Origin of the sequence: Vulgatibacter sp. (genome assembly GCF_041687135.1) — a bacterium.
Classification (GTDB): domain Bacteria; phylum Myxococcota; class Myxococcia; order Myxococcales; family Vulgatibacteraceae; genus JAWLCN01.
The window spans coordinates 335499-450841 of the sequence record NZ_JAWLCN010000004.1 but is presented as its reverse complement, the minus strand read 5'-3'; the positions used below and the strand labels follow the sequence as shown (position 1 = coordinate 450841).

The 115343-nt window shown below is 71.6% G+C and carries 91 protein-coding genes and 1 tRNA gene (2 of these 92 cut by a window edge); 55 read left to right on the top strand and 37 right to left on the bottom strand.

Annotated elements, in window-relative coordinates; genetic code table 11:
* A protein-coding gene (locus tag ACESMR_RS13000) for a hypothetical protein (RefSeq protein ID WP_373047507.1) crosses the window boundary here: on the top strand, positions 1-469 show its 3' portion. The gene continues 20 nt to the left of window position 1, outside the view; only the last 469 of its 489 coding nucleotides appear in the window; the start codon falls outside the window, past its left edge; it ends in the stop codon at positions 467-469.
* Between the two features lie 5 nt (positions 470-474).
* Here the strand turns inward: ACESMR_RS13000 and ACESMR_RS12995 are convergent, their stop codons facing one another.
* Positions 475-1260 carry a transglutaminase-like domain-containing protein gene (locus ACESMR_RS12995; protein WP_373047506.1) on the bottom strand — a complete coding sequence of 262 codons (786 nt, stop codon included), beginning with the start codon at positions 1258-1260 and terminating at the stop codon, positions 475-477.
* Positions 1261-1318: 58 nt separating this feature from the next.
* Complete coding sequence (locus ACESMR_RS12990) at positions 1319-1975, bottom strand: helix-turn-helix transcriptional regulator (protein ID WP_373047505.1); 657 nt, start codon at positions 1973-1975, stop codon at positions 1319-1321.
* 254 nt (positions 1976-2229) lie between these two features.
* Here ACESMR_RS12990 and ACESMR_RS12985 point away from each other — a divergent pair, with 254 nt between their 5' ends.
* Positions 2230-7767, top strand: coding sequence for an ATP-binding protein (locus tag ACESMR_RS12985; protein ID WP_373047504.1), 5538 nt, complete (start codon positions 2230-2232; stop codon positions 7765-7767).
* Between the two features lie 15 nt (positions 7768-7782).
* Here the strand turns inward: ACESMR_RS12985 and ACESMR_RS12980 are convergent, their stop codons facing one another.
* From ACESMR_RS12980 to ACESMR_RS12970, 3 genes are all read right to left on the bottom strand, one after another.
* Positions 7783-8874: a methyltransferase domain-containing protein gene (locus ACESMR_RS12980; protein ID WP_373047503.1), complete on the bottom strand. Its 1092-nt coding sequence runs from the start codon at positions 8872-8874 to the stop codon at positions 7783-7785.
* Positions 8875-8897: 23 nt separating this feature from the next.
* The gene (gene cysK / locus ACESMR_RS12975; RefSeq protein WP_373047502.1) at positions 8898-9866 is read right to left on the bottom strand and encodes a cysteine synthase A; all 969 of its coding nucleotides are present in this window, start codon (positions 9864-9866) and stop codon (positions 8898-8900) included.
* A gap of 86 nt (positions 9867-9952) precedes the next feature.
* On the bottom strand, positions 9953-10381 hold the full coding sequence (locus ACESMR_RS12970) for an RrF2 family transcriptional regulator (protein WP_373047501.1): 429 nt from the start codon (positions 10379-10381) through the stop codon (positions 9953-9955).
* A gap of 145 nt (positions 10382-10526) precedes the next feature.
* On the opposite strand from ACESMR_RS12970, the gene ACESMR_RS12965 reads away from it, so the two are divergent.
* Complete coding sequence (locus ACESMR_RS12965) at positions 10527-11030, top strand: GNAT family N-acetyltransferase (protein ID WP_373047500.1); 504 nt, start codon at positions 10527-10529, stop codon at positions 11028-11030.
* Positions 11031-11216: 186 nt separating this feature from the next.
* On the opposite strand, the gene ACESMR_RS12960 is transcribed toward ACESMR_RS12965, so the two are convergent.
* From ACESMR_RS12960 to ACESMR_RS12945, 4 genes are all read right to left on the bottom strand, one after another.
* Complete coding sequence (locus ACESMR_RS12960; RefSeq protein WP_373047499.1) at positions 11217-11477, bottom strand: MoaD/ThiS family protein; 261 nt, start codon at positions 11475-11477, stop codon at positions 11217-11219.
* The gene (locus ACESMR_RS12955) at positions 11474-12562 is read right to left on the bottom strand and encodes a WD40/YVTN/BNR-like repeat-containing protein (protein WP_373047498.1); all 1089 of its coding nucleotides are present in this window, start codon (positions 12560-12562) and stop codon (positions 11474-11476) included. The genes ACESMR_RS12960 and ACESMR_RS12955 overlap by 4 nt, the downstream gene beginning before the upstream one ends.
* Positions 12563-12658: 96 nt before the next feature.
* Complete coding sequence (locus tag ACESMR_RS12950; protein WP_373047497.1) at positions 12659-13018, bottom strand: YdeI/OmpD-associated family protein; 360 nt, start codon at positions 13016-13018, stop codon at positions 12659-12661.
* The gene (locus ACESMR_RS12945) at positions 13011-13436 is read right to left on the bottom strand and encodes a VOC family protein (RefSeq protein ID WP_373047496.1); all 426 of its coding nucleotides are present in this window, start codon (positions 13434-13436) and stop codon (positions 13011-13013) included. The genes ACESMR_RS12950 and ACESMR_RS12945 overlap by 8 nt, the downstream gene beginning before the upstream one ends.
* 95 nt (positions 13437-13531) lie before the next feature.
* Here ACESMR_RS12945 and ACESMR_RS12940 point away from each other — a divergent pair, with 95 nt between their 5' ends.
* Positions 13532-14248, top strand: coding sequence for a helix-turn-helix transcriptional regulator (locus ACESMR_RS12940; RefSeq protein ID WP_373047495.1), 717 nt, complete (start codon positions 13532-13534; stop codon positions 14246-14248).
* Between the two features lie 36 nt (positions 14249-14284).
* Here ACESMR_RS12940 and ACESMR_RS12935 read toward each other — a convergent pair whose 3' ends face one another.
* Positions 14285-15250, bottom strand: coding sequence for an AraC family transcriptional regulator (locus ACESMR_RS12935; protein WP_373047494.1), 966 nt, complete (start codon positions 15248-15250; stop codon positions 14285-14287).
* Between the two features lie 116 nt (positions 15251-15366).
* Here ACESMR_RS12935 and ACESMR_RS12930 point away from each other — a divergent pair, with 116 nt between their 5' ends.
* Positions 15367-16035 (top strand): NAD(P)-dependent oxidoreductase, encoded by a 669-nt coding sequence (locus ACESMR_RS12930; protein ID WP_373047493.1) that lies wholly within the window; start codon positions 15367-15369, stop codon positions 16033-16035.
* A 110-nt stretch (positions 16036-16145) separates the two neighbouring features.
* Here ACESMR_RS12930 and ACESMR_RS12925 read toward each other — a convergent pair.
* The 3 genes from ACESMR_RS12925 to ACESMR_RS12915 all read right to left on the bottom strand — a co-directional run bounded on the left by ACESMR_RS12925 (position 16146) and on the right by ACESMR_RS12915 (position 17456).
* Positions 16146-16221, bottom strand: a tRNA-Phe gene (locus tag ACESMR_RS12925).
* 46 nt (positions 16222-16267) lie between these two features.
* The gene (locus ACESMR_RS12920; protein ID WP_373047492.1) at positions 16268-16672 is read right to left on the bottom strand and encodes a two-component system response regulator; all 405 of its coding nucleotides are present in this window, start codon (positions 16670-16672) and stop codon (positions 16268-16270) included.
* Between the two features lie 151 nt (positions 16673-16823).
* A complete protein-coding gene (locus ACESMR_RS12915; protein ID WP_373047491.1) occupies positions 16824-17456 on the bottom strand; it encodes a TetR/AcrR family transcriptional regulator in 633 nt (210 codons plus the stop codon).
* Positions 17457-17704: 248 nt separating this feature from the next.
* Here ACESMR_RS12915 and ACESMR_RS12910 point away from each other — a divergent pair, with 248 nt between their 5' ends.
* The 12 genes from ACESMR_RS12910 to ACESMR_RS12855 all read left to right on the top strand — a co-directional run bounded on the left by ACESMR_RS12910 (position 17705) and on the right by ACESMR_RS12855 (position 36256).
* Positions 17705-18400, top strand: a complete 696-nt coding sequence (locus tag ACESMR_RS12910; protein WP_373047490.1) for an HAD family hydrolase — start codon at positions 17705-17707, stop codon at positions 18398-18400.
* The gene (locus ACESMR_RS12905; RefSeq protein ID WP_373047489.1) at positions 18397-19998 is read left to right on the top strand and encodes a lactate racemase domain-containing protein; all 1602 of its coding nucleotides are present in this window, start codon (positions 18397-18399) and stop codon (positions 19996-19998) included. The genes ACESMR_RS12910 and ACESMR_RS12905 overlap by 4 nt, the downstream gene beginning before the upstream one ends.
* Before the next feature lie 5 nt (positions 19999-20003).
* The gene (locus ACESMR_RS12900) at positions 20004-24701 is read left to right on the top strand and encodes an AMP-binding protein (RefSeq protein WP_373047488.1); all 4698 of its coding nucleotides are present in this window, start codon (positions 20004-20006) and stop codon (positions 24699-24701) included.
* The gene (locus ACESMR_RS12895) at positions 24701-25798 is read left to right on the top strand and encodes an NAD-dependent epimerase/dehydratase family protein (RefSeq protein WP_373047487.1); all 1098 of its coding nucleotides are present in this window, start codon (positions 24701-24703) and stop codon (positions 25796-25798) included. The genes ACESMR_RS12900 and ACESMR_RS12895 overlap by 1 nt, the downstream gene beginning before the upstream one ends.
* A gap of 72 nt (positions 25799-25870) precedes the next feature.
* Positions 25871-26275 (top strand): VOC family protein, encoded by a 405-nt coding sequence (locus tag ACESMR_RS12890; RefSeq protein ID WP_373047486.1) that lies wholly within the window; start codon positions 25871-25873, stop codon positions 26273-26275.
* Between the two features lie 197 nt (positions 26276-26472).
* A complete protein-coding gene (locus ACESMR_RS12885) occupies positions 26473-28548 on the top strand; it encodes a prolyl oligopeptidase family serine peptidase (protein WP_373047485.1) in 2076 nt (691 codons plus the stop codon).
* A gap of 164 nt (positions 28549-28712) precedes the next feature.
* Positions 28713-29147 (top strand): hypothetical protein, encoded by a 435-nt coding sequence (locus ACESMR_RS12880; RefSeq protein WP_373047484.1) that lies wholly within the window; start codon positions 28713-28715, stop codon positions 29145-29147.
* Positions 29144-30811 carry an ATP-binding protein gene (locus tag ACESMR_RS12875; RefSeq protein WP_373047483.1) on the top strand — a complete coding sequence of 556 codons (1668 nt, stop codon included), beginning with the start codon at positions 29144-29146 and terminating at the stop codon, positions 30809-30811. Before ACESMR_RS12880 ends, ACESMR_RS12875 begins: the two co-directional genes overlap by 4 nt.
* Entirely contained in the window at positions 30804-32036 is a 1233-nt protein-coding gene (locus ACESMR_RS12870) for a serine/threonine-protein kinase (RefSeq protein WP_373047482.1), read from the top strand. The genes ACESMR_RS12875 and ACESMR_RS12870 overlap by 8 nt, the downstream gene beginning before the upstream one ends.
* A complete protein-coding gene (locus ACESMR_RS12865) occupies positions 32033-33538 on the top strand; it encodes a protein kinase domain-containing protein (RefSeq protein WP_373047481.1) in 1506 nt (501 codons plus the stop codon). The genes ACESMR_RS12870 and ACESMR_RS12865 overlap by 4 nt, the downstream gene beginning before the upstream one ends.
* A gap of 9 nt (positions 33539-33547) precedes the next feature.
* The gene (locus ACESMR_RS12860) at positions 33548-34978 is read left to right on the top strand and encodes a sigma 54-dependent Fis family transcriptional regulator (protein WP_373047480.1); all 1431 of its coding nucleotides are present in this window, start codon (positions 33548-33550) and stop codon (positions 34976-34978) included.
* A 156-nt stretch (positions 34979-35134) separates the two neighbouring features.
* Entirely contained in the window at positions 35135-36256 is a 1122-nt protein-coding gene (locus ACESMR_RS12855; RefSeq protein ID WP_373047479.1) for a hypothetical protein, read from the top strand.
* Between the two features lie 84 nt (positions 36257-36340).
* On the opposite strand, the gene ACESMR_RS12850 is transcribed toward ACESMR_RS12855, so the two are convergent.
* Genes ACESMR_RS12850 through ACESMR_RS12840 form a run of 3 tightly spaced genes read right to left on the bottom strand, consistent with a single transcriptional unit; the run spans position 36341 to position 37325 of the window.
* Complete coding sequence (locus ACESMR_RS12850; RefSeq protein WP_373047478.1) at positions 36341-36676, bottom strand: PilZ domain-containing protein; 336 nt, start codon at positions 36674-36676, stop codon at positions 36341-36343.
* 55 nt (positions 36677-36731) lie between these two features.
* Positions 36732-37175 (bottom strand): hypothetical protein, encoded by a 444-nt coding sequence (locus ACESMR_RS12845; protein WP_373047477.1) that lies wholly within the window; start codon positions 37173-37175, stop codon positions 36732-36734.
* A 21-nt stretch (positions 37176-37196) separates the two neighbouring features.
* Positions 37197-37325: a hypothetical protein gene (locus ACESMR_RS12840; protein ID WP_373047476.1), complete on the bottom strand. Its 129-nt coding sequence runs from the start codon at positions 37323-37325 to the stop codon at positions 37197-37199.
* A 244-nt stretch (positions 37326-37569) separates the two neighbouring features.
* Here ACESMR_RS12840 and ACESMR_RS12835 point away from each other — a divergent pair, with 244 nt between their 5' ends.
* Complete coding sequence (locus ACESMR_RS12835) at positions 37570-38355, top strand: alpha/beta fold hydrolase (protein WP_373047475.1); 786 nt, start codon at positions 37570-37572, stop codon at positions 38353-38355.
* 4 nt (positions 38356-38359) lie between these two features.
* On the opposite strand, the gene ACESMR_RS12830 is transcribed toward ACESMR_RS12835, so the two are convergent.
* Both ACESMR_RS12830 and ACESMR_RS12825 read right to left on the bottom strand, forming a co-directional pair.
* A complete protein-coding gene (locus ACESMR_RS12830; RefSeq protein ID WP_373047474.1) occupies positions 38360-39085 on the bottom strand; it encodes a diheme cytochrome c-553 in 726 nt (241 codons plus the stop codon).
* Positions 39086-39154: 69 nt separating this feature from the next.
* Positions 39155-39757: a hypothetical protein gene (locus ACESMR_RS12825; RefSeq protein WP_373047473.1), complete on the bottom strand. Its 603-nt coding sequence runs from the start codon at positions 39755-39757 to the stop codon at positions 39155-39157.
* Between the two features lie 196 nt (positions 39758-39953).
* Between ACESMR_RS12825 and ACESMR_RS12820 the strand changes: the two genes are divergently transcribed.
* The 4 genes from ACESMR_RS12820 to ACESMR_RS12805 all read left to right on the top strand — a co-directional run bounded on the left by ACESMR_RS12820 (position 39954) and on the right by ACESMR_RS12805 (position 45321).
* Positions 39954-43010, top strand: coding sequence for a helicase-related protein (locus tag ACESMR_RS12820; protein WP_373047472.1), 3057 nt, complete (start codon positions 39954-39956; stop codon positions 43008-43010).
* A gap of 200 nt (positions 43011-43210) precedes the next feature.
* Positions 43211-43660 carry a hypothetical protein gene (locus ACESMR_RS12815; RefSeq protein WP_373047471.1) on the top strand — a complete coding sequence of 150 codons (450 nt, stop codon included), beginning with the start codon at positions 43211-43213 and terminating at the stop codon, positions 43658-43660.
* A 150-nt stretch (positions 43661-43810) separates the two neighbouring features.
* The gene (locus ACESMR_RS12810) at positions 43811-44476 is read left to right on the top strand and encodes a hypothetical protein (RefSeq protein WP_373047470.1); all 666 of its coding nucleotides are present in this window, start codon (positions 43811-43813) and stop codon (positions 44474-44476) included.
* Between the two features lie 92 nt (positions 44477-44568).
* Positions 44569-45321, top strand: a complete 753-nt coding sequence (locus ACESMR_RS12805; RefSeq protein WP_373047469.1) for an SDR family oxidoreductase — start codon at positions 44569-44571, stop codon at positions 45319-45321.
* 9 nt (positions 45322-45330) lie between these two features.
* Here ACESMR_RS12805 and ACESMR_RS12800 read toward each other — a convergent pair whose 3' ends face one another.
* From ACESMR_RS12800 to ACESMR_RS12790, 3 genes are read right to left on the bottom strand one after another with little or no spacing between them, the layout of a single operon-like run.
* Complete coding sequence (locus ACESMR_RS12800) at positions 45331-45600, bottom strand: 2Fe-2S iron-sulfur cluster-binding protein (RefSeq protein WP_373047468.1); 270 nt, start codon at positions 45598-45600, stop codon at positions 45331-45333.
* On the bottom strand, positions 45597-46328 hold the full coding sequence (locus ACESMR_RS12795) for a hypothetical protein (RefSeq protein WP_373047467.1): 732 nt from the start codon (positions 46326-46328) through the stop codon (positions 45597-45599). Before ACESMR_RS12795 ends, ACESMR_RS12800 begins: the two co-directional genes overlap by 4 nt.
* Before the next feature lie 38 nt (positions 46329-46366).
* Positions 46367-46543, bottom strand: coding sequence for a hypothetical protein (locus ACESMR_RS12790; protein ID WP_373047466.1), 177 nt, complete (start codon positions 46541-46543; stop codon positions 46367-46369).
* Between the two features lie 124 nt (positions 46544-46667).
* Here ACESMR_RS12790 and ACESMR_RS12785 point away from each other — a divergent pair, with 124 nt between their 5' ends.
* The 3 genes from ACESMR_RS12785 to ACESMR_RS12775 all read left to right on the top strand — a co-directional run bounded on the left by ACESMR_RS12785 (position 46668) and on the right by ACESMR_RS12775 (position 54527).
* The gene (locus ACESMR_RS12785; protein ID WP_373047465.1) at positions 46668-48209 is read left to right on the top strand and encodes an FAD-dependent oxidoreductase; all 1542 of its coding nucleotides are present in this window, start codon (positions 46668-46670) and stop codon (positions 48207-48209) included.
* Positions 48193-48783, top strand: a complete 591-nt coding sequence (locus tag ACESMR_RS12780) for a DUF488 family protein (protein WP_373047464.1) — start codon at positions 48193-48195, stop codon at positions 48781-48783. Before ACESMR_RS12785 ends, ACESMR_RS12780 begins: the two co-directional genes overlap by 17 nt.
* 209 nt (positions 48784-48992) lie before the next feature.
* Positions 48993-54527 (top strand): AAA family ATPase, encoded by a 5535-nt coding sequence (locus tag ACESMR_RS12775; protein ID WP_373047463.1) that lies wholly within the window; start codon positions 48993-48995, stop codon positions 54525-54527.
* Here the strand turns inward: ACESMR_RS12775 and ACESMR_RS12770 are convergent.
* A complete protein-coding gene (locus tag ACESMR_RS12770) occupies positions 54524-55384 on the bottom strand; it encodes an alpha/beta fold hydrolase (protein WP_373047462.1) in 861 nt (286 codons plus the stop codon). The genes ACESMR_RS12775 and ACESMR_RS12770 overlap by 4 nt on opposite strands.
* A 49-nt stretch (positions 55385-55433) precedes the next feature.
* Here ACESMR_RS12770 and ACESMR_RS12765 point away from each other — a divergent pair, with 49 nt between their 5' ends.
* Entirely contained in the window at positions 55434-56048 is a 615-nt protein-coding gene (locus tag ACESMR_RS12765; protein ID WP_373047461.1) for a hypothetical protein, read from the top strand.
* Between the two features lie 35 nt (positions 56049-56083).
* On the top strand, positions 56084-57355 hold the full coding sequence (locus ACESMR_RS12760) for an ABC1 kinase family protein (protein ID WP_373047460.1): 1272 nt from the start codon (positions 56084-56086) through the stop codon (positions 57353-57355).
* Here ACESMR_RS12760 and ACESMR_RS12755 read toward each other — a convergent pair.
* Positions 57352-57855 carry a hypothetical protein gene (locus ACESMR_RS12755; RefSeq protein WP_373047459.1) on the bottom strand — a complete coding sequence of 168 codons (504 nt, stop codon included), beginning with the start codon at positions 57853-57855 and terminating at the stop codon, positions 57352-57354. The two genes, ACESMR_RS12760 and ACESMR_RS12755, sit on opposite strands and share 4 nt — an antisense overlap.
* A gap of 176 nt (positions 57856-58031) precedes the next feature.
* Between ACESMR_RS12755 and ACESMR_RS12750 the strand changes: the two genes are divergently transcribed.
* Together ACESMR_RS12750 and ACESMR_RS12745 are read left to right on the top strand one after the other, a co-directional pair.
* Positions 58032-60800, top strand: coding sequence for a phosphoenolpyruvate carboxylase (locus ACESMR_RS12750; protein ID WP_373047458.1), 2769 nt, complete (start codon positions 58032-58034; stop codon positions 60798-60800).
* Complete coding sequence (locus ACESMR_RS12745) at positions 60797-61744, top strand: alpha/beta hydrolase family protein (protein WP_373047457.1); 948 nt, start codon at positions 60797-60799, stop codon at positions 61742-61744. The genes ACESMR_RS12750 and ACESMR_RS12745 overlap by 4 nt, the downstream gene beginning before the upstream one ends.
* A gap of 119 nt (positions 61745-61863) precedes the next feature.
* On the opposite strand, the gene ACESMR_RS12740 is transcribed toward ACESMR_RS12745, so the two are convergent.
* A complete protein-coding gene (locus ACESMR_RS12740; protein WP_373047456.1) occupies positions 61864-62277 on the bottom strand; it encodes a group II truncated hemoglobin in 414 nt (137 codons plus the stop codon).
* A gap of 171 nt (positions 62278-62448) precedes the next feature.
* Between ACESMR_RS12740 and ACESMR_RS12735 the strand changes: the two genes are divergently transcribed.
* From ACESMR_RS12735 to ACESMR_RS12700, 8 genes are all read left to right on the top strand, one after another.
* Positions 62449-63969, top strand: coding sequence for a PEGA domain-containing protein (locus ACESMR_RS12735; RefSeq protein ID WP_373047455.1), 1521 nt, complete (start codon positions 62449-62451; stop codon positions 63967-63969).
* Positions 63959-65041: a tetratricopeptide repeat protein gene (locus ACESMR_RS12730; protein ID WP_373047454.1), complete on the top strand. Its 1083-nt coding sequence runs from the start codon at positions 63959-63961 to the stop codon at positions 65039-65041. The genes ACESMR_RS12735 and ACESMR_RS12730 overlap by 11 nt, the downstream gene beginning before the upstream one ends.
* A 4-nt stretch (positions 65042-65045) precedes the next feature.
* Positions 65046-66731, top strand: coding sequence for a serine/threonine-protein kinase (locus ACESMR_RS12725; RefSeq protein WP_373047453.1), 1686 nt, complete (start codon positions 65046-65048; stop codon positions 66729-66731).
* Between the two features lie 185 nt (positions 66732-66916).
* Entirely contained in the window at positions 66917-69310 is a 2394-nt protein-coding gene (locus ACESMR_RS12720) for a 3-hydroxyacyl-CoA dehydrogenase/enoyl-CoA hydratase family protein (RefSeq protein ID WP_373047452.1), read from the top strand.
* A gap of 39 nt (positions 69311-69349) precedes the next feature.
* Complete coding sequence (locus tag ACESMR_RS12715) at positions 69350-70519, top strand: thiolase family protein (RefSeq protein ID WP_373047451.1); 1170 nt, start codon at positions 69350-69352, stop codon at positions 70517-70519.
* Between the two features lie 121 nt (positions 70520-70640).
* Complete coding sequence (locus ACESMR_RS12710) at positions 70641-71447, top strand: hypothetical protein (protein WP_373047450.1); 807 nt, start codon at positions 70641-70643, stop codon at positions 71445-71447.
* 67 nt (positions 71448-71514) lie between these two features.
* Entirely contained in the window at positions 71515-72084 is a 570-nt protein-coding gene (locus tag ACESMR_RS12705; protein ID WP_373047449.1) for a serine hydrolase, read from the top strand.
* A 38-nt stretch (positions 72085-72122) separates the two neighbouring features.
* A complete protein-coding gene (locus ACESMR_RS12700; protein WP_373047448.1) occupies positions 72123-72845 on the top strand; it encodes an MOSC domain-containing protein in 723 nt (240 codons plus the stop codon).
* Here ACESMR_RS12700 and ACESMR_RS12695 read toward each other — a convergent pair.
* The 6 genes from ACESMR_RS12695 to ACESMR_RS12670 all read right to left on the bottom strand — a co-directional run bounded on the left by ACESMR_RS12695 (position 72842) and on the right by ACESMR_RS12670 (position 87161).
* A complete protein-coding gene (locus ACESMR_RS12695; protein WP_373047447.1) occupies positions 72842-73213 on the bottom strand; it encodes a hypothetical protein in 372 nt (123 codons plus the stop codon). The two genes, ACESMR_RS12700 and ACESMR_RS12695, sit on opposite strands and share 4 nt — an antisense overlap.
* Positions 73210-78966 carry a toxin TcdB middle/N-terminal domain-containing protein gene (locus tag ACESMR_RS12690; protein ID WP_373047446.1) on the bottom strand — a complete coding sequence of 1919 codons (5757 nt, stop codon included), beginning with the start codon at positions 78964-78966 and terminating at the stop codon, positions 73210-73212. The genes ACESMR_RS12695 and ACESMR_RS12690 overlap by 4 nt, the downstream gene beginning before the upstream one ends.
* Positions 78967-78977: 11 nt before the next feature.
* Positions 78978-82562 carry a hypothetical protein gene (locus tag ACESMR_RS12685; protein ID WP_373047445.1) on the bottom strand — a complete coding sequence of 1195 codons (3585 nt, stop codon included), beginning with the start codon at positions 82560-82562 and terminating at the stop codon, positions 78978-78980.
* Positions 82563-82585: 23 nt separating this feature from the next.
* Positions 82586-84130 carry a hypothetical protein gene (locus ACESMR_RS12680; RefSeq protein ID WP_373047444.1) on the bottom strand — a complete coding sequence of 515 codons (1545 nt, stop codon included), beginning with the start codon at positions 84128-84130 and terminating at the stop codon, positions 82586-82588.
* Positions 84131-84302: 172 nt separating this feature from the next.
* Positions 84303-84743 (bottom strand): DUF6789 family protein, encoded by a 441-nt coding sequence (locus ACESMR_RS12675; RefSeq protein WP_373047443.1) that lies wholly within the window; start codon positions 84741-84743, stop codon positions 84303-84305.
* Positions 84744-84860: 117 nt separating this feature from the next.
* The gene (locus ACESMR_RS12670) at positions 84861-87161 is read right to left on the bottom strand and encodes a nitric-oxide reductase large subunit (protein ID WP_373047442.1); all 2301 of its coding nucleotides are present in this window, start codon (positions 87159-87161) and stop codon (positions 84861-84863) included.
* A 261-nt stretch (positions 87162-87422) separates the two neighbouring features.
* Between ACESMR_RS12670 and ACESMR_RS12665 the strand changes: the two genes are divergently transcribed.
* Positions 87423-87941, top strand: coding sequence for a peptidylprolyl isomerase (locus ACESMR_RS12665; protein WP_373047441.1), 519 nt, complete (start codon positions 87423-87425; stop codon positions 87939-87941).
* Positions 87942-88095: 154 nt separating this feature from the next.
* Here the strand turns inward: ACESMR_RS12665 and ACESMR_RS12660 are convergent, their stop codons facing one another.
* Positions 88096-89547 (bottom strand): HAD-IG family 5'-nucleotidase, encoded by a 1452-nt coding sequence (locus ACESMR_RS12660; RefSeq protein ID WP_373047440.1) that lies wholly within the window; start codon positions 89545-89547, stop codon positions 88096-88098.
* A gap of 63 nt (positions 89548-89610) precedes the next feature.
* Between ACESMR_RS12660 and mutH the strand changes: the two genes are divergently transcribed.
* Both mutH and ACESMR_RS12650 read left to right on the top strand, forming a co-directional pair.
* Positions 89611-90288 carry a DNA mismatch repair endonuclease MutH gene (mutH, locus tag ACESMR_RS12655; RefSeq protein ID WP_373047439.1) on the top strand — a complete coding sequence of 226 codons (678 nt, stop codon included), beginning with the start codon at positions 89611-89613 and terminating at the stop codon, positions 90286-90288.
* A 25-nt stretch (positions 90289-90313) separates the two neighbouring features.
* Positions 90314-91075 carry a hypothetical protein gene (locus ACESMR_RS12650; protein WP_373047438.1) on the top strand — a complete coding sequence of 254 codons (762 nt, stop codon included), beginning with the start codon at positions 90314-90316 and terminating at the stop codon, positions 91073-91075.
* Between the two features lie 7 nt (positions 91076-91082).
* Here the strand turns inward: ACESMR_RS12650 and ACESMR_RS12645 are convergent, their stop codons facing one another.
* Positions 91083-91262, bottom strand: coding sequence for a hypothetical protein (locus ACESMR_RS12645; RefSeq protein WP_373047437.1), 180 nt, complete (start codon positions 91260-91262; stop codon positions 91083-91085).
* Positions 91263-91389: 127 nt separating this feature from the next.
* On the opposite strand from ACESMR_RS12645, the gene ACESMR_RS12640 reads away from it, so the two are divergent.
* A complete protein-coding gene (locus ACESMR_RS12640) occupies positions 91390-91830 on the top strand; it encodes a cupin domain-containing protein (protein WP_373047436.1) in 441 nt (146 codons plus the stop codon).
* 110 nt (positions 91831-91940) lie between these two features.
* On the opposite strand, the gene ACESMR_RS12635 is transcribed toward ACESMR_RS12640, so the two are convergent.
* Positions 91941-92816 (bottom strand): competence protein CoiA, encoded by an 876-nt coding sequence (locus ACESMR_RS12635; RefSeq protein WP_373047435.1) that lies wholly within the window; start codon positions 92814-92816, stop codon positions 91941-91943.
* 71 nt (positions 92817-92887) lie between these two features.
* Between ACESMR_RS12635 and ACESMR_RS12630 the strand changes: the two genes are divergently transcribed.
* On the top strand, positions 92888-93751 hold the full coding sequence (locus tag ACESMR_RS12630; RefSeq protein WP_373047434.1) for a 5'-3' exonuclease H3TH domain-containing protein: 864 nt from the start codon (positions 92888-92890) through the stop codon (positions 93749-93751).
* Here the strand turns inward: ACESMR_RS12630 and ACESMR_RS12625 are convergent.
* The gene (locus ACESMR_RS12625) at positions 93748-94845 is read right to left on the bottom strand and encodes a calcium/sodium antiporter (RefSeq protein ID WP_373047433.1); all 1098 of its coding nucleotides are present in this window, start codon (positions 94843-94845) and stop codon (positions 93748-93750) included. The genes ACESMR_RS12630 and ACESMR_RS12625 overlap by 4 nt on opposite strands.
* Before the next feature lie 86 nt (positions 94846-94931).
* Positions 94932-96191 carry an Hsp70 family protein gene (locus ACESMR_RS12620; RefSeq protein WP_373047432.1) on the bottom strand — a complete coding sequence of 420 codons (1260 nt, stop codon included), beginning with the start codon at positions 96189-96191 and terminating at the stop codon, positions 94932-94934.
* A gap of 212 nt (positions 96192-96403) precedes the next feature.
* Here ACESMR_RS12620 and ACESMR_RS12615 point away from each other — a divergent pair, with 212 nt between their 5' ends.
* Positions 96404-97342 (top strand): MBL fold metallo-hydrolase, encoded by a 939-nt coding sequence (locus ACESMR_RS12615; protein WP_373047431.1) that lies wholly within the window; start codon positions 96404-96406, stop codon positions 97340-97342.
* Between the two features lie 11 nt (positions 97343-97353).
* Complete coding sequence (locus ACESMR_RS12610) at positions 97354-97536, top strand: hypothetical protein (RefSeq protein ID WP_373047430.1); 183 nt, start codon at positions 97354-97356, stop codon at positions 97534-97536.
* Between the two features lie 16 nt (positions 97537-97552).
* On the opposite strand, the gene ACESMR_RS12605 is transcribed toward ACESMR_RS12610, so the two are convergent.
* Positions 97553-98536, bottom strand: a complete 984-nt coding sequence (locus ACESMR_RS12605) for an alpha/beta hydrolase-fold protein (protein ID WP_373047429.1) — start codon at positions 98534-98536, stop codon at positions 97553-97555.
* 142 nt (positions 98537-98678) lie between these two features.
* On the opposite strand from ACESMR_RS12605, the gene ACESMR_RS12600 reads away from it, so the two are divergent.
* Positions 98679-98978 carry a hypothetical protein gene (locus tag ACESMR_RS12600; RefSeq protein ID WP_373047428.1) on the top strand — a complete coding sequence of 100 codons (300 nt, stop codon included), beginning with the start codon at positions 98679-98681 and terminating at the stop codon, positions 98976-98978.
* A gap of 114 nt (positions 98979-99092) precedes the next feature.
* On the opposite strand, the gene ACESMR_RS12595 is transcribed toward ACESMR_RS12600, so the two are convergent.
* Positions 99093-102476 (bottom strand): DUF4215 domain-containing protein, encoded by a 3384-nt coding sequence (locus ACESMR_RS12595; RefSeq protein ID WP_373047427.1) that lies wholly within the window; start codon positions 102474-102476, stop codon positions 99093-99095.
* A 525-nt stretch (positions 102477-103001) separates the two neighbouring features.
* Here ACESMR_RS12595 and fadI point away from each other — a divergent pair.
* The 10 genes from fadI to ACESMR_RS12545 form a co-directional block, all read left to right on the top strand.
* Positions 103002-104315 (top strand): acetyl-CoA C-acyltransferase FadI, encoded by a 1314-nt coding sequence (gene fadI / locus ACESMR_RS12590; RefSeq protein WP_373047426.1) that lies wholly within the window; start codon positions 103002-103004, stop codon positions 104313-104315.
* Positions 104315-106516, top strand: a complete 2202-nt coding sequence (gene fadJ / locus ACESMR_RS12585; protein WP_373047425.1) for a fatty acid oxidation complex subunit alpha FadJ — start codon at positions 104315-104317, stop codon at positions 106514-106516. The genes fadI and fadJ overlap by 1 nt, the downstream gene beginning before the upstream one ends.
* A 111-nt stretch (positions 106517-106627) precedes the next feature.
* On the top strand, positions 106628-109057 hold the full coding sequence (locus tag ACESMR_RS12580) for an ATP-binding protein (RefSeq protein ID WP_373047424.1): 2430 nt from the start codon (positions 106628-106630) through the stop codon (positions 109055-109057).
* Positions 109054-109482 (top strand): DUF2267 domain-containing protein, encoded by a 429-nt coding sequence (locus tag ACESMR_RS12575; protein ID WP_373047423.1) that lies wholly within the window; start codon positions 109054-109056, stop codon positions 109480-109482. Before ACESMR_RS12580 ends, ACESMR_RS12575 begins: the two co-directional genes overlap by 4 nt.
* 181 nt (positions 109483-109663) lie before the next feature.
* Complete coding sequence (metK, locus tag ACESMR_RS12570; RefSeq protein WP_373047422.1) at positions 109664-110845, top strand: methionine adenosyltransferase; 1182 nt, start codon at positions 109664-109666, stop codon at positions 110843-110845.
* Between the two features lie 183 nt (positions 110846-111028).
* Positions 111029-111868 carry an undecaprenyl-diphosphatase UppP gene (gene uppP, locus ACESMR_RS12565; RefSeq protein ID WP_373047421.1) on the top strand — a complete coding sequence of 280 codons (840 nt, stop codon included), beginning with the start codon at positions 111029-111031 and terminating at the stop codon, positions 111866-111868.
* The gene (locus tag ACESMR_RS12560; protein ID WP_373047420.1) at positions 111865-112494 is read left to right on the top strand and encodes an NUDIX hydrolase; all 630 of its coding nucleotides are present in this window, start codon (positions 111865-111867) and stop codon (positions 112492-112494) included. The genes uppP and ACESMR_RS12560 overlap by 4 nt, the downstream gene beginning before the upstream one ends.
* A 36-nt stretch (positions 112495-112530) precedes the next feature.
* Positions 112531-113610, top strand: a complete 1080-nt coding sequence (locus tag ACESMR_RS12555; protein ID WP_373047419.1) for a mannose-1-phosphate guanylyltransferase — start codon at positions 112531-112533, stop codon at positions 113608-113610.
* 78 nt (positions 113611-113688) lie between these two features.
* The gene (locus ACESMR_RS12550; protein ID WP_373047418.1) at positions 113689-114306 is read left to right on the top strand and encodes a TetR/AcrR family transcriptional regulator; all 618 of its coding nucleotides are present in this window, start codon (positions 113689-113691) and stop codon (positions 114304-114306) included.
* Positions 114307-114430: 124 nt separating this feature from the next.
* Positions 114431-115343: the 5' portion of an efflux RND transporter periplasmic adaptor subunit gene (locus ACESMR_RS12545; protein WP_373047417.1), read on the top strand. It continues 194 nt past the right edge of the window; only the first 913 of its 1107 coding nucleotides appear in the window; its start codon is at positions 114431-114433; its stop codon lies off the right edge, out of view.

The window sequence follows — 115343 nt, the reverse complement described above, 5'->3', positions numbered from 1 at the left end:
CCAGCGGCTTCGCGCAGAAGTCGCGAGCGACCGCAAGGCCGCGCTCGAACGGATCGACGAGCTCGCAGGTCTGGACATCCGCCCGGATGGCGAAGCTGGCGAGCTCGCGCGCGCTGCCGTCGCGCTCCATCATGCCTACGGCGCGGTCGAGGCCTTGTTGGCGCGTGTCGCCCGGACGCTCGGGGAAGGAGAGCCGGGCGGCCGCGACTGGCACCAGGAGCTGCTCCTTTCCATGGGTCTCGAAATCGAGGGTGTGCGTCCGGCGGTGCTGGGGACCGAAAGCGTCCGGCTCCTGCGCCGCCTTCTCGCCTTTCGACACTTCTTCCGCCACGCGTACGCGGTCGCATTGGATCCGGAGCAGCTCTCCAGGCTCAAAGAAGATGCGACCGAACTTCGCCCGCACCTCCAGCGCGACCTCGACCGGTTGGACGCGTTTCTCGCACGACTCGCGCGTACGCCTGGAGCCTGATCTCCTCATTGCGGCGGGCGAGGTAGCGCTGCGGTTCCGCGACGCCCCCAGGCGCGAGCGGTAGCTGCCGTGGTGCAGCCGGGGTTGCCGCCGCAGCGGCGGATCCGCTCCACGTTGCGGTTCATCACGTGGCGGATCCAGGTGCGGTAGAGCCAGGCCTTCAGGCCGGCGAGGTTGCCGCCGTGCCTCGCGTAGAAGGCGTCGGGATCGTCGAAGAGGCCGTGGTCGCGGTCGACGCCGGTCTTCTGGATGAAGGTGTCGCCGCCGCGCCACTCGATGGGCGGCGCCGCGAGGCGCTCGGTGCCGATGCCGTAGCCGAGGAAGGCGCCGGTCGTTTCGGGATGCCGCCGCCGGATCCCGTCGAGATAGGCGGCGTCGATGATCACGCCCTCGAGGGCGACCCAGCGATCGGCGATCCGCACCTCCGCCCAGCTGTGCACGATGCTCGCCGGGGCCATCGCGTAGAAGAGGCCGTTGATCACGCCCCTCTGCAGCCGCTTGTGGATGGTGGCGCCGTGGAAGCGGCAGGGGATCCCGGCGGCGCGGAGCAGCGCCATGAGCAGCGTCGTCTTGGTGTTGCACTGGCCGTAGCCGTCGGCGAGCACGCGCGAGGCGGGCAGGGTGTCCGCCTCGTTGTAGCCGAAGGTGATCTCGTCCCGAACGAAGGCGTAGATCGCGCCGATTCGCTCCGATTCGGGCAGCACGCTCCACCCGCGGGTGCGGACGAGCGCTGCGATGGTGGGGTGTTCGTGGTCGAGCAGGGCGGTGGGCCGCAGGTACGTTTCGTTCATGGCCGATCCTCCGGCAGCAGCGTGGCTGCCCATGGCCTGAAACGTAGCGGCCTGCGGATCAGGGGGCTTGAACGTTGCGGTCGCCTTCGCTGCTCCAGCTGCCGGCGAACTCCACCAGGGGCAGCACCGCCGAGGGGCTGAGGCCGAACATGGAGCGGAAGGTGCGGCTCAGGTGGGCGCTGTCGCTGAAGCCTGCGGCGACCGCCGCCTCGGTGAGGTTGGCGCCGCGGCGGATCCCCTCCACCGCCCGGTGGAGGCGGGCCCAGAGGACGAAGCGGCGGAAGGGGATCCCCGCCTCCTCCGAGAAGCGGTGGGTGAAGCGGGTGGGGGAGAGGCCAGCACGGGCAGCGGCCTCGTCCAGGCGGGGCACGCCGTCCAGCGATTCGTGCACGTAGGCGATGGCCCGCCGGATCGCCAGCGAGGGCCGCGGCGCGTCGGCGGCGACGCCGAACGCGGCGAGCACCGCGTTGCACCACGCCATCGCCGCTTCGGTGGTGGCGTCTCCCGGCGGCAGCTCGAGGCCCGCCAGCTCCCCGGCGAGCTCGGCGCCTGCCCGTGCCCGGGCGACGCGGTCGAGCGCGATGCCGAGGCGTCCGTGGCGTTCCACGAGGAGCAGGGCGATCCGCTGGCCGCCTGCGGAGAAGGCGTGCTGCACGTTGGCAGGAACCAGCGCGGCCTGCACCGCGACGGTGCGATCCTCGAGCTGGAGCTCCATCGCGCCCTGCGACGCCTGGACGAACTGGACCGCGTGGTGCGCGTGCCGCTCGGCTGCAGCCCCGGGCCCCAGATAGAGCACGAGGCCCGGCGCGAGCAGGACGCGGCCCTTCCAATGGGACGAGGCGGGAGGATGGCGGTCCAGGGAGGCTCCGGGGCGGGACGGCCCCCGTCATCGCGCAACACACGCCGCGTGTCCACCGCGTGGCTGCGTTCGGCGGCAGGGCAACCTCGGGCATATGATCCGGGCATCGGATGGCAGCGCTCCACGAGCCCACGGAACGGCATCGCTGTTCCCGCTTCGCGATCGTGCAGGGGAGCCGGCACGGCGACCCGGTGGTGGAGAAGCGTGCGCTGGGCCCGGAGGGCGCCCTGCTCCTCCGCCGCGAGCGCGAGATGCTCCGCCGTGCAGCAGGGCCGGGGGTGGTGCGCTGCCTCGGCCTGGAGGGCGACGCGCTCCTCCTCGAGGACGCGGGCGCCCGCAACCTCCAGCAGCGGATCGACGCGGGCCCTCTCACGACGGATCGCTGGCTGCGGATCATGGTGCAGCTCGCGGAGATCGTCGGGCGCCTGCACCGACGCCGGCTGCTCCACGGGGCGCTCGCGCCGGCGCGCGTGGTCCTGGGACCCGACGGCGGCGTGACGCTCGTCCACTTCACCGAGGCGGCACCCTTCGAGGAGGCCCGGCCGGTGGAGCCCGCGCGCCTCGCACGACTCGGGCGGCAGCTCGCCTGGATCGCGCCGGAGCAGACCGGCCGCATGAACCGGCCGGTGGACGCCCGCGCGGATCTCTACGCGCTCGGCGCCATCGGCTACGCGATGCTCACCGGCACGCCGCCCTTCCGCTCGACCGATCCCCTCGAGCTGGTCCATGCCCACCTCGCGCAGCTGCCCATCCCCGCTTCGATCGCCAACCCGGCGGTGCCCACGCTCCTCTCCGATCTGGTGCAGAAGCTCCTCGAGAAGGACCCCGCCCGGCGCTACCAGAACGCGACGACCCTCGCGCGGGACCTGCGCAGGGCCCTGCATCGCTGGGAGGAGACGGGGGCCATCGAAGCTTTCGAGCTCGGGCACGGCGACCTGGTGCGGGAGCTGCCCCTCCCCGACGCTCCCTACGGCAGGGAGAAGGAGCGTGCCGAACTCCTTCGGGCCCTCGACGAAGCAGCTGCCGACGGGGTGCGGGTGGTGCTGCTGGAGGGCGAGGCCGGCGTGGGGAAGACCCACCTCGCCCTCTCCCTGCGGGCCGAGGCGCTGCGCCGCGGGGGACGCTTCGGCGGAGGCAAGGCGGCGATCCGTGCCTCCAACGTCCCGTACCTGGCCCTCGCCGAGGCGTTGAACGCGCTGGTCCGGACCGTGGACCCTGCCGATGGAGCGATGCGCGAGGCGGTCGGTGCTGCCGCGGGGCCCGCCGGCTCGATGGTCACCGAGCTCATCCCGGCGCTCGGCAAGCTGGTCGGCCAGTTTCCGCAGCTGCAGGGCCTGGGGCCGGAGGAGCGGGAGCACCTCTTCCGCACCGCGCTGCAGCGCCTCGTGCGGGCGATCGCCTGCAGCGGACCGGTCGTGCTCTTCCTCGACGATCTGCAGTGGGCCGATCCGGGCACCCTGCAGGCGTTCCGGATCCTGGCCAGCGATCCCGACGGCCGGCACGTGCTCTTCGTCGGCAGCCTGCGCCCCGGCGAGATCGGCGCCGACCACCCGCTCCACGAGGTCGTCGGCGCGGTGGAACGAAGTGGCGTTCCCGTCACGCGCATCCGGGTGGGTCCGCTGCAGCCGGATGCGGTGGCGGCCTTTCTCGGCGACGCGCTCCACGAAGAGCAGGCGGAGGTCCGGCCCCTGGCGCTTCTCGTCCACGCGAAGAGCCGCGGCAACCCGCTCTTCGTCCGGCAGCTGCTCCGGGCGCTGCAGCGCGACGGCCTCCTCGTGCACGAGGTCGAGGTGGGGCGCTGGCGCTGGGACCTGGACCGCATCGCCGCAGCGGAGGTCAGCGGCGACGTGGCCGAGCTGATGGCCGCGCAGATCGGCTGCTTTCCCGAAGGGACGCAGGAGCTGCTGCAGGTGGCGTCGTGCTTCGGGCACGTGCTCCGGCCCCTGCTACTGGCGCGCCTCGTCGCAGACCCGACGGGGCTGGACGAGCGGATCGGCGCCCTCGTTGCCGAGGGGCTGGTGGTGCGGCGGGAGGCCGGCGATCTCCGGTTCGTCCACGACCGGGTGCAGCAGGCGGCCTACGAATCGCTCCCGGAAGAGCGGCGCCGGGAGCTGCACCGGCGCATCGGCGCGGCCCTCCTCGACGAAGAAGGGGACGACGCGCTCTTCCGGGCGACGGACCAGCTCAACGCCGCCGGCGGGGCTGGCGAGGACGCCGCCGCCAGCCTCGAGCGCGCGCGGCTCAACCAGCGCGCTGGAGCGAGCGCCCGGGCCTCGGCAGCCTATCGCTCCGCGCTGGCCTACTACGAGACGGCCCTCGACATCCTCTCCGGTACGCCGCGACCGCGGGAGCTCCTCTACGACCTCCATCGTGACGCGGCGGAGGCCGCCTGGCTCGCGGGGGCGCTCGCGCGGGCAGACCGGCTGGCGGAGGAGGGGCTGCCTCACGCCTCCGACATCGCCGAGACCGCGGCGCTGCAGGCGCAGCGGATCGCGGTGCAGGCGACCGCCGGTCAGCTCGCCGAAGCGATCGCGCTCGGCTCCGAAACGCTGCGCGCGCTCTTCGGCGAGGTGCTCCCCAGCGAAGGCTTCGCCGCCCTCGCCGCAGCCGAGCACCAGCGGATCCGGGGTCTCCTCGCCGGACGCTCACCCGCCTTTCTCCTCGAGAGGCCCTTCGACGCGCCGCCGGAAGAGCAGGCCTACCATCTCGTGGTGTCGAAGATGCTGTCGCCCGCCTGGTTCGCAGGGACCGGGCTCGCGCCCTGGCTCGCGGCCCGTGCGGTGGCCCGCGTGCTCGAGCGAGGGCTCTCGGTCCACGCCACGGGCAGCTTCGCCAATCTGCCCATCTACCTCGTGGCCCACGGCGACTTCGTCACGGCGGAGGCCTTCGCCGACACCGCGGTCGGCCTCGCTCGCAAGGCCGGTGCCCGGGCGGTGGAGGCCAGCGCGCTCCACCTCCAGGCGATGGTCGTGTTGCCGTGGCGCCTGCCCTTCAAGACGGCGGTGACCCACTCCAGGCAGGCGTTTCGGCTCTGCGTCGAGACCGGCAGGCTCGCCGACGCCGCCAACGCCTGGATCGCCGTGGTGATCGATTCGATCCTCGGCGGCGTCGAGCTCGACCGCGTCCTCGCCGACATCGAGGAGGGGCTCGCCTTCCTGCGCCGCGTGGGGAACGAGGCGGCGCCGCCCTTCCTCGAGCTCGAGCGCGAGCTGATCCGCAGCCTGCAGGGACGGAGCCGTGTGCATGGAGGCTTCGGCGGCGAGAGCTTCGACGAGGATGCCTTCGAGCGGAAGCTCCGCGAGAAGGGGCCCGTTGCCAACGCGATCTACCGGATCCTGCGGCTGCGGATCGCCCACCTCTACCGCGACTTCGAGGTGGCCCGCCTCCAGGCCGACGCGGCGATGCCGCAGCTCGAGCCGATGCGCGGGTTGCTCACGCCCACCGAGTACTTCTTCGCGACGCCGCTTCTCCTCCTCGCCGGGACCCCCGACGACGAGGCGTGGGCGCGGATCCACGGCGCTCGTGCGCAGCTCCTCGCCTGGGAGGCGAGCTGTCCGGAGAATTTCCGCGCGCGCCGCCTCCTCGTCGACGCGGAGATCGACCGGGTCGAGGGTCGGACCCTGCAGGCGATGGAACGCTACGAGGAGGCGGTGGATTGGGCCGTGAAAGAGGGGCTCGTCCACGACGCCGCGCTGGCATCGGAGCTCGCGGGGCGCCACTACCTCGCCATCGGGAGGAAGCGGGCGGCGGCGGCCCATCTCGCCGATGCCCGCGCCCACTACACACGCTGGGGCGCTGCGGGGAAGGTGCGGGCGCTCGACCGCGAGCTCGGCGCCCAGCTCGGATTCGAGGAAGCGGCGCCAGGCGCCAGGGTCGTTGCAGGTCTCGACGCCTCGAGCCTGCTCGAGGCGGTGGAGAGCATCTCGAGCGAGATCCGCTTCGAGCGGCTGCTGCCGAAGCTGGTCGAGGTCTGTATCCGGGCCGTGGGCGCAGATCGCGGGGTGCTCGTGCTCGAAGAGAGGGGGACGCACGTCGTGCGGGCGGCTGGCAGCGCCGGCGGCGCCGTCACCCTGCGGGAGGAGCCGCTCGCTGCATCGGACGAGGTGCCCGCTACCCTGCTCGCCCAGGTCTGCACCAGCGGGAGCGTCCTCCTCCTCGACGACGTCCGCAGGGACCCGGCGTTCCGCGACGATCCCTGGTTCTCCCGGCATCCGACGCTCTCGGTGCTCGCCTTTCCCCTGCGGCGGAAGGAGGAGCGGATGGGCTGCTTCTATTTCGAGCACGGCCGCACGACCCACGCCTTCGCAGCAGAGAGGCTGCAGGTGCTGGAGCTCCTCGCGCCGGAGATCGCGGTGGCGCTCGAGAACGCGCGGCTCTTTCGCGACGTGCAGCGCGAGACGGAGGAGCGCAGCAGGGCGGAGCGGCAGATCCGTTTCCTCGCCGAGGCGAGCGTGGTCCTCGGCGGATCCCTCGACACGGACGCCACGCTCCAGCGCCTCGCCCACCTCGCGGTGCCGGAGCTGGCGGATTGGTGTGTGATCGACCTCGTCGGCGACGACGGGACCGTGCGCCGCGTGGCCGGTGCCCATCGGGACCCGACCCGGGAGCGGGAACTCCGGGAGCTCCTCCGTCGCTTTCCACCGGACTCCAGGTCGCCGCAGCCTGCGACCGCGGTGCTGCGCAGCGGCAGGCCGCTGCTCTTCCCCGAGCTGGACACCGGGCTGCTCTCCGGTCTGGTGCGGAGCGAGGAACACCTGGCGCTGCTGCTGCAGCTGGGCCTGCGCAGCTGCATGGTGGCGCCCCTCGGCCGCGGAGGGCGCGTGATCGGCGCGCTCACCTGTGCCGTCGGTGCGTCCGGGCGGAGCTATACCGGGCAGGACCTCGCCCTCGCGGAGGAGCTCGCACGCCGTGCGTCGATCGCCGTGGAGAATGCCCGGCTCTACCGTGCCTCGCAGGAAGCGGTGCAGGTTCGCGAGGAGTTTCTCTCGGTGGCGTCCCACGAGCTGAAGACACCGATCACCGCGATCGCCGTTTCGCTCGGCACGGAGCTGCGCAAGCGCCAGGGGGGAGGCGACGACTCGCTGCGGCGCACGTTGGCGACGGTCGATCGGGGGCTGAAGCGGCTCAACCAGCTGGTCGATCAGCTCCTCGACGTCTCGCATCTCGGTGCAGGCGACCTCGCCCTCGCGAGGGAGCGCTTCGATCTCCGAGCTGTGGTGACGGAGGTGGTCGAGGCGGCGCAGGAGCGGAGCGCGCGCTCGGGCTCGACGGTGGAGGTACTGGCGCCGGAGCCGGTGGAGGGATGGTGGGATCGTCGGCGCCTCGGCGAGGTGGTCGCCAACCTCCTCGACAACGCGCTGAAGTTCGGGGAGGGGAAGCCGATCCGGATCGCTCTGGAGCGGCGCGGCGGCGCCGCCTGGCTCGAGGTGCGGGACCTGGGGATCGGCATCCCCGGCGAACGGCTGCCCCACGTCTTCGAGCGCTTCGAGCGCGGGGTCTCGAGCCGGCATTTCGGGGGCTGGGGTCTGGGGCTCTACCTGGTCCGTCGCATCGTCGAGGCCCACGGGGGCAGCGTGGCGGTGGCGAGCGAAGCAGGCGAGGGCGCGACCTTCACGGTGGTGCTGCCCCTCGAGGCGGGCGGTGCCTGACGCTGATTTGCCGCGTCAAATCCCCTCGCCGAGGAACGACGCCCGCGGCGTGCAGACCACGTAGTGGAAGGTGTCGCGCTTGCCCTTCTCGCTGTAGCCCCAGTGGTTGTGCAGCTCGTGGAAGCGGACCTCGAAGCCCGCGGCGTCGAGCTCCTTCGCCAGCGCCTGCCTGGTGGGGAACCAGCGCGACTGGCCGTCGGGGTTGATCCAGACGTCGGGGCGGTAGAGCGGCAGCCCCTGGCCCTCCCAGATCGAGCCGGTGCCCTTGAGGCCGAAGGCGAAGAAGCCGTTGCGCCCGCCGGCGAGGAGCAGCGAGCGCACCAGCGCGAAGATCCGCTTCAGCTCGGCGGAAGCGAAGTAGTGCAGGCTCGAGTAGGCGTAGACGCAGTTGTAGCCCGCCTCGCGGACCGCAGGGTCGGCGAGGTGCTCGGCGAAGTCGCCGCAGACCAGCCCCGGCGCCGTAGCGGGGGGCGCGCTGGCGACGCGGCGGCGGAAGCCCTCGATCGCCTGCGGCACCACGTCGATGCCGAGGTAGCGATCGACGTGCGGCGACTCGAGGAGGGCCATGGCGTCGTTGCCGATCCCGCAGCCGAGCTCGATCACGCGCAAGGGGCGGTAGGGTGCCAGGTCGTCGAGGAGCTGCCAGATGAGCGGGTTGGGATCCCGGGGCCGGAGGAACTCGTGGGGCACGGTTCCGGCGTCGTAGACCTTCTGCCAGTCGAAGCGGCCGTCGAGGAGGAAGCGGGCGAGGGCGAGCCCCTCCATCTCGCGGCCCGTGGCGAGGAGCGCGTCGAGGATCGCGAGCGAGAAGCCGGGCAGATCGAGGGCGTCGCCGTGCTGCGCCCGGGCCAGCCAGAGCGCGGTGGCGAGGTCGCCGCTCCTGTCGCCGATGAGCTCCGGCACCAGCTGCGCGAGGCGCGCCTGCTCGGCGGGGAGCCTGGCGACGCGCGCAGCGAGGGCGGTGCGGATCACGTCCGCCTCGGCGGCGGCGCCGCCGGGGAGCGGCAGCTGGCCGACGTCGTCCCGGAGGCGGGCGAGGGCGGATGCTGGGTCGGGAAAGCCCGCATCGCGGAGCAGCTCGAGGCGGCGGGCGTCGTTGGCTGGCATGGGACGGATCTCCGCAGCGTGGATCAGGCCGGGATGTCTTCGAAGAGGATGCTCGAGAGGTAGCGCTCGCCGGCGTCGGGGAGGACGGTGACGATCCGCTTCCCCTCGTTCTCCGGGCGCTGGGCGATGCGGAGCGCTGCCGCCACCGCAGCACCGGAGGAGATGCCGCAGCTGATCCCCTCCTCGCGGTGGAGGCGGCGGGCCATCTCGATCGCCTCCTCGTTGGTGACGGGCTCCACCGCGTCGACGAGATCGAGGTCGAGGACCTCCGGCTTGAAGCCCGCGCCCAGGCCCTGGATCTTGTGCGGCCCCGGCTTCGGCTCCTCGCCACGCTTCAGCGCGCCGAGCACCGGCGAGGCGGCGGGCTCCACCGCCACCAGCTGCACCGGGTGCTTCTGCTCGTGCTTCAGGTAGCGGCCGACGCCGGTGATGGTGCCGCCGGTGCCGACGCCTGCAACGAAGATGTCCACCTGCCCGTCGGTGTCCGCCCAGATCTCCGGGCCGGTGGTGCGGAAGTGGACCTCGGCGTTGGCCGGGTTGCTGAACTGCTGGGGGACGAAATAGCGGTCCGGATCGGCGGCGGCGATCTCGGTGGCCCGGGCGATCGCGCCCACCATGCCCTTTGCGCCTTCGGTGAGGACGAGGTCGGCGCCGAAGGCACGGAGCATGCGGCGCCGTTCGAGCGACATCGTCTCCGGCATGGTGAGGATGAGGGGATAGCCACGGGCGGCGCAGACGTAGGCGAGGGCGATGCCGGTGTTTCCGCTGGTGGGCTCCACCACCACCGTCTCCTTCGAGCCGCGGACGAGCTTCCCGGCGGCCTCGGCGGCGTCGATCATCGCGGCGCCGATGCGGTCCTTCACCGAGTAGGCCGGGTTGCGGCCCTCGATCTTTGCGACGATCGAGGCGCGGGCCCCCTGTGCGATGCGCTGCAGCGCGACGAGCGGCGTGTTGCCGATGCTGGCGCTGTTGTCGCCGTAGATCCGTGCCATCTCTCGTCTCCTGGGTGGTCAAACCCTATAGGGTTGGTAGGGTATTGCTCGTGCGGATGGGCGGCGTGGGGCCGCCCGCTCGAGGTTCAGATCGCGAAATCGAGGGCTTTGACCGGTCGGCTCCGGTCGACCAGGTCCTGGAAGGTGATGCCGTCGTAGACGTCGGCGAGGGCCTGCTCGGCCGCGGACCAGACCGCGGCGAGGACGCCATCGAGGGCGGTCGGCGCCTCGCCACCCTTGCACTTCAGCGGCGAGAGCGGACCCTCGACGAAGCGGATGATCTCGCCGAGGGTGAGGCCCCGGGGCGGCCTGGCGAGGAGGTAGCCTCCCTCGGCGCCGCGGCGCGACTCGACGAAGCCGCCGCCCTTGAGCTGGCCGAGGATCGCCTCGAGAAATTTGGCGGGAATCCCCTGCCGTTCGGCGATCTCGCCGATCTTCACGGCGATGCCCGTCGGCGCCTGCGCCAGCTCGAAGACCGCCCGGATCGCGTAGTAGCATTTCTGCGAGATGCCCATCTCACCATCCCGATAGGATCGATGGGGATTGTCGCGGCGAGACGGGCTCGTGTCAAGGCGATGTGCCGGTCGCTGCGCTTGGCGGTGGCGGTCCGGTGCGCGAGGATCGTGGCCCGTGGCCCGTTGCAGGGCCGGAGCCGATTCGATGACCGAGAGACTCACCATCCGCCGCGCCGAGCCCGGGGACTTTGCCGCCGTGCAGGCGATCTACGCGTCGCCGCGTGCGCAGGCCGGCACGCTGCAGCTGCCCTTTCCGTCGCTCGACCTGTGGCGCCAGCGGCTGCAGACGGTCGATCCGAACGCACACGTCCTGCTGGCATGTGCGGGTGACGACGTGGTGGGGCAGTTGGGCCTGCACGTCTCGCCGCATCCCCGCCGCCGCCACGTGGCCCAGCTGGGCATGGGCGTACGCGACGACTGGCAGGGCCGCGGCGTCGGCTCGGCCCTGCTGCGCGCCGCCGTCGAGCTGGCCGATGGCTGGCTGCAGCTGCGCCGGATCGAGCTCGAGGTCTACGCCGACAACGCCGCGGCGATCGCCCTCTACACCCGCGCCGGCTTCGTCGAGGAGGGGCGCCACCGCGACTTTGCCTTCCGCGACGGCGCCTACGTGGACGCCCTCTCGATGGCGCGGCTCCGCCCGACCGGTTGAGCTGGCGCCCACGCGCCGTCCGGTGTGACCCGGATCGAGCGAGCCTTCCGGGCATGTCATCGAAGTCCCACCGATCCGCGCAATTCTCATTGTTCTCGCGTCGGGATCAGCGGATTCGCACGACCGTTCCGTCGCATCCGTTCAACGCCGGCAAGGCTGCAGCGCCCGATATGGATCCCACTCGAATCAGCCGCCGCTGAGGGCGCAGACGATCATCAGCTCGTCCGTCGGCTCGACGGGGTGATCGAGGCGGCGCACCAGCTCGGTGCCGACGAAGAAGTTGATGTGCGGGCGCACCCGGTCCTGCTCGTCCACGATGCGGAAGCGCAGGCCCGGAGAACACTCGTCGAGCGCAACCAGCACATCGCCCAACGTCGCGCCGGCTGCCTCCACGGTGGAGCGACCGTCGGTGTACGAGTGGAGTGGCGACGGGACGAGGACCTTCACGCCGCCTCCACCGCCACGATCGCCGGCAGGTGCGCGGCGAGGCAGCGCCAGCTCTCGCCCTCGTCCTCGCTGGCCCACACCTCGCCCGAGGTGGTGCCGAAGAAGAGCCCCACCGGATCGCCGTCATCCACCGTGAACGCCTGGCGAAGCACGGTGAACCATCCCTGCGCCGCGGGGAGGCCGCGATCCTGCCGCTCCCAGCTCCGGCCCGCGTCCCGGGTCCGGTAGACCGCCGGCCTGCCGCCGACGCTGGTGCGCGGCCACACGCTGGTTCCGTCCATCGGGAAGACCCAGGCGACGTCGGGATCGCGCGGGTGGACGACGATCGGAAAGCCGATGTCGCCGATCTCCCGCGGCATGTTGTCGCCGATCCGCACCCAGTCGCGTGCGGGAAGGTCGAGCCGGTAGATGCCGCAGTGGTTCTGCTGGTAGAGGCGGTCGGGGCGGGCGGGGTGGATGACGACGCAATGGGGATCCTGGCCCCACGCCGGCGCCTCTTCGGGAAGGAAGTCGGCAGCGACGCCGCCGTTCAACGGGCGCCAGCTCTCGCCGCGATCGCTGCTCTCGAAGAAGCCGCCGGTGGAGAGGCCGACGTAGAGGTGGGCGGGGTCGCGCGGATCCACCAGCACCGAGTGCGTGAGCTCGCCGCCCGGCGTGCCGCCGATGCGGGCAGGGGTTTTGCCGAGCTCGTCGCGATGGGCGAGAAATCCCGCGACCGGCTCCCAGCTCTCCCCGCCATCCTCGCTGCGGAAGAGCCCGTGGGGCGCGGAGCCCGCGTACCAGCTGCCCGGCTCGTCGCGGTGGCCAGGGGTGAGCCAGAAGACCGCCTCGACTGCGCGCGACGTTCCCGCGGGGAAGGCCGGGGGGCGCCGCGCTTCCTGCCACGTCGCGCCCCCGTCCCCCGAGCGGAAGACGGTGGGCCCGAGATGACCCGTGCGCACACCGGCGAGCATCGTGCGGCGGTCGCGGGGATCGAGCACCCCGTGGTCGACGATCGAGCCGAAGAAATGCGGCCCTTCGAGCTTCCCGCCACCGGGGCGCAGAAACCACGCGCCCTTGCGGGTTGCGACCAGCAGCTTCTCCACGGAGTGCCCTCCCTTTCGGAAGCTGGAAGCGTGCCGCACGGAGAGCAGGGCGTCCACTCCACCGGTGCGGGAGGGCGGACGCTCGACCGCGCCCCTTCAGACCGGCCAGCGACCGTCTGCTCGTGCGCGGCGCACTTCCTCCTCACCGCCCGGGCGCATGCGGCCCTGTGCGGTGAGCGCTGCGACCTTGCGCACGTTGAGGAGGGACCAGGCGCTCCGTCGCCGGCGGGGCACGTACTTCTGGAGGTACCAGGTCTCGTCGAGGCCCTTGCGCTGGCCGGAGATCCAGCCGAAGCACAGCCCCACGTCGACGGCCTCGTCGCTCGTGATCGACGGGATGCCGCTCTTCTGCTTGGCGATCTTCAACCACACACCTGCCTGCTCCGCGGCATGAACCTCGAGCCACCGCTCGAACGCGCCGGCGGAGGGGAAGACGATGATCGGTGCGTCAGCCATGCCGGCCTCCGAGCACATCGAGGTAGTGGCGGTTGAACATCAAGCCCAGCACGTTCCCGAACGGATCGATCACCGAAACGGTCACGAACCCGGGGCCGCGTTCGCGAACGCCCTCCAGCTCGGTCGCGCCCATCGCCAGCACGCGCTCGAACGTGCCCTGCACGTCGTCGACGTGCCAATAGACGACGGCGCCGCCGCGCTCCGTCGCCAGGCCCGGCGGGGCGAAGCGCCGATCGATGATCCCGAGCTCGTGCTGGTAGTCGCCCACGCGGAACTCCACGTAGCCGGGCCCCCGTCCGGCGGCCTCGCTGGTGAAGTAGGGCGGTGCGCCGAGCAATTCCGTGTACCAGCGCGTGGCCGCCGGCAGATCGGCGGCCCACAGGCTCAAGGTGCAAACACCACGCAAGGTCGTCGTCATCGCGTTCTCTCCGTGTCCGGTCGGGCGGGTGGGCTCCGGTGCCCATGCATGTGACTCTGGATCCGAAAGGTGACAAACTGGGTCACCTTTCGACGATGCGAGAACCTCTCTCCGATCGCCTCGACCGCACCCTCGGCCTGCTGGCGTCACGTCCATCCTGGACTGCGCCCGAGCTGGCAGCAGAGCTGGGCGTCTGCGTGCGCACCGTCCGGCGGGACCTGGCCCGGCTCGCGGCGCGGGGCGTTCCGATCGAGTCGGAACCGGGGAGAGGTGGCGGACTCCGGGTGCCTCCACGGAGCGGACTCGGGCGGGTTCCGCTCAACGTGCAGGAGACGCTCGACCTGCTCCTCGCCCTGGCGGTCGCCGAGAGCCTCGGCTCGCCGCTGATGCTCACGACGGTGAAGGCCCTGCGGCAGAAGCTTTCGGCAGCCTTCCCGCCGGAGGAACGCCAACGGATCGCCGGGCTACGGAGACGGATCCTCGTGGGCCCCACGTCGCGCAGGGTCGAGGCCTCGTGGGCGCCGCCGCCCCGCGGCATCGCTCGCCCGGTCCAGCAGGCATTCTTCGAGCAGCGCACCCTCGCGCTCACCTACCGGAGCAACCAGGGACGCACCCAGCGCGTGGTCGAGCCGCACTACCTGCTCGTGAGCTGGCCGGCCTGGTACCTGCTCGTCTGGGACCATCTCCGCGGCGCACCCCGCATGCTCCGCATGGACCGCATCGAAGCAGCCACCGTCGAGGACGCGGCCTTCCGGGTCCAATCGCTCGCGTCGATGAACACGACGCTGGGCGACGTCTTCGGCGCCCTCTGAGAGGTCCACTCTCTCCCAGCGATCCGGCTGCGGGGGCTACGACGTAGACTTGCCTGCACGCCGCACGGCTCCGGGCGGCAGTCCCGTCAGGCGTTTGAACGCGCGGCTGAATGCCGCTTCGGAGCGGTAGCCCGCGCGCTCCGCGATCGCTGCGACGGTTGCATGGCCCGCGGCGAGCTCCGCGCTCGCGACGCGCATCCGCATCCGGGCGAGATACCGCATCGGTGGCTCACCCACGAGCTCCTCGAAGCGAGCCGCAAAAGCGGACCGCGACATCGCTGCCACCCTGGCGAGACCGGCGACGGTCCAATCGCGAGACGGATCGCCCCAGAGCGCGGCGAGCGCCGGGCCCAGCTTCGGGTCGCGGAGTGCGCCGAGCCAGCCGCTCCGCGCGGCAGGGTCCACCTCGATCCATTCCCGGATCGCCTGGACCACGAGCACGTCCGCGAGTCGCGTGACGATCGTCTCTCCACCGGGCCGAGGTGCCTTCGACTCCGCGGCCATGAGCGCGAGCGTCATCTCCATCGAGCCACCGTGCGCCGCCGCACGTGGCTCGACGTGCAGGACCGGTGGCAGGGACCTCTCGAGCTCCGCGCCCACCGTGGCGTCGAGCTTCACCACACCGCAGAGCAGCGTCGCGCGCGGCCCGTCGCCGCCATGGCGCAGCACCGCGTACCGGTCCGTCTGCAGCTCGTGCGGCAGCTCGACCACGTTGGGCGCCGCGACCCGACGAGCGCTGCGGATGCGATGGCCGCGCCCGTGGGGAACGAGCGCGAACGACCCGCGCTCGAGTTCGTGTACGGCGCCGTCCACCTCGAGCAGCGCACGCCCTTCGTTGACGCAGTGGAACCACATGCAGCCGGGCATCGGCGGCAGGAAGAGTCCCCAGGGGGAGCCCAGCTCCGAGTGGCAGTAGAAGGTTCCGCTCACGCGCACGAAATGCAGCACCCGCGCGAGCGGATCGGTCGAGTCGAATCCCGGCGGGTCGGCAATCGCAGGCACGGCAGCACCTCTTGCAGGGCATCCGGATTTCTGGACGGATGAGCATGAGAAGCGGACGTCCCATCATTCTACATCCAGGGGGACGCGCCTAGGCTGGACGCGAAAAGGAGATACCCATGTCCCAGCAGTCCAGTCGACCCATGCGCATCGCCGTCATCGGCGCGAGCCGCGGCAGCGGCCGCGAAACCGTGGGCGCCCTGCTCGCGCGCGGCCACGAAGTCGTGGCTTTCGCGCGCGATCCGAGCACCATCCCGGCAGCGCCCCGGCTCACGCTCCGGCGGGGCGACGCGCTGCAGCCTTCCGACCTGGACGGCTGCGTGGCCGGATGCGACGCCGTCGTCGTCACGCTCGGCATCCACGAGAACCCGCTCGCCGTGCGGCTGGGCATCCGGCGCACGCCGATCGACGTCCGGTCCAGGGGCACCGCCAACGTGATCGCAGCCATGCAGCGGGCCGGCGTCCGCAGGCTCGTCGTACAGACCACGTACGGGATCGGGAGCAGCAGGGGCCGTTTGAGCTTCGGTTGGTCCCTCGCCTTCGCGCTGCTGCTGGCTCCCCAGATCGAAGATCACGAGCGCCAGGAGGAGCTGGTACGCGCGTGCGGGCTCGAGTGGACGCTGGTGCAGCCGGTGGGCCTGGTCGACAAGGACACGGGGCGGCCCGTGATGACCTCGCTTACCGGAGAGGTGCGGAGCATGGAGGTATCGCGGTCGCGGCTCGCGAGCGTGCTCTGCGCCGCGGCCGAGGGGGCCTTCGTCGGCGAGGTCGTGGCGGTTTCGTCCTGACCGGCGTTGCGGGAGCGGTCGCCGTCCTCGCCCGATGAGCCGGCCGAGCGACTCCGCGTGCAGGCGCGAAAAGGAAAAGGGCCGACCCGGAAAAACCGAGTCGGCCCTCTTGGTGCCCAGAGCCGGAATCGAACCAGCGACACGGGGATTTTCAGTCCCCTGCTCTACCGACTGAGCTACCTGGGCGCAGCGGGTTGAAGCGCGGCGGATTTTGCCGATTCGCCGCCGGGTGTCAACCGGGATTCGCGTCCGGCGCGACATTTTGCTGCGGTGCGAGCTCGCAGAAGCGCGCGACCATCGCGCGGAGCTCGCCGAGTGCGAGCGGCTTGCGCAATAGCATCGCCACGTCGATCGGTTCGCGGCGCGCGTTGTCCTCGGTCGAGATCAGGATCACCGGGATCGCGGCGAGGGCGGGGTCGGCGCCGAGGCTCTCCCGGAAGCGCCAGCCGTCCATCACGGGCATCAGCAGGTCGAGGAGGATGAGCCGGGGACGAAAGCCGAGGCGGAGCCACGTCAGCGCCTCCGCCCCGTCGGCTGCGGGGATCACGTCGTAGCCATCCGCCCCCAGCGCCTCACAGAGGACCGCGCGGAGATCGGGGTCGTCGTCGACGACGAGGATGATCGGCCGTTCCGTCATGCGGGGACTCGACTCGGGTCACGGGCGGGTGGCCGCTCGTGGGCGCCTCCCATACATCCCATTGGAGAATTTGCAGGGATAGTCAGCCCATCCGGTCGGCGCAAGTGGGGAGGCATGTCCGAACGGGGCTGCGACCTCCGCCCACCACACGCTAGGTGCGGCTGCGGGCGAGCGACCCCGCGAGCACCACGAGCTGCGCCTCGGCGTAATCGAGGTCCGCAGGGTGCTGGGTCGCCGCCGCCAGCCCCGCCCGGCTCGCTGCCCGTGCCTCCCGGTGGTGGGCGAGCAGGGTGAGCCAGGCGAGCCCTGCCAGTCGCCGCGCCGCCTCGCGGCTGCCGCCGTCTGCGGCGAGCGCGGTGGCCAGCGTGAGCAGCAGCGCGTCGAGGGTGGCGGTGCTCCGCCCCTGCTGCACCGCCGAGGCCCGGGGCACGCTGCCGCTTGCGTCGAGGAAGACGGAGAAGGTGGCGGGCAGCACCCGAGCCACCTCGTCGAGGCCGCGCCGCAGCGCCCGCACCGCTGCGGGGCCGCGCTCGCCGGTGACCCGGCGGGCGAGGGCGCGGGCGATCTCCTCGGCGGCGCAGGTGACTGCCTCCGCCCAGAGGTCGGCCTTGTCGCGAAAGTAGAAGAGCAGCCCCTGCTTGCTCATCGCCGCGTCGTCGGCGAGGGCATCGAGGCGCGCCTCGGCCCAGCCCTCCTCGGCGAAGCGCTCGAGGCAGGCACGGGCGATCTCCTGGCGGCGGCGCTCGCGGCGCGCGCTGCCCCGGTCCTGCTCCTCGAAGGCCATTCGGGCATCTTACCAATGGTCAGCCGACCTACCATCGGACTGGGCCCCATCGGGAGCGAAGTTCTGTCGGCTGCCAGACAACACATCTCGCAAGATGCCGGAATCACTGGAACCATCCCGTCGATGCCGCGGCGCGGCGCGAAAGGGCCTGCACAGGTGCGAACGCGAGTCGCGTTGACTTTCGGTCGCCGGCAGGGATTTAGGAGTGCTCCGATTCCACGGTCCTGGAGGGAGGGGCCCGGGTACCCATGCACGCTTCCGTACCGCCCGCACCGAACGCTGCCCGGTCCGCTGCCTTCTACGACGTGGACGGCACGCTGGTCCGGACAAACGTGGTCCACGCCTTCGGCTTCTACGCCGCCAACCGCGGCCGCCTCGTCGAGTCGGCGCTGCGCACCGCCGTGCTCGCCGCAGGCGTGCCCGCCTTCTGGCTCGCCGACCAGGCCTCCCGCGCCCTCTTCAACGAGCTCTTCTACAAGCAGTACAAGGGGCTCACGAAGGACCGCCTCGTGGCCCTCTCCGAGGAGCTCTTCGAGCGGGTGCTGAAGCCTGCGATCTTCCCCGGCGCCGAGGAGATGGTGGAGCGCTGCCGCCAGACCGGTGCGCGGCAGGTCCTCGTCACCGGCGCCATCGACCTGACCATCCTGCCCCTGGCGCGCCACTTCGGGATGACCGAGGTGATCGCCAACCGGCTCGAGTTCGTCGACAACGTGGCCACCGGCCGCGTGATCAAGCCCCTGCTCGCAGGCGCCACCAAGGCGTCGGCGGTGCGCGACTACTGCGCGAAGGAGGGGCTCGACCTCTCCGCCTGCTGGGGCTTCTGCGACTCCTACGCCGATTATCCGATGCTCGCGGTGTGCGGCAGGCCCACCGCGGTGAACCCCGATTTCCGGCTGCGCCAGATGGCGAAGTCCCACGATTGGCCGGTGGTGGATCTCAAATGAGGCTGGCACGAGAGCTCGAGGCACCCGAAGTCGTCACCATCGACAAGGGCAGCGCCCCCCGCATCCTCCACTACGGCGAGGACTTCCTCCTCGAGGACCTGCCGGTGGGCACCCGGGTGATCTACCCGAAGCAGCCGATCGCGGGCCTTCCCAACCCGCGCGCCGCGATCCGCTGGGCGATCAACCACCCGCTCGGCTGCGACCCGCTCCCCGCGCAGCTCAAGCCCGGGATGAAGGTCACCATCGCCATCGACGACATCTCGCTGCCGCTGCCCGGCATGGCGCGGCCCGATCTCCGGCAGACGATGCTCGAGATCCTCCTCGAGATGCTCGCCGATCACGGCGTCGAGGACGTGCACATCATCATCGCCATCGCGCTCCATCGGAAGATGACGGCTGGCGAGGTGGAGCGGATGGTGGGCCCGAAGATCTTCCGGAGCCACTGGCCCGAGAAGCTCTACCACCACGACGCCGAGGATCCGGACGCCATCGTGGAGATCGGCACCACCCGCCACGGCGAGCCGGTGCGGATCAACCGCCGCGCCGCCGACAGCGACCTGCTCATCTACGCGAACATCAACTTCGTGCCGATGAACGGCGGCCACAAGTCGATCGGCGTCGGCCTCACCGATTACAAGGGCCTCAAGGCCAACCACAACCCCCAGGCGATCCGCGGCACCCAGTCGTACATGGATCCCAAGGGCCCTTCCGAGCTCCACCGCTCCTTCGATCGCATCGGTCACATCGTCGAGCGCAAGCTCAACGTCTTCAAGATCGAGACGGCGATCAACAACCGCATGTACGGCGGCCCGATGGAGTTCCTCGGCAAGAACGAGGACGACTTCACCGAGTCGGATCGCCTGAAGTTCCAGGCGCTGAAGTGGACCCTCTCGAAGACCCCGCGCGCGATGCGCCGCGAGGTCTTCATGCGGGTGCCCGCGCCCTACGAGCTCATCTCGGTCCACGCCGGCAAGACCGAGCTGGTGCACGAGAAGATCCTCGAGAAGAGCTACGAGCAGTACGCGGTCCAGGTGAAGGGGCAGGCCGACATCCTCATCCACGGCATCCCCTTCATCACGCCCTACAACGCCAACTCGACGGCGCTCAACCCGCTGCTCGTGCAGGTGATGGGGCTGGGCTACCTCTTCAACCTCTTCCGCGGCAGGCCGCTGGTGAAGAAGGGCGGCGTGCTCATCCTCACCCATCCCTGCTCGGACGCCTTCGACACCAACCACCACCCGAGCTACGTGGAGTTCTTCCACCGCGTGCTCGCCGAGACCCGCGACGCAGCGGTCCACTCGGCGAAGTACGAGGAGGAGTTCGCCACCAACCCGGCCTACATCGAGATGTACCGGCGCGGGAACGCCTTCCACGGCGTTCACCCCCTGTACATGTGGTACTGGGGCGAGAACGGCCGCCAGCACGTGGGCAAGGTGATCGTGGTGGGCGCGGACAACGCGCACGTGCCGAAGATCCTCGGCTGGGAGCGCGCCGCCACGCTGGCGGAGGCGATCGCCATGGCCCGCAGCGAGATGGGCCGCAGCGCCCAGATCACCATGGTGCACAACGCCCCGGTCGTCCTCGCGGACGTGGAGTGATTCACATGTCCACCACGCTGGCAAAGGGCGTCGCCGCTGCGGCGCCCGTCGCGGACGCGTTCGATTTCTCGGTGACGGAGAGCCTGCGCGGCAAGCGCATCCTCTTCACCGGGGCCACCGGCTTCGTCGGCAAGGTGGCGCTCTCGATGCTCCTCGCGCGCTTCCCCGACATCGGCAAGGTCTACGTCCTCGCCCGTCCGGGCATCTCCACCTCCGCCGCGGATCGCTTCTACGGCAAGGTGGTGGTGGCGCCGCCCTTCGATCCCCTGCGCGCCCAGCTCGGCCCCGACTTCGATCGCTTCCTCCGCGCGAAGTGCGAGCCCATCCCCGGCGACGTGTCGAAGAAGTGGTGCGCCTTCTCGGAGGAGCTCCTCGCGCAGCTCACCGGCAACGTCGACGTGCTGGTCAACTCCGCGGGCCTCGTGGACTTCAACCCGACGCTGGAGGCTGGCATCAACGCCAACGCCCTCGGCGCGCTCCACGTCGCCGAGACGGCGAAGCGCATCGGCGCCAGGCTCCTCCACGTCTCCACCTGCTTCGTCGCCGGCAACGCGCCGGGCCACGTGCCCGAGGATCCCGACATCGTCGGCTACTTCCCCAAGCGCGAGCAGCGCCCGGGTGAGACCTTCGATCCCTTCGTCGAGATCGAGGACTGCAAGGCGACGGTCGAGCGGCTCAAGGCGATGGGCGACGACAAGGCGCTCCTCTCCGAGTTCCGCGCCAAGGCGCTCGAGCGCCTCCACGACGAAGGCCGCGACGAGCACGACCCCAAGGCGATCCGCACCGGCGCGATGCGCGAGCGGAAGATGTGGGTGACCGAGCAGCTGATCCGCGCCGGCGCCAACCGCGCGCAGGAGTGGGGCTGGCCCAACACCTACTGCTACACCAAGAGCCTGGGCGATCAGGTGATCGACGCCTTCGCCAGGAAGGAAGGCCTCGACTTCGCCATCGTCCGCCCGGCGATCGTGGAGAGCTCGCTGCGGTTCCCCTTCCCCGGCTGGAACGAGGGTTTCACCACCACCGCGCCCCTCACCTTCCTCGCGATCAAGGGCCACCGCACCTATCCTGCGAAGAAGGGCCTCATCCTCGACGTGATCCCCGCCGATCACATCGCCGCCGGCATGATCGCGGTGACCGCGGCGCTCGCCGCCGGCAAGGCGGAGAAGGTCTACCAGCTCGGCACCTCCGACTCGAACCCGCTCACGATGGAGCGGACCATCGAGATGACGGGCCTCTACCGCCGCCGCCACTACCTGGCGAAGGCGGAGGAGGGCGACAAGCTCAAGAACGAGATCCTCGCCCGGATCGAGCCGCAGTCCGTCAGCGCCGATCGCTACCGGCAGACCTCCGCGCCGCAGCTCGCGAAGCTGGCGAAGAACATCGGCTCCTTCCTCGACGAGGTGAAGCCGAGCTGGGGTGCGCCCCGCATCGCCGCCGCCATCGACAAGGTGCAGGAGGAGCTCGAGCTCGCCGGCAAGCGCGCCCAGATGGCGGACATGATGTTCGAGATCTTCATGCCCTTCGTCTGGGAGAACTCGTACATCTTCTCCTCGAAGAACATGCGTGCGCTCTACGCCCGCATGGATCCCGCGGATGCCGCGCGGATCCCCTGGGATCCGGACGGCTACGACTGGCTCTCCTACTGGCTCGACGTCCACCTGCCAGGCCTGGCGAAGTGGGTCTACCCGAACCTCGAGGACGAGTTCGGCGTGAAGATCCGCAAGAAGGGCGTGCCGGTCTACCGCGACCTCTGGGAGCTCCTCGAGGCCCGCACCCGCCGCCACCCGGGCAAGGTGGCGATGCGCTGGCTCCGCAAGGACGGCAGCGCCGACCGCTACACCTGGGGCCAGCTCCGCGATCGCGCGGTGCGCGCCGCCTTCTACCTCGCCGCCGCGGGCGTGCAGCCCGAGGATCGCGTGCTCCTCCTCGCCGAGAACCGGCCGGAGTGGGGCATGGCCTATTTCGGCGCGATCAAGGCGGCGGCCACGGTGGTGCCGGTCGATCACCAGGCGAGCCGCGAGGAGATCGAGAACGTGGTGCGCTCCGCGCAGGCCCGGGCGGTGATCGCCTCGCCCGCGGCGCGCGAGCGCCTCGGCCTCGACGAAACGCTCGAGGGCGCGCAGGTCCTCGGCCTCGAGCAGCTCTTCTCCGCGCCGCTCCCGGCGGTGGAGGAGGGCGTGCTCGCGCCGCGGGATCCCGCCCACCTCTCCTCGCTGATCTTCACCTCCGGCACCACCGGCAAGCCCAAGGGCGTGATGCTCCACGGGCGCAACTTCACCGCGCTGGTGGCGAAGCTCTCCGCGGTCTTCCAGCTCGGCGAGCGCGACGGCCTGCTCTCGGTGCTGCCGCTCCACCACACCTTCGAGTTCACCGCCGGCTTCCTCGTGCCGCTCGCCTGCGGCGCGGAGATCGCCTACATCGAGGAGACCACCGCCGACACCCTGGGCGAGGCCTTCGGCACCGGCCGGATCACCGCGATGGTGGGCGTGCCCGCGCTCTGGCAGCTGCTGCTCCGCCGGATCGAGAGCGGCCTCGCCGACAAGGGGCTGCTAAAGGGCGCCAAGGCGCTGCAGGGGTTCTCGCGCAAGCTCGAGGAGCGCACCGGCTCGCGCCTCCACGCCAAGGCGGCCTTCTTCCCCATCCACCGGAAGTTCGGTGGCCGCCTGCGCTACCTGATCAGCGGCGGCTCGGCGATGCCCCCCGAGATCTACAAGGCCTTCCAGGGGATGGGCTTCGAGATCTTCGAGGGCTACGGCCTCACCGAGGCCTCGCCGGTGCTCACCGTGCAGGCCCCCGGCGACAACCACGCAGGCCACGTCGGCAAGCCGCTTGCCGGGATCGAGGTGAAGATCCACGAGCCCGACGATCACGGGGTCGGCGAGGTGATCGCCAAGGGCCCGACGATCATGGCGGGCTACTGGAACGACGAGACCGCCACCGCGGAAGCGCTGCGGGACGGCTGGCTCTTCACCGGCGATCTCGGCCGCTTCGACGACGAGGGCCACCTCGTCATCGTCGGCCGCAAGAAGGACGTGATCATCGACGCCAACGGGAAGAACGTCTATCCCGACGAGCTCGAGGATCGCTACGGCGCGACGCAGCTGGTGAAGGAGCTCTCCATCGTCGGCCTGCCCGAGGGCAGCGGCGGCGAGAAGGTCGCCGCGCTGGTGGTGCCTGCGTACCGCGAGGACGAGAGCCGCGAGGAGACGCGCCGGAAGATCGAGGCGCATGTCCGCGACGTCTCGCTCCAGCTGCCGCTCTACAAGCGGATCAAGGTGCTCCACTTCCGCGAGACCGATCTCCCCCGCACCGCCACCCGCAAGGTGAAGCGGCCGGTGGTGGTGGAGGAGCTGCAGCGCCTCGAGCGCGTGCGTGCAGGAAGCCGCAAGGGCGCGGTCGCCGACGGCAACGCCTGGCTCACCGATCTCGTGGCGCGGGTCTGCGAGCAGCCGCGGGAGAAGGTGACCCCGGAGGCGCGGCTCGAAGGCGATCTCGGCTTCGACTCGCTGATGTTCACCGAGCTCTCCGCGCAGCTCGAGGACGCAGGCGTGCGGCCGCCCTCCTCGGAAGAGGTGATGGCGGTGGCCACCGTGGGCGACCTCGCCCGCAAGGTGGCGGAGTGGCGCCGCGGCGGCAGGCCGCAGCAGGCGCCCGTGCACACGCCCCGCGAGAGCACCCGCGCCACCCGCAAGCCCTCGCTCTTCGGCTCGCTCCTCGACGCGCTCCAGCCGGCGATCGATCAGGTGCCGGTGCTCTCCTCCGCGGTGGCGATCGCCCGCACCGAGGGCGTGAAGTTCTTCGACGACCTGGTGCCGCCGGCAAAGCCCCCGCGCAAGGCCGCCGAGCCCGCGGAGGCCGAAGGGCTCGAGCTCCCCGACCTGGTGGTCGCCGCAGGCAAGGGCGCGCTGCGCACCGGCCAGAAGGGGCTCTACGAGCGGCTCTTCGACACGAAGATCTACGGGCGGGCCCACGTGCCCCAGCACGTGAACTTCCTCGTGGCGGCGAACCACGCCAGCCATCTCGACATGGGCCTGGTGAAGCACGCCCTCGGCGATCAGGGCGAGAACCTCGTCGCCCTCGCGGCCCGCGACTACTTCTTCTCGAGCCGGCTCCGTCGCACCTACTTCGAAAACTTCACCCACCTGATCCCGATGGATCGCCACGGCTCCCTGCGCGAGTCGCTGGCGCTCGCCTCGCGCTCGCTGCAGCAGGGCAAGAACCTGCTCATCTTCCCCGAGGGGACGCGGGCGCAGGACGGCACGATCAAGGACTTCAAGGGGTCGCTCGGCTACCTCGCCCTCACCAACAAGGTGGGCATCCTGCCCGTCTACCTGGACGGCACCTGGGAGGCGATGCCCAAGGGCGCGGTGCTCCCGAAGACGCGGGATCTCGGCGCGCGGATCGGGCCCTTCCTCTCCTACGAGGAGCTCGCCGCTGCGGTGGACGGGCTGCCGCGCAGCGAGCAGCACCGCGAGGTGGCGCGGATCGTCGAGGAGGCGGTGCGGGCGCTGGCGGAGGGACGGCCGGTGGTGAAGCCGCAGCCTCGGCGCAAGCCCGAGGCCGCCACGCCCGCCGAGACGGCGGAGGTGCAGGTCGAGGCGATCGCCGCAGCGGCGGAGAAGCAGCCCGCGAACCGCGCCGTGCCCGCCAGGCCGAAGCGGCCCACCAGCCGCAACCGGCAGGCGAGCAAGGAGACCAAGTGATGGGCAGGATCCTCGTCACCGGTGGCACGGGCTTTCTCGGCAAACACCTCCTCGCCATGCTCTCCCGCCGCGGGGAGAAGGTGCGGGTGCTCTCCCGCGCGGCGACGCCGGAGCTCGACGAGCTCGGCGTCGAGGTGATCGCCGGGTCGCTCCTCGACGAAGAGGTGCTGGCGAAGGCGTGCAAGGGCGTCGAGCGGATCTACCATCTGGCGGGCCTCGTTTCCCGGGACCCGGACGCTGCCGGCGAGATGTACCGGCTCCACGTGGACGGCACGCGCCTGCTCCTCGACACCGCGCACGCGGCGAAGGTGAAGCGGGTGGTGGTGGCCTCCACCTCCGGCACCATCGCGGTCTCGAAGCGCGAGGAGGAGATCTCCACCGAGGAGAGCCCCTTCCGCTACGAGCTGGTGCGCGACTGGCCCTACTACCTCTCGAAGATCTACCAGGAGAAGCTCGCGCTCGCGTTCGAGGGGATGGACGTCCTCTGCATCAACCCCTCGATCCTCTTCGGGCCCGGCGACACCCGCCTCTCCTCGAGCGGCGACGTGCTCAAATTCCTGAAGCGCGAGATCCCGGTGGTGCCCTCCGGCGGCATCAACTTCGTCGACGCCCGCGACGCCGCGGCAGGCGCGATCCTCGCGATGGAGCACGGCAAGGCGAAGAGCCGCTACCTCCTCGGCGGCCCCAACTGGACGATGCAGGAGTTCTTCCTGCGCCTCGGCCGCGCCAGCGGCGTGCGCCCGCCTGCAGCGCGGATCCCCGATGCAGCCGCCCGCCTCGGCGCCCGGATCGTCGACGGCCTCTACCGCCTCGGCGGCCCCGAGCGCCGCGCGCCCGTGGATCCGGTGAGCGTCGAGATGGCCCAGCACTTCTGGTACTGCGACTCGACCCGGGCCCGCACCGAGCTCGGCTGGGAGCCGCGGGATCCGATGGAGACGCTGGACGACACCGTCGCGTTCCTCCGGGAGCGCTTCCTCGGCGGCGCCCCGCGGCCGGAGAAGGCGCCCTCCTTCCTCGAGACGCTGGTGACCCGGATGGGCGACGAGCCCGCGGCGCCGGCGCCGAAGCAGCGGCGGGAGCGGCGCACCAGGCCCTGACCCCGGGCGGGGCGTGAGAATCCGGGCGCGCCGCCGTCGCAGCGATGCGACGATGGCGGCCTGGAGGAAGAGATGACCCGCCTCGACAGCCTCACGCCGCTGCTCATCGTCGACGCCATCGAGCCGCAGCTCGTCTTCTGGTGCGAGCGCCTCGGCTTCAACCGCACCGAGGAGGTGCCGGACGACGGCGCGATCGGCTTCGTCATCCTCGAGAAGGACGGCCACACGCTGATGCTCCAGAGCCGGCGCAGCGTGGAGAAGGACGAGCCGAAGGCCCTCGCCGGCGGCATGCCCCGCGGCCACCTCTTCCTCGTGGTGCAGGAGCTCGACGAGGTGATCGGCTCCCTCGAAGGCTACGAGCAGGTGATGGAGCGCCGGACCACCTTCTACGGGATGGCCGAGGTGGCCTACCGCGACCCTGCCGGCAACTGGATCACCTTCGCCCAGCAGATGGCCACCACCATCGGTCCGGGGTAGGCGCCTTTCAGGAATTTCCAGTCATCGCCACCAGCACGGCTGGTCGTGTAGATAGGACCGGACGGGCCAAAAACACCGGGGCCGCCCGATTGCCGGAAGGATTTGCCCCCGCTCGTGCGTCCCTTGCTTTCAGGGGGCGCCCGCCGTGGGCCATCGCGGCCGGCCCCGCGTCCACCGGAAACACGAGAGAGGGAACGATGCGCATTCGACTGCCCCTGCTCCTGGCGCTCGCGGCTTCGCCCGCGACGGCGCTCGCAGCAGGTCCCGTCACCGAGAACCTCCACGGCTACGCCGTGACCGACGCCCACCGTGCCCTCGAGTCCGACGCCGGCGCGAAGGGCTGGATCGACCGGAACAACGCAGCAGCCGAGGCCTTCTTCGCGAAGCTGCCCGGCGACCGTGCTGCGATGGAGAAGCGGATCGACGCCCTCTCGCAGGTGGGCGGCGTCGCCGGCGCCTCGGTCCACGGCGACAAGACCTTCTTCACCAGGCGCACCGGCGATCAGGAGCAGCCCATCCTCTACGTGCGCGACGGCGCCGGGAAGGAGACGCGCCTCGTCGATCCCATGCAGCTCGACAAGGTCGGCAAGGTGGCCCTCGACTGGTACTACCCCTCGCCCTCGGGCAAGCAGGTGGTCTACGGCCTCTCGCGCGACGGCTCCGAGGACTCGGTCCTCCACGTCCTCGACGTGGCCACCGGCAAGCAGGTCGGCGAGACGATCCCCTATACCCGTCACGCCTCGATCGCCTGGCTGCCGGACGAGTCGGGCTTCTATTACACGCGCTATCCGAAGGGCGACCGCTACAACCGGCACGTCTACTTCCACCGCCTCGGCAGCGATCCGGCGAAGGACGCCTACGTCTTCGGCAAGCAGAACCAGAAGACCGACTGGGTCGACGTGAAGCTGACGCCGGACGGCAAGCGCCTCTTCGTCAACGTCTCGAAGGGCTGGGCGGTCTCCGAGATCTGGATGCTCGAGCGGGAGAAGAACGACCTGCAGAAGGTCCTCCCCGCAGAGCTGAAGGCGCTCTTCGCCGAGCCGACCTTCATCGACGGCCGGATCGTGGTGCGGACCAACCACGAGGCGCCGAAGTTCCGCGTCGTCGCCGTCGATCCGAAGAAGCCGGCGCCGCAGCACTGGAAGACGCTGATCGCGGAGGGGGCGTGGCCGCTGGACGGCATGGCCTTCGTGGGCGGCAAGCTCGCGGTGGTCCGTCTCGAGAAGGCGGTCTCCAGGCTCGAGCTCTACGGCAAGGACGGCAGGAAGGCCGGCGACGTGAAGCTGCCGGACCTCGGCACCATCTCCGGCGCCGACGGGGAGGAGAAGGGCGATCGCCTGGTGATCACCTACGCCTCCTTCCTCCGGCCCCCCGGTCTCTACGAGATCGACGTGAAGAGCGGCAAGCTCGCCGAGCTCGCCACCGTGCCCGCGCCGGACGTCTCGAAGTTCGTGGTCGAGCAGCTCGACTACCCGAGCTTCGACGGCACCCCGGTGCCGATGTTCGTGCTCCGCCGCAAGGACGTGCAGCCCACCGGCGAGAACCCCACGCTCCTCACCGGCTACGGCGGCTTCAACATCTCGCTCTCGCCGCGCTTCAGCCCCTCGGCGCTCTACTGGGTCGAGCGGGGCGGCATCTTCGCGGTGGCCAACCTCCGCGGCGGCTCCGAACTCGGCGAGGAATGGCACGACGCCGGCCGCCTCGCCAACAAGCACCAGGTCTTCCGCGACTTCGAATACGCGATGCGCCACCTCATCCGCTCGAAGTGGACGAAGCCCGCGAAGCTCGCCATCACCGGCGGCTCCAACGGCGGCCTGCTCATGGGCGCGATGATGACCCAGGCGCCGGAGCTCTTCCGCGCCTGCGTGGGCCGGGTCGGCCTCTACGACATGATCCGCTTCGACGAGTGGCCGCCCGCCGAGCTCTGGGTGGACGAATACGGCTCCGCGAAGAACGCCGACCAGGTCGGCTACCTCCTCGGCTACTCGCCCTACCACCAGGTGATGCCGGGTGTTTCCTACCCGGCCTTCCTCGGCCTCACCGCCAGGGCCGACACCCGCGTCACCTGGATCCACACGGCGAAATTCGTCGCCGCGCTCCAGGAGGCCCACGCCGGCACCGCGCCGATCCTCTTCCACCTCGAGGAGAAGGCGGGCCACGGCGCCGGCAAGGGCCGGTCGGACCGGGTGAAGGAGGAGGTGATGATGTTCCAGTTCATCGACTCCCAGCTCGCCGGTGACGCGCAGAAGCTGAAGGCGCCTGCACGTCGTTAGTCGAAGAGCGAGCCGCAACGACGAAGGGCACCCGGCTTATGCCGCGGTGCCCTTCGTCGCTCGCGGCTCTTCTCTCCTGGTGAATCCGGCGCCTCCTTCGCGGTGGGTGGCTTGTCGCACATCGGCTCCGCATGGGAACGTCGCGGAACGTTCTGGGGGGAACCATGGAAAAGAAGCCCGATACGAGTGGGTGGACGCCGGTCGGCTCCACCTCGAAGTGCGATTGCTACGCAGTGACGCCCTGGCTGGCGGTGATGGTCCCGCACCAGGGCATGCGCGATACCGCCGAGTCGGCGCGGGAGCAGGTGGAGTGGCAGGACGCCTATTGGGCGCGGCTCGGCCATCCCGGCTGCTTCGCGATCTACATGGACAACATCGTCGACCAGGACGCGGGCGCCCGGGACGTCTACGCCGAGGAGACCCATGGGTCGATGACGCTCTGCTACGCGCTCATCGGCAGCACGTTCTGGGGGCGGGCCATCGCCGCGGTCTACACGGGGCTGAAGCGGCCGCCGATCACCACGCGCTTCTTCGCTACGCTCGACGACGCGATGCCCTGGCTCGAGTCGATGGCGCGCGCCGCGCGGAGCACCGGGTGATCGATCGCAACCAGGAGATCGTCGACGTTTTGATCCGCCTCTCGCAGGGAGACATGACGGCACGCCTCCAGCGGAGCTACGACCGCGGCGTCGACGACGCGATCGCCTATTGCGTCAACCTCCTCGCCACCGAGTTCGAGCGGCTCCTCGCCGAGCGCGAGCAGAACGTGCGAGCACAGCGCAACGTCCTCGAGGCCACCCTGGAGGCGCTGCTCGACCCCGTGCTCCTCGTCGATCCCGCGGGGCTGGTGCTGCGCGGCAACCGGGCGGCGTCGGCGCTCTTCGGCCTCGGGGCGGAGGCCTTGCCGGGCACCTCCCTCGTGGCCCTGGCGACACCGGACGAGAGCGCCTTTGCCGCTGGACTCGCGGCGCACGTCGAGCGCGAAGCCGTGCGCGATCGGGAGACGGGCTTCCGGATCGCCGAGGGGCACACCACACTCCCCGTGAGCGCTTCCGCCTACCGTGACGCAGAAGGACAGGTCCGGGGCATCGTGGTGGTGATCCGCGACGACCGGGATCTCCGCGCCGCCCGCGCCCAGCTCCAGATGACCGACCGCCTGGCCGCGATGGGGACGATCGCCGCCGGCGTCGCCCACGAGATCAACAACCCGCTGGCCTTCGTGATCTCGAATCTCGAATTCCTCGCGGAGGAGCTCGACGAGAAGCGCCTGGCGCCGTACGGGGAGGACGCCACCGAGCTCCGTGCGGCCCTCGAAGCCGCGTGCAGGGGAAGCGAGCGGGTGCGCCAGATCGTGCAGGACCTGCGGACCTTCTCGCGCGCCGACCGGGACTCCTTCCGCCCCGTCGACGTGAACCAGCTGATCCACTCCACGATCTCGATGCTCGACAACGAGATCCGCCACCACGCCTCGGTGCGCCTGGACCTCGGCACCATTCCCCACGTCGAGGCGAACGAGACCAAGCTGGGCCAGGTCTTCCTCAACCTGATCCACAACGCGGTGCAGGCGATCCCACCGGGCCGCGTCTCCGAGAACTCGATCCGGATCACCAGCGGAACCGACGCGAAGGGGAACGTCGTGGTCTCGGTGGAGGATACGGGGCAGGGGATCGAGCCGGGGCACCTCGACCGGATCTTCGACGCCTTCTTCACCACCAAGCCGGTGGGCGTCGGCACCGGCCTCGGGCTCTCGATCTGCCACCAGGTGGTCACCAAGCTCGGTGGCACCATCTCGGTGGCGAGCGTGGTGGGGCAGGGGACGATCTTCAAGGTGGCGCTTCCGCCCTCGCAGCAGCCGGCGGCGACCAGCGGCTCGGCGCCGGAGGTGGCCAGCGAGAGGCGGCGGCGCATCCTCGTGATCGACGACGAGAACGAGGTGGGCCAGTCCGTGCGAAGGATCCTCCGCCGCCACCACGACGTGGACGCGGTGCAGCGCGCGGACGCGGCGCTGCGGCTGCTCGCGAGCACGAGCTACGACGTGATCCTCTGCGACGTGATGATGCCGGAGATGACGGGCATGGAGTTCTTCGAGCGCCTGCAGCACGAGCGCCCCGAGCTCACCAACCAGGTCGTCTTCATGTCGGGCGGCGCGTTCAGCCCGGAGGCGCGGGCCTTCCTCAACGCACAGAAGGGGCCGAGCCTCGAGAAGCCCTTCGAGGCGCGGGCGCTCCGGACCTTGATCGACGAGGTCGTCGGGGATGGATGAGGCGCCCGCCAACGGCGGCCTGGCGGGGCTCGATCCCGTGCTTCTCGCCGAGGCGCTGCTTCTCTCCCTCGATCGCGGCCAGCTCGCCGCCGTCGAGGTGCGCCCCGATGCCAGCGGGTTCCAGGTGGTCGGCGAGAGGGCCGGGAGCGACTTGCTGCTCGATGTGCTGCCGCTGCCGCTCGGCGACGCCCTCGCCGCCAGACTCGCGCTTCTCGCCGGCCTCGATATCGCCAGGGAGGAGGAGCAGCTCGGCCGCATCCGGACCCGCCGGGCCGGGATCAGCCACGCCGCCGAGCACCTGATCTCCATGCGGCGTACGGACGCTGGCCGCAGCGTCGAGGTGCGGGCGCTGGTGACGCCTTCCCTTGCGAGCGCTGGCTCCGGCCCGGCCAACCGATCCCTTGCGACCTACGAGCTCCGGGACGAGATCGGCAGGGGCGGCATGGGTGTCGTCTACCGGGGCGAGCACCAGGTGCTGCAGAAACCCGTCGCCATCAAGGTGCTCCATCACGGCCTGGTGCGCGGCGCCGAGGCGGCCACGCGGTTGATCATGGAGGCGCGCGCCGCCTGCCGTGCGCGGCATCCGGCGATCGTCGACGTGAGCGACATCGGCCGCCTGCCGGACGGCCGCACCTTCCTCGTGATGGAGCTGGTGGAGGCGCCAACCCTGGACGTGGTGCTCGCCGCGGGGCCCCTGCCGGTGGCGCGCGTCCTCCGGATCGCCGCGCAGCTCGCCGGCGCCCTCGTCGCCGCAGCGGAGGCCGGCGTGGTGCACCGGGACATCAAGCCGGGCAACCTCTTCCTGCTGCCCGGTGATCGGGTGAAGGTGGCCGACTTCGGCCTGGCGCGGATCCGTCGGGACGCAGGGGATTCGAGCAGCCCCGGTGGCGTCGCCGGCACCGCCTGGTACATGGCGCCGGAACAGGCGGCGGGGCTGCCCGCGGACGCCCGTTCGGATCTCTACGCGCTCGGCGTGGTGATGTTCGAGATGCTCACCGGCAGGGTGCCTTTCGACGGCGACGCGCCGGCGGCGGTGTTCGCCGCCCACAGGAGCCGCGCGGTGGGTGCCATCGTCGGCCCCGAGGGGCTGGTGCCCCCAGCGGTGGACGCGATCGTGCACCGGGCGCTGGAGAAGGATGCCCGCGACCGCTTCGCCACGCCTGCGGCGATGCTCGCTGCGATCGAGGCGGCTGCGTCGACCCTCGGCGGGGAGGGGGCAGCGTGAGCGGCACGCGGACCGTGCTCGTCGTCGACGACGAGCGGGACGTCGTCGACGCCCTCCGCCGGGCGCTCCGGGACGCGGACCGCGAGGTGCTGGGGTGCACCCGGCCCGCGGACGCCCTGGAGATCCTCGCGCGGCGCCACGTCGATCTGGTGATCGCCGACCTCGACATGCCGGAGATGCACGGGCTCGAGCTGCTCCGACGCATCCGGCGCGACCATCCGGACGCGACCCGGATCGTGCTCACCGGCCGCCCGGATCTCGACAGCGCGCTCGAGGCGATCAACCACGGAGAGGTCCATCGCTACCTCACCAAGCCCTGGCAGCTCGTGGCGCTCCGGCAGACCGTGGATGCCTGCCTCGAACGCCTCGAGGAGTCTCGGCGCGCCGCCGACGCAGCGCGCCGGGCGTCGCTGCGCATGGCGCTCCGCGAGCAGCTGGAGCTGCTGCACCCGGGGATCACCCGGGTGGAACTCGAGGAGGGAGCCGTTCCTCTCGACCCCGGCCGTATCGACGCTGCGTGGACGTTCCGCGATCCGGTCGCCACCGCACCGGACGTCCACTGGCGCAACGTGGCGCAGAACGGGATGGCCCTGGTGCCGCCGCACCTCGAGGCGCTCTCCGGCACGACCCTCGAGCGGCGCTTCCGGCTCGAGGAGCCGATTGGCAGCGGCGGTTTCGGCGTGGTCTACCGCGCGGTGCAGCTCTCGCTCGAGCGCCGGGTGGCGGTGAAGTTGCTCCGCGCCTCCGCGGCGGAAGGCACGCACCTCGAGCGCTTCCGGATCGAGGCGCTCTCGAGCTGCAGGGTGGTCCATCCCAACGCGGTGACGGTGCTCGATGCAGGCGTGGGCGACGGCGGCCTGGCCTACCTGGTGATGGAGCTGCTCAGCGGCGAGACCTTGTCGCAGCGCCTCCGGCGAGGGGAGACGCTGCCTTTCGACGAAGGGGCGCGCATCGCCGGGGACGTCTGCGCCGCCCTCGCCGTCGCCCACGCGTCCGGGATCGTCCACCGGGACGTCAAGCCCGCGAACGTCTTTCTCCACCGGGGGCCGGAAGGGCCCGTCACCAAGCTCCTCGACTTCGGGATCGCGACCCTGGCCTCGGCCCGCGCCGCCAGCACCCACGGCCACCTCCTCGGCACGCCCGCGTACATCGCGCCGGAGCGGGTGGCGGGGCGTGCCGCTGACGGCAGGGCCGACGTCTACAGCGTCGGGGTGCTGCTCTACGAGGTGCTCTGCGGCGCGCGCCCGCTGGAGGCACCGAGCCCCTTCGAGCTCTCCCGCCAGCATCTCGTGGTCCATCCGCGGCCGCTCCACGCCATCGATCCGTCGGTTCCGGCGCCACTCGACCAGCTGGTGGCGCGCATGCTGGCGAAGGATCCCGCCGAGCGGCCCACTGCTGCCGAGGCGGCAGCCTCCCTGCGGGATCTGGCGAGCTGGTTGCCGGCAGCGCACATGCGCCGGGCCTCCCTCGCGGCGAGCCTCGCCACCCGGAGCGAGAGATAGGGGACTGCGATGGAGGAGACCCAGTCGCTGCTCATGCCCGGACCGTCGGCGGCGCCGCCGATCGAGAACCTGCCGGTCCTCGTGATCCTCTGGTCCGTCGACGAGCCGGACCGCGTGGGCGAGGTGGCGGTCGTGCCCCGGGGGCGGTGCAGCCTGGGCCGGCTCGAGCCCGGGCCGGGCGATCCGGTGGCCCGCCTCGTCTTCTGCAGGCAGCGGCCCGGTCGCTCCGATCTCACCGGGGCGATACGCAGCCCCCTCGTCTCACGGGAGCAGCTGGCCCTGGAGCGCAGCGCCGGGAGCACGGTGCTGGTGCAGAATCGCGGGCGGGGCGCGCTGCTCGTCGACGGAAGGAGGAGCGACGAGGCGGTGCTGGGGCCGGGCAGCCTCGTCGAGCTCGATAGCCGGCTGCTGCTCGGACTCTTTCTGCGCCCGGCCTCGCTGCCGGCGCCGGCGCCGGGCACCGTGCTCGAGCGCCACGCGTTCGGCTGCGCGGACCGGGCGGGACTCATCGGCGAATCGCCGGCATCCTGGGCGCTGCGGGAGCGCGTCGCCTTCGTCGCTCCGCGGCACGCCCACGTGCTGGTGCGGGGGGAGAGCGGCACCGGCAAGGAGCTCGTCGCCCGGGCGCTCCACGAGGGATCGGGGCGGCGGACGCGGCCCCTCGTCTCCCGCAACGCGGCGACGATCCCCGAGGGGCTGGTGGACGCGGAGCTCTTCGGCAACGCGAAGGGCTACCCGAACCCCGGCATGCCGGAGCGAAGGGGCCTGGTCGGCGAGGCCGACGGCGGGACGCTCTTCCTCGACGAATTCGGCGAGCTGCCCGAGGCGGCGCAGGCCCACCTGCTGCGCGTCCTCGACGAGGGCGAATACAGCCGCCTCGGCGAGGCACGTCCGTCCCGAGCGGATCTGCGCCTCGTCGCCGCCACCAACCGTGGCGACGAAGCGCTCAAGCACGATGTCCTCGCGCGCTTCCGCCTCCGGGTCGACGTCCCCGACCTCAACGCCCGGCGGGAGGACGTGCCGCTGCTGGCGAGGGGCCTGCTCGGACGGATCGCACGGAGTGACCCCAGCATCGCGAGCCGGTTCTTTCCGGGCGGCGATCCCGATGCAGGTGCGCGGATCTCCTGTGGGCTGGTGCGCCAGCTGGTGGCGCACCGCTACCGCACCCACGTGCGAGAGCTCGAGGCGCTCCTCTGGCAGAGCCTGCAGGCGAGCCGCAGCGATTCGCTCCTGCCGATCGAGCTGCCGCCCGATCCCCTGGGCGACGAGGCGGGACGCGTCGACCCCGAATCCCTCGATCCGGCGGCGATCCAGGCTTGTCTCGATCGCCACGGCGGGCGGCAGGGACCTGCATGGCGGGAGCTCGGGCTGAGCAGCCGACACGTCCTCGGGCGGCTGGTGAAGCGGCACCGCCTGCGGGTGCGGGGGCGAAGCGGCTGATGCGCGCGCATGCGCGGCAGCAGCGCTCGCGCACTGCAGGAGGCAGCCAGAAGGCCGGAAAGGCGGGCTGGAGAGCCGTCCGCACGTGGCACGCATGTTGATGAAGGGCGGAGCGCACCCGGACCTCGATGGTCCCGTCTCTGGAGGCAGCCCGTCATGCCACGCATCACCCCCTTCGCTCTTCTCGCCCTCGTCGTCGCGGCGGCGAGCCCCACGTCCGCGCAGGCAGCGGACGAGTCCGACCTCTCCTCCGGGGTCGCGAGCATCCTGATCACGTCGGCCACCCCGCGGATCAATTTCACCGTGCAGAACGTGTCGCCGAGCACCTCGCCGATGGCGCGCCAGCTCGAGGTGGTCTCCTCGCCGCCGGTCTACAGCCTGAGCGGCCAGATCTTCTGCAAGCCGATCCTCAGCGGCACCACGCGGTTGACCAAATCGCAGCTGGTCTTCGGCACGCCCGTCGTGATCAACGACAACGACGGCGCGAGCCTCTGGCCGATCGGCGTCTGGGACTCGTCCGACCCGGTCTTCCACCAGGGGAGCATCAGCTCCGCCAACGTCTCGTTCCAGCACGAGATGGACGTGCCCACCACCTGGAACGGCGGGCTGGTCAACCTCGGCTTCAATCCGGTGAAGATCGTCGAGGACCGCCTGGCCACCTGGGTCTCGGGAGGCGGCTCGGAGCTGGAGTTCCTCCAGCAGGACGACGTCTTCGAGGTGCAGATCCCCGTGAACCTCGTGGGCGACTGCCGCAACACCAGCTCCTACGGCGTGCACGACTACGCGGGTTATACCCGCCGGTGGATCACCGCGGCGATCTTCTACGTGGGGGATCCGGATCTGCTGACCGACGCGCCGGTGATGCAGATGCCGGGCGGGCTCCAGGCGCAGCAGCCGCGGCTACCGCCGCAGTTCTTCGTCAACACGCCCTTCACGGCCATCCCGATCGACGGGGGCGGTTCGGGTGGCTCGGGCGGCGACGGCGGCTCCGGTGGCGCGGGTGGCTCCGGTGGCGACGACGGTACCGGCGGCGGCCCCATCACCGTCTTCGCGCGCTACGGGATCTACGACTTCGCTTCGTCGTCCTACGACGGCCTCTGGTCCGGCTGGGTGACCTACGAGAGCGAGAGCTGCCTCGAGGTGACGCAGACCGCGGTGACACCGAGCGGTGAATGCGTGCTCGTCGAGACCTGCATGCCCGCGGAATTCGACAGCTGCCGGGCGCTCGCCGGCTGCTGCGACGCACCGCTGCCGGCTACCCCGCGCAGCACGCTCTAAGCAGCAGCAACTCGCGGACGCGGCGCCTCCCCGGCCCGCGTCCGCGCTTCGGCGGGAGCGAAGCGGCCCGCGCTCTCGAACGCTTCAGGAAGCCTTGCTGGCAGCGCGGTCGAAGAACGCCGCCCACTCCCAGGGCGAGAGGCGGATCTCGACGCCGAAGCCGCCGCGGGTCACGGACTGGAGCTGGTGGGGCACGCGCTTGGTCCAAGCCACCACGCCGCTCACCTGCACCTCGCCGACGCCGGGGAGCTCGACGTCCAGCTCGAGGAGACGGCCGGGCAGTTCGGGGGTGGCGCAGGTGACGTAGAGGCCGTCGCGGCTCACGTCGCCGGTGAAGGCCGAGCGTTCGCGACCCCCCTCGGAACGGAAACGGACGTTGAGGCGCCTCTTCTGGCGAGGCACGCGGCGCTTGTTCGACATGAAGCCCCCCACGCCCCGTGACAACCGGGACGTACACGCCACAATCGATACAGCTTCAGCGACGGGGCTTCAAGCTACCAACCGTCAAACCGCTGGGGGAGCTGTAATTTCTTGCACTCCCATCCCCGGTAGGGCCTCCCATCCCTGCGGGAGGTCGTATGGGAGGGGCCGCTTCGCGGGGCAGCTGGGCGAGGCCGACCTGCATCGCGCGGGTGTAGGGATGGACCTCGGGCGGCCTTTCGGCGGCGGGCGGCGCTGCTGCTGGTGCGCCCTCCGGCCTGGCCGTGGAAGCCTCGGTGCCCGCCGCAGCTGCAGGGGCCGGTGCGCCACCGGCTCCCACCAGCTTGCGGATCTCCGCCCAGCGGGTGCGCTCCTCGGAGAGGAGCGACCGCAACCGCTGGCCGGCGTCGGAGGGAAGGGTGCCGGCGTGCTCTTCCAGCTTGTCGAAGAATTTGTCCAGGTAGCCGAGGTCCCGGCTGAAGGCGTCGTTCTCCGGCATCTTTGCCCTCCCTTGTGCTGCTTACCTGGCGCGCATGCCCTTGCGGAGGCTGGTGCGGCGCTGGCGGCGGCGGCGCTTGAGGACCGCGCGCTTGGTCTTGGAGCGGTTGGCGAGCTTCTTCTTGCTGCGGTTGCCACGCTTGGCGGCCATGGGCTTCTCCTGGTGCGAAGGGGCCGGCATCCGGCCCGAAAACCGATGAACGGCGCTGGATAGCAGAGGCCACCGCCCCGATCAACGATCGGACCCCTTCTCCACCCGGAAGAAGGCGAGCGTGCGCACGCCCGGGGCGGATCGCAAGCGCCTTTGCGGCTTGCGTGCACGGTTGTCGCCGACTAATGCGATGCCGCCTCGCGCCCTCCAGCGCAGATTCTCCATCGCACCCGGGAGGACATCCATGCTCGCCACCATCCGCGTCGGAGCGGGCCCGCGCCCCGTCGTCCTCATCCACGGCTTCCTCGGCTCCGGCCGCAACCTCGCCTCCTTCGCCAGGCGTTGGGCGCAGCTCGATCCCCAGCTCTCCTTCGTGCTCCCCGATCTGCCCGGGCACGGCATCTCGCCCGCGGTGGCGGACGACGCCGACCTCGGCGCCATCGCCCGCGACGTGCTCGCAGCGGCGCGCGCCGAGGGGATCGAGGGACCGCTCTCCTGGGTGGGCCACTCCTTCGGTGGCCGCGTCTCCCTCGCCGCCTCGCTGGTGGTGCCGGAGGCGGTGCGCGAGGTGACCCTGCTCGACATCGCGCCGGGCCCCATCGCCCACGGCACCTCGGAGAGCGCGCAGGTCCTCGACAAGCTCCTCGAGGCGCCGGCGCAGGCGCCGGATCGCGAGACGATGCGGCGCTTTCTCGCCGGGCGCGGGATCAAGCCGGGGATCGTCGAGTGGCTCCTCATGAACCTGGTCCACACCGACGCCGGCTACGTCTGGCGGATCGACCGCGACGCCCTCGCCCGGCTCCACGAGCGGGTCAACGCCGCCGACCTCTGGGAGGCGGTGGAGCGGCCCGGCGCGCAGGTGCGCTGCGTGCGCGGCGCCCTCGCCCATTACGTCACCGACGCATCGAAGGAGCGGATGGAGCGCGCGGGCTGTCCGGTGGCGACGCTCGAGGGGAGCGGCCACTTCGTCCACGTCGACGCACCGGACCAGCTGCTCGCGCTCCTCACCGGCCAGGCACGGTGGGCCTGATCGATCACCGGGGCTTCGGCGGCCCCTGCTTCTTCTGCTGCGGCTCCATCGCCCGCTTCTTCATGTTCGCGTCCATGCCGGTGGGCGCCTGCTCCCGCATCTTCGCGTAGGCCCTGGTGAGCTGCTCGTAGACGGCGGGCTGCACCTCGGGCTGGGGCACCGCGTTGGCGATGGGCGGCAGGGACTTGAAGTAGGCGAAGATCGCCTTCAGGTCCTGATCGGTGGCGCCCATGAGGTTCTGCCAGGGCATCGGCGGCAGGATCGGCCGGGCCTTCGGATCGCCGAGGTGCATGCCGGTCCGCATCGCCTGGACGAATTGCTGCTCGGTCCAGTTGCCGATGCCGGTCTCGTGGGGCGTGAGGTTCGCCGCGTAGACGGTGCCGAAGGGGAGCTGGAACGAGGTGAAGGTCGGGCCGATCAGGCCGACGTCCTTCTCGCCGAGCTTGCCGCCGGGCTTCGCTCCGCCCTGCGGGTGGCCGGAGAAGGCGCGGCTCATGTCGGGCGCGAGCACGCCGAGGGCCGGGTCCATCTTCATCGGCGTGTGGCAATCGCCGCAGCCGGCGATCCGGGCGAGATAGGCGCCGCGCTCGACCATCTTCGGGTCGGCCCTGCCCTGGGTCGCGCCGCGGTTGGTCGGCGGCGCCTGCCCCTGCGCGCCAGCTGCGACGCCGAAGAGCCCGATTGCCAGAAGCACCGCTGCCACCAGGACGACGCGTAGATCGCGACCCATCGATTCCCCCCTTGGTTGCTACGAAGGAGGGGAGCATTCCAGAGCCGACGGCCCGGTGGGAAGGCCCGTTCAGGGCAGGGCCCAGTGGACCAGCTCGAGCTGCTCGGCGCCCCGGGCCCGGACGAGGCCGACCCCTGGGGCGTACCAGAGGAGCGCGTCGTTGCCGTCGCTCTGCGTGCGGCGGATCCGCACCGCGTCCTCGAAGAGGCCTGCAGCGACGTTCACCGTCTCGCCCACCGCCTCCACGGTCCAGCGGGCTTCGATCTCCTCGGCGAGGGCGCCCTCGCGCGTCCCCGTCCAGCGGTGCTCGAAGACGTCGCCAGCCTCGAGGTCCGCGCGGGCGAGGCCCCGCAGCGCGCCCGGGGTGAAGAGCTCCTCGGTCTCGGTGCCGTCCGGGGCGCGCTCCACCTCGCGCACCGCGAGGACCAGCGCCTGCACCTCGAGGAAGCTGCGGCGCACGCTGCCGTTCTCCCGGGTCTCGAGGACGAGGCCGCCCCCCGCCTCACCTGCGACCCGGACCGTCCTCGCGCCGGGGGCGCCGGTGCGGTCGGCGGTGCGGTAGTCCCAGGTGGCGCCGGGAACGAGGGGCAGGAGCTGGTCGCGGTAGCGTTCGTCACCTGCGCTGCCGCAGGCTGCGAGGAGGACGAGGACCGTGGCGAGGAGGGGACGCACGGGGCAGCTGATGAGCAACCGCCGTGCCCGCGTGGGAACGCGCCGGAGGCCCCCTGCTGCGGGGTGGGATGGCGACACGGAGGGAACGGGTGGGCAAAATCGGTTCCACCCCGGGTCGCCGCGGGTAACGGTCCCATGGCGAAACGTTGACCGTTCAGCTCTTCGCTGTTAGCTGCCTGCCATGCACACCCCCGGGATGAAAATCGTGCATCGAGCCCAGCCCTCCTGGGGAGTGGGTGAGATCCTCCAGGTCCACGAGGACGGCCGTTTCCTCGAGGTCCGCTTTGCGGGCAGGCAGGGAGCGCCCTTCCTGGTCTCCGCCAAGGATCCGGCGGTCATCCGCTTCCACTACAGCGCGGGGGACGAGGTCTCCCTCGCAGACGGCCGCAGGGCCCGCGTGATCGAGGTCCGGGAGTCGCAGGGCTCGCCCTTCTACCGCTACCTGCTCGGCTTCAGCGACGGCTCCGACGAGGCGCTCTCCGAGGTGGAGCTGGTGCCGCGGCCGCCCAAGGCCGGGGCGCTCGATCTGCTCGCCTCCGGGCAGAAGCTCAAAGCTTCGGATTTTTCGCTGCGCGAGCGGGCGGTACGCCTCGATCTCGAGCGCCGCGCCGATGCGCTCGGCGCGCTCTTCGGCAGCAGGGTGATGCCCAAGCCCCACCAGCTCTCGGTGGTGCAGCGGGTGCTCTCGGCGCGGATGCCGCGCTTCGTCCTCGCGGACGAGGTGGGCCTCGGCAAGACGATCGAAGCGGGGATGATCTACGCGGCGCTCGCCAACACCGGCATCGCCAAGCGCGTCCTCGTGGTGGCGCCGGCGCATCTCACGGTGCAGTGGCTGGCGGAGCTCTACCACAAATTCCATTCGCTCTTCACGCTGCTGGACGGCGAGCGGCTCGCCAAGGAGGCGGAGGCCGATCCGCGTCCGGCGTGGTGGCGCTTTCCGAAGGTGGTCACCTCCCTCGAGCTCCTCGCCCGCAGCGAGGAGCACCGCGAGGCGATCTCCGATCCGGCGGCGCGCTGGGACCTCGTCATCTTCGACGAGGCCCACCACCTCGTCTCGCCCAGGGCCTTCGCCGCCGCGGAGGCGGCGGCGGACAATTCGCACGGCCTGCTCCTCCTCACGGCGACGCCGCTGCAGCTCGATCCGGAGGAGCATTTCAAGCTCCTCAGCCTCGTCGATCCGGCGACGCCGGAGACCTTCGACGAGTTCAAGAAGCGGCTCAAGCGCCAGGGCGATCTCTCCGATCGCACCCGCGAGCTCCTCGCTGCGCAGGATCCCGCGGGGCAGGTGGCGGTCGCCGAGGCGATTGCGGAGATGCTCCCCGAGGACGAGATCCTCGAGGAGAAGCTCGATGCGCTGCGCGACGGGGAGGAGGGCGCGCTCGACGCCTTCGTGCTCCACCTCGCCGAGGCCTACTCGATCTCCTCGCGGCTGATCCGCAACCGGCGCGCGCTGGTCGGGGGGCTCGCCCCGCGGCGGCTCGTGCGCCACGACGTCGTCCCCTCCCCGGCGGAGCGGCAGTTCCGCGCCGACGTGCGGGAGCGTCTCGCCAGCGGCGGGCTGCGCGCCAGCGGCGCGGCGATGGCTTCGCTGCTCAAGCGCCTCGACTCCTCGCCCCGTGCAGCGGCTGCTGCGCTCGCTGCCCACAAGCAGAAGGAGCTCGCCCAGCGGGCGGCGACGCTGGAGGGGCCCAGCGCCGATGCCAAGGCGAAGGCGCTCCTCGAGCTGGTGCAGCGGATCCACCGGGAGGAGCCTGGCGCGAAGATCCTCCTCTTCTGCGAGGCGCGCGAGAGCCTCGACTACGTCCGCGACGTGCTCGGCCGCGGCGGCGTGGAGAGCGCGCTCTACCACGGCGATCTCGACCAGCTCGAGCGCGACCGGCAGGTGGCCCGCTTCCGCGATCCCGAGGGGCCGGCGGTGCTGCTCTCCACCGAGGTGGGCGGCGAGGGGCGCAACTTCCAGTTCTGCCACCACTTGATCAACTACGACCTCGCCTGGAGCCCGGCGGCGATCGAGCAGCGCATCGGCCGCCTCGATCGCATCGGCCAGCACCACGAGGTGCAGGTCCACTGCTTCCGCGTCGAGGGCAGCGTGGGCGCGCGGGTCTTCGATCTGATGGCCGGCGCGGTGCGCGTCTTCGACGAGACCGTGGGCGGTCTCGATCCGGTGCTGGAGCGGGTGGAGCCTTCGGTGACCAAGCTCGCCGCGGCAGGCGACGAGCAGGCCTTCGACGACTACGCCGAGGAGCTCGCCCGCCGCGTCGCCGCTGCACGCGACGAGGTGCGGCGCGCCTACGATCCGCTCCTCGACCTCCGCTCCTTCGACAAGGCGGCGGTGCGCCGGCTGGTGGAGCGCGGCGCAGGTCGCCTCGGCATCGAGGTCGACGAGGACGAGGAGCTCGAGGAGGCGCTCTGGCACGTGGCCCGCGATCTCGACGAGCGCCTCGAGGACGAGGTGGTGGGCCTCGCCCGCCGGGTCGGGATCACTGCCGACTGCGAGGAGCACGTCGAGGCGTTCCAGTGCCAGTTCAAGCTCGGCGGCGAGATGGCGGTGGATGCGATCGCCGGCGTCGACCTCGATTCGGAGCAGCCGATCCTCGGCTCCTTCTGGCGCGACACCGCCGTGGTGCAGGAGGAGAACGACTTCTTCGCCACCGGCCACCCGCTGGTGGAGGGGCTCTTCGCCTGGGCGCGAGACGGCGAGCTCGGCAGGGCCGCGTGGCTGGCGTCGGATCACGTGCGCCCCGCGGCGGTGGGCTTCGCCTTCACCTACCTCGCGGTCTTCCCCGAGCCGGAGGATCTCGCCACCGGCTCGCGGGTTCCCTCGCGGCAGGCTGCCCGCTACCTCGACAGCACCCGCTACCAGGTGGCGGTGGAGCTGGCCCGGGGCAGCGAGACCGGCAAGGTCCGCGACGAGCTCCTCGAGGATCTCGAGGAGCCCGAGGGGATGCAGCCCCCGCAGGCGCCGCAGGAGGTGCTCTCGCGGGCGGTGGGTGCCGCCCACGAGGCGGCGAAGGCCGAGGCGGAGCGGCGCTTGAAGCGGGAGATCGACGCGGCGATCGCGCGGATGGAGATGGACCGGGACCAGGCCCTCGAGCGGCTGGTGCTCGCTGCGCGCCGCGCCGACGAGTACGAGGTGGCGGCGCTGGAGGCGGAGGCCGACCGGATCAACCTCGCCCACGCACAGGCGGTCCGCGCCCTGCGCAGCGTGCGCCTCGAGCTCGATCAGGCGGCGGGGCTCCTGCCGCGGGCCTGATCGATCCGATCGTTCGAATCCCTGCCGGCCTGTCGAGCGTCCAACGTGCAGGCAGGGACCCTTCGATCCGCGGGAGAGGATCCGCTACGCTCTCCTCCAGGAATTCGTCCTCGCCTCCGCCGCGCTGCGGAAGAGACGGGGCCCGGTCCCCTGTTCGAGGGAAAGTGGCACGAGGTCGTGCCCCTGCCGAAGGAGCGAACGTGAGGAGAAGGACCTACCGCAGCCCGACGCCGGTTCCCCCCCGCCGCAAGCCGGTCGCCCTCGCGATCGCCGCGCGCCCAGCGCCGTCGCTCGGTGCCGTCGTCCTCCTCGGCCTCGCGCTGCTCCTGGCGCTGGTGCTGCCGCAGCTCGCCGGCGCGAAGCCTGCGGCGGTGGCGCAGCCCGAGCTCCAGCTCGGGGAAGGCGTCGCCCGCCTCCACCTCGAGACGCCGACCGACGCGCCGGTGCTGGTGGAGTGGGGCATGGCCCCCACCGCGAGCCGGGTGGTGCGGTCGTCCGGCGGCACCTCGCACGATCTCGTCTTGAAGGGCCTCGAGCCCGGTCGGATCTACGTCTACCGCGTGATCGTCGGGGGCAGGGTCGTGACCCCGGCCACGCCGTTCCGGACCCCGGGCGCCGTGCCCGCGACCGGCGCGCCGCTCTCGATCTGATCCTGCCGCGCAGCGGCCCGAATGACGAAAGCCCCGGAGATCCCGGGGCTTTTTTCGTGCGCGGCAGGAGCGCCGGGGCCCAATGTCAGACCCCTGCGCTAGTCTCCTGAACGTCGGTGCAGAGCTGCACCGCTGCACAGGAGGCGAACGATGCGCTACGGCTTCTTCCACGGTATCGACGGTGACCCTGCAGTCCTCGCTGCGGCGCTGGAGCTGCTTGCGGATTGCGACCGGATCGTCTGCCTCGGCCGCCTGGTGGGTGCCCCGGGTCCCGGCGATGCTGCGGCGCTGGCGCAGCTCGACAGGGCCGACTGCCTCCTCGGGCAGGGCGAGCGGCAGCGGACGAAGGACGCCTCCCTGCCGGCGGAGCTGCGGGCGCGGCTCAAGGCCCTCCCCGAGGCGACGGTGATCGACGGCATCGCGGTCCTCGGCCACCAGCGCCAGCCGCCCGCCACGCGGCGGGAGGTCCAGGCGACCGGCGGCGCCCCCAGGCTGGTGGCGCCGCTGGCGGTGGCAGCAGGCGAGGGCGCGACCAGGCTCTGGCGGGCCACCGGGGGCTTGAGCCGGGTGGAGGAGCTGGCGGGACCGGTCTGCATCGGCCTCGGCGGGGAGCGCCTGCGCCTCGACCTCGCCCCTGCCCGCGGCGCGGACGGCGTGGTCCGGGTGGCGGTGATCGACCGGGAGACCGGCACCCTCAAGGTGCGGGAGCGGGCTCTCGGGCAGCGGCAGGCGCCGGCGCCCAGGCAGACCCGGGCGCGCAGGCCTGCCCGGCAGCGGCGGGTGGCGGAGGAGCAGCAGCTGCTGCTGGCGGTCTGATCACCCGGGCTGCGGACCGACTCCGGCCGGGGGCTGGTCCCCCCGTGCGCAGCGGCGCAGCTTCGTCCTCTTCGAAAAGACGAGGAGGGATCATGGCGGCACGGCTCGAGGGTAAGCGCGCGATCATCACCGGCGGGGACAGCGGAATCGGCAGGGCGGTCGCCGTGGCCTTCGCGCGGGAGGGAGCCGACGTCGCCATCGTCTACCACGCGGACGAGCAGGGGGCGGCGGAGACGCGGCGGCAGGTCGAGGCAGCTGGCGGGAAGTGCGTGGTGGTGCAGGCGGACGTCGGGCAGGAGGAGGAGGTGGCGCGGCTCTACCGGGAGGCGATCGGCGCCCTCGGCGGCCTCGACATCCTCGTCAACAACGCAGGCGTCGAGCAGCGGGGCAAATGGGAGGACTATCCCGTGGAGGCGTGGGAGCGGATCCTCCGCACCAACCTCGTCGGCTACTTCCTGATGATCCGCGAGGCGCTGCGGGGCGGGCACCTGGGGGCGGGCGGCAGGATCGTCAACACCGGCTCGATCCAGGGGATCGAGGGGAGCCCGACCGATCCCGCCTACTCGACCACCAAAGGCGGGATCCACGCGATGACCAAATCGCTGGCGAAATACCTGGTGGACCGCGGGATCCTGGTCAATTGCGTGGCGCCCGGGCCGGTGGACACGCCGATGCTCCGGGACCAGACGCCGCAGCTCCTCGAGAAGGACGGCGGCGACAAATACCCGCTGGGTGTGGCGAAGCCCGAGCAGATCGCGCCGGCCTACGTCTACTTCGCCTCGGAGGACGGCAGCTACGTGACCGGGCAGATCCTTCCGCTCACCGGGGGCAAGGTGACGGGCTGACCCGGGCGTTCACTCGATCCGGTAGGTGCCGCCACCGACGCGCAGATCGATCGAGCCTGCCTCCGCCACCTCGGCGAGGCAGGCGAGGCGCTCGCCCGGCGCTGCGCCGACGTGGGCGAGGAGGGCGCGTTCGCGATCACCCGGCGGCGCGAGGCGGGTGGCGCCGCCGGTGATGAGCACGGTGCACCTGCCGCAGACGCCCTCGCCGCGGCAGGGGTAGCCGATCGGCGCGCCGGCCCTGCGGGCCACGCCGAGGAGCGTGCGCCGCGGCACGGTCACGGCAGGGCAGGGCCCGGCGCCGCCGCAGCCCAGACGTCCATCAGGAACCAGCCGCTGCGGTTGCGGCCGAGCTGCACGTCGAGGCGATCGCCCGCGTGGACGAGGCGGGTCACCGCCGGCGCCAGCTCGAGCTCGATCGACTCGTCCGGGCGGCGGCGGTGGTAGAGGCGCACGGCGCGCTCTTCCACCTCCTCGACCACGAAGCCGCCCTCGAGCTCCTCCTGTGCGAGGGGCTGCTGGGATTCCCAGCGCTGCATCTCCCGAGCGTAGGCCTCGGGATCGCTCTCGTAGAGCGCGCGGCCGGGTCTTCCCTCGCGGAGGCGCTCGCGGAGGGCGCGGGCGAGGGCGTCGAGCCGGGGGAGCACCGCGACCGCCTGCTCGGCTGCGCTGGCGCAGGCCTTCGCCCGGTCGGCATCCATCACGCCGCGCTCCGCAGCAGCGCGGAGTGCCCGGGCGAAGAGCCTGCCCATCCGGCCGAGCTCCTCCACCGGCCGGGAGACGTGGGTGATCAGGTGGTCGGCAACGAAGGCCCAGGCGAGGCCGGGATCGAAATGGCTCGCCGGCAGGAGGGCGACGCGCCGGCCCGCCTCCTCGTCGATCGGCAGCCCCCGGTGGGCGAGGAAGGAGACGAGCTCCTCCTCGAGCCGCTCGGCTGCGGTGCGGGACGCGGCAGGGCGCTCCGCCAGGTAGGGATGCAGGGCCTCGCTGAGACCGACGGTACCGTCCATGGACCTCAGGGTAGCCCGCCCAGGCCCGGGCGGCGACGTTACTCGTCCATCTGGTCGAGGCGCTCCTGCTCCTGCTCCATGGCGCGCTCGGTGGCGCCCTTCATCTTCTCCATGATCCGGCCGGGCTGGCCGCCGACCTCGTCGACGACCTCCTGGCGCTCCGGGCAGCCGGCGAGGAGGGCGGCGAGGGGGAGGAGGACGAGCAGGCGGTGCATGGTCATTCCTTGGCAACGGGGCGAGGGCCGCATCCTCGCCGGGGCGCGGGTCGGGTGTCGAGTGGGTGACGCCGTGCGCAGCCTTCAGGGAGGGGCGGGAAGGGGCCGCCGCCGGGAGGATGCCATGCACACGCTCTGGATGGAGAAGGCACCGCTGCACCACCACCCCCGGCTGGAGGGCGAGCTGCAGGCCGACGTCGCCGTGGTCGGCGCGGGGATCGCCGGGATGACCACCGCCTGGCTGCTCCAGCGTGCGGGCAAGCGGGTGGCGGTGATCGAGGCCGGCGAGGTGGGGAGCGGCGAGACCGGCCACACCAGCGCCCACCTCACCGCGGTGCAGGACACCCGCTGGCACCAGATCGCTTCCACCTTCGGCAGGGAGAGCGCCCGCCGCCTCGCCATCGGCGGGATGGAGGCGATCGCGCTGGTGGAGCGCCTCACCCGCGAGCTGTCGATCGACTGCGACTTCGCCCGCGTCCCCGGCTACCTCTTCACCGAGTCGCGCAAGGACGAGCACGAACTCGACCGGGAGGTGCGCGCAGCGGCGGAGGCCGGCCTCGCCGTCTCCCGGATCGACGAGGCGCCGCTGCCCTTCGCCACCGCTGGCGCGATCCGCTTCGAGGACCAGGCGGTCTTCCACCCGATCGCCTTCCTGCGCGGCCTCGCCAGGGCGTTCGTCGACGCGGGCGGCCAGATCTTCACCGGCAGCCGCGTCGTCTCGGTGGACGACGGCAAGCCCTGCCGCGTGCACACCGCCCACGGCAGCGTCGTCGCCCGTGACGTGGTCCTCGCCACCGACGCGCCGATCCACGACCGGATCCGCATGCACAGCAAGATCTCGCCCTACCGAACGTACATCGTGACCGCGAAGATCGCCGACCCGCTCCCCGGCCTCTTCTGGGACACCGCCGATCCCTACCACTACATCCGGACCTGGGAGGCAGCGGACGGCCCGGTGGTGATCGTCGGCGGCGCCGATCACCGGGTGGGCGCGGTGGAGGATACGGAGAGCCGCTACCACCAGCTCCGCTCCTGGGCGGAGCCGCGCTTCGGCGTGCGCACCGACGCCTGCTGGTCCGGCCAGGTGAACGAACCCGCCGACGGCCTGCCCTTCATCGGCAGGAACCCGCTCTCGCTCCACCTCTACGTGGCGACGGGCTTCTCCGGCACCGGCCTGGTCAATGGCATCATCGCGGGCCTCGTCCTCTCCGAGGAGCTGCTCGACAGGACCCACCCACTGGCGCGGCTCCTCGCCGCCACGCGCTTCAAGCCCTTCGCCCAGGCGAAGGAGGCGATCGTGCACAACGCCGAGAACGCCCGCTACATGCTGGGTGACAGGCTGGTGCCGCCCTCGGAGGTGCGCTCCCTCGACGAGGTGCCGCGGGGCGAGGGCCGGCTGGTGCGCCTCGGCGTGGAGCGGCTCGCGGTCTACCGCAGCGACGAGGGCGGGCTGCAGGCGGTCTCGCCGGTCTGCACCCACCTCGGCTGCTACGTGCACTGGAACAGCGGCGAACGGAGCTGGGATTGTCCCTGCCACGGCTCGCGCTTCGACACCGCCGGCGAGGTGATCCACGGCCCGGCGGTGAAGGCGCTGGCGAAGCGGGAGATCCCCGAGGAGCACCGCCCACAGGCGCCCGCCGAGGAAGCGGGTGAGCATCCGGCGTAGCGTGGCGATGGGAGACTGGCACGGCCACCGGGTCTTCGCCCTCGGCCATTCCACCCTCGACCGCGAGGTGCTGCTCGGGCGCCTCCTCGCCCTCGGTGTCGTGACCCTCGTCGACATCCGCAGCTACCCGCGCTCGCGGCACAACCCGCAATTCGACAGCGACGCACTCGCCGCCGCGGCACGGGCGCGAGGGCTCGGCTACGCCCACCTCCGCGCCCTCGGCGGACGCCGCAGGGCCCGCGGCGGCGACGAGACCAACGCCGGCTGGCGCAGCGCCGCCTTCCGCGGCTACGCCGATCACATGCAGACCGAAGAATTCGCCGCGGGCCTGCACGAGCTGCGCGCGCTCGCCGAGGCGGGGCCGGTGGCGATCCTCTGCTCGGAGGCGGTGCCCTGGCGCTGCCACCGCTCCCTCGTCGCCGACGCGCTGCTGGCCCGCGGCGCCGAGGTGCTCCAGGTGATCGGCGACCGCGTCCATCCCCACCGCCTCACCCCCTTTGCCCGGATCGAAGGCGAGCGGATCACCTACCCGCCACCGGAGGAGGCGCCCGCAGGAGATGCGGTCGACGCTTGAGCGTTTGCGACGCGCCCTCGCCGGGAATCCGGACGCGGCGGCGCGGCGCCGCCTCCTCGAGCTCCCCGGCATCGGGCCCCGGAGCGCGGGACGTGGGCGTCGGCCGCCGAAGCGCACGGTGCATGCGCAGGAAACCGCCGGTGTGGAAGCCCCGGAATGGGGCCGGCTACGGGCACATCGGCACAGTCGAGCCTACGTTTGCCTCTCCGATGGCCACGCTGCACGACAATGCGGAGCGACACCGCTGCTCGCGCTTCGTGATCCGGCACGCGCGACGGGAAGGGCTCCCCGTCGTCGTGAAGGACGCGCGCTCTCCCGCTGCGTCCGAGCTCCTGCGGCACGAGGAGGAGATGCTCCGCCGGGTGGAGGGACCCGGCGTCGTGCGCCTTCTCGCGGTGGAGGGGACGGACGGCGCCCCCTCCCGCCTCGTCCTCGAGGATGCCGGCCTCCAGAACCTGCAGCAGCGCATCGATGCGGGCCCGCTCCCCGTCGACCTCTTCTTCGGGATCGCGACCAGCCTCGCCGAGGTGGTGGCGCGTCTCCACGCCCGCCGGGTGGTCCACGGCGCGCTGGCACCCGCCCGCGTGATCCTCGGCGCCGAGGGACGGGTGACCCTGGTCCACTTCGAGGATGCAAGCGGCCTCGCCGAGGCCCGCCCCCTCGAGCCCGCCAGGCTGGGAAGGGCCCTCACCTGGATCGCCCCCGAGCAGTCCGGCCACATGAACCGCCCGGTCGATGCCCGGGCCGATCTCTACGCGCTGGGCGCGATCTTCTACGCGATGCTCACCGGCGCGCCGCCCTTCCGCTCGACCGATCCGCTGGAGCTCGTCCACGCCCACCTGGCACAGGTGCCCGTGCCAGCGGCGATCGCGAACCGCACGGTACCCCGCCTCCTCTCGGACCTGGTCCAGAAGCTCCTCGAGAAGGCGCCGGAGCGGCGCTACCAGAGCGCCGCCGGCCTCGTCCGCGATCTGCAGGCGGCCCGGCAGCAGTGGGAGGAATGCGGGGCCATCGAGCCCTTCGAGCTGGGGCTCGGCGATCTCGCGCAGGCGCTGCCGCTCCCCGAGGCGCTCTACGGGCGGGATGCGGAACGCGCCCTCCTCGTCCGGGCCCTCGAGGAGGCTGCAGCCGATGGCGTGCGGGCGGTGCTCGTCGAGGGCGAGCCGGGCATCGGCAAGACCGCCCTCGTCTCCGCGCTGCGGGACGAGACCGCACGCCTCGGTGGTCGCTTCGGCGCGGGCAAGGCCGCGATCCGTTCGTCCAACGTGCCCTACCTTCCGCTCACCGAAGCGCTGCGGGCGCTGGTCCGCACCGCGAGCGGGCGCAACGAGGCTGTCTGCCGGCACCTCCGGGAGGTGGTCGCCGTCGCCGGCCGCATCGGGACGGAGCTCCTCTCCGAGTTGGACGTGCGGGGGGACAAAATACCCGCCGTCGCGAACCTCGAGCCGGTGGAGGCGGAGCAGCGCTTTCGCACGGCGGTCCAGGGGCTGGTCCGTGCCCTCGCCCGCGATCGCCCGGTCGTCCTCTTCCTCGACGATCTCCAGTGGGCCGACCAGGGGTCGCTCCGGGTGCTGCAGGCCCTGGCCACCGATCCCGAGGCCCGGCGGGTGCTGCTGGTCGGGAGCGTCCGGCCTGCGGAGGCCGCCGCCGACCACCCGCTGTGGGCAGCGTTGGCGGTGGTGGAGCGGCTCGGTGTCCCGATCACGCGCTGCGCCCTCGGCCCGCTCGACGTGGACGCGGCCGTCGACTTCCTCGCAGCGACCCTCGACGTGGAGCGGGGACGGGTGCGCGCCCTCGCAGCGCTCGTCGTCGCGAAGACCCGGGGCAATCCCTTCTTCCTCCGCCAGTTCCTCCGGACGCTGCAGCGCGAGGGGCTGCTCGTCTACGACCAGCGCGCGCAGGGGTGGAGCTGGGACCTCCCGCAGATCGAGCGCGTCGGGATCAGCTCGAACGTCGCCGATCTGATGGCCCGACAGATCCACGGCCTGCCGGAAGCGGAGCAACTTCTGCTGCAGGCGGCGGCCTGTGCGGGGCCCGATCTCCGACCGGACCTCCTCGCAGGGCTCCTCGATGCGCCGCTCGCCTCGATCGAAGCGAGCATCCGCAGCCTCGTCGCCGACGGGCTGCTGGTGCGGGTCGAGGGGGCCGGCGTCCGCTTCGTCCACGACCGGGTCCAGCAAGCTGCCTACGAGTCGTGCCCGGAGGAGCTCCGCCGCGCCCTCCATCGCCGGATCGGACGCGTCCTCCTCGCCGAGCGTGGTGAGAACATGCTCTACCGCGCGGTCGATCAGCTCAACCTCGGCGCGGCGCCCGACGAGGCGCCGGCGCAGCGCATCGAGCGCGCGCGTCGCAACCTGGAGGCGGGGGCCGGCGCGCGGATGGCGGCTGCACATGGCTCGGCCCTCGCCTACTTCCAGACGGGCCTCGAGCTCGTCACCGATCTTCCGGCGCCCCGCGCGCTCCTCTACGAGCTCCACCGCGACGCTGCAGAGGCGGCCTTCCTCACCGGCCAGCTCGATCTCGCCAACGAGCTGGCGCTGGTAGGGCTCGCCCATGCAACCACCACCGAAGAGATCGCGGCGCTCCAGGCCCGGCGGATCACGGCCCTGTCTGCCGCAGGCCGCCTCGCGGAGGCGATCGCCCTCGGCACCGAGGTGCTGCACGCCCGCTTCGGCATGGAGATCCCGGCAGGTGATCTCTACGCCGCCGCCGAGGAGGAGCACCGCCGGCTCGCGGAGCTCCTCGCCGGTCGATCCGCGGAGTTCCTGCTCGATCGCCCCTTCGACGCCGCGTCGGAGGAGAACGCCTTCCACCTCGTCCTCGCCAGGATGCTGCCGCCCGCCTGGTTCATCGGCAGCGGGATCAGCCCCTACCTCGCCACCAGAGGTGTGATCCGCATCCTCGAGCACACCCTCTCGCCTCTATCGATCTTCAGCCTCGCGGCGCTGCCGATGTCCCTCGCGGCGCGGGGTGAGTTCGTCGCCGCGGAGCAATTCGCGAGCATCGCCGTGGCCCTCGCCAGACGATCGGGCTTCCGTCCGGCGGAGGCGGCGGCGCTCCACCTCGAGGCGATGGTGGCGACCCCGTGGCGCATGCCCTTCGAGCACGCGGTGGGGCTCTCGCGGGAAGCGTTCCGCCTCTGTGTCGAGACCGGCGACCCGGGGGAGGCGGCGAACGCGTGGACCGCGGTGGTGGTCCACTCGGTGGTGGGCGGCGTGGAGCTCGACCGGATCCTCGCCGACATCGAGGAGGGCCTGGCCTTCTTCGCGCGGATGGGCAACGAGGCGGTCCCGGCCTTCCTGCTGATCGACCGGCAGCTGATCCGCTGCCTGCAGGGACGCACCGACGCGCCCGGGCATCTGGGCGACGAGCTCTTCGACGAGGCGGCGTTCGAGGAGAGAATCCGCGGCAAGGGCCCGGTGCCGGCGGCCTTCTACCACATCACCCGGCTGCGGGCGGCCCACCTCTTCGGCGACCTCGAGAGCGCCCGCTTCCACGCCGAGGCGGCACGCCCCCACCTCCGTGCGCTGGGCGGTTTCGTGGTGGGGACCGAGCATCCCTTCGCCACCGCCCTCGTCCTGCTCGCGCAGACGCCCACCGCGGCGCAGTGGGAAAGGGTCCGGCAGATGCGGGAACAATTCGCCGCCTGGGAGCGGAGCTGCCCGGAGAATTTCCGCCACCGCCGGTTGCTCCTCGATGCGGAGATCGCCCGGGTGGAGGGGCGCGCCCTCGACGCCGCGGCGCGCTACGACGAGTCGATCGAATGGGCGACGAGGGGCGGCGTCCTCCACGACGCTGCCCTCGCCAACGAGCTCGCCGCCCGGCATTTCCACCGGCTCGGGCGGCTGCGGGTGGCCCGCGCCTACCTCGGCGACGCGCGCGAACTCTACGCGCGCTGGGGCGCGACGGGGAAGGTCCGGGCCCTCGACGAGGCCTTCGGCGTCGCGCTCGGCTTCGAGGAGGCGGCGCCGAAGCTCGGCGCCGTCGGGACCCTCGACGTGCTCAGCCTGCTCGAGGCGGTGGAGTCGATCTCGGGAGAGATCCGCTTCGAGCGCCTGCTCCCGAAGCTGGTGGAGGTCTGCATCCGAGCGGTGGGCGCCGAGCGCGGGGCGCTGGTGCTGGAGGAGGGCGGGGTGCCGGTGGTCCGTGCGACCGGCGCCGCGGAAGCGCCGGTCCTCCTCCAGGAGACGCCGCTCGCCAGCTCCGATGCAGCGCCCCGCGACCTCATCGAGCGCGTGCGCCGCGAGCGGGTGCCCGTGGTGATCGACGACGTGCGCACCTCCCCCGAGGTGCGGGCGGATCCCTACCTCGTGCGCCGGAAGACGATGTCGCTCCTCGCCTTTCCGATCCGGCGCAAGGAAGAGCTGCTCGGCACCCTCTGTTTCGAGAATTCCCTCGCCACCCACGCCTTCGCCGCAGATCGCGTGCGCACCCTCGAGCTGCTCGCGCCCGAGATCGCCGTCGCGATCGAGAACGCCCGGCTCTTCCGCGCGGTGCAGAGCGAGATGGAGGAGCGCACGCGGGCCGAGCGGACCATCCGCTTCCTCGCCGATGCGAGCGTGATCCTCGCCGGCTCCCTCGACTACGAGCAGACCCTCGACGACCTCGCCCACCTCGCGGTGCCGGCGATGGCGGATTGGTGCGTGATCGATCTGGTCGAGGAGGGCGGGCAGATCCGCCGCGTCGCCGGCGTGCACGCGGACCCGGCGAAGGAGGTCTACCTCGACGAGCTGCTGCGCCGCTATCCGCCCGATGCCACCTCGCCGCAGCCCGCAGGCGAGATCCTCCGCTCCGGCGCTTCGCACCTCTTGCCCGACGTCGACGATGCGCGGCTCGTTTCCTACGCCCGGGACGAGGCCCATGCGGCGCTGCTCCGGCGGCTCGGGCTGCGCAGCGCGATGGCGGTGCCGCTGGTGGGGCGCGGGCGCGTCATCGGCCTGCTCAGCTTCGGCTCCGCCGCCGCAGGCCGCTTCACCGCAGCGGACCTCGCCGTCGCCGAGGAGCTCGCCCGCCGCGCGGCGCTGGCCATCGACAACGCCAGGCTCTACCGGGGCTCGCAGGAGGCGGTGCAGGTCCGGGAGGATTTCCTCTCGGTCGCCTCCCACGAGCTGAAGACGCCGATCACCTCGATGTCGGTGGCGATCGGTTCGCAGCTGCGCAAGAGCGACGCCGCCGAGGACCCGTCGCTCCAGCGCACCCTCACCACCGCGCAGCGCGGCCTCAAGCGGCTCAACCAGCTGGTCGATCAGCTCCTCGACGTCTCGCAGATCGGATCCGGGGAGCTCACGCTGGAGCGGCAGACGATCGATCTGGTCGCCGTGGTGGAGGAGGTGGTGGCTGCGATGCAGGAGCGCATCGCCCGCTCCGGCGCCGCGGTGGAGGTGGTGGCAGCGGGCCCGGTGGAGGGTTTCTGGGATCGGCGGCGCCTCGGGGAGGTGGTGGGCAACCTCCTCGACAACGCCCTCAAATTCGGCGAGGGCAAACCCGTCCGGATCGAGGTCGGGACGAGCGAGGGCGCCGCGCTGCTCGTGGTGCGGGATCGTGGCAGCGGCATCGCGCCCGAGCGGCTGCCCCGGGTCTTCGAACGCTTCGAGCGCGGCGTCTCGAGCCGGCATTACGGCGGCTGGGGCCTGGGGTTCTTCCTCGTACGGCGGATCGTCGAGGCCCATGGCGGGACCGTGGCGGCGGAGAGCCTGCCGGGCGCCGGCTCCAGCTTCACGGTGCGGCTGCCGCCGGCCAATTAACGCCGCAGGAACCCGTCGATCGCCTCTGCCACCGGCCCCGGCGCGAGCCAGTGCATCATGTGGCCCACCGCCGGGATCACGATCCGCCGCGCGTCGCGCAGCGCCGCCTGCCGCTCCTCCTGGTCGGGCACGCGGTAGCCCCGCTCACCCTCGATGCAGAGCGTAGGCGCGGTGATCGCCGCGAGGTGGGCCCGGAAGAGCTCCGCGTGGAAGGGATAGGGGCCGCGGGTGCGGTGGAGGGGATCGAAGCTCCAGACCACGCCGCCCTCGACCTGCCGCGTGGAGCGCGCCGCCAGCTCGAGGCCGAGGGCGTCGTCCAGCTCCGGCGTCTGCAGCCGCATCCGCGCCAGCGCCTCCTCGAGGGAGGCGAGCACGCGGTGCTGCCGCTGCCGCGCCTTGCGCGCCGCCAGCACCCAGGCGCCGGTGCGCTTCGCGGGCTCGGGCTCGTTCGGCGCCTCGGGACCGAGCCCCTCCATGAGCACCAGCTTCTCCACCCGCTCCGGAAAGGCGCCGGCGTAGAGCGACGCGGCGCTGCCGCCCATGCTGTGGCCGACGAGGTGGAGCGGCCCGGGGACGAGGGCGTCGACGAGATCGGCGAGATCCGCGACGTAATCCATGAAGTGGTAGTAGCCGCCGGGCCCCACCCACTCGCTCTCGCCGTGGCCCCGCCAATCGAAGGCGACGACGCGGTGGCCACAGGCGACGAGCCGCTCCGCCATCGGCCGGAAGCTCCAGCCCACGTCGAGGAAGCCGTGGAGGCAGAGCAGGGTGGCGGCGGGCTGCGCGCCGTCGGGGCCCCAGCTGATCACGTGGTGCTGCAGGCCGTTGGCGACGACGCGGCTCTCGGTGGTGCGCATGGATGACGCACATAGCAGGGGCGGCTGGCCCTGCGGTAGCGTGGGTTCCATGGAAAAGCGACTTCTGCTCCTCGCAGCTGCGGCCCTGCTGCTCTGCGGCTGCGATACCCAAGACGGCGAAGACGAGGGTGGCGGTGGCGGGATCGGCACCGGCGGCGCTGCAGGTGGCAGCGGCGGCGCAGGCGGCGGTGGCGGGGCGAACCCGCCCGAGCGCGGCGCCACCTTCGAGCTCCGCCGTGCGGCGAGCGCCGGGGATGCGATCTACGTGCAGCGCTCCTCCGAAGCCGGCGCCCCCGCCTGGCTCGAGCTCCGCGCCCCCGACGGCACCGCCGTCCGCTTCGTCGAGCCCTGCGACCTCTGCCCTTGCGACGCGTGTGGCTGCGGGGTCTGCGGCGCCGCGATGCCGGTGGTCGACGAGCTCGCCCCCGGCGCCTCGATCAGCTTCGACTGGGACGGCGCCTTCTTCCCCCGCTCCACCTGCCCCGGCTCGAGCGTCGCCTGCGTGGACGAGTCGCCCGCCACCGCCGGCACCTGGACCGCCCGCTTCTGCTGGTCCACCACCACCGACGGGGTGGGCAACGGCCACCACGTCGGCGCCCTCGACTGCGCCGAGGCCACCTTCCGCGTCCCCGCCGCAGGCACCACGGTGGCCCACATCGAGTGATCCCCGGCGCGGCGCCGGCTTGTTACCTTGGCTGCGTGGACGACGGCGCGATCCCACAGGGCAAACGCTCCCGCCTGGGGCGGCTCCTCGGCCTCTCGGCGCGGGTCGGCGGGGCGCTGGTGCGCCGCGAGCCCTCGACGGAGACCGCCCGCCTCGTCCTCGACACCCTGGGTGACCTCCGCGGCCTCGCGCTCAAGCTCGGCCAGGCGGCGGTCCCCGCCCTCGATCCCCGTGGCGGCGAGGTGGGCCGCCTCCTTGGCGGCCTCTACACCGGCGCCCGCTCGATGAGCTGGCCCCGGATCGCCGCCCGCCTCGAGGAGGAGCTGGGTGGACCGCTCCACCACCACTTCGCCTCGATCGAGCCCGTGCCCTTCGCCGCCGCCTCCCTCGGGCAGGTGCACCGGGCCGTCCTCCCGGGAGGGGAGGTGGTGGCGGTGAAGGTCCAATACCCCGGCGTCGGCGACGCCCTCGACGACGACCTCGGTGCCGCAGGCGCGGCGGTGCGGATCGCCGGTCTCGGCACCGACCTCTTCGACGGCAGGCGCTACTACGAGCTCCTCGCGGCGCAGCTCCGCGGTGAGCTCGACTACCTGCAGGAGCGCCTGCAGCTCGAGCGCTTCCGCGCCGAATTCGCGCCCTTTCCCAGCCTCGTCGTGCCCCGCACCTTCCCCGCGCTCTGCACGGAGAAGGTGCTGGTGATGGAGCTCCTCGAGGGGCCGACCCTCCACGATTGGGCCCACGGCAGCGCCTCCGCGGCAAAGCGCCTCGAGGTGGGGCTGCAGCTCACCCGGGCGATCTACGGCCCCTTCCTCCGCACGGGCGTGGTCCACGGCGACCCCCACCCCGGCAACTTCGTGCTGCTCGGCGACGGCAGGCTCGGCGTCCTCGACTTCGGCAGCACCCGGCAGGTGGGCCCCGCCTTCCACCGCTGCTACCGCGAGGTCTTCGGGGCGGTGCTCCGCGGCGAGGCGATCGACTGGGTCGATGCGCTGGAGGGCGGCGGCTTCACCGTGGCGCTCCCCAAGCCCAGGGCACAGTCGCTCCTCGGCGAGCTCCTCGCCGTCGCCGCCAGGCCGCTGCGCGGCCCCTTCGACTTCGGCAGCAACCGGGTGGTCGACGAGCTCGTCGCCTTCGGCCGCAAGCGCGCCACCGATCTCGTCCGCTTCCGGCCACCGCCGGAGGGGCTGATCTTCCTGCGGGCGGTGCTGGGGCTCGTCCACGCGCTGCAGCTCACCCGCAGCGCCGGCGACTTCCGGCCGGTCTTCGCCGAGATCCTCGACCTGCCGCCGGACCGCGCCGCAGGTTAGGAGAGGAGCCGCTGGATCACCAGCGGCAGCGCCGCGATCGTCGCCACCAGCAGGCCGGCGAAGATCAGCGTCAGCGAGGTGAAGAACGACACCATCCCCATCGCGGTGGCGAGGCGGCCGAGGCGCAGCTGCCGGGCCACGCCAGCTGCCACCTGCGCCGCTGCCGCCAGCGCGCCGATCCAGGCGAAGCGGTTGTCGGCGGCGATCACGCCCAGCACCGCGCCGAGGAGCGCCAGCGTCACCGCCACCGCCACCACGCCGCCGAGGCGGAGGGCAGGCAGGGTCGCCGGGGTCGACTCGCTCTCGGGGTGGGAGGGGCAGCGCTCGCTGCCGAGGGCGGCGGGCAGGCCGCAGACCGCGCAGGGCACGGTGGGGTCGAGGCCGGTGGCGTCGATGCCGAACCAGCGCAGCACCGCACGGGCCTTCCCCGTCGCCGGGGCTGCCGGGGGCACCTCTGCGTTGGAGATGCGATCGAATGCTGGTTCGCTGCCGCCCGCCACGTCCGATTTCTCCCTCGCCCCTCCGACGGTCCGCGTCCCGGCTTTCTTCACCCGGTTCCGCGCAGCGGGGCAGCCTGCTTACCTTGCCCCACACCGCCGGACCTATCCCCAATCCGGGGGGTCTGATCGGGCTACTGGCCAGGAGCCGTGCCGGCGGGGTGGTAGCGTCTGGAGCCATGGTGCGCAAGCGCAAGGTCGATCGGCCGCTTCGGCGGGATGTGCGTTTCCTCGGGCGACTCCTCGGCGAGGTGCTGGTGGAGCAGGAGGGAAGCGGGCTCTTCGAGCTCGAGGAGAAGGTCCGCAAGCTCGCGATCCGGCGACGCCGCGGCCCCAGGCCCGGGCGGGCTGCGGCGGAGGCCGAGCTGATCCAGCTCCTCGCCGAGATCCCCATCGGCCAGGCGGAGCGGGTGATCCGGGCCTTCGCCACCTACTTCTCCCTGGCCAACCTCGCCGAGCAGCACCACCGGGTGCGCCGGGCCAGGGCCCACGCCAGGGATCCGGCGCCGCAGCGGGGCTCGCTGGCGGCGGTGCTCCAGCAGGCGCGGGAGGCGGGCGTTCCCGCCGATCGGGTGCGGGAGGTGCTCTCGACCCTGGAGGTCACCCTCACCCTCACCGCCCATCCCACCCAGGCGGCGCGGCGCACCCTCCTCGACAAGCTCGACCGGATCGCCCACGTCCTCGAGGAGCGGGACCGCTGCGAGCTCACCCCCCACGAGGCCGGCGACGCGCTGGAGCGGATCCGCGAGGAGGTGGGCGCCCTCTGGCAGACCGACGAGGTGCGCCGCGAGCGCCCCGCCGTCGGCGACGAGGTGAAGAACGTCCTCTGGTACGTGGAGGAGGTGCTCTGGGAGCTGCTGCCCGAGTTGCCCCACGTCCTCGGCGCCGCCTTCGAGCGGGCCTACGGCGAGCCCCTGGGCTTTTCTCCGATGCCGCTGCGGCTCCACTCCTGGGTGGGCGGCGACATGGACGGCAACCCGCGCGTCACCCCCGACGTGCTCGAGGACGCGATCCGCGCCCACGAGGCCCGGGCGCTGCGTCGGATCCTCGCCGAGGTCCAGCGCGTCGGCGGCATGCTCTCCCAATCCTCCCGGAACGTGGAGGTACCCGCTGACCTCTTCGCCTCGCTGGAGGAGGACGAGCGGATGATGCCGGAGATCGCCGAGCGCTGGGCGCCGCGCACCGTCGGCGAGCCCTGGCGCCGCAAGCTCCGCTTCATCGAGGCGCGGCTCGCTGCGGCGCTCACCCGGGTGGAGGAGCGGCGCATGATGGCGCGGCCTCCGGATTCGCTCCGGCTCGTCGCCCGCCTCGCCCACGGCGGCGAGGGCGCGGTGGCTGCCCATCCCCACGGCATCGGCCCCGAATTCCACGGCACCCACGAAGCCGAGCTGCCCTGGGCCTACCGCGCGCCGGCAGAGCTGATCGGCGATCTGGAGCTCGTCGCCGATTCGCTGCGCGCCGCCAACTGCGGCCGCAGCGGCGAGCGCGACGTTCGAGCGCTCCTCGCGCAGGTGCGGGCGGTGGGCTTCCACATCCTCGAGCTGGAGATGCGCGCGCCCGCAGAGGATGCCCGGGCTGCAGCTGCCTTCCTCGACGGCCAGGGGGAGCAGACCGAGGGCGGCGCCCGCTTCCTCGGTGCGCTGCAGAAGATCGCCGCGGCGCAGGCGGAGAGCGGCGAGGGCGCCTGCCGCACGGTGATCCTCTCGATGGCCACCGCGGCGGAGGACGTACGGGCGACCTTGCGCTGCGCGCAGGCAGCCGGCCTCTGGGACGATGCGCGGCATTGCGCTCGCATCGACATCGTGCCGCTCTTCGAGACGCTGCAGGCACTGGACGACGGCCCCGCGATCCTCCGCTCCCTCTTCGCCGATCCGCTCTACCGCGGCCACGTCCAGGCCCGCGGCGTGCAGGAAGTGATGGTCGGCTACAGCGACTCCGGCAAGGAGGTCGGTCTGCTGGCTGCACACGGCGCGCTGCGCCGGGCGCAGGTGGCGCTGCCGCAGGTGGCGGCGGCGATCGGCATCCCCTTGCGGATCTTCCATGGCCGCGGCGAGTCGGTGGCCCGCGGCGGCGGTCCCGCACAGCAGGCGATCCTCTCGCTGCCCCGGGGCAGCGTCGCCGGTCGCTACAAGGCCACCGAGCAGGGCGAGGCCCTCGACCACAAATACGCTCGGCCCGAGCTGGCGATGCGGACGCTGGAGTTGATCATCGGCGGCGCGCTGCTCCACACCCTCGATGCGTTGGAGCGCCCGCCGCCCGCGGACGTGGCGCGCTTCGACGCCACCTTCGTCCAGCTCGCCGAGGAGGGACGCAAGGCCTACCGGGCGCTGGTCTGGGAGAACCCGCACTTCGTGGAGTTCTTCAACACCGCCTCGCCGCTCGAAGAGATCGCCAACCTGCCGATCGGATCCCGTCCGGCGAAGCGGCGGGCCGGCGGCGTGGAGGCGCTGCGCGCGATCCCCTGGGTCTTCGCCTGGACCCAGAACCGCGCGATCCTGCCGGGCTGGTACGGCGTCGGCACCGCGCTCGCATCCCTGGCGGACAAGCCCGGCGGCGAGGCGGAGCTCCGCGAGATGTACCGGCGGTGGCCCGTGTTCCGCACCGTGATCGACAACGTCGAGATGGTGCTCGCCAAGAGCGATCTCAAGATCGCCGCACGCTACGCGCAGCTCGCGCCGCCGGAGGCGCGGCAGGCGATCTGGCCGCGGATCCTCGAGGAGTACCGGCGCACCCGCCGCCTGATCAAGCGCGTCACCGGCCACCGGAAATTGCTCGAGGAGAACGAGCCGCTGCGCCGCTCGATCCAGCTGCGCAATCCCTACGTCGATCCGATGTCCTTCCTGCAGGTGGAGCTGCTCCGCCGCAAGCGGACGGGAGACGAGCGCTGCGACAGGCCGCTCCTGCTCACGCTCAACGGCATCGCCGCCGGGATGCGGAACACCGGATGAACGAGGCCCATTGGGCCGACCGGCTCTACGGCGCCCTGCGCGCGGGGCCGCGCCTCTTTGCCGGCGGCTGGGGCAGGGTGGAGGAGGAAGCGGAGAAGCTGCGGGGCCTCCTCGCCAGCGGCCCCGTGCCCCTCGAGGTGGCGCTCGGCCCGGTGCAGCGCCTGGGCGGCTGCACGCTCCGGCACGGCACCTTCCACGCACCCGATCCGGCGCTGCCGCGGGAGGTGCGCGCCGGCGCCTTCGAGCTCCTGTTGCCGGCGGAAGATGCGCCGGTCTGCCTCCACCTCGCCGCCACCGGCGAGGTGGGATCGGGCAGGCGCCGTCGGATCGCGCTGCCTCTCGCCGCCCGGGGCATCGGCGCGCTGATCCTCGAGAACCCCTGGTACGGCCCGCGCCGGCCTGCGGGACAGGAGGGCTGCGACCTGGGCACCGTCGCCGAGCAGCTGGCGATGAACGGCGCCACCATCGCCGAGGCGCTCTCGCTCCTCGCCTGGCTCCGGGCGCGCGGCCACCGGAAGCTCGGCGTCACCGGCTACAGCATGGGGGGATCGATGGCGGCCTACGTGGGGGCGCTCTCGCCCGGGCCGCTCGCGATCGTCCCCGGCGCCGCGGGGATCTCGCCGGCGCCGATCTTCACCGAGGGGCTGCTCTCCCGGCAGATCGCGTGGGACGCCCTCGGCCCCGCTGCGAGGGATCGCCTCCACGCGCTCCTCGACTCGATCGCGCTGCAGCACCTGGGGCCACCTGCGCCGGGGAGCGCCGCGATCCTCGTCGCCGCTGCGCGGGACGGCTACGTCGATCGCGCCACGGTCGAGCGCCTGCACGCCCACTGGCCGGGGTCGGAGCTGCGCTGGCTCGCGGGCGAAGGCCACGTCACGGCGCTGGTGCTGCGGGCGTCGCGGATCGGCGCCGCGATCCGCGACGCCTTCGCGGCGCTCTCGTAGCGCCACGTAGCGGCCACAATTCACAGGAGGTGGATAACCTGTGGTGAAACGCCGATGCAGCCGCGCCTGGGTGGGCGGCTTGCGCACGTTCTGCCACGAACGTGTACACGCTCCGGCGATCAGCCCTCGACGTTCCGCAGGAAATCGGCGACGTGGGCGAAGCGCCCGTCTAGGAAGGTGCGGACCTCGCCGGCGATCCCCACCTCGTCCATCGCGGTGATCATGCTGCGCAGCCAGGCGTCGCGCATCGCCTCGTCCACGACGAAGGGCGCGTGGCGCGCACGCAGCATCGGATGCCCCCGCGTCTCGAGGTAGGTGCGGGGCCCACCGAGCCAGAAGCAGAGGAAGCTCGCGAATTTGTCGCGGCTCTCCCGGCTCACCTTGCCCGGTTCGTCCTGCTTGTGGAGGGCGGCGAGGGCGGGTTCGTCGCGCTCCATCGCGTCGTAGAAGCGCTCCACCAGCACGCGGATCGTCTCCGCGCCGCCGAGGATCTCGAAAGGGGTCTCACCTGCTGCAGGCTGCCATGCGCTCATCGATTCGTCTCCACGGGGCGCCACACCTAACCCCGCCGTCGGGCAGGTCAAGCGGCAAGAAGCAAAAAACACGCAGGTGCAGGCCGCTTCTGCCCGTGAACACGATCCCCGATCCGTTTATGCTCGCAGCCATGGCGGCGCTCGCCCGCTCGCCTCCCCGGGGATCCAGACATGAACCTACCCGTCCTGCTCTCGGCGCTCCTCGTCGCCACCGGCGCTCCCGCCGCCGCTCCACCGGAAGAGGCCCCGCCGGTGCCCGCCGCTGTCGACGTGAAGGCGCCGAGCACCCTGTGGCTCGTGCAGCCCCTCTATCCGGGACAGGCGGCGCTGGTGACCCGCACCGAGGAGGCGCTCTCCCGCCTCTTCGCCGAGGCCGCCGCCGGCACCGAGATCGTCGGGAGCGCGCAGCTGGCGAAGGAGAAGGCCGATCGCCGGGTGGTGATCGACTGCCTCTTCGGCGACGCAGCCTGCGCCGATCCGGTCGCTTCGCTGGTGCGGGCCTTCGGCCTGCAGCGCGTGGTGCTGATCAAGGCGGGGCAGGACGATCGCGGCTACCGCTTCCGCGTCGCCTCCTTCACGCCCGGCAGCTTCGACAACGCCGCCGCGGAGAGCGCGAACGCCGCGCTGGAGAAGGCGCTCCTCGGCGCGCTGATCAAGGTGGCACCCCTCGCCTCCAGCCTCGAGCTGCGGACCGATCCGCCCGGCGCCAGGGTGCTCGTGGACGGCGAGCCGGTGGGCGTGACGCCGCTCTCGACCCAGCTCCTTCCCGGCGAGCGGACGATCCGGATCGAGCTCGCCTCCCACCACCCGGTGGAGTGGGTGGAGCAGGTGCCGGTGCGCGGCGCGCTCTCCCTCGAGCGCAAGCTCGCGCAGCTGCCAGCGAAGCTCGTCGTCTCCTCGGCAGGCGCCACCATCCTCGTCGACGGAAGGGAAGCGGGGAGCGGGCAGGCGGAGGTGGGCGTCGCCCCAGGGCAGCACCGGGTGCAGCTCGTCCGCGACGGCTACGAGCCCTGGGAGACCACGGTGACGCTCGAGGCCGGCGAGGAGCTGCGGATCGATCGGGACCTGCAGGCCACCGGCTGGACCAGCTTCACCGACGCGCTCTCCCGGGAACAGGAGGCGATCTACGGGCGCGGCAGCTACTACACCGTCAGCTACGATCGCTTCACGCTCACCGACGATCGCCTCGCTGCCAAGCACATCGGCATCGGCGACACCGAGACCGACGCAGCCAGCGGCAGGACCGGCCTCTGGGGGATCTCGGCGGAGTACGGCAGCCTCGGCCGCCACTTCGGCCTGATGGTCGCAGGCGCCTCCTATTTCGCCTCGGCGGACGCCTTCACCCTCGGGATTGCCAACCCCGACGCCCTCGCGCCCGCCACGGTCCGCTCGCAGATCCAGGGCGGCGCGCTGCGGCTGCTCCACCCGCAGCTCCGGGTGGCGCTGTGGCGCTTCGTGCTCGGCGCGCAGGGCGGCTTCGTGGGCAGGCTCGCCCACGTCGAGACGGTGGAGGGCGCCGGCTACAAGAAGGGCTTCCTCCTCGCCGATCTCGGTCTCGATCTGCAGGGCGCCCTGCAATTCTACCTGGTGGACGGCCTCTACCTGCAGGGCGCCTACCGCCACTCCTTCACCCTCGCCGGCAGCACCGACGGCACGCAGGAATTCCGCGGAGGCCTGGGATATGCGTTCTGAGCTTCGGGCACTGGCCCTCGTCCTCCTCCTCCTCCTCCTCGGCGCCGCTGCGCCGGCATCCGCCGCGCCCCTCGTCGGCCCGGGTGTCGGCACCGCCGACGCGCTGCAGGCGGACGGCAACCGCCTCTACAACCGCAAGCAATTCCGCGACGCGGCGCGGGTCTTCCTCCAGGCCACCCGCGCGGCGCCGGAGCACGTGCCCACCTACCTCTCGCTGGCGCGGAGCCGTCTCAAGGCAAAGGAGATCCCCGGCGCCTGCTACGCCTACCGCGTCTACGTCCGCGCCGCCGCGGAGGGCGAGGAGCGCTCCAAGGCGCAGAGCGAGCTCGAGCTCTGCGAGCGGCAGCTCCGCGCGGGCAGGGGGCAGGCCGAGGAGAGCACCCGGCAATTCGTCGAGGCGAAGGCGGCCTTCTTCGCCGCCCTCGAGGCAGGCAACCTCGTGGGCCACGGCAGCGCCGGCGAGTGGCTCGCGCAGCTGGTCGAGGCGGGCTACCTCGGCACCGATCTCGGCGAGATGGCGGGCAAGCTCGCAGCTGCCGCCACCGCCGCCGCGGACGATCTCCACCGGCGCGCCCTCGCCCGCGAGGCGCTGGACGAGGCGACCCTGCGCCGCGGCGAGGCCTTCTACGAGCTGGCGGCGACCTTCGGCCCTGCGCCCCAGGGCCACGTCGCTCGCAGCGCCTTCCTCGAAGGGCTCGCCGAGCTCCGGGCTGCTGCCCGGCCCGCCCTCGAGGCGACCGACACCGGCCCCGGTGGCGGCGATGCCGCCTTCGCCGCGGTGCGAGCGGTGAGGAACGGCGTCGAGGGCGGCAGCGGCTCGTACGCCGCGGCGATCGCGCAGCTCTCCGCTGCGGTGGAGGCGGCACCCGCCGTCGCCGACTATCGCTTCTTCCGGGCGCTGGCGATCTGGCGCAGCGGCGACGAGGCCGGTGCCCTCGCAGCGCTCGAGCGCGATCTCCCCGACGATCCCCGCACCGCGGTGCTCCGGGCCGTCGTCGCCATGGAAGCCGGCAATGCCGCCGCCGAGGTGGAGCGCGTGCTCTTCTCCACCCGCTACCCCGCGGGGAAGTGAACGCATGACCCCAGCCACCGTCTGCCACCGCTGCGGCGCCGCCTACGAGGGCAGCGCCTGCCTGCTCTGCGGCGACACGCTCCTGCTCCAGGGCGATCCGCTCGTCGGCAGGGTGATCGCCGGACGCTACCGGGTGATCCGCAAGCTGGGGCAGGGCGGCATGGGCGCAGTCTACCTCGCGGAGCAGGTGGGGCTGGGCCACAAGGTCGCGCTCAAGTTCCTCAACGCACAGCTGCACGGCAGGGCCGACCTCGCCCAGCGCTTCCTCAACGAGGCGCGGAGCTACGCGCGGCTCGCCCACCCCCACGCGATCACCTTCCACGAATTCGGGCAGGACGAGTCGGGGAACCTCTACATCTCGATGGAGTACGTGGAGGGGCCGGATCTCAAGACCCTCCTCGACAGGCAGGGCCGCCTTGCGCCGGCGGAGGCGGTGGAGATCGTGCTCCAGGTCGCCGACGCGCTCGAGCACGCCCACGGCAGCGGCGTGATCCACCGGGATCTGAAGCCCGACAACGTGATCGTACGGCAGGGGCTGCGGGGCCCCCACGCCAAGGTCCTCGACTTCGGGATCGCCAAGCTCCTCGGCGAGGGCGGCAGCCTCACCGTCGAGGGGAGCATCGCCGGCACGCCGCAATACATGCCGCCCGAGCAGATCCGCGGCGAACCGGTCGACGCCAGGGCCGACGTCTACGTCCTCGGCGTGGTCCTCTACGAGCTCCTCACCGGCGCCAACCCCTTCGTCGCCGCGAGCATCCCCGAGATGCTGCGGCGACAGGCACAGGAGCCGCTGCCGCGGATCGAGACGCTGCTGCCGGACTTCCGCGTCCCCGCCCTCGACGAGGCGATCCGCCGGGCGACCGAGAAGGATCGCGAGGCGCGCTTCCCCTCGATGGCCGCCTTCGCCAGCGCGCTGGAGGTGGTCACCCAGACCTCGGCCTGGGGCGCCGCGGTGGCGCGGATCGGCGGCGCCGGTGCTGCTGCGCCGCGGCCCGACCCCGGCGGTACCTGGGTCCGCGGACCCGGTGCGCAGGTGCAGTTCCCGAGCGAGCCGGTGCGGAGCGGCACCGCGCTCGGCGTGGCGCCGCTGCCTTCGGTGGCGCTGGAGCTGCCGCAGACCGAGGTCCCCCCGCCACGGCGGCAGCAGCGGCGCGGCGGCGGGCTTTTGCTCGGCGCTGCAGCGCTGGTGCTCGGCGGCGCCGGTGGCGCCTTCGCCATGGGCCTCTTGCCGCTGCCCTTCGCCACCTCGGCGCCTGCGGTGGCCGCCGAGCCGTCGCCGGCCCCTGCGCCTGCGCCTGCAGCGGTGGCAGCGGCACCCGCGCCTACGCAAGCTGCAGCAGCACCGGAGGGGCCAGCCCCGGCGCAGCGCCTCCGCGAGGAGCTCCTCGCCAGGGAGATCTGGCTCAAGGGCAACGCCGAGTTCCTCGCCGGCAACCTCGGCAGCGCCCGGGAGATCCTCGCCACCGTCCCCGACGATCCCGGCGTGGCCGCGAAGGTGGCGATGCTCCGGCAGCGGATCGACGCGGTGGAGGCGCAGCTCGAGAGCGCGCGATCCCTCGCCGCCAGGGGCGACTGCCTCGGCGCCATCGCCGCCTACGACCGGATCCTCCGCGACCACCCCCACTTCCGCGAGGCAGCAGCGGGCAGGGCGCGTTGCCAGCGGATGCTGCCCCCCAGCCTCGCCGAATAGGCGGCGCCTGCCCCCGATGGGCCGGGCAGGTGCGCCACCACCGCGCGGACCTTAGCCTCCCCCTCCAAGCCCCGTTCGGCCGATTGACTTGCCCCGCCCCCGCGGGGACCCTACGTCGACTGAATGGCTATTCATTCATCTCCCTGCCCGGCGCCGGGCAGGTGCTGCGAAGGAGTCCGCCTCCGATGAGCCTCCGGATCCGCAAGGCCGCCGTCCTCGGCGCTGGTGTCATGGGCAGCGGCATCGCCGCCCACCTCGCCAACGCGGGGATCCCCGCGCTGCTCCTCGACATCGTCCCGCCGAGCCCAGCGCCGGGCGAGGAGACGAGCAAGCGCTCCTTCCGGAACCGCTTCGCCGCCTCGGCCGTGGCCAACCTGCGCAAGCAGAAGCCCTCGCCGATCTTCTCCACCGCTGCCCTCGATCTCATCGAGGTCGGCAACTTCGACGACGACATCGCCCGCATCGCCGAATGCGATTGGGTGGTCGAGGTGGTGAAGGAGGATCTGGAGGTGAAGCGCGCGCTCTTCGCCCGGGTCGAGCCGCACCTCAAAGCCGGGGCCGTGATCTCCTCCAACACCTCCGGCATGTCGATCGAGGGGATGCTCGAGGGCCGCGGCGAAGCCTTCCGCAGGCGCTTCCTCGTCACCCATTTCTTCAACCCGGTCCGCTACATGAAGCTCCTCGAGCTGGTGCCCGGGAAGGAGACCGACCCCGAGGTCCTCGACGCGATGACCCGCTTCGGCGAGGAGGTCCTCGGCAAGGGAATCGTCTACGGCAAGGACACAACCAACTTCATCGCCAACCGCATCGGCGTCTACGCGATGCTCCGCACCCTGGGCTCGATGGGCGAGGCGGGGCTCGGCGTGGAGGAGGTCGACAAGATCTTCGGCCCGGCGATGGGCCGCCCGAAGAGCGCCGTCTTCCGCACCGCCGACATCGTCGGCCTCGACACCTTCGTCCACGTGGCGAAGAACTGCTACGACACGCTCACCCACGACGAGGCCCGCGACGTCTTCCGGGTGCCCGGCTTCGTGGCGCAGATGGTCGAGCGGCGCATGCTCGGCGACAAGACCGGCGGCGGCTTCTACAAGAAGAGCCGCGGCGAGGGCGGCGGCAAGGAGATCCTCGCCCTCGATCTGCAGACCCTCGAATACCGACCGCAGCAGAAGGTCCGCTTCGACTCGCTCGGCAGGGCGAAGGATCGGGAGGACGTACGCGATCGCGTGCGCACCGTGCTCGAAGGATCCGACCAGGCGGCGCATTTCGCGAAGGCCGTCATCCTCGACGTGCTCGCCTACGCTTCGCGGCGCATCCCCGAGATCGCAGACGATCTGGTCAACGTCGACCGCGCCATGCGCTGGGGCTTCGGCTGGGAGCTCGGCCCCTTCGAGACGTGGGACGCATACGGCGTGCGCAGGGGCGTGCAGGAGATGAAGGAGAAGGGGCTGCAGCCGGCGCCGTGGGTGGAGGAGATGCTCGCCGCAGGTCGCGAGAGCTTCTACGCGGTGGAGGGCGGCCACGACACCTACTGGGAGATCCGCTCGAAGCGGGCGGAAGCGGTGCCCGAGAATGCGCGCGCCTTCAAGGTCGAGTACCTGCGCCGCGGCAACGCGAAGATCGCCGGCAACGACTCCGCCTCCCTCTGGGACATGGGCGACGGCGTGGCCCTCCTCGAGTTCCACTCGAAGATGAACTCGATCGACGACTCGATCATCGCGATGATGAACACCGCCCTCGACGTCGCCGAGGCCGACTTCCGCGGCCTCGTCGTCGGCAACGACGGCAGCAATTTCTCCGCTGGCGCCAACCTGATGGCGCTGCTCATGGCCATCGGCTCCGACGAGTGGGAGACCGTGCGGTCGATGGCCGCGGGCTTCCAGGCCGCCAACCAGCGGATGCGCTACAGCCCGATCCCGGTGGTGAGCGCGCCCTTCGGCCTCACCCTCGGCGGCGGCGCCGAGGCGGCGATGGGCGCCAACGCAATCCAGGCTGCGGCGGAGACGTACATGGGGCTGGTGGAGGTCGGCGTCGGCCTCATCCCCGGCGGCGGCGGGACGATGATGCTGCTCCGCAACGTCTACGGGCCCTTTACCGCCGACAAGCAATTCGATCCGCTGCAGTTCATCGCCAAGACGTTCATGGCGATCGGCACCGCGAAGGTGGCGACCTCCGCCGAGGAGGCGCAGGCGCTCGGCTTCCTCTCCCGCCACGACGGCATCACCCCCAACCGGGACTTCCTCCTCTCCGACGCGAAGGCCCGGGTGATCGGCCTCGCCGCTTCGGGCTTCCGCCCGCCGCGGCCGACGAGGTTCCGGATGCCGGGCGCCAGCGGCCGCGCCACCATCGACATGATGCTCTACGACATGGAGGTGAACGGGCAGATCAGCGCCTACGATCGCAAGATCGGCCAGGTGCTGGCCCGGGTCCTCACCGGCGGCGACACCTCCCCCGGCAGCGCGATCAGCGAGGAGCGGATGCTCGAGCTCGAGCTCGAGGGGTTCCTCTCACTCTGCGGCGAGGAGAAGAGCCGCGAGCGGATGATGGCGATGCTCCAGACCGGCAAGCCGCTGCGGAATTGATGCGGGACGCGCCGGGTCGCCCGGCAGAGGAGACGTGACATGGCAGGACGAGTCGTCATCGCCAGCGCGGTGCGCACCCCCTTCACCCGGGCGCACAAGGGTGAGCTCAAGGACACGCGGCCCGACACCCTGGCGGCGATCGCGATGAAGGAGGCGATCGCGCGGGTGCCGGGGCTCAAGCCCGCCGACGTGGAAGACGTGGTGCTGGGCTGCGCCATGCCCGAGGCGGAGCAGGGGATGAACGTGGCCCGGATCGCCACGCTCCTCGCCGGCATGCCCGACAGCGTGCCGGCGATGACCATCAACCGCTTCTGCTCCTCGGGGACGCAGGCGATCGCCACCATCGCCAACGCGATCCGCGCCGGGCAGATCCAGATCGGCATCGCCGGCGGCACCGAGTCGATGTCGATGGTGCCGATGGGCGGCCACAAGCCCTCCGCCAACCCGGAGCTGATGGAGCGCTGGCCGGAGGTCTACATCTCGATGGGCGCCACCGCCGAGAACGTGGCGGCGCGCTACGGCGTCCCCCGCGACGAGCAGGACCGCTTCGCTGCAGAGAGCCAGCGCCGCGCTGCGGAGGCCCGGGCGAAGGGCCGCTTCGTCGAGGAGATCGTGCCGGTCACCACCACCGTCTACGACGACGAGGGGAAGGGCCGCACGATCACCGTGACCGAGGACACGATCATCCGCGCCGAGACCACGCTCGAGGGGCTCGCCAAACTCAAGCCCGCCTTCAACCCGAAGGGCTCGGTCACCGCCGGCAACGCCTCGCCGCTCACCGACGGCGCCGCGGCGATGGTGGTGATGAGCGAGGAGAAGGCGCGGGAGCTGGGCGTGAAGCCGCTGGGCTATTTCGTCGACTTCGTGGTGGCGGGCGTGCCCCCCGAGGTGATGGGCATCGGCCCGGTGCCAGCGGTGCGCAAACTCCTCGAGCGCCACGAGCTCACGGTCGACGACGTCGACCTCTTCGAACTCAACGAGGCCTTCGCCGCGCAGGCGCTCTACTCGGCGAAGGAGATCGGGATCCCGCGGGAGAAGCTCAACCCCAACGGCGGCGCCATCGCGCTCGGCCACCCCCTCGGCGTCTCCGGCACCAGGCTCGCTGCCACCGCGCTCTACGAGCTGAAGCAGCGGGGTGGCAAGCGGGCCGTGGTCACCATGTGCATCGGTGGCGGCATGGGCGCAGCGGCGCTCTTCGAGGCGGCCTGAGAGAGTTCGTGAAACAAACGCTCCAGCCCTGCCGCCGCGAGGTAGTGCGGATTTCCCGGGCTTCCGCGCGGTTGCACGATCGATCGAGGCTCCCGCCTTCCGAAACGAAGGGGGAGCCTGGATGCGTTCTGCGAGCGTTTTTCTGGCGGCGTTGCTCGTCGCCGCCTGTGGTGGGAGCGGCAGCGAGAACAACGACGGTGGCAGCGGTGGCGGAAGCGCCGGTGCAGGCGGTCGCGGTGGCTCGGGTGGCGCCGGTGGCAACGGCGGTGCCGGTGGCAGCGGGGGAGGCCAGGGCGGCTGCGCCGAGGACATCGAGTGCCCGGTCGGGACGTATTGCCTCGGCGGCGCATGCGCCGAGACCGAGTGCGACGGCGACGACGATTGCAGCGCCGGCGCCTTCTGCGCCCAGGGCTTCTGCCTGCCGGAGGGCGAGACCTGCACCTCCACCGCCGACTGCTACGATGGCGCCGGCTACTGCGGCAATTTCGGCGACCCCGAGAGCATCTGCGTCTCGACCGCCTGCGGCAGCAAGTTCAACGTCTGCTCCCGCTGCGAGCTCGGCCCCGACGCTGGCGCCGGGGAAGCGGACGGCCCGATCCTCTTCTACGCTGCGCCCGAGGGGAGCTGTGGCGCACGGGCGGGCTGCCCCACCGCCACGCCGATCGGCTGCTCGTTCTCCGTGATCGCCTGGGACCCGCAGGGCGACCTGCCCGATGCGCAGCAGGTCGAGGGCAAGCTCCAGGCGATCGGCGCCGACGGTGGCCTCAGCCCGGTGCTCGGGCCCACCGCGAACTTCGTCGCCGGCATGGTGCAGTACGGCTTCGACCTCTGCTTCGCCGAGAGCGCCAGCGGCCGCTACGGCAGCGCGGTCGTGCTCGCTGATCTCGGCGGCCATCACTCGCAGAGCGCCTGCCTCGACGCGCCCTGACGCAAGGTGGGCTGGACCCTCGCGTGGGCAGGCGCCATCTTCCTCTCCGGCAGCCGGGAGGTCGGAGATGAGAGCCCTCGCACCCTTCGCCGACTACGGCAAGCGGCTCGGTACCTGCGCCGGCCTGCGCCGGACCGAGGGCGACGCGCACGCCGCGAAGTACGAGCTGCGTTTCGCCGCGGGCTACGCCGTTCCGCTCGCAGTCTCGGTCGATCCCGCGGCGCCCCACCGCGTGGTGGGGCTCTGGCTCGGCAACCCCGTGCGAACCCCCGGTGACCTCGGGGCGGTGGTCGCCGAGCTGGTCCGCGCGACCGAGGCGGGAGAGCGGCGCTGGGACGAGGTGGTGCGCCTCGCCCCCGAGGCCTACTCCCTTCCCTCCGTCCTGCTCCAGGATTGGCCCGCCGGCGCGCCGGTGACACTGCAGACGCTCGCCACCCTGATGATCTCCCGCAGCGACAACACCGCCACCGATCAGCTGGTGCACCTCCTCGGCCGCGAGCGGATCGAGGCGATGCTCGTCGCCACCTGGAACGATCCGGCCGCCAACCTCGACGAGGGGCGTTTCGTGGGCCTCGTCGAGCGGGCCCTCGAGCTCCTCGGCAAAGGGGGCACGGCCACCGTCGAGGCGCAGCGCTGATTCGACACGGACTGGCGGCCCGCGGTAAAGAGCAGACGATGTCGATCCGCATCGTCTCCCTCCGCGTGGGTCTGCCGCGCAGCTACGGAACCGAGGGCGCGGCCGATCCCTTCGAGCGCCCCTGGATCTCGGCGATCGCCAAGGAGGCGGTCGACCGGCCGCTCCATCTTGGCCGCGAGGGTCTCGAGGGGGACGGCGTCGCCGACACCGGGGTGCACGGCGGCCCGGAGAAGGCGGTCCTCGCCGGCCCCGGCGAGCACCTCGCCTTCTGGCGGGAGCTCCTCGCGCGCGAGCTGGAGGGACGGGAGGACTTCGGCCCCGGCGCCTTCGGCGAGAACCTCGTCCTCGCCGGCGCGCTCGAAGGCGACGTCTGCATCGGCGACTCCTTCGCCGTGGGCGGGGCGGTGGTGCAGATCTCCCAGCCGCGCGCTCCCTGCTGGAAGCAGGCGCGCCGCTGGCGCCGCAAGGATCTCGCCCTGCAGATGCAGCGCACCGGCTTCACCGGCTGGTATTTCCGCGTGCTCCGGGAGGGCCTGGTCGCGCCGGGCGACGAGCTGCGTCTGATCGAGCGGCCCCTGCCGGCATGGACCGTCGCCCGTGCCCACGAGGTGATGCACGGCAGGCCCGCCGACCGGGAGGCAGCAGCGGCGCTCGCTGCCCTGCCGCAGCTGGCGGGTTCCTGGCGCGAGCGGCTCGGCCGCCTCGCCGCCGGCGAGGACGGCAGCACCGCGCCGCGCCTCCTCGGATCGAACGAGGATTAGCGCGCCTTCTTCTCCACCGGCTCGCCATGCTCGTAGCGCACCCGCAGATCCGGCGGGAATTCGTGCCAGCCGTCGGGGAGCAGCTGCCCGCCGCCCTCGAGCAGGATCGCGTCCCCGCTCCAGCCCTCCGGCAGCGCCGCTCCCGTGCCGCCGCCGCCGCGCACGAAGCGCCCGCGCTGCGCGACGCTGCCGTCCTCCTGCCAGACGGTGCAGCGCAGCGCGGGCTCGCAGTGGATCCACGCGCCGCCCTCCGCGCCCCCGCGCCAGACCGCCTCCGCCGGGACGGTAGCAGGGCGGTCCGGCACGGCGGGCTGCAGCTTGCAGCCCGCCCATGTGCAGGCGAGAGCGAGGAGGGCGGCGCGCGTCACGTCGCCACCCCGGGCTTGTCGCCGGGCTTCCAGCTCACGTCGGAGTAGGTGCCCTGCATCTCCTCGACGTAGCTGGTGGGCCGCGGGTCGACCATCGTCGGCACGTCGGCGCCGCCGCCCTTGTTGATCACGTCGCGCGCGAAGGTCCCGCAGTTCTTGCTCATGATCTTGTACTCCTCGCGCTTCGGATCGGTGTTCTTCCCCATCTCGCCGTTCGCGTAGTCGACCATCTCCTTGTACTTGTCGTTCTTCACGTAGGCGCCCTCGATGCGGCCCTTGTGCCCGCTCTTGCGGGAGACGACGGAGAGGGTCCGGGCCAGCGACTCCGGCGTGGGCATGCCGTCCTTGCCGATCTTCACGTCGGGGACGGGAACCCGCCGCACGATCCCCTTCCCGGCGGTGTCGTAGCGACCGTACTCGTAATACGAGGTGCGGCCGGTCTTGTTGTCGACGAGCAGCACGCCGGCGTGTCCGAGGTTCTCGAGCTTCGCCTTGAATTTGTAGCCGAAGATCGTATCGCTCACGCTGATCTTGTAGTCGGGGAAGGCGATGTAGATCGCATCCTCGCCGCTCGGATCCACCGCCACCAGCGGCCGGTTGCCGGCGTAGGTGTAGGGGTTGCCGCGATCGATGCCCTCCAGGTTGCGGCCGGGATCCCGGAAGAGGATCGGATCGGGCGAGATCCACCGGGCCAGCTCCGCGTCGTAGTGCCGCGCGCCGATGGAGCGCAGCCCGGTGTCACCGTCGAGCTCCGCGCCGGTGAAGTCGTAGGCGTCGCGCCCCCGGTCGCCGCCGCGCAGGGTGCCGAAGGGGGCGTAGCCACGCTCGGAGACCACGTTGCCGTCCTGGCTCACCAGGGTGACGCTGCCCAGGTGATCGGTGTGGTAGTAGCGCACCGCCGCGACGAGATCGCCGGGCACGTCGATGAGCCGCGCGCCCTCGTCCCCGCTGCACGCTGCAGCTGCTGCAGCGGCGAGCACAAAGCCGGGCCTCGTCCTGCGGAAGGCCGCCAGGGCGAGGAGCGCCGCTGCGCCGAAGAGGAAGGTGCCGGGCGGCAGCTCGAGATCGCCTTCGCCCAGCGTCCCCGCCGCGGCAGCAGCCTGTGCCTCCGACACGGGCCCCTCGATCCGGGCCACGCGGACCGCACCGGCGTTGGCGTAGCGGATCAGGTTGCCGTCCCGCAGCTCCAGGGCGTCGTCGAGGTAGACCGTGCGCGAGAGCACCTTGCCGCTCGCGTCGAGGCGCTCGCGGATCACGCGGCTGCCGTCGAAGCCGGTGACGTGCCGGACCTTCGAGCCGTCCTCGAGGCGAACCTCCTCGAGGTGACCAGCGGGATCCCAGGTGAAGCTGCGCTTGCCGTCGGTGAGGAGCCTGCCCGCCTCGTCCCACTGCAGCGAGCGATCACCGAAGCCGGTGAGCGCGTGGGGGCCTGCGCCGAGGCCGTAGTGGAGGGAGGAGACGGTGGCGCCTGCGTCGATCCCCTCGCCCTCCCGCTCGAGGAGGTTGCCGCTGGCGCTGTAGCTCCAGCGCATGCCGCCGCCTGTGAGCCTGGCGTCGGTGAGCCGGTAGAGCGCGTCGTAGCCGTAGGTGGCGGCGCGCGAGAGCGAAGGCTTCACGTCGGGGCGGAGATCGCTCACGGTGGTCGGGTTGCCGACGGCGTCGTAGCGCCAGGTCACGTCGGAGAGGATCGTGCCGGAGGGAGCGAGGACGCGCTCGCTGCCCACCCGGAGCCTGGTGTCGTAGGTGCGGTCGGTGGCGACGCCGTCGCCGGTGATGCGGCGGACGAGGCGGCCATTCGCGTCGAAGTGCTGCTCGAGGTGGCCGTCGATGCCGACGAGGAAGCCGCGGGCGTCGTAGCTCCAGCGCAGCGTGGTGCCGTCCGGGAAGCGGCGCTGCACGAGGCGGTCGCGGGCATCCCAGGTGAAGGTGCTCTTCCACGGCGTGCCGTCGACGGTGCGCACCTGCTCGACCACCCTGCCGCGATCGTCGTAGCCGAAGCGGATCTCGCCGGCGGGATCGAGGGCGCTGGTGAGCCGGCCCCGGCCCGCTTCGCTCTCGTCGTAGCGGTTCACCACCTCGGGGGCGCCGTCGCCGTCCCAATCCTCGGTGAGCGGGCGGCCCGCTGCGTCCCAGGTGGTGAGGATGCTGTCGCCGGTGGGGGCGTGGGCAGCGACGCGGCGGCCTGCGGCGTCGTATTCGAAGGACCAGCTGCCCGCGTCGGGATCCTGCAGGCCCACGAGCCAGCCCTGCGCGTTGAAGAGGTGGTGGCGCACGTGGCCCTCCGCGTCGGTGGCGTCGCGGAGCTGGCCGAGGGCGTCGTAGCTGCGGGTGGTGCGGACCTCCTCGCCGTCGACGAGCTGCCACTCCTCCCGCACCCGGCCCTGGCCGTCGTAGCGGCGATGCACCGGCGTCTCGGCGTGGGGCGAGGCGGGATCGAGGTCGGCCTCGTCCCATTCGCTCGCTGCGAGCGGTGCCCAGGTGACGAGCCGGCTCGTGCCGTCGGGATAGAGGACGCCGACCACGCGGCCGAGGGCGTCGTAGATGGTCTCGTCGAAGGCGGTGCCCGCGGAGATCTCGTCCCCCGGAGCGGAGTGGAAGGCGCCACGGTAGCGCCGGCGGACGTTGCCGCGCGGGTCATAGTCGACCGCACCGGTGAGCGCCCAGCCCTGGGCCCCTGCGTCGGTGGCGGCGCCACGCTGCCGGGCGAGGCCGTCGAAGAAGCGGATCTCGGTGTCGACCGCGTCGCCGCCGCTGGCCCGCCGCCACTCCACCGTGAGGCGGGAGAGGGGCGCGTCCAGCTCGTAGACGTAGCGCTCGGTGGGCAATTCCTCCGAATCACCGGGACGCACGATCGCGACCAGCCTGCCCAGGGGATCGTAGAGGAAGCGCGTCTCCTTCCCGTCGAAGTCGGTGAAGGAGGTGACCACGCCGAGCACCGGATCGTAGCTGGCGCCCGAGACGAGCGAGCCGTCCCCGAGCACCACCTCTTCGGCGACGGGGCGGGTGTGGGTCTCCTCGTCGAAGCGGACGATCCGCTCGCCATCCGCAGCGTCGAGGGTGCGGATCACGTTGCCGAAGGCGTCGCGCTCGTTGCGCTCCGACGCGACCCAGCGATCGTCCAGGGGCCCGAGCCAGCTCTCGACCCGGGTGACGAGGCCCAGCTCGGCGCTGCCGTGGGGCAGGCCGACGAAGGCCTCGCCGTCGTAATAGGTCCTGGTGGCGGCGAGGCGGTTGCCTTCGCCGTCCTCGACCCAGGTCGCGATCGGCAGGAAGAGCCAGCGCTCCGTGTCGGCGAGCCAGTCGGTGCCCTCCACCCGCTCGTCGCCGCCGGCGAGGGGATCGCCGTCCACGACGAGGCCGTGGCTCTCGGTGCGGAGCCGGTTGCCGAAGTCGTCCCAGGCGAAGTCGGTGCGGACCAGCGCCGGGGTCTCCTCACCCTCCACGTGGCGGACCTCGGTGCGCACCCGCCGGGCGTGGTGCACGCCTTCGGCGAGCTCGACCAGCTCGTAGCCGTGCGAGGTCTCGCGGTAGATCTTGCCGGCGCTCGAGCGCTCCACCTCGTGGAGGAGCTGCCCCTTGCCCGCGGGATGTACCTCGCCGGTGTCGAAGCGCAGCTGCCGGAGCAGGCCTTCCGCCGTCGGACCACCCTCGATCTCCACCTCGACCTCGGAGAAGCCGCGGAACTCGCGCTCCCTCGCGTCGTAGAAGGCGTCGCGGTAGCGGTAGGTGGTCTTGCGGGACCAGCCGAGCGAGTCGCTCTCGGTGATCGCCTGCACCACCTGCACCGGGTTGGGGGCGTGGGTGCGCCAGGGATTGCCTGCGGCGCGGTCGGCAGCTGCGAGCTCGCCGCTGCCGACGTAGGCGATCGCGACGATCCGGCCGAGGCCGTTGTCGACGCTGGCGAGGAGGTTGGGGCGGGTGCCACCGCCGAGGTCGACGTAGAGGAGCCGGTCCCGCGGATCGGTGGCGCCCGGGGTCGAGTAGACCACGTCGACGCCGCCGTCGCCGTTCACGTCGAGGAGCTGCACGCTGGTGACGCCCGGCGCGCGGGTGGGCGTGCCGTCGATCACCACCGCTGCGGAGAAGCCGTCGTGGCGCTGCAGCCAGGCGCGCAGGCTGCCGGCGCCGATCTCGAGCAGATCGGAGAGGCCGTCGCCGTCCACGTCGGCGATCTCCAGGCCCGCGTCGCCGACCACCTCGGGGCCGCCGTCGAGGCGCACCGAGGGACCGAACGAACCCCAGCCGAGATAGGGCCAATAGAGCACCGCGCCGTCTACGAGGCGGCCCACGTCCACCAGGCCGTCGCCGTCGAAGTCGGCGAGCCGGGTGTCGGGATCGGCGAGGTCGAGGTCCTGCGCCGGCGCCTCGTGGACGAGGGGGCCCTCCCAGCTGCCGTCGCCGCGGTTGCGCCAGAAATACCAGCCGGCGGCGGTGCTCTGCAGCGCATCGGCGAGGCCGTCGCCGTCGTAGTCGAAGAGGCGCACGTTGGCGTCGTCGAGCTGGAAGGCCGGCGCTGCGGTGAAGTCCTCCGACGGGCCCCAGGCGGCGCCGCGGTTGGGGAACCAGCGGAAGGAGGCGGTCGACTTGGCGAGCAGATCGGCGCGGCCGTCGCCGTCGACGTCGGCCAGGGTGGTGCCCGCGTTGGCGAGGGAGAGCGAGGGGCTCTGGGCGATCCCCGCCTCGGGTGCGAACCTGCCGCCCAGGTTGCGCCACCACCGGTGGTTCCCCGACTCGGTGGCGAGCAGATCCGGCAGCGAGTCGCCGTCGAGGTCGGTGACCGTCACCTCCCAGCCCTCGAAGCCCACCGCCGGCGCGTCGCCGATGGAGCGGACCTTCGCCTGCGTCGGATCGAGGTCGGTGTAGCCGAAGGCGACCTCGGGCAGCGCCGTGACGCCGTCGGTGCCGAGGCGGCGGATCGCCGCGAGGCGGGAGAGGGCGGTGCCCGTCTCGTAGCGGAGCTCGTAGCTGCCGAAGCGCTCGCCCTCCGCGCGGATCTCCACCTCGGCGAGGCGCAGCGCCGTCGGGAGCTCGAAGCCCGGGCGGTGGTCGCGGCGCAGATCCGACCGCGCCTCGTAGTCGAAGATGACCTCGCGGTGGGCGGCGCCCTCGCGCTCGTTGTAGCGGACCGCAGCCAGGTAGCGCTGGCCGCCGTCGCCGAGCCACTCGTAGGCGATCTGCTGGCCGGTGGGATGGACCGTCCGCTCCAGCTTCCACGCGTAGGTGCCGTGGGGCCCTTCGATCCGGCTCCCCGCCACGAGGCCGAAGGCCATGCGGGTGCCGTCCTTCGCGTCGACCTCCCAGCCGCCGCCGACCCGGCGGAAGCGGAGGAAGCGGCCCTCGTTCGCGAGGCGGTAGACGCCGTCGGCCACCTCGACCAGCGGCTCGCCGTCGAAGAGGAAGGTGTCGCTCTCGTCGTAGCGGGGCACACCGCGATCGCTGCGGCGGCGGATCTCGGAGAGCCCCGAGAGGTTCCAGCCGATGCCGAGCGGCCCGTTGCCGCCGCCGCTGTTGTAGACGAAGGCGAGCTGCGGCGTGACGCCGGCGGTGCCGGTCGGCAGGTCGATCGGCACCGCGTAGGAGCCGGCGCCGCTGTTCAGATCGGGCTCGAAGGATTCGCCGAGGCCCGCCATCGAACCCGGGCCGGTGGGCAGCGAGATCGCGTTGGGGCGGACGCCCGATTTCTCGTTTTCGGCAGCTGCCGGGGTGGCGAGGAGAAGGGCGAGCAGGCTCGCGCCGAGGACGGATCGGTTCATGGAATCGACTCTCACTGGATGGTGACCGCGCCGTGGTTGAAGAGGATCTCCACGTCCTGGAGCGTGGAGAGGTCGAGGTCGGCGTTGCTGGGTTCGGTTCCGTTGGTGACCAGCACCAGCGTCCAGCTCTCGGCGTGGACGCTGCGGCCGAGGAACTCGATCCCGGCGGGGATGGTGTCGTCCCGGATCACGTCGGCGTTGATGCCCGCCTGGATCACGGTGCGGAGGTCGCCGAGGCGGTAGGCGCGGAAGGCGCCGCCCGCATCGCGCACGAGGTTGAGTCCGGCCTGCTCCAGCGCGACGAAGGCGTTGCGATCGCCGAGGTGATCACCGACCAGGTTGACCTTGAGCGAGACGATCCGGTCGTTGAAGACGTTGGCGCTGAAGAGCGGCCTGCCGAGGTTGGGCGCGGTGGAGAAGGTGAGCCGCAGGTTGCCGTCCGCGTCCCAATTCTCCGGCGCGAGGACGTAGCGACGGAAGCGCTCCCGGGCGTCGATCGTCTCGCCGCTCTCGGGCTCCACCGTGGCGCCGTCGATCCCGAGGATGTGGCGCCGGAAGGAGACGACCTCCGCGGTGGGCTGCGGCTCGCTCCAATCTTCGAGGAACTGCTCCTCGAGGGCGTCGAGGAAGAGATCGAGCTGCGACGCGCCGTGGACCTGGAAGGGCTCGTGGCGGGAGACGAGGGCGACGTTGAGCTCGTATTCGAGGGCGCGCCCTGCGAGGAAGCTCCAGCGCCGCGCGTCCGACGCCGCCTTCTGGAAGAGGGCGAGCTCCGCGTCGAGGAAGAGGCGATCGGAGGGATCGCGGAGATAGTGGTCGGCGAGGTCCGCCTTCCGCTCCTCCATCCGGTCCACCAGGAATTGCGCGCGCTCGTAGATGCCGCCGAGGCGCGCCGCCGCCTGGAGCGCGGCGATCTGGGCGAGATCCATCTGGATGGTGAGGTTGGGCAGATCGATCAGCCACGTCTTGATCCGGGCGGCGCTCTCCTCGGCCTCCCGCTCGCCCTCGGCTTCGCGGATCGTGACCTGCTCCATCGTCTCGAGCTCGAGGCGGTCTTTTTCGATGTTGGCGCGGAGCTCGGTGGTGATCACCGCGCCGCCGCCGGTGATCAGGTCGCCGACCACCTCGCCCCACTTCATCGGCCCGGCGAGCACGGAGGCGACCGTTCCGGCGAGGCCGAAGGCGTTGCTCACCTGCTCGACGTTGGCGCTGCGCCGCGCGAGGATCCGGCGCCTGTCGCCGTTCTTCAGGGTCATCTCGACGAGGCCCGCGCCGATGTCGAGCATGCGGGCGAGGCGCCCCTCCTCGACCTCGATCCGCTTCCACAGGCCGTCGATGTCGTTGCCTGCGGCCCGGACCTGCCGCGTCGCCTTCTCCACCTCGAAGCGAAGATCCTGCGCCTCGCCGCTGTCGCAGCGCTCGAGCACGCCGCCAGCGATGCGCACGTTGGCGCCGCAGAGCTGCTCCAGCTCGCCGCGGAGCGAGAGCTTCAGGTCGGCGAGCTCGGCGCGGAGGGCGGCGGACTCCTGCTCGTAGGCGAGGTTGCGTCCCTCGAGCTCCACCTCTGCGTCGCGCAGCCGCATCACCTTCTGCCGGGCGACGTCGAGGACCGCCTCGAAGTTGGTGCGCATCTCCGTCGAGCGGAGGAGGAAGGGAACGAGCTCCTCGTCCTGCCCCGCGGGGTTCCGCCCCTCGCGCAGGTCCGCATGGAGATCCGCCAGCTGCGCGAGGTAGCTGCGGCTCTCCACGAAGACGTCCGAGGCGCCGCCGCCGCCGTGGGCAGCGAAGAGCTCGGCGAGGATCCCGAGGTCGAGGGCAGCGGCAGGCAGGGTCTGCGCCGTCTCCTGCAGCGCGTCGTCGAAGCGGCCGAGGCGGTGGAGGAGCTGCTGCCGCGCGAGGACCGCGAAGAGCTGCACCCGCTGCGCCTGGGCGACGCGCACCAGATCCTGCCGCGGCAGCACGTCGTTCGCCCCGGGCTCCGGGAAGATGGAGGTGCGGCTCTGGCCGACGAGCGGATTGTCGAAGAGGCGCGCCAGCAGCCAGGGATCGAGCGGCGAGGGGATCGCCGGCTGGAAGGAGCTGCGGCGGTGGAGCGCCATCGAGGCGCGGTTGACCGCGAGGCCGTAGTCGCCGGCCTCGGTGATCAGATCGCTCTGGGCGCCCCGGGAGAGCGCGGTCACCGCCATGTGGCTGCCGGAGAGGGTCCAGTAGGAGGAGAGGCCCTTCACCACGTCGAGGAGGTGGCTCTGGTTGTCGCGCTGCCAGGCGTCCTTCATCGCGCAGAGGGCGTGGTTGGGGTTGAAGCAGTTGGCGGTGCCCGCGCGGCAATCCTTCTCGATCAGGTGGTACCTGCCGCCGTAGAAGCCGGCGTAGAAGGGGAAGGCGGCGCGCAGCATCTCCACCCGATCGCCGTCGGGATCGCCGGGGCAGGTGGCCCCCGGTGGGCAGGTGGGGCAGGTGGGCCAGGCGGGTTCGCTCGGCTCCACCGCCACGAAGGCCGGCTGCTCCACCGGGACGAGACCGGCGCTCGCGCCGGCGCGGCGCAGGCTGGCGCTGCCGCCGAAGCTGAGCACGCGATCGGGGAGCACGCCCTCCACCGTCCAGGTGAAGGTGCCGGTGAGCTCGCTTGCGCCGGCGAACTCCACGTCGAGCGCGATGCGGTGGCGCACGGGCAGGGGGTAGGTGGGGTTGGCGGCGCTCCCGGGCTCGGCGACCACCTCGAAGGCGAGGACGGCCCCCGCCTCGTCTCGGCTGCCTGCCACCGCCGTCGCCACCGGCAGGGTGGGCGTGAGAGCGGGCACGAGCACGCCGGTGACGTTGCCTTCCTCGTCCTCCGCCACCTCGAACGCCAGCTCCCGCAGGCCGAGGTCGGCGGGCTCCCGGATCGCGAGCCTCCCGTGGAAGCGGCCGTCGAGCCTGCGGGAGAGCGCCACGGGAACGTGCGCGACGCCGGCGTTGGAGGTGAAGCTCACCGCCGCTGCGTCGGCGGTGGCCCCGCCGCGATCGATGTGCATCGAGAAGACCGCCGCCTCGCCCGGCGCGATCTCCGCTGCTGCCGGGGTGGCGGTCAGCCATTCGTGGCTCGCGATCGCGCGGACCTCGAGGGGACCGTCGCCGTCGTTGCGGACCGTGACCGCGCCCTCGTCCGAGGCCGGGCCGAGATCGACCCGGCTCGGCGCCACCACGAGCCGCGCGCCTGCAGGCGTCTCCACCGGCGGCGGATCGCCGAGGCGGTCCGGCTCGGTGCAGCGGCCCCGCGCGGAGCAGACGAGATCGCCGGCGCAATCGCCGTCCGAGGCGCAGTCGTGGGCGCAGACGCCGACGCTGCAGTGGTCGCCGGCGGGGCAGTCGGTGTCGAGGTAGCAGCGGGTGTAGGCGTTGGAGGTCGGCGCGACGTTCTCGCAGATGGAGGCGACGCAGCGCTGGCCGGAACCGCAGCCCTCGTCGTTCGCGCAGGTGCGGGGGCAGGCCTGCAGGGTGCAGGGATCCGCCGGGCCGTTGCCGCCGTGCACCGGCTCGGAGCCGCCGCCGCAGGCGGCGAGGAGCGGCAGCAGCAGGAGCAGCAGCCGGTCCGAGTTCGCGTGATGGGAGCGCATTTTCGTTCTCGCTGTTTTCGTTTTCAGTAGCAGCTGCGATCGCCGGACTCGGGATCGCGCGTGCAGTTCAAGCCGGCGCAGCAGCCGGGCAGGCAGGTGCCGGGGGTGCCGCCGCCGTTGTTGCAGCAGCTGCCCCCTTCACATGCCTCGCCCCACTCGCAGGAGGAGCCGCACATGCCGCAGTGGTTCAGGTTGTCGGAGAGGTCGACCTCGCAGCCGTTGAAGCCGTTGCCGTCGCAGTCGGCCCGGGGCCAGGTGCAGGAGACGCTGCAGCTGCTGCCGCCGTTGGCGCAGGTGCCGTTGCAGATCCTGCCGCACTGGCCGCAGTTGGCTTCGTCCGTGCCGAGGTTCACCTCGCAGCCGTTGGACGGGTTGCCGTCGCAATCGGCGAACCCCGGGTTGCAGGTGAAGCCGCAGAGGGGCGCCTCGCCGTCGCAGGCGGGATCCCGCGTCGCGCCGAGGCAGCGCTCCGCGAATTGGCAGACGGGGACCGCGTTCGGTACCGGCGGGCAGGCACGGTTGCAGGCGCCGCAATCGGTGGCGGAGGCGGTGGTCGAGCGCTCGCAGCCGTTGACCAGATCGGCGTCGCAATCGGCCCAGCGCGGATCGTTGCAGACCGCGACGCAGGCGGCGCCTGCTGCGTCACCTTCGCAGCGCGCGGTGGCAGCGTTGGGGGCATGCACCGCCGTGCAATCGACGAAGCAGCCGCCGCAGTTGGTGTCGCTGTCGAGGGGCTCCTCGCAGCCGTTGGTCTCGCTCTGGTCGCAGTCGGCGAAGCCGTCCTCGCAGCGCTGCACGCAATTGCCCTGCTCGCAGGCGACGGTGGTGCCGGCTGCGGGCGCGGGGCAGGCGTTGCCGCACTGGCCGCAATTCGCCGGGTCGTCCAGCACCGGGACGCAGCCGCCGGCGCAGCATTTCTCTCCGGCGGCGCAATGTTCGTCGCTGCCGCAGGAGCAGCGGCCGTCGACGCAGACCGAGCCGTCGGGGCAGGCGTCGCAGGCCGCACCGCACCGCTGCGCGTCGTTGCTCGGCTGGAGCTGCACGCAGCTGCCGAAGAAGCCGTCCTGGCCGCAGATCCGCACGCCCACCGAGCAGGTGGAGGCATCTGCCTCGGTGCAGGCGATCTCCGCACCGGGGGTGCACTCGCGCACCTGGAGCCGGAGCTGCGCGTCCGCCCGGTTGCCGCTCTGGTCCACCGCGGCGATCTGCAGCAGCGAACCGACCGGATCCGCCGCGGGCGGGCGCCCGCCGAGCTTGCCGGTCGAAGGCTCGATCGAGATCCAGTCGGGACCGATCAGCGACCAGGTGACGCTGCCCTTGCCGTCTGCAGCCTCCACGGTCGCGGCCCAGGTGGAGCCGACGAGGGCCGGCGGCAGCCGCGTGGTCGTGATCCGCAGCGTGGCGGCTGCGCTGCAGGTGCCGTCGACACAGCGCTGGCCTTCCGCGCATTCCGCGTCGACGCTGCACGCGCCGGCGGGCTGGCCGGGGCCGCCCTCCTCACTTCCGCTGCAGGCGACCGCCAGGAGCAGGAAGGCAACGGCGGCGGCGTTGCGAAGCTGCGAGATCATGATCGCCCCCGGGCACACGCACGGCCTGCCGCTCTGGCAGGGCGTCGTGGCGCCTGCAGCCGGACACACGGGTGGCGGCGGCTGCGGTGGGCGGCTTTCTAGAAATCGTCGCCGCTTGCTTCTAGTGCGGTGGAACGCCCTTGCACTGGCGCGCCATTTGTGATTGCGGCAATCACCGGCGTCGGGCGTCGAGCAGGCCGAGCACCAGGCCGTAGAGCGCGTGGCCCACGATCATCGTGTGGCGGCGGGAGGGCTTGTCCCAGCTCGGCTTCGGGTAGAGGCCGAGCCTCGGCATCAGCCAGACGTAGCTCGCTGCCCAGAGCCCCAGGCCGTAGAGCACGCCGGCGAGCGGCGCCGGCGCAGGCAGGGAGGGGCGGCCTGCGGCGAAGGCCGCGCCGAAGAAGGCGCCGTAGGCGAAATGGCCGAGGCCCCAGACTGCCAGATGCGGCGCCTTCGGAAAGTGCTGCTGCAGCCGGAACGAGATCTCCCGGGGCGGCGAGAGCGGCACCGCGCCGGTGAGGCGGCCGGCGGTGATCGTCGCCGAGAGCGCGGCGGTCCCGAGGAGACCTGCCGCCGCCCCCCGGGCCGCGTCGCTGGCACGTTCTGCTGCCACAATCCAAAGCTGCTCGCGCCCGCGGCCCGCAACAAGCCCGGCGGAGATGTGACGGGGGCGGCCCATCGCGGACCGCCCCCGTGCAATCTGCAATCCGAGGCTCGCTTGCCCGGCTGCCTACCGATGGACCCGCGCTGCGCTGGGTACCGCGGCGGGCTGCTTCTCCGCCACCGGGCGCTTCGCCGTTGCGGGACGGATCGGCTCCACCGACCAGCCGGTCTTCAGGCCGACCACGAACCAGGCGATCGCGCCGATGCCCACGGCGAAGACGGTGTCGCCTGGTGCGCGGAGCCAGCGCAGGGTCTGCATCAGCGGCGTCTGCATGAACTCCGCCGAGCGGGCCCACCAGGTGCCGTGCTCCATCGCGGCCATCGTCTGCAGCACGCCGATGGGCAGCATCGAGATCACCACCATCAGCACCAGGCCGCTGTTGAGGCCCCAGAAGGCGAGCTGGAGCGGGCGCTCGCGCCACTGCACGTCGGGGAAGAGCGCGCGCAGGGTGAAGAGCATCAGGCCGATCCCGAGCATGCCGTAGACGCCGAAGAGGGCGGTGTGGCCGTGGACCGGGGTGAGGTTGAGGCCCTGCATGTAGTAGAGCGCGATGGGCGGGTTGATCAGGAAGCCGAAGATGCCCGCGCCCACCAGGTTCCAGAAGGCGACCGCGACGAAGAAGAGGATCGGCCAGCGGTAGGCGGCGACCCAGCCCGTGCCCTTCGCGAACTTGAGGTTCTGCCAGACCTCGAAGCCGACCAGCGTGAGCGGTACAATCTCGAGGGCGGAGAAGGTGGCGCCGAGGGCGAGCATCGCCGTGGGGGTACCCGAGAAGTAGAGGTGGTGCAGGGTGCCGAGGATGCCGCCGGCGAGGAAGATGATCGTGCTGAAGAGCACCGCCGGGGTGGCGCGCTTCGCCGAGAGGAGGCCGAGGCGCACGAAGAGGAAGGCGATCGCCACGGTGGCGAAGACCTCGAAGAAGCCCTCCACCCAGAGGTGCACCACCCACCAGCGCCAGTATTCCACCGTCGCCATGTGGCTGCCCTTCCCGTACATGAAGCCTGCGCCGTAGAAGAGCGCGATCGCCACGCAGGAGAGGGTGAAGAGGAGCAGCAGCGGCTTGGTCTCGTCGCTCTTGCGCTGGAAAGCGGGGCGGAGCGCGGCCACCATCAGGCCGAGCCACACCCAGAGCCCGACGAAGAGGAAGATCTGCCAGAAGCGGCCGATGTCCACGTACTCCCAGCCCTGGTGGCCGAGCCAGTACCAGACGTCGCCGTCGAGCTTCTGCATCGCCGAGAGCCACTGCCCGGCCATCGAGCCCACCACGATCACCACCAGGCAGACCCAGAGGAAGTTCACGCCGGCGCGCTGCCACTTCGGCTCGTGGCCACTCACCATCGGCGCCACGAAGAGACCGGTGGCGAGCCACGCGGTGGCGATCCAGAAGATGCCGAGCTGCGTGTGCCAGGAGCGGGTCACGGCGTAGGGCAGGTACTCGGCGAGGGGAAAGCCGAAGAGCGCCGAGCCCTCGACGCCGTAGTGGGCGGTGAGGATGCCGAGGCCCACCTGCGCGAGCACGAGGCCGGCGACGGTGAAGAAATATTTGTAGGTGGCGCGCTGGCTCGGGGTGATGCGCAGGCCGCGCAAGGGATCGGTTGCGGGGATCTGCAGCTCTTCCTCGCGGTGGCCCTTCGCGTAATAGGCGACGAGCGCCGCGATGCCGGCGATGAGCAGCACCACCGAGACCAGGCTCCACATCACGTTGCCGGCGGTGGGCCGGTTGGCGACGAGGGGCTCGTGGGGCCAGTTGTTGGTGTAGGTCACCGTGTCGCCGGGGCGCTCGGTGGAGGCGACCCAGCTCGTCCACCAGAAGAACGCCGCCATGTCCCGCATTCGGGCCTGGTCGACCAGCGTGTTCACCGGGATGGCGTAGGCGTCGCGGCCCCTGGCGAAGACGTCGGCGTAGTGGGCCGCGTTCGACTCGAAGGCTGCAGCGCGGGCCACGTCGAGGGTCACCGTGTCGGTGGCGGCGTCGTACGTGTTGGTGCGCATCGTCCGCTCGAGCCGGTGGCGGAGCGCCGCCTGCCGCTCGGCGGGGAGGGCGGCGAGCTTCGCAGCGCCCTCTTCCTCCGCCCAGCGATCGAGGACGAAGACGCCCTCGCGGTGGAGCCAATCGGCGCTCCAATCCGGTGCGACGTAGGCGCCGTGGCCCCAGATCGAGCCGATCTCCTGGCCACCGAGGGATTGCCACACGTTCTGGCCGCGGCGAATCGACGCGCCGTCCGCCACCACCTTGCCGTCCGGGGTCCGGACCTGCGCCGGAATCGGCGGCAGGTTCCGGTCGAGCTCGACCCCCTGCCAGCCGAGAACCGCGAACGACCCGACCACCACGGTGATCAGCGCCGCCCAGAGCTTCTTGTGTCCCATACTCCTCGCCTCGTTGTTGGCGGGGCGCGGGCCCCACCGTCTGCGGGGCCGAGGAGCAAGGGCCGTACCATAGTGGACAAATGCATCGTCTGACGCGGTGCGAGAAGGCGGGTGTTCTCTCGCGGGGCGGGGTTGTTCCGTGGGGGAACGGGGCGGGTGCTCCGCTACCGTACGATCGGCGGCGAGGGCTGCGCGCTTTGTCGTCGGACGGATCGGAGAAGCGTGCTAGGAGGGCCGGCACCTCGTCAACCAGGAGGGCCCATGGCCAACCCGATCGCCCATTTCGAGACCTCGCTCGGTGATTTCGACGCCGAGATCTTCCTCGACAAGATGCCGATCACCGCCGGCAACTTCATCGAGCTGGCGAAGAGCGGCTTCTACGACGGCCTGCACTTCCACCGCGTCATCTCGGACTTCATGGTGCAGTTCGGCTGCCCCCACGCGAAGAACCCGCGCGATCCGCGCTGCGGCACCGGTGGCCCGCCGAAGGGGAACATCCCCGACGAGTTCCGCGACGACGCCAAGCTCTCCAACGAGCCCCTCACCCTCTCGATGGCGAATACCGGCGAGCCCAACTCCGGCGGCTCCCAGTTCTTCATCAACACCGATCACAACGATTACCTCGACTGGTTCACCCCCGGTCCGTCGAAGCATCCGGTCTTCGGGAAGGTGGTCAAGGGCGACGACGTGATCCAGAAGATCAACACCACCCGCACCGACGCGAACGATCGCCCGGTCACGCCGGTGCAGGTGAAGAAGGTCACGATCGAGGAGCGCTGATCGTTGCGCCGCACGGCCCCCTTTCGCCGAGGGGGCCGCGCGTGGCGCACGGGCAGAACGCGGCCTGCAGCTCCACCGGCACGCGTCGCATGGAGCTCCCCGCCTCGCTGGTTCGCTTGCCTGCTGTGCCGGAGGTAGCGAGCGGCTCACGCCCTCACGGCGGCGAGGGCACGTTCACGCCACCGGGGTCGTGGGGCAGGCTCCCCCGCGGCGAGCGGAGGTAGAGGAAGGGCGTGGCGAAGAGCAGGTTCGAGACCCGCGAGGTGTAGATGTCCGCGTAGCGCTCCACCTGCCGGGCGAGGTGGCTCTTGTCGTTCCCGGCGCGCAGCAGCAGACCCCACCTGCCGTGCATCAGCTCGGATCCCGCCTGCGCCAGCGGCGCGATCCGCTCGTCCAGGTGCTGCAGCTCGCCGCGAAGCACGCTCATCCGCTCGGCGAGCGATTCGGCGGAGGCTGCAGGCTGCGGACCATACGCGCGCTCGAGCCGCTGCGCCTGCAGCTGCAGGTGCGCGACCTCCGACTCGATCCGCTCCTTCTCGTTCATCAGCGTCGCGAGCTTCTCCTCGTCCTGCCGGAAGGCCTCCACCGATTCCAGCTCCTCCTCGAGCTCGCGCAGGACGAGGGCGGTGCGCCAGCGCAGGACGTCCTTGGTCACGCGCACGTCGCCGAACATGTGATCGCCGACGTAGAGGATCTCGTCGCCGGTGAGACCGAGATGCTGCTCGACCTGCCGCGCGCTGCCGCCGAGGTAGGCGACGCCGTTGCGCATCGGCCCCACCGCCGGGAGCAGGTAGCCCCGCTCCTCCTCCACCACCTCGAAGAGCGGGTTGCGGGTGGTGAAGAAATGCGGCTTGCGCGCCCCGACGATCACGATCTCGAAGAGGTCGCGCCAGGTCATCGAGCCGGGCAGGAAGCGATCGAACGAATAGCTCATCAGGCGCTGCGTGTAGCTCCACTCCGAGTTGGTGATGAGCAGGAGGCGCTTGCCGGCGTGGTGCTGATCGAGGAGCGCCAGCGCCGCCTCCTCGTCGAGGATCACGTAGCGCTCCGGGTCGGCGAGGATCTCCTCCTTCAGCCTTCCCTCCATGTGCGTCTCGTCGAGGGTCTCGCGCACGAGCTGGTAGAGCGCGTGGTAGCCCACCACCTCCGGCGCCTCGCGGCGATCCACGAGGTCGACGAGCTGCGCGTACATGCACGCCTCCGAGAGCGAGAAGAGCGTGTTCAAGAAGGCCCAGCGCCGCTCGGCGAGATCGACGATCGTACGTGTATAGGCCTCGCGCTGCTCCTCCCACCCGAGGACGCGGGTGCCGTGGGCGGCCTTCTTCACGAAGCCGAAGCGGTTCGCCTTCACGAGGTTGCCGCGCTCCGTGTCGATGACGAGGCCGCGCGCCACCAGCGCCGGATCGAATTCGAGATCCGCCACCGGCCAGCCCCGCTGGAGGAGGCGCGCCTTGAGGTGCTCGTAGGCCCTACGCTCCCAGGCCTCCACGCTGTAGTGCACCAGCGTGTAGTCCATGTCGTAGCCGATGGCCCGGATCGAGCGGAGGTTCAGGGTGCGGTTGCAGTAGATGCGCCGCGCCGGCGGCACGAAGAGGGTCTCGGTCATCACCACCTCGCAGGAACTCGCAGGCGCAAAAGTATAGGCAGCGGTGTATCTTCGCGCGCCAGGATGCTGCGCACCCCCGCCCCGACCACCGAAGCCGAGTTGCTCCAGAACGCCCGCGCCCTGGCAGGCCACCCGCTCGGGCTCGTCGCCGAACGGCACGGCGTCCCGCTCGCGGACGTGCGGCGGGCGAAGGGCTGGATCGGCCAGCTCCTCGAGGTGGCCCTCGGCGCCACCGCCTCCAGCAAGGCCGCGCCCGATTTCGAGCTCATCGGGGTCGAGCTGAAGAGCGTGCCCGTCGACGCCACCGGCAAGCCGCGGGAGACCACCTTCGTCTGCACCGCCGCCCTCGAGGAGATGGGCGAGCAGCGCTGGGAGCAGTCGCGGGTGCAGAAGAAGCTGGCCCGCGTGCTGTGGGTGCCGATCGAGTCCGATCCCGCGATCGAGCTCCCCTGGCGGCGGGTGGGGATGCCGCTGCTCTGGAGCCCCGACGAGGAGGAGGAGCGGCTGCTCAAGGCGGATTGGGACGAGTTCGCCGAGCTGGTGGGCCGCGGCCACGTGGAGGAGATCACCGCCCACCGGGGCCAGGTGCTCCAGATGCGGCCGAAGGGCGCCAACGCTGCACAGGTGCGTTGGGGTGTCGATGCGGACGGCGCACCGGTGCGGGTGGCGCCCCGTGGCTTCTACCTGCGCAGCACCTTCGTCGGGGGCATCCTGCGGCGGGCGTTCGTCGTCGCCCGCTGAGGCGCCGGTGGGCAGCCTCCGCCCCATGAGCGTGGTGCTGCTGGGCGTCCTGATCATCGGCGGTGCCGTCGCGCTCGCGATCGCCACGCAGCTGGTGGTGCGCAGGCGCGTCTCCCTCGAGGTGTTGCAGGCCCACCACACCGTCGCCGGCCACATGCTCGCGGTGGTCGGCGGCATGTTCGGCATCCTACTCGCCTTCGCGGTCGTGGTGGTCTGGGAGCAATACGACCGGGCCCGCGAAGGCGCCGCACGGGAGGCGAACGCTGCGGTCGACCTCTTCCGGCTCACGCGAAACCTGCCGCCGCCGGTGAACGAGCGGATCCCGCTGGCGGTCACCGGCTACCTGGAGTCGGTGATCGATGCCGAGTGGAACGAGCTGCAGCTGGGCCGGCGCAGCAGCGAGACCCAGCGGGCGCTCGACGGGATCTGGGACGCGCTCACCAGATTCACGCCCGACGACGATCGGACGCGCAACCTCCAGCTCGCCGCGCTCGGGCAGGTGGAGGAGCTGAGCGACAGGCGGCGGCTGCGGCTGCTCCACGCGGAGCACGAGCTGCCCGACACGATCTGGGCGGTGCTCGTCGTCGGCGCGGTGCTGACCGTCGCCTTCGCCAACTTCTTCGGGCTTGCCTACCGGCGCTCGCAGGTGGCGATGGTGGCGTCGCTCGCGGGGCTGATCGCGCTGGTGATCTTCACCATCTGGGTCCTCGATCATCCCTACCGCGGCAGGACCCGGATCCACGTCGAGGACTACCGGCTGGCGTTGGAGCTGGTGCGCGGCAGATAGCGGGCGGTCAGGGCCCCATGCCGCCGCGACGGCGCTTGCCGCCGGCGATCGCCCAGATCACCACGGCGAGGATCACCACGCCGGCGATGAGAAAGGGCCAGGCCTGCGCTGCGGCGCCGGGCTGATCGAGCGGCTGCGCCTGCGCGAGCAGCACGGATGCGACGGTGGTCAAAGCGGTCTCGGCCACGGCATTCCCTCCGGCAGCAACGGTGCCCACCCGAACGCGGGGTGGCAACGGATGCTGGCCCTGCGCGCCGCCGCTCGATAGGTTGCTTCCTCTTCAGCCATTGCCTGCAACCTCTGCCGGAGGGACGATGAGCTTCACCACCGACATCCAGGCCGCGACCAGGGAGAACGAGGATTTTCGCCGGGTGCTCTTCACCACCGAGCGGACGCAGCTGGTGGTGATGAGCGTGCTGCCGGGGGACGACGTGGGGCTCGAGACCCACGATCTCGACCAGGTGCTGGTCTTCGTCACCGGGCGCGGCTACAGCCTGCTCGGCGGGAAACGCGGCGAGATCGGGCCGGGGACGGTGGTGGTCGTTCCCGCGGGAACCGAGCACAACTTCGTCAACACCGGCAACGAGCCCCTGAAGCTCTACACGGTCTACGCACCGCCCGAGCATGCCGACGGTACCGTGCACCGCACCAAGGCGGAGGCCGAGGAGGCAGAGGCCCGGGAGCACGGCCACGGGGCGGGGGCCGGGGAGCAGGCGGGGCACGCCTTCACCGTGGGCAGCCTGCGCCGCCGGTAGCGCATCCGATCGAAGAGGCCGAGCTGGCCGGCGCCAGCCGTGCGGGGCTGTGGCGTCGCTCGCGGCTGCCGGCCGAGGTGGGGCCCACCGGATTCGAAGGCCACTGCCGCTCAGGCCACCGCTTCCACCTCCGCGTCCCGTGCGAGCGCGGCGCGGAGCTGCCCCTCGTGCCGATCGCCGACGAAGAGCCCCACTGCCGGATCGAGGCTGCATGCCGCGAGCTGCGACGCGGCGACGTACGCGCCGCTGATCACCAGGCTGTCGCGGAAGGGCCGCTCGCGCCACGGCGGGGCAGGGCGCGCGTGGTAGGCGGACAAAGCCGAGATCGCGGCGAAGAAGGGACCGGTGCCCTTCTCGTTCGCGGAGGCCGGCGCGCCCTTCTGCAGCTGGGCGAAGAGCGGCTCCCTGCGCCGGTCGCGGGCTGCGACCTTCGGCCACGAGAGAAGGAGCTCGCCGGTGTCGTGGAGGACGGTGGCGGCGAGGTCGCGGAGCTGGAAGCGATAGGAGGGCGGCAGCCCGTGGCGCTCGGAGCCGGGGATCATCACGAAGCGCGGCGCCTGGCCGGTGAGGATCCACACGTCGCGTACGCCTGCCTTCGCGTAGCCCGCATGCCGTACCCGCCAGGCTTCGCCCGAGAGCGGCGAGCACTGCACCTCGAAGGCGACGGGCTTCCCGTCGATCACCGCGAGCAGGTCCGCCCGCTGCCCCGTCGCCGGGATCGGCGCTTCGGCCATCACCTCCGCTTCCGGAAAGCAGGCGCGGACCCAGTCGTAGAGCGCGAGCTTGGTGGAGAGATGGAGCTCGCTCTCCGGCCGGTAGTCGGGATCGTCCGAGAGCGCGCACGCCGCCCCGGCGCGGTGGGCGAAATGGGCGATCACCCGCGCCCCGGCCCGGAAGACCACCGGCTCGTCGCAGCACGGGCAGCGCAGCTCCCCCGCGTCGCTCAGGGCCCGCGTCCGCTCCACCTCCACCCGCGGCCCGATCAACCGCTCGTCCCCATGCACCGCACACAGCATCGGCGCAGCATACCTGCCGGCGGACGTGCGAGGATGCGCCCATGAAGATCCATCTCGTCGACGGTACCTACGAGCTCTTCCGGGCCTTCTACGGCGCACCGCCTGCCACCTCGCCGGACGGCAGGGAGGTGGGCGCCGTGCGTGGCCTGCTCCGCAGCCTCGCAGCGCTCCTCGCCGAGCCGGGTGTCACCCACCTCGCCTGCGCCTTCGACACGGTGATCGAGTCGTTCCGCAACGATCTCTTCGCCGGCTACAAGACCGGCGAGGGGATCGATCCCGCGCTCTGGGCGCAATTCCCCCTCGCCGAGGCGGGGTGCAGGGCGATGGGGATCGCCACCTGGTCGATGCTCGAATTCGAGGCGGACGACGCCCTCGCCACCGCGGCTGCGCGATTCGCCGAGGATCCCGCGGTGGAGCAGGTGGTGATCGGATCGCCGGACAAGGATCTCGCCCAATGCGTGCGCGGCGATCGCGTGGTGCTCCTCGATCGCCGCAAGGGCCTCGTGATCGACGAAGCCGGCGTGCGCGAGAAGTTCGGGATCGGCCCCGCCTCGATCCCCGACTACCTCGCGCTCGTCGGCGACACCGCGGACGGCATCCCGGGCATCGCGCGGTGGGGTGCGAAGTCGGCAGCGGCGGTCCTCGCCCACTACCGCCACATCGAGGTGATCCCCGACGACGCCGCAGCCTGGGAGGTACCGGTCCGCGGCGCCGCTGCGCTGGCTGCGAGCCTGCGCGAGGGCCGCGAGCAGGCGCTGCTCTACCGCACCCTGGCGACCCTTCGCACCGACGTGCCGATCGACACCAGCACCCTCGCCTGGCAGGGCGCGGACGGCGGCGCCTTCGCCGCCTTCTGCGCCTCGATCGGGGAGCGGCAGCTCCCCGGCCGGATCCGCTCCCGTTAGCCCGGGCGCGGCTTGCCCCGCTGCACGCGCCACGCCCGGATCCCGAGGAGCACGAGGGTCACGGCGGTGAGCGGCAGCACGAAGAGCAGCATCACGCTGTTGAAGAGCGGAAGCGCGTCGTGCTCGGTGGCGGCGAGGACGAGGAAGAGCGTGTAGGCGGCGTAATAGCCGAGAAAGAGCGCCCCTTCCCACCGTGCGATCAGGTGATCGGTGAAGAAGATCGGCAGGCACGCCACCGCCACGGCCAGCATCACCGGCAGATCGAAGCCGATCATCGACTCGGGCACCGGAAGGCCCGCCGGCGAGACGACGGCGCCGAGGCCCAGCACCGAGAGCAGGTTGAAGAGGTTCGAGCCGACCACGTTGCCCACCGCGATGTCGCGCTGGCCCCGGATGCTGGCGAGCACGGAGGTCGCCACTTCCGGTAGCGAGGTGCCGCCGGCGATGAGGGTGAGGCCGATCACGACCTCGCTCAGGCCGAGGCTCCGGGCGATCGCCACGGCGCCGTCGACGAGCCAGCCGGAGCCGAGCACGAGGAGCCCCAGCCCCGCCGCCATGAAGGCGAGGTCGACGAGGAGTCCCCTCGTCCCCCGGCGCGGCGGCGCCTCCTCCGCCGGCCTGCCCGCTGCGGCGGCCCGCTCCTCCGCGCGGCTCTTGCGCACGAGGTAGACGACGTAGATCACGATGCCGGCAAAGAGCACGAGCCCGTCCCACCTGCCGATGGTGCCGTCGAGAGCGAAGAGCCAGGCGAGGATCGAGGCGCCGATCATCAGCGGCACGTCGAGGCGGACGAGCTGCGCCGAGACCACCAGCGGCGTGACGAGCGCCGAGAGGCCGAGGATGAAGAGTACGTTGAAGACGTTGCTCCCCACCACGTTGCCCAGGGCGAGCGCCGCCTGGCCGCTCCACGCCGAGCTCGTGGTCACCGCCAGCTCCGGTGCGCTGGTGCCGAAGGCCACCACGGTGAGACCGATGACCAGCGGCGAGATCCCCGCAGCAGCGGCGATCCGCGAGGCCCCCTGGACGAGAAGCTCGGCACCGCCGATCAGGGCGACGAAGCCGACGAGGAAGAGGACGAGGGTGAGCGTGCTCATGGGACGCTCGATGTAGAGCGGCGGCGTGGCGCTGTCACGCCGAACCGCCCCTGCCCCGCTTCGGCTTCGTCGAGAGGACGACCGCGTCAACCTGCGGCGGCGCGGCCCAGCCCCGCCACCACGGAGGTGAAGGCGTCGCCGGAGCGGATCCGGTCGGCGCCGAAGCGTTCCTCGAAGATCCGGCGCACCGCAGGGATCTTCGAGGTGCCGCCGGTGAGGAAGATCGCATCGGGCTCCACGCCGCCCGCCTGCTCGAGGACCCGATCCACGGAGGCCTCCAGCTGCGCGCGCAGCGGCGCGGTCCAGGACTCGAAATCGGCGCGGGTCACCAGCTCCTCCACCTCGATGCCGCCCTCGTGGAAGGAGACCGCCGCCTCCTCCTCCTCGCCGAGCCTGCGCTTCGCCGCCTCGACCGCACGGTAGAGCTGGTAGGCGAGGTTGTCCTCGATCAGCGTGACCAGGTTCTGCACCGCGGTCGGATCATCGGCGGTGACCACCGCCTTGCGGAGGAACTCGAGGGTGCTCCGTTCGCGGAGCAGCGCCAGCTCGTGCCAGGCGAGGAGCTTGCGCGGCATCCAGGTGGGCATGGGCATCCGCTGGGTGAAGGCCTTGTAGGTCGTGCCCTCGCCGAAGCGCTGCAGGAGGCGGTTCTCGACGATGGCTGCGTCGAAATTGTCGCCGCCGACGTAGACGCCGGTGGAGGCGATCACGTCCTCCCGGCGGTCGACGTTCTCGGTGCGCGAGGGGCCGAGGCGCATCAGCGTGAAGTCGCTGGTGCCGGCGCCGAAGTCGCCGACGAGCACCACCTCGTCGTGGTCGAGCCCCGCCTCGTAGCCGAGCGCAGCGGCGATGGGCTCGATCAGGAAGGTCGGGGTGGGGAAGCCCGCGATCTCCGCTGCCCGGCAGAGGCGCTCCTCGGCGATCCGATCCTTCTCCGGCTCGGTGGAGAAGACCGCGGGCCTGCCGAAGACCACCCGCTCCACCGGCCCGCCTGCCTCCTCCTCGATCCGCTCCCGCATCCGCCGCAGGACGATCGCCACCAGCTCCTCGAGCCGCAGGCTGCGTCCCCTTACCTCGGTGGCGTGGAAGCTGGTCGAGGGGAGGAAGCTCTTGGCGGACTGGATGAAGCGGCCGTCGATCTCGTCGAGGTAGCGGACGATCGCCTCGCCGCCGGCCAGCGTCTCGCGGCTCCCGTCGGGGAAGTAGAGGACACTGCGGAAGAGGCGCGCGTCCTCGCCCGCCGGATCTACGGCGATCACGCGGGCGGGCGCCCCGGGCCGGGGCCCGGGAAGCGCCGCCGCGCTGTTGGAGGTTCCGAAATCCACGCCGACCCGCACCCCTGCCACTCGAGACCTCCGCGAAAAAAAGCCGGCAAGGTAGTGGCGTCGGGGTGCGGATTGCAAGCCGGGCCCCGGGGTGCTCCATGACCTCCGCACTTGCCGCCGGAAAGCCGCCGGTGTGGCGCTCTGGCGTGCACTCGACAGGTCGCTGGCGCATCGTGGGGCATGGCACCCGCCTGCGGGCTGCGCACCGGTCGCTCGTCGATTAGGTAGAGGTGATGAAGAGCCGCTGGATCCTCGCCTGTGCCGCGCTCCTCGCTGGCGCCGCCTGCGCCGCGCTGCACCGCCCGCCCGCCGTGCAGGGCCTGCCCGTGGACGACCCCGAGGTCGCCTTCAGCGCCGTCTGGATCGGGCACGCCACGGTGCTGCTCCGCTTTGGGGGGGTGCACCTGCTCACCGATCCCAACTTCGCCGGCACGCTCTACGTGGTGCCGCGGGATACGCCGCCCTCCGCCACCGTGCGGGAGTTGCCCTTCGTCCACGCGGCGATCGCCAGCCACATGCACTTCGACCATTTCGACAGGCCGACGCTGCACCAGCTGCTGCCCACCACCGCGCTCTTCTATCCGGCTGGCGGCGAGCCCTACGCGGGCAGCCTGCCCCAGCGGCGCCGCGAGGCCCTGGCGCCGTGGCAGAAGGTCGAGGTCTCCGGCGTCTCGATCACCGCGGTGCCGGTGCAGCACTTCGGCGGACGCTACGGGATCGATTCGGCCTGGAACGACGCCTACAGCGGCTACGTGATCGAGGGAGCGGGACGCACGGTCTTCTTCGCCGGCGACACCGGCTACCACCCCGAGATGTTCAAGGAGATCGGCGCGCGCTTCCCAGGGATCGACGTGGCCTTCGTCCCGATCGCGCCCTACCGCGGCAGCACCTGGGGCAATCCCAAACACGCCAATCCCACCGAGGCGCTGGCGATCTTCCGGGACGTGGGCGCCCGGTTCATGATCCCCATCCACTTCGAGGCCTACTACGGCAACTGGTCGGGCTACGACACGCCGCGCGAGGACCTGGTGCGCTCGGCCAGCTGGCAGGGGCTCACCGATCGCGTCTACGCGCTCTTCCCCGGCGAACGTTTCCTGCTGCCGGACGAGGCCCACGTCCGGCCGCGGGTGAGCCGCGAGGTGAAGAGCCGCGGCCTGCTCTCCTCGTGGTAGACCGAGACACCATGAAGCAGCCGGACAACCAGCCGAACGAGAGCACCCAGCCCGCAAGCGAGCACGAGCGGACCAGCAGCTGCGCCGTCCCGGACACCGAATCGATCTGCCCGGTCTGCGGCGCGCAATACCACTGGGAGCACGCCCACATGATCTGCCCGCGCTGCAAGATCCCGCAGAGCTGCTGCAACTGAAGGACGCAGCCCGCGGTCAGCGCCGCAGCGCCCGGACCAGCTTCGGCAGCGAGACCTCGTAGCGGTAGCTCGTGCCCCGATGCCCATCGTCGAATTCCTCGTGCTCGTGGGGCACGCCGGCGGCGCGTAGCCTCGCCACGAGCTGCCGCAGCCCCCACTGCAGGTGGTACTCGTCGCGGCTGCCGCAATCGAGGAAGAGCAGGTCGAGCTGCTTCAGGCGCTCGAGCACCGCCGGATCCTGCGCGAGCCGGACGGGATCGAAGGCGAGCCACCTCTCCCAGACGTCGGGCAGCAGCGCTGCCGTGGCGGGGTCGAAGGGCAGGCCGATCCCCCGTGGCGCCTGCGGATCGGGCGAGTAGACCGCCGCCATGCAGAGCACGTTCAAGGGGCCGATCCACTTGCCCTCCCGCCTCTTCGGGTCGCTGGCGAAGGCCGCGAGGAAGGCTTCGACGCCGCCGTACTTCTCCAGCGTGCCGGCGAGCTTCGGCAGGTCGGCGAGGTAGGCGTATTCGAAGCACATGTCGCCGGAGTGGCAGGCCACCGCGTGCACCTGCCGCGGGTGGCGGATGGCGTGGAGCAGCGCGCCGAAGCCCCCGGACGATTTGCCCGCCAGCCCGTTCTTCCCGGCGGGGAAGCGCGCCTCGACGGCGGGGCGGAGCTCCTGCCAGAGGTGCTCCTCGTAGCGGCCCACCGCAGGGCTGCTCAGGTATTGGCAGCCGCCGAGGGAGGTGAAGAAGTCGGGCACGGCGATGATCGCGTCGGGCATCCCCTCTGCCGCCAGCTTCTCCACCCGCTGGTGCAGCCCCGGGCTCCAGGGATCGGAAGCGAGCTGCGCCTCGGCGGTGCCGCTGTAGCCGGGGAGAATCCAGATCACGGGCAGCGGATCCGCGCCGACCTCCACGGGCGCCAGGAGGTGGAGGGTGCGCTCGGTCGGATCGCCGAGCGGGTTGCCGCGCAGGACTTCGCTCTGCACGGGGACGCGGTGGTGGTGGTAGCGCATGCCCGCCAGCTTAGGGACCGGGCCGCCATCCGTCGACGGTGCGGGCCCTCCGGTTCCGATCCCCGCCTCCGTTGCCGGCGCCGCATTCCGATCCCACCCTGTGGGTAGGAGCGGGGCGACCCGCATGGAGAGGAGCGAGACGATGAAGCGCCGGGATCCGCTGCTTCCGACCGGTGACCGCGGTGAGGTCACCCGCGAGCTCACCGGCCGCGACGCCAACATGGGTGAGGCCGACGTCGGCGATGCAGGCAATGGCGTCGACTATTGGGGCGCCGACCTGACCGGCGGCCTGCCCCGGCCGATCGAGGACGAGCCCGACCGTCCGGACGACATCGTCCCGGACCGGGTCGAGCGCTGGCCGGGCCAGCCCGCCGACGAGGATCGCGAGCTCACCGCCCAGCCCACGGAGCGGGACACGATCGATCCGGCCGACCTGCCCTGAGGCAGGCCACGACCGCGAACGCAGGAACGGGAAACGGCGCCTCCCCGCGAGGGAAGGCGCCGTTTCCGTTCGGCTCCGGGGCCGGCCGCTAGCGGCAGACCCCGACGCCGCTGCTTACTGCACCGTCACGGTGGTGGTGCTGCCACCGACGACCGTCGAGGTGCCCGTGAGCACGAGCTCCGCCGCGAGGGTGTAGGTACCGGCGGCCGGCACCAGCACCGAGAACGGATAGGTCTCGCCGGCTGCCGTCTGGAGCGCGGTGCTCGAGGCGGCGAAGGCCGGGAAGACCGCGGCGCCGTCGATGTCGGTGACCTCGTTGGTCATCCAGCTGGTGTGGTTGAAGCCGTCGCCGGGCACCGGGTAGTAGAAGGTCACGCCCTGGACGCCGGCGGTGCCGTTGGTCACCGTGAAGCGCCACTCGACCGACGCCGTCGAGTCGAACGAGCTGTGGAGCGTGGCCACGTGGTTGGTGGCGCCGCGCACGTTGGCGGTGAGGCCGTAGCCGCTGAAGCCCACCGTCACCGAGGGGGCAACCGTCATCTCGACGCTGTCGCTGTCGATGGCCACGTCGGTGGTGGCGTCGACCAGCGTGAAGCGCACGGTGCGGTCACCGGTGCCGGGGATCGCCACGCTGAAGGCGTAATCGGCGCCGGCGCCCTGGATGCTGGTGATGGCGAAGCCGCTGTCGAAGGTCGCCACACCGGTCGTGTCGGTGGTCACCACGTCGATCCAGTCGGCGTGGTTGGTCGAGCTCGAGGTCCCCTGGAAGTAGAACTTCGCACCGGCCACCGGGGCATCGCTGCCGTCGGTCACCGAGATGAGCCACTTGCCGGTGGTCGCCGCGGTGTAGCGGTCGTCGAGATCGAAGTGGACCGAGGCCGCCTTGCGGATGCCGTCGCCGAAGCCGCTCCAGTCGGTGAAGGTGGAGACCAGCCGCTCGTAGCTCACCGTCACCGGCGAGGTGGCGTGGCCGAGGAGCTCGCCGGTGACCGCGTCGCGGAGTTCGAGGCGGAGGGTGTAGTCACCCGCCGTCTGCACCAGCAGGCTGAACTCGGTGGTGATGCCCGCACCCTGGAGGCCGGCAGCGGGGAAGCCGCCGGTGGGGCCGAAGGTCGCCTCACCGTTCGCATCGGTGGTGAAGACGTCGGTCCAGGTGGTGTGGTCGGTCGAGGTGCTGGTGCCCTGGTAGTAGGCCTGCACGCCGGCGACGGGGGTGGTGCCCTCGGTCACGGAGGCATGCCACTGGACCATGCGGGTCGGGTCGATGCTGCTGTGCAGCGTCGCGGCGACCGAGGTCAGGCTGCGGACCTGCTCGCGGACCGAGTCGAAGCCTGCGAAGGTGACGTTCAGCTTCTTCTCGCCGACGGTGGCTGCGGTGGCGCCGCTGCCGACCACGACGTTGCTGGCCGAGGTGTTCACCAGCTCCACCGCGACGTTGTAGCTGCCGGCGGTGTTGAAGAGCGCGCTCAGGGTCACCGTGGCGCCGTTGGCCTGGTCGAGGCCGAGGTCGGCGGCGGTGGCAGGAGCTGCCGGGTAGAGGATCACGCCGGAGGCGTCGGTCTCGAGGTAGTCGACCCAGTCGGTGTGCGTCGTCGAGGGCGAGGTGCCCGGGTGGAAGGCGCGAACGCCGGCCACGGGGGTGGTGCCGTTGAGGACGGTGACCTTCCACTGCAGGAGCGCAGCGGCGTCGAAGGTGCTGGGCACCTGGGTCTGGTAGCTCACCGCACCGCGCATGGTCGCCTCGAGGTCGGCGAAGCCGGCGAAGACGAAGGGCGTGGTGGCGGGGGTGCAGCTCGGCGAGAGGCAGCTGTCGTTGTTGTCGGTGTTGCCGTCGTCGCAGAGCTCGACGCCGGTGTTGATCACGCCGTCGCCGCAGACGTTGGGCACGCAGGTGGCGCGGCAGCCGTCGGTGTCGACGGTGTTGCCGTCGTCGCAGGTCTCGTTCGCGTCGATGAAGCCGTCGCCGCAGACCGGGATGGTGCAGGGCGAGGCGTGGGTGGCGTCACGGCAGTCGGCGGGAGCGCCGGGGGCAGCCGGGTCGCACTCCTCGACGTTGGCGCGGACGAAGCCGTCGCCGCAGGTGGCGATCATGCAACCGGTGACGCAGGCGTCGGTGTCGCTGGCGTTGCCGTCGTCGCATTCCTCGACGCCGGTGTTGAGGAAGCCGTCGCCGCAGGTGTTGAAGGCGAGGCAGGTGCCGAGGCACTCGTCGTTGTTGGCGGTGTTGCCGTCGTCGCAGACCTCGCCGGTATCCTGCACGCCGTCACCGCAGGTCGGGAGGCGGCAATCGGTGCGGCAGGTGTCCGGCGCGGTGTCGCTGTTGTCGACGCCCTGGTCGCACTGCTCGACGCCGGTCCACACGTGGCCGTCGCCGCAGGTGTTGACCTCGCAGGTGCTCAGGCAGCCGTCGTTCTCGTTGGTATTGCCGTCGTCGCACGCCTCACCCTCGTCGACGATGCGATCGCCGCAGCGGGGGATGGTGCAGTTCTGGCGGCAGTTGGCGGGTGCGTTGGGATCGAGCGGATCACACTGCTCGACGCCGGTGCGGGTGTTGCCGTCGCCGCAGACCGCCCAGACGCAGTTGACGCAGGCGTCCGTCGGATCCTCGTTGCCGTCGTCGCAGGCCTCGCCCTGTGCGCTGTCGGGGATGCCGTCGCCGCAGTTGGGGAGGGTGCAGTTCGAGCGGCAGTCGCGGTTGAGGCTGGGCTCGCAGGCCTCGACGGTCGGGTTCGGATGCAGGAAGCCGTCGCCGCAGACGTTGAACTCGCACGCCGTGGTGCAGTCGCCGTTGAAGGACGGGTCACCCCAGTCGCAGGCCTCGATGCCTTCCCAGGTGTGGCCGTCGCCGCACACGTTGTTCCGGCAGCTGTCGGTGCAGGAGTCGGTGTTGTCGTCGTTGGCGTCGTCGCAATCCTCGTTGAAGTCGACGATGCCGTCGCCGCAGACCGGCGCGCTGCAGTCGTTGCGGCAGGCGTCGTCGTTGTCGAGGTTGCCGTCGTCGCAGCTCTCGCCCGGATCCACGACGCCGTCGCCGCAGAAGGCAGCCCGGCAGTCGGTGCGGCAGGCACCCGCCTCGGTGTCGCTGTTCGCGTCACCGGCGTCGCAATCCTCGCCGTCGTCCATCACGCCGTCGCCGCAATAGGCGAAGCGGCAGTCGGTGCGGCACGAGTCGGGCTCGGTGTCGCTGTTGGTGGCGCCGCCGTCGCACTCTTCCGGGTCGTCCCCGGCGGTCCGCACGAAGCCGTCACCACAAGAAGCCAGCCGGCAGGTGTCGAGGCACGCGTCGGTATTGTCCCGATTGGCGTCGTCGCACTCCTCGCCCTCTTCCTGGATGCCATTTCCACAGAACGGATCGTCAGAGCCGCCGGTGCCACCCGTGCCACCGGTACCGCCGGTGGCGCCGGTGCCGCCCGTGCCGCCACCGTTGGCCTCTTCGCCACAGGCGAAGAGACCCAGGCAGGCGAGGAGGACCGCCATTTTCGCAAAAGATCTCGACATCTTTCTGTCTCCTCCCGAGGGCACACCCACCCCCTGGAACAAGAAAGTCGTTCGGCTACTAACCGAGAGAGGGGGGAATGCTACTGGGGATGCCGGGTTGTGATCAATCTTCCACTGGTGGAGCACGGTGGTCCGAATCGTGGCAGCCCTGCTGCCGGATGGTCCCCAATGCGCCCCGGGACGGTGGCGAAAGCCCGTGCCCGGGGGGCGCATGCGCAGGGCAGAAGCGCCTGATCCCGGGGACTTGCATACGGAGCGGGCGAGCACCATGGTGCCGCCGGACGGCAGCGCTCCCGCCCTGAAAACTTTCTGGCGACCCCTGCCAAAAGGCTGTCAGGGAGGCGACCTCCGACGGGCTCGGGCGGTGTCGGGAAGCCGCCTGCCAGCGCGCAGGGCGGCCCACCCGGCGCCCCTTCGCCGATCACGCGTACTTGCATCGACGCGACTGAGTGACCATTCAGTCGGGTTTGACGCGGGGCGTTAGCCGTGCCTAGAACTACCCCTTCCCCGCGCATTGGAGGAACCATGGCCGCCAAAGGCAAGGCAGGCGGGCAGACGACGAGGCGGGTCGCCATCGTCGCCGGCCTGCGGACGCCCTTCGTGAAGGCGAACGGCGTCTTCGGAAAGCTCACCGCCCTCGATCTCGGCAAGACGGTGGTCAGCGAGCTCGTCGCCCGCACCAACCTCGACCGGGACTCGATCGATCTGCTCGTCTACGGCCAGGTCGTTCCCTCGGTCAGCGCCCCCAACATCGCCCGGGAGATCGTGCTCGGCACCGGCCTGCCGCAGGAGGTGGACGCCTGGTCGGTCTCCCGCGCCTGCGCCACCTCGGTGCAGTCCTTCGTCTCGGCTGCGGACCAGATCGCCCTCGGCAACGCCGACGTGGCCATCGCCGGCGGCGCCGAATGTCTCTCGGACATCCCCTTCACCGTCTCGCGGCCCCTGGCGGACGCCCTCGTCGCCGCCTCCCGCGCGAGGGACATTTCCTCGAAGCTGAAGAGCTTCGCCCACCTCTCCGCGAGGGACCTGCTGCCGATTCCGCCGGCGCTCAAGGAGCCCTCCACCGGGCTGACCATGGGCGAGAGCGCGGAGAAGATGGCGCAGGAGAACGGCATCTCCCGCGAGGCGCAGGATCGCTTCGCCAAGCGCTCCCACGACAACGCGGCGAAGGCGTGGGCAGAAGGGAAGTACGCGCAGGAGGTGATGCACGTCGTCGTGCCGCCGCGCTACACCCACGCCGCCGCCGAGGACGACTTCGTCCGCAAGGACACTGCCCTCGAGAAGATGGCGCAGCTCAAGCCCGTCTTCGACCGCAGATACGGCACCATCACCGCCGCCAACGCCTCCGGCCTCACCGACGGCGCCTCGGCGCTGCTGCTGATGAGCGAGGAGAAGGCGAAGGCCCTGGGCTACGAGCCCCTCGGCTACCTGCGCTCCTACGCCTTCACCGCCCTCGATCCGAAGGGGCAGATGCTGCTCGGGCCCGCCTTCGCCACGCCGAAGGCCCTCGATCGCGCCGGCCTCACGCTGCAGGAGATGGACGTGGTCGAGATTCACGAGGCCTTCGCCGCGGTGGTCCTCTCGATCCTCCAGGCCTTCGAATCGAAGAAATTCGCCGAGGAGCGCCTGGGCCGCAGCGAGGCGGTGGGCAGCGTCGACGAGAGCAAGCTCAACGTCAACGGGGGCTCGATCGCCCTCGGCCACCCCTTCGCCGCCACCGGCGCCCGGATGATCCTGAGCACCCTCAACGAGCTGAAGCGCCGCGACCGGCAGTTCGGCCTCGTCACCCTTTGCGCTGCTGGCGGCCTCGGCGCCGCCACCGTCCTGGAGCGGCAGTGATGGCACGTGCCACCCGCGATATCGAGTACCGCTTCTTCCGCGTCGCGATCGACGGCGACGGGGTCGCCGTCGTCACCCTCGACGAGCCGGGCGAGTCGGTGAACACCCTCTCCGACGAGCTGCAGGAGGAGATGCGGCGGCTCTGGCCCACGTTGCAGGACGATCCGAAGGTGAAGGCGATCGTCCTCACCTCGGGCAAGAAGGACAATTTCATCGCCGGCGCGAAGATCGAGATGCTCCAGCGCTGCCAGTCCGCCCGGGAGGCGACCGACCTCTCCCGCGGCGGCCAGCAGATGCTCGACCAGATCGCCGCTTCGCCCAAGCCGGTGATCGCGGCGATCGACGGCGCCGCCCTCGGCGGCGGCCTCGAGCTGGCGCTCGCCTGCCACTACCGCGTCGCCACCGAGAACAGGAAGACCGCCCTCGGCCTCCCCGAGGTGATGCTCGGCCTGATCCCCGGCGCCGGCGGCACCCAGCGGTTGCCCCGGCTCATCGGCGCGCAGCAGGCGCTCGGCCTCATCCTCACCGGCAAGCAGCTCAAGGCGAAGAAGGCCTGGAAGCTCGGGATCGTCGACGAGGTGGTGCCGCAGCCGCTGCTCCTGCAGGTGGCGAAGGAGCGCGCCGCGGCGTTCGGCGGCGGCAGGCGGCTGCCGCTCCGGGGCCACGAGGCGCTGATCGCGCAGCTCAAGAAGGGCAAGGCGGATCAGCAGGCGCTCATGGCGCTCGCCCTGGAGGAGAACCCGGTGGGCAGGCGCATCCTCTTCCGCCAGGCGGAGAAGCAGGCGCTCAAGAAGAGCCGCGGCAACTACCCGGCGATCCCCGCTGCGATCGAGGCGGTGCGCACCGGCCTCGAGTCGGGGATGGAGAAGGGCCTGCAGAAGGAGGCGGAGCTCTTCGGCCAGCTGGTCACCACCGACGTCTCGAAGCAGTTGGTGCGGGTCTTCTTCGCCCAGAACGCGCTCAAGAAGGACAGCGGCGTCGACGACCCCTCGGTGCAGCCGAAGGCGGTGAAGCAGGTGGCGGTCCTCGGCGGCGGCCTCATGGGCGGCGGCATCGCCTACGTCACCAGCGCGGTGGCCGGGAAGCCGGTCCGGCTCAAGGAGCGCGACGACGAGGGGCTCGGCCGCGGCTACGCCTACGTGCGCGGCATCCTCGACGAGCGGGTGAAGCGAAGGAGCATCACCCGCCTCGATCGCGAGGAGGTGATGGCGCGCCTCACCGGCACCAGCGGCTACGAGGGGCTGCAGGGCGCCGACGTGGTGATCGAGGCGGTCTTCGAGGACCTCGCCCTCAAGCACCGCGTGATCCGGGACATCGAGGCGGTGACGCGCGACGATGCGATCTTCGCCTCGAATACCTCGACGCTGCCGATCACCAAGCTCGCCGAGGCGTCGAAGTGGCCGGAGACGGTGGTGGGGATGCACTACTTCTCCCCGGTCCACAAGATGCCGCTCCTCGAGGTGATCAACGGGGAGAAGACCGCCCCCTGGGTCACCGCTACCGCGGTGGCGCTGGGCAAGGCCCAGGGCAAGACGGTCATCGTCGTCAACGACGGGCCCGGCTTCTACACCTCGCGCATCCTCGGCCCCTACGTGAACGAGGCCGCCTGGCTCCTCTCCGAGGGCGCCGACATCCACCAGGTGGACGAGGCGATGGTCGACTGGGGCTTCCCCGTCGGCCCGATCATGCTCCTCGACGAGGTGGGGATCGACGTGGCGCAGAAGGCGTCGAAGACGATGCTCGAAGCCTTCGGCGAGCGGATGCGGCCGCCGGAGGCGCTGCAGAAGGTGATCGACGATGGCCGCCTCGGGCGCAAGAACGGCAAGGGCTTCTACACCTACGGGGAGAAGAAGAAGCACGTCGATCCCACCGTCTACCGGCTCCTTCCCGGTGGCGAGAAGCGCAAACGCTTCGACAAGCGGGAGATCCAGGATCGCCTCGGCTTGCAGTTCTGCAACGAGGCGGCCCTCTGCCTCGAGCAGCGAATCCTCCGCAGCGCACGCGACGGCGACATCGGTGCGATCTTCGGCCTCGGCTTCCCGCCCTTCCGCGGCGGCCCCTTCCGCTACATGGACGCGGAAGGCGTCGGCGAGATCGTCCGGCGGATGCGCGAGCTGGAGCAGAAGCTCGGCCAGCGCTTCAAGCCGGCGCAGCTCCTCGTCGACATGGCGGCGAAGGGCGAGTCCTTCTACGCCGACTGACACGGCGCAACTACGGCGCAACCACGGCCCGGCCAGCTACCGCGCTGCGCCGGGCCGTGTCGCGCCCGGAATGCTTGGCGGTCCGATCGTCGCCGCGCCCGGATGGCTATCTTGAGCGGGTGCGCCCGGGATCTGCTCGCGGCGCCCGCATCGATGTGGAAGACACCGGAGACGAGAGGCTCGCTGCAGCTCACGGGAAAGCTGGTGCTCGGCGTTCTGCTCGCGCTCCTGCCGGTGCTGGTCCTGCTCGCCCTGGGCTGGCGGGCCGATGCGAACGAGCTGCGGCACGAGACCTTCCGCGGGATGCGCGGCGCTGCGGATGCCGCCTCGATCCTCGCAGACGAATACCTCGCCGAAGCACGGAAGAGCGCCGACCTCCTCGCGACGCACGCTGCGGTCCGCTCCCTCTCTCCGCTGCAGATCGAGCCGCTCCTCGACGAGGTGCTGAACGGCGATCCCAACCTCCACGCGATCGCCGTGGTGGACGAGGACGGCAGGCCGATCGCCAGCACCAGCGACGACCTCCTGCCGGCACGGGGCTCGGAGGTGGGCGAGCTCCTCGTCGACGCGGTGGAGCTCGCCAACCGCGGGGAGGGGCTCGTCTCCGGCGCTGCGTTCTCCCGGGGCCGCGGCCTGCCGCTGGTGGTGGCCTCGGCGCCGATCCGGCAGGGCGATCGCACGGTGGGCGCGGTGCTGGTGGGCTACGACCTCGGCACGCTGGCGAGCCGGCTGCAGAGGTTGCCGCTCCCCGACGATGCCGAGCTCTTCCTCATCGACCCGGCGGGCCGCCTCGCCTTCCGCTGCGACACCGTCCACGTGCTCGCTGGCGACGCCGCCGTCGACGTGAGCAAGCTCGCCGCCACCAGCAGGGCTCTCGGCGGTGAGCGGATCCTCGTGGCCGAGGAGTTCGCCGTCGCCGACGCGGTCGGCCTGCAGCAACGCCCGGTCGCCCTGGCGCTGGTGCCGACGCCGACCTGGCGCTGGGTGGTCGGGGTGGTGCGGCCCACTGCATCGGCCCTCGCGCCGATCGAGCGCCGGGAGCTCGATCGCCTCGTGCTCATGGTGGCATTGAGCCTCGTCGCCATGGGCGGCGCCGCGCTCGTGGGGCTCCACATCGTCCGGCCGATCCGGCAGCTGGCGGTGCAGCTCGAAGCGTTCGGCAGGGGCGATCTGCAGGTGCGCAGCGACCTCCACACCGGCGACGAGCTGGAGAGCCTCGCCGGCACCTTCAACTCGATGGCGGGCCGGCTCCAGCAGGTGCTCGGCACCCTCGAGGCACAGAATGCCGAGCTCCAGGCGATCGCGGTCGCCTCCCGGGCGGTGGTGCGCGAGCTCGAGCTGGGCGGCGTCGCCCGGGTGATCGTCGAGCAGACCGGCGCCGTGCTCCGCCCCGACTTCGTCGTGCTCTGGCTCGCCGACGGGCGCCGCCGGGAGCTGGTGCTCCTCGACCACGCGGGCCTCGACGAGGGCGAGATCGCGGACGTCGCGGTGGTCTCCTTCGATACGCAGGTGGCAGCTGCCCGCGCCGCGCGGGAGAAGCGGCTCCTCGTCCTCGAGGATCCCGCTGCGCTCCCGCCGCTCCGCCCGCTTCCGCGGCTCCAGAGCGGGATCTGCCTGCCGCTCCTCCTCCGCGACGAACTGGTGGGCGAGATCGTGGTGGGCTCCGCGAGCCCGCGCCAGTTCGGCCCCCTCGAGGTCCGCCTCCTCACCGCCCTCGGCGACATCTTCTCCGCAGCGGTGGAGAACGCCCGGCTCCACGACCGGGTCCGGCAGACCCTCCGGCTCCGGGACGAGTTCATCGCCGCTGCCGCCCACGAGCTGCGCACCCCTGCCACGGCGCTCAAGGCCTGGGTCCAGATCCTGGCGCGGGATCCCCGCGACGACCGCGACCGCAAGATCCTCGAGCGCCTGCACTTCGTGGCGGAGCGGGCCGCGCGCCTGGCGCGGGAGCTGGTGGCGGTCCACGGCCTGACCGCGGAGCAGCGCCCGCTCGAGTGCAGGCCCGTCGAGCTCCACGAGCTGGTCCGCGCAGCGGAGCAGGCGGTGCGCGCCTTCGGCTCCGAGGCGACGGTGCACTTCACCAGCGAGGGGGCGGTGGAGATCGAGGCGGACGCGGAGAGCCTCGCGCTGGCGCTCGGCGCCCTGCTCGAGAACGCCGCCCGCAACCAGGGCGGCAAGGGGGCGATCGCCGTGGAGATCCGCGATCGGGGCGGCTTCGCCTCCGTGCGGATCCAGGACGCCGGGCCTGCCATTCCGGCGGGGCGCCTGCCCCATCTCTTCGAGCCCCTCTTCGAACCCTGGCCCTCGGGCTCCCCCCACTACGTCGGACGCATCGGCCTCGGCCTCCATCTCGCCTCGATCGTCGCCGCGTCCCACGGCGGGCGGATCGACGCGACGAGCGGGGCAGGGGGCACCACCCTCGAGCTCCTCCTGCCGGCGCGAAGGGGCAGTGGGGTCGCTCCCCTGCCGGCAGGAGGGGCCGGCGCCCCTGCGCCCGACGTTTGGAATCCACGCGCGCGGGGCCTACCGTTAGGAACGTGACGCGCGAAGAGATCCTCGAGAACATCCGCAAGCAGGCGGACCTGGACGACGACGAGACCACGATCCGCGCAGCCCGCGCCGTGGTCTGCAGCCTCCGCGACCGGCTCTCGCCGGAGGAGGCGCAGGACTTCCTCGAGTCGCTGCGGGGCGATCTGCCCGAGCTCCTCCACTGCGAGTCCCACCCCCACCGGCGGCCGGAGAAGGCGAAGGAACGCCTCACCGAGCCGGAGGTGGTGGAGCGGGTCCGCGCCGAGGCGGGGCTGAAGGACCAGGCCCACGCCCGCCGGGTGATCCGGGTGGTGCTCGCCTCGCTCTCCTCGCGGATGGGCGGCGAGGAGGAGGCGACCCCGGGCAACGTCGCCCGAGGCATCGGCTCGCTGGCGAGCAGGCCGCGCTCCCGCCGGGAAGAGGGCGAAGACGAGTAGCCGCGCTCCCCCGATCCGGCAGGGACCCCGTCGCTTCCGGCCGTGATTTGCTCGACTGGCACGGCCCCGCGCTTTATCACTGCCGTTTCCCTGCCTTGACCCGGTGTCGGCGGGGGGACTAACCTGCGCGGCCTTCGCCGTTCCATGGGGCGAACGGGCCTGATTTCCTAGGAGATTCCAGATGCCGAGGGATTACGTGTTCGCCTCCGAGTCGGTGACCGAAGGCCATCCCGACAAGCTTTGCGATCACGTCTCGGACGCCGTCCTCGACGCCCTCCTCGAGCAGGATCCCAAGGCCCGTGTCGCGGTCGAGACCCTCGCCAAGACCGGCTTCGTCACCCTCGCCGGCGAGGTCACCTCCACCGCGAACGTGAACTTCCCCGCGGTGGTCCGCAGGACCGTCAACGAGATCGGCTACACCGACTCCTCGATGGGCTTCGACGGCGGCACCTGCGGGATCCTCGTCGCCCTCGAGCAGCAGTCCCCCGACATCGCCCAGGGCGTCGACTCCAGCGAGCAGAAGGAGCAGGGCGCCGGCGACCAGGGCATGATGTTCGGCTACGCCTGCACCGAGACCGACGCCCTCATGCCGGCGCCGATCCACTACGCCCACCTCCTCACCAAGCGCCTCACCGACATCCGCAAGTCGGGAGAGGTGCAGTGGCTCCGCCCCGACGGCAAGGCCCAGGTCGCGCTCCGCTACATCGAGGGCAAGCCGGTCCACGCCGACTCGATCGTGGTCTCCACCCAGCACAGCCCCGAGGTCTCCAACCAGGAGATCGAGCAGGTGGTGCGCGAGCTGGTGATCGCGAAGGCGTTGCCTTCCTCGCTGATCGACGCGAAGACCCGCTTCTTCATCAACCCCACCGGCCGCTTCGTGGTCGGCGGGCCGATGGGTGACTCCGGCCTCACCGGCCGCAAGATCATCGTCGACACCTACGGCGGCATGGGCCGCCACGGCGGCGGCGCCTTCTCGGGCAAGGATCCCTCGAAGGTCGATCGCTCCGCGGCCTACATGATGCGCTACGTGGCGAAGAACGTGGTCGCCGCCGGCCTCGCCACCCGTTGCGAGGTGCAGGTCGCCTATGCCATCGGCATCGCGGAGCCGGTGAGCGTGCACGTCGAGACCTTCGGCACCGCGCAGGTCTCCGAGGAGAAGATCGAGCAGGCGATCCGCCGCGTCTTCGGCCTCAAGCCCGCGCAGATCATCGAGAGCCTCGATCTCCTCCGCCCCATCTACAAGAAGACGGCGGGCTACGGGCACTTCGGCAGGACCGAGCCGGAGTTCACGTGGGAGCGGCTCGACAAGGTCGACGCGCTTCGCGACGCCGCCGGCTTCACCGGCGTCCGCATCGCGGGCTGAGCGGCCAGGAGTACCGAGGGGCCGCCCACCGGCGGCTCCGAGCTGCCGCCGCACCCCGCAGGGCGGGGAAGCGGCGGCCCGGGAACCTGGTTGGAGGGCCGGGGCTTCCCTGTTCGTGGGCGCGTGTCGATCCTTGCCTCCGGTCGCCCGTCCTTCTCACCGTGGGGCGCGCCTGACGGACGCATGACGCTTCTCGAATCGATCATCCTCGGCATCGTGCAGGGCCTCACCGAGTTCCTGCCGATCTCGTCCACCGCGCACCTCCGCGTGATTCCCGCGCTGCTGGGCTGGAACGATCCCGGCGCCGCCTTCTCGGCGGTGATCCAGATCGGCACCGTCCTCGCGGTCCTGGTCTACTTCCGCAAGGATCTCGCCGAGATCATCCGGGGCGTCTTCCGCGGCCTCAAGGCCGGCAAGCCGCTGCAGGATCCGGACGCGCGCCTCGGCTTCTACATCTGCGCCGGCTCGGTGCCGATCGTGGTGGCGGGCCTCCTCTTCCAGCAGGCGATCAAGACCGAGCTCCGCAGCCTCTACGTCATCGCCGGCGCGCTGGTGGTGGTGGGCGTGCTGATGGGCATCGCCGATCGCTTCGCCGGCAAGCGCGCCGGGCCCACCGAAGGCAACCGCTCGATCACCCTTGCCGACGCGCTGCTGGTGGGCACCGCCCAGATGTTCGCGCTCATCCCCGGCGTCTCCCGCTCGGGCTCGACCATCGCGGCGGGGCTCCTCCGCGGCCTCGACCGGGCGGAGGCCGCGCGCTTCTCCTTCCTCCTCTCGATCCCGGCGATCTCCGGCGCGGGTCTCAAGGAGCTCCTCGAGCTCTACCAGGCGGGGATCAGCAGCGACGGCGTCCTCACCCTCGTCGCCGGCACGGTGGTCTCCTTCGTCGTGGGCTACGCCGCGATCGCGGGGCTCATCGCCTTCCTCAAGAAGCGCTCGGTCATGGTCTTCGTCGCCTACCGCATCGGCCTCGCCGTGCTGCTCCTGGGCCTGCTCGGTGCGGGGATCCTGGTGCACGTGTGACCGCCGACGCCTTCCTCGAGGCAGTGCGCCACGCGGTGGAGGGCAGGGCGGTCGGCGGCCTGGCCGATGCCGGCGCCGATCCGGAGCGGCAGCTGCGCCCGGCCTCGGTGCTCATCCCGCTCTACGAGGAGCGGGGCGAGCCCGGCGTGGTGCTCCTGCGGCGCAGCGATCACCTCGGCAAACATCCCGGCCAGATCGCCTTCCCCGGCGGCGGCCGCGACGGCTGCGAGGACGAGCTCGCCTGCGCCTTGCGCGAGTCGCAGGAGGAGGTGGGCCTGCGTCCCGAGCAGGTGGAGATCCTCGGGCGGCTCGACCGCTACGCCACCATCACCGGCTACCTCGTCTCCCCCTTCATCGGCAGGCTGCGGCGCTGGCCCCTCGACCTCGTCCCCGATCCGAGCGAGGTGGCGGCGATCCTCCACGTGCCCATCGCCAGGCTGATCGAGCCCGGGGCCCTGCGGGTCTCGACCTTCGGCGGCACGAGGACGGTGAACTTCTTCGAGTGGGGCGGCGAGCACGTGATCTGGGGCGCCACCGCGCGCATGCTCCGGCAGCTCCTCGAGCTCGCGCTGGACAGGCCGCTCGAACCCAGCGGCGAAGTGCCCTGGGAGAAGGTGCGCTGGTAGGGCGCCGCCGCGTTTCGAAGTAGAGTGCGCCCCGCCATGGCGACGAAGAAGCGCATCCATCCCGTGATCCTCGCCGGCGGCAGCGGCACCAGGTTCTGGCCCCTCTCCCGCGAGAAGAAGCCGAAGCAGCTCCTGCCGCTCGCCTCCGACAAACCCCTGGTCGCCGACACGGCGGCGCGGCTGGTGGGACTCTCACGCCTCGAAGACATCGTCACGGTTTGCGGCAGGGCCCACGCGCCGGCGATCCGCAGGATGCTGCCGGAGGAGGCGCGGGGCGGGGTGGTGGTGGAGCCCGCCGCACGCAACACCGCGCCGGCGATCGGCCTCGCCGCCACCGTGGTCGCTGCCCGCGATCCGAAGGGCGTCCTCCTCGTCCTCCCCTCCGATCACGCGATCCTCGATCTCCAGGCCTTCCGGGAGACGGTGCAGCGGGCGGTGGATCTCGCGGGGCGGGGCTCGCTGGTCACCATCGGCGTCCAGCCCACCCGGGCGGAGACGGGCTTCGGCTACATCCAGGTCGGCGCACCGCTGGCGAAGGGCGGGGGCCACCGGGTCACCGCCTTCCACGAGAAGCCCGATCGCGAGCGGGCGAAGGGCTACCTCGCCGCCGGCGGCTACCTCTGGAACGCGGGCATGTTCGCCTTCCGGGCCGATCGGATCCTGGAGGAGCTCCGCGAGCACCTCCCCGACTGCGCCGCGGCGCTGGCGAAGATCGCGCCTTCGGTCGGCACCGCGGGTTTCGCCCGGGCGGTGGCCCGGCATTTCCCCACCTGTCCCTCGATCTCGATCGACTACGCGGTGATGGAGAAGGCGCAGGACATCGCCGTGGTACCGGCCTCGTTCACCTGGTCGGATCTCGGCTCCTTCTCCTCGCTCCCCGAAGTCCGGGAGGCGGACGCGGCAGGGAACGTCACCTCCGGCAACGTGATGCTCTTCGACGCCCTGCAGAACGTGGTGCTCGGGCAGGGGAACAAGCCGGTGGCGCTGATCGGCGTCTCCGACCTGATCGTGGTCGACGCCGGGGACGCCCTCCTCGTCTGCAACCGCGACCGGGCGCAGGAGGTCCGCAAGGTGGTGGAGGCCCTCCGGGCCAGGGGCGACGGCAAGTTGCTCTAGAACGCGGCTCGGCCGCGTTGCACGGAAATTCCTTCGATGCTATCAGCCGTTCGGAAGATCGAACGGAGATTCAATTCGATGGCAACGACCCCTCGACGCGCCCGCGAGATCGCCCGCACCCGCCAGGACATCCTGGAGGCAGCTGCCCGGGCGTTCGCCAGCCGCGGCTTCACCGGCGCCACGATGCAGGACATCGCCCGGGAGGCCGGCTACACCGCCGCGTCGCTCTACAGCTACTTCTCCAGCAAGGAGGAGATCATCCGGGGGCTCTTCGAGTCGATCCGGAACGAGCGCTTCTCCGCCCTCGAGCTCCCGGTCCCCGAGGGGCTGACCCTGCGCCAGAAGCTGGATCTGCTCGTCCGTCGGCAGACCGAGGTGGCCAAGCGCCACCGGGACGCGATCCGCTTCTTCTACTTCTCGAGCGACGGGGCGATGTGCAACGCCGCCCGGGAAGAGGCCCTCACCCCGGTGGAGATGTCGGCCCTCGACTTCGAGCAATTCTTCCGCCAGGAGGCCCGCCCCGAGGAGCTCGGCGGCTGGGAGCCAGCGGATCTCGCCCTCGCCTTCGCCGGCATGACCCACGGATTCTTCGTCCGCTGGCTCCGCGGGCCCTCGGATTCGAGCCTCGAGGAGGGGATCCCCCGGCTCCTCGACCTCTTCTTCCACGGGCTCTCGGGCTCCGGGAATTCCAAGTAATTCCAGCGGTTCGACGCACCTCGTCGAGCGATCGGCCGATCGACTTGACAAAGGTCCGCTTCACCGCAAATAAACGCGCATTCGAAATGGCCGAACGATGATTCGGCGCAGTGAAAGGCCCCGCATGAGCCACGCAATCGGACGCATCCTGGTCCCAGCCCTTGTCGCAGCCGGTCTCCTCGCAGGCTGCTCCGGCGCAGCAGAGAAGGCAGCGCTCCCCGAGCGTTCCGCCGACGTGGCGACGGTCGGCGTGCGGGTGGTCCAGCCGCGGACCGAGCTCGCCGGCGATCTGGTGAAGGCCACCGGCAGGCTCCTCGCCCGCAACGAGGCGATGCTCAGCGCCAGGGCGAGCGGCAGCATCGCCTCGATCGCGGTGGAGGTCGGCGACCGGGTGAAGAAGGGCGACGTGCTCCTCCGCCTCGACGCAACCAGCGCCGCCATCGGCGTGGAGCAGGCGAAGGCCGCGGTGGCGATGGCGGAGGCGGGCCTCGAGGTGGCGACCCAGGACCTCGAGCGGGCCCGCTCGCTCCGGGCCTCCGGCGGCGTCTCCCCCGCGGGCCTCGAGAAGGCCGAGGCGGGGTTCAAGCAGGCGGAGGCGAGCCTCAAGCAGGCCCGCGCCGCAGCGCGGAACGCCTCGAAGATGCTGGCCGACCACACCCTGCGGGCGCCCTTCGACGGCACCGTGACCGCCAAGCTGAAGAACGTCGGCGAGTACGTGGCGATGATGCCGCCCACGCCGGTGATCGGGCTGGTGGACGCCACCAACCTCGAGGTGGTGCTGCCGGTCCCCGAGACGGTGGTCTCCACCGTGCAGCCCGGCGCCATCGTCCGCGGGGTGGTCCACCCCACCGGCACCGCCTTCGAGGCGAAGGTCCGGACCGTGGGCACGGTGGTCGAGTCCGGCGCCCGCACCGTCGAGGTCCGGGCGGATCTCGTCGGCGAGCGCAGCCCGGCGATGCGGCCCAACGCGATGGTCGAGGTGGACTTCTCGGTCACCGCCGACGTCGCAGCGGCTGGGCTCTACCTGCCGGCGCAGT

Bases quoted from the DNA above. Each gene is read 5' to 3' on its own strand.
- ACESMR_RS12995 (WP_373047506.1), bottom strand. From the start codon at position 1,260: ATGAACGAAACGTACCTGCGGCCCACCGCCCTGCTCGACCACGAACAC.
- ACESMR_RS12990 (WP_373047505.1), bottom strand. From the start codon at position 1,975: ATGGAGCTCCAGCTCGAGGATCGCACCGTCGCGGTGCAGGCCGCGCTG.
- ACESMR_RS12985 (WP_373047504.1), top strand. From the start codon at position 2,230: ATGGCAGCGCTCCACGAGCCCACGGAACGGCATCGCTGTTCCCGCTTC.
- ACESMR_RS12980 (WP_373047503.1), bottom strand. From the start codon at position 8,874: ATGCCAGCCAACGACGCCCGCCGCCTCGAGCTGCTCCGCGATGCGGGC.
- cysK (WP_373047502.1), bottom strand. From the start codon at position 9,866: ATGGCACGGATCTACGGCGACAACAGCGCCAGCATCGGCAACACGCCG.
- ACESMR_RS12970 (WP_373047501.1), bottom strand. From the start codon at position 10,381: ATGGGCATCTCGCAGAAATGCTACTACGCGATCCGGGCGGTCTTCGAG.
- ACESMR_RS12965 (WP_373047500.1), top strand. From the start codon at position 10,527: ATGACCGAGAGACTCACCATCCGCCGCGCCGAGCCCGGGGACTTTGCC.
- ACESMR_RS12950 (WP_373047497.1), bottom strand. From the start codon at position 13,018: ATGGCTGACGCACCGATCATCGTCTTCCCCTCCGCCGGCGCGTTCGAG.
- ACESMR_RS12945 (WP_373047496.1), bottom strand. From the start codon at position 13,436: ATGACGACGACCTTGCGTGGTGTTTGCACCTTGAGCCTGTGGGCCGCC.
- ACESMR_RS12940 (WP_373047495.1), top strand. From the start codon at position 13,532: ATGCGAGAACCTCTCTCCGATCGCCTCGACCGCACCCTCGGCCTGCTG.
- ACESMR_RS12930 (WP_373047493.1), top strand. From the start codon at position 15,367: ATGTCCCAGCAGTCCAGTCGACCCATGCGCATCGCCGTCATCGGCGCG.
- ACESMR_RS12920 (WP_373047492.1), bottom strand. From the start codon at position 16,672: ATGACGGAACGGCCGATCATCCTCGTCGTCGACGACGACCCCGATCTC.
- ACESMR_RS12915 (WP_373047491.1), bottom strand. From the start codon at position 17,456: ATGGCCTTCGAGGAGCAGGACCGGGGCAGCGCGCGCCGCGAGCGCCGC.
- ACESMR_RS12910 (WP_373047490.1), top strand. From the start codon at position 17,705: ATGCACGCTTCCGTACCGCCCGCACCGAACGCTGCCCGGTCCGCTGCC.
- ACESMR_RS12905 (WP_373047489.1), top strand. From the start codon at position 18,397: ATGAGGCTGGCACGAGAGCTCGAGGCACCCGAAGTCGTCACCATCGAC.
- ACESMR_RS12900 (WP_373047488.1), top strand. From the start codon at position 20,004: ATGTCCACCACGCTGGCAAAGGGCGTCGCCGCTGCGGCGCCCGTCGCG.
- ACESMR_RS12895 (WP_373047487.1), top strand. From the start codon at position 24,701: ATGGGCAGGATCCTCGTCACCGGTGGCACGGGCTTTCTCGGCAAACAC.
- ACESMR_RS12890 (WP_373047486.1), top strand. From the start codon at position 25,871: ATGACCCGCCTCGACAGCCTCACGCCGCTGCTCATCGTCGACGCCATC.
- ACESMR_RS12885 (WP_373047485.1), top strand. From the start codon at position 26,473: ATGCGCATTCGACTGCCCCTGCTCCTGGCGCTCGCGGCTTCGCCCGCG.
- ACESMR_RS12880 (WP_373047484.1), top strand. From the start codon at position 28,713: ATGGAAAAGAAGCCCGATACGAGTGGGTGGACGCCGGTCGGCTCCACC.
- ACESMR_RS12870 (WP_373047482.1), top strand. From the start codon at position 30,804: ATGGATGAGGCGCCCGCCAACGGCGGCCTGGCGGGGCTCGATCCCGTG.
- ACESMR_RS12860 (WP_373047480.1), top strand. From the start codon at position 33,548: ATGGAGGAGACCCAGTCGCTGCTCATGCCCGGACCGTCGGCGGCGCCG.
- ACESMR_RS12855 (WP_373047479.1), top strand. From the start codon at position 35,135: ATGCCACGCATCACCCCCTTCGCTCTTCTCGCCCTCGTCGTCGCGGCG.
- ACESMR_RS12850 (WP_373047478.1), bottom strand. From the start codon at position 36,676: ATGTCGAACAAGCGCCGCGTGCCTCGCCAGAAGAGGCGCCTCAACGTC.
- ACESMR_RS12845 (WP_373047477.1), bottom strand. From the start codon at position 37,175: ATGCCGGAGAACGACGCCTTCAGCCGGGACCTCGGCTACCTGGACAAA.
- ACESMR_RS12840 (WP_373047476.1), bottom strand. From the start codon at position 37,325: ATGGCCGCCAAGCGTGGCAACCGCAGCAAGAAGAAGCTCGCCAACCGC.
- ACESMR_RS12835 (WP_373047475.1), top strand. From the start codon at position 37,570: ATGCTCGCCACCATCCGCGTCGGAGCGGGCCCGCGCCCCGTCGTCCTC.
- ACESMR_RS12830 (WP_373047474.1), bottom strand. From the start codon at position 39,085: ATGGGTCGCGATCTACGCGTCGTCCTGGTGGCAGCGGTGCTTCTGGCA.
- ACESMR_RS12820 (WP_373047472.1), top strand. From the start codon at position 39,954: ATGAAAATCGTGCATCGAGCCCAGCCCTCCTGGGGAGTGGGTGAGATC.
- ACESMR_RS12810 (WP_373047470.1), top strand. From the start codon at position 43,811: ATGCGCTACGGCTTCTTCCACGGTATCGACGGTGACCCTGCAGTCCTC.
- ACESMR_RS12805 (WP_373047469.1), top strand. From the start codon at position 44,569: ATGGCGGCACGGCTCGAGGGTAAGCGCGCGATCATCACCGGCGGGGAC.
- ACESMR_RS12795 (WP_373047467.1), bottom strand. From the start codon at position 46,328: ATGGACGGTACCGTCGGTCTCAGCGAGGCCCTGCATCCCTACCTGGCG.
- ACESMR_RS12790 (WP_373047466.1), bottom strand. From the start codon at position 46,543: ATGCACCGCCTGCTCGTCCTCCTCCCCCTCGCCGCCCTCCTCGCCGGC.
- ACESMR_RS12785 (WP_373047465.1), top strand. From the start codon at position 46,668: ATGCACACGCTCTGGATGGAGAAGGCACCGCTGCACCACCACCCCCGG.
- ACESMR_RS12775 (WP_373047463.1), top strand. From the start codon at position 48,993: ATGGCCACGCTGCACGACAATGCGGAGCGACACCGCTGCTCGCGCTTC.
- ACESMR_RS12770 (WP_373047462.1), bottom strand. From the start codon at position 55,384: ATGCGCACCACCGAGAGCCGCGTCGTCGCCAACGGCCTGCAGCACCAC.
- ACESMR_RS12765 (WP_373047461.1), top strand. From the start codon at position 55,434: ATGGAAAAGCGACTTCTGCTCCTCGCAGCTGCGGCCCTGCTGCTCTGC.
- ACESMR_RS12750 (WP_373047458.1), top strand. From the start codon at position 58,032: ATGGTGCGCAAGCGCAAGGTCGATCGGCCGCTTCGGCGGGATGTGCGT.
- ACESMR_RS12745 (WP_373047457.1), top strand. From the start codon at position 60,797: ATGAACGAGGCCCATTGGGCCGACCGGCTCTACGGCGCCCTGCGCGCG.
- ACESMR_RS12740 (WP_373047456.1), bottom strand. From the start codon at position 62,277: ATGAGCGCATGGCAGCCTGCAGCAGGTGAGACCCCTTTCGAGATCCTC.
- ACESMR_RS12735 (WP_373047455.1), top strand. From the start codon at position 62,449: ATGAACCTACCCGTCCTGCTCTCGGCGCTCCTCGTCGCCACCGGCGCT.
- ACESMR_RS12730 (WP_373047454.1), top strand. From the start codon at position 63,959: ATGCGTTCTGAGCTTCGGGCACTGGCCCTCGTCCTCCTCCTCCTCCTC.
- ACESMR_RS12725 (WP_373047453.1), top strand. From the start codon at position 65,046: ATGACCCCAGCCACCGTCTGCCACCGCTGCGGCGCCGCCTACGAGGGC.
- ACESMR_RS12720 (WP_373047452.1), top strand. From the start codon at position 66,917: ATGAGCCTCCGGATCCGCAAGGCCGCCGTCCTCGGCGCTGGTGTCATG.
- ACESMR_RS12715 (WP_373047451.1), top strand. From the start codon at position 69,350: ATGGCAGGACGAGTCGTCATCGCCAGCGCGGTGCGCACCCCCTTCACC.
- ACESMR_RS12710 (WP_373047450.1), top strand. From the start codon at position 70,641: ATGCGTTCTGCGAGCGTTTTTCTGGCGGCGTTGCTCGTCGCCGCCTGT.
- ACESMR_RS12705 (WP_373047449.1), top strand. From the start codon at position 71,515: ATGAGAGCCCTCGCACCCTTCGCCGACTACGGCAAGCGGCTCGGTACC.
- ACESMR_RS12700 (WP_373047448.1), top strand. From the start codon at position 72,123: ATGTCGATCCGCATCGTCTCCCTCCGCGTGGGTCTGCCGCGCAGCTAC.
- ACESMR_RS12690 (WP_373047446.1), bottom strand. From the start codon at position 78,966: ATGAACCGATCCGTCCTCGGCGCGAGCCTGCTCGCCCTTCTCCTCGCC.
- ACESMR_RS12685 (WP_373047445.1), bottom strand. From the start codon at position 82,562: ATGCGCTCCCATCACGCGAACTCGGACCGGCTGCTGCTCCTGCTGCTG.
- ACESMR_RS12680 (WP_373047444.1), bottom strand. From the start codon at position 84,130: ATGATCTCGCAGCTTCGCAACGCCGCCGCCGTTGCCTTCCTGCTCCTG.
- ACESMR_RS12670 (WP_373047442.1), bottom strand. From the start codon at position 87,161: ATGGGACACAAGAAGCTCTGGGCGGCGCTGATCACCGTGGTGGTCGGG.
- ACESMR_RS12665 (WP_373047441.1), top strand. From the start codon at position 87,423: ATGGCCAACCCGATCGCCCATTTCGAGACCTCGCTCGGTGATTTCGAC.
- ACESMR_RS12660 (WP_373047440.1), bottom strand. From the start codon at position 89,547: ATGACCGAGACCCTCTTCGTGCCGCCGGCGCGGCGCATCTACTGCAAC.
- mutH (WP_373047439.1), top strand. From the start codon at position 89,611: ATGCTGCGCACCCCCGCCCCGACCACCGAAGCCGAGTTGCTCCAGAAC.
- ACESMR_RS12650 (WP_373047438.1), top strand. From the start codon at position 90,314: ATGAGCGTGGTGCTGCTGGGCGTCCTGATCATCGGCGGTGCCGTCGCG.
- ACESMR_RS12640 (WP_373047436.1), top strand. From the start codon at position 91,390: ATGAGCTTCACCACCGACATCCAGGCCGCGACCAGGGAGAACGAGGAT.
- ACESMR_RS12630 (WP_373047434.1), top strand. From the start codon at position 92,888: ATGAAGATCCATCTCGTCGACGGTACCTACGAGCTCTTCCGGGCCTTC.
- ACESMR_RS12625 (WP_373047433.1), bottom strand. From the start codon at position 94,845: ATGAGCACGCTCACCCTCGTCCTCTTCCTCGTCGGCTTCGTCGCCCTG.
- ACESMR_RS12615 (WP_373047431.1), top strand. From the start codon at position 96,404: ATGAAGAGCCGCTGGATCCTCGCCTGTGCCGCGCTCCTCGCTGGCGCC.
- ACESMR_RS12610 (WP_373047430.1), top strand. From the start codon at position 97,354: ATGAAGCAGCCGGACAACCAGCCGAACGAGAGCACCCAGCCCGCAAGC.
- ACESMR_RS12605 (WP_373047429.1), bottom strand. From the start codon at position 98,536: ATGCGCTACCACCACCACCGCGTCCCCGTGCAGAGCGAAGTCCTGCGC.
- ACESMR_RS12600 (WP_373047428.1), top strand. From the start codon at position 98,679: ATGAAGCGCCGGGATCCGCTGCTTCCGACCGGTGACCGCGGTGAGGTC.
- ACESMR_RS12595 (WP_373047427.1), bottom strand. From the start codon at position 102,476: ATGTCGAGATCTTTTGCGAAAATGGCGGTCCTCCTCGCCTGCCTGGGT.
- fadI (WP_373047426.1), top strand. From the start codon at position 103,002: ATGGCCGCCAAAGGCAAGGCAGGCGGGCAGACGACGAGGCGGGTCGCC.
- fadJ (WP_373047425.1), top strand. From the start codon at position 104,315: ATGGCACGTGCCACCCGCGATATCGAGTACCGCTTCTTCCGCGTCGCG.
- metK (WP_373047422.1), top strand. From the start codon at position 109,664: ATGCCGAGGGATTACGTGTTCGCCTCCGAGTCGGTGACCGAAGGCCAT.
- uppP (WP_373047421.1), top strand. From the start codon at position 111,029: ATGACGCTTCTCGAATCGATCATCCTCGGCATCGTGCAGGGCCTCACC.
- ACESMR_RS12555 (WP_373047419.1), top strand. From the start codon at position 112,531: ATGGCGACGAAGAAGCGCATCCATCCCGTGATCCTCGCCGGCGGCAGC.
- ACESMR_RS12550 (WP_373047418.1), top strand. From the start codon at position 113,689: ATGGCAACGACCCCTCGACGCGCCCGCGAGATCGCCCGCACCCGCCAG.